This window comes from Pontibacillus sp. ALD_SL1, from assembly GCF_017355605.1.
In genome coordinates this window covers 500,026-608,341 of sequence record NZ_CP062975.1, presented here as the reverse complement: position 1 = coordinate 608,341, position 108,316 = coordinate 500,026, and the positions used below count along the sequence as shown (strand labels likewise).

The 108,316-nt window shown below is 41.6% G+C and carries 139 protein-coding genes (1 of these 139 cut by a window edge); 58 read left to right on the top strand and 81 right to left on the bottom strand.

Features of this window, described 5'->3' with window-relative positions; all coding sequences use genetic code 11:
* Positions 1–46: 46 nt before the first annotated feature.
* The gene (locus IMZ31_RS22390) at positions 47–424 is read right to left on the bottom strand and encodes a hypothetical protein (RefSeq protein WP_207530664.1); all 378 of its coding nucleotides are present in this window, start codon (positions 422–424) and stop codon (positions 47–49) included.
* Between the two features lie 111 nt (positions 425–535).
* Positions 536–2,428, bottom strand: a complete 1,893-nt coding sequence (locus IMZ31_RS22385; protein WP_207530663.1) for an HNH endonuclease — start codon at positions 2,426–2,428, stop codon at positions 536–538.
* A 438-nt stretch (positions 2,429–2,866) separates the two neighbouring features.
* Here IMZ31_RS22385 and IMZ31_RS22380 point away from each other — a divergent pair, with 438 nt between their 5' ends.
* The gene (locus IMZ31_RS22380; RefSeq protein ID WP_207530662.1) at positions 2,867–3,250 is read left to right on the top strand and encodes a hypothetical protein; all 384 of its coding nucleotides are present in this window, start codon (positions 2,867–2,869) and stop codon (positions 3,248–3,250) included.
* A gap of 66 nt (positions 3,251–3,316) precedes the next feature.
* Here the strand turns inward: IMZ31_RS22380 and IMZ31_RS22375 are convergent, their stop codons facing one another.
* Entirely contained in the window at positions 3,317–3,709 is a 393-nt protein-coding gene (locus IMZ31_RS22375) for a hypothetical protein (protein WP_207530661.1), read from the bottom strand.
* 305 nt (positions 3,710–4,014) lie between these two features.
* Between IMZ31_RS22375 and IMZ31_RS22370 the strand changes: the two genes are divergently transcribed.
* The 4 genes from IMZ31_RS22370 (at position 4,015) to IMZ31_RS22355 (ending at position 5,496) form a co-directional block, all read left to right on the top strand.
* On the top strand, positions 4,015–4,470 hold the full coding sequence (locus tag IMZ31_RS22370; protein WP_207530660.1) for a hypothetical protein: 456 nt from the start codon (positions 4,015–4,017) through the stop codon (positions 4,468–4,470).
* Positions 4,471–4,595: 125 nt separating this feature from the next.
* Complete coding sequence (locus IMZ31_RS22365) at positions 4,596–4,892, top strand: hypothetical protein (RefSeq protein ID WP_207530659.1); 297 nt, start codon at positions 4,596–4,598, stop codon at positions 4,890–4,892.
* A gap of 92 nt (positions 4,893–4,984) precedes the next feature.
* Positions 4,985–5,290: a hypothetical protein gene (locus IMZ31_RS22360; RefSeq protein ID WP_207530658.1), complete on the top strand. Its 306-nt coding sequence runs from the start codon at positions 4,985–4,987 to the stop codon at positions 5,288–5,290.
* A gap of 11 nt (positions 5,291–5,301) precedes the next feature.
* Positions 5,302–5,496 (top strand): hypothetical protein, encoded by a 195-nt coding sequence (locus tag IMZ31_RS22355; protein ID WP_207530657.1) that lies wholly within the window; start codon positions 5,302–5,304, stop codon positions 5,494–5,496.
* A gap of 113 nt (positions 5,497–5,609) precedes the next feature.
* On the opposite strand, the gene IMZ31_RS22350 is transcribed toward IMZ31_RS22355, so the two are convergent.
* Entirely contained in the window at positions 5,610–5,780 is a 171-nt protein-coding gene (locus tag IMZ31_RS22350; protein ID WP_207530656.1) for a hypothetical protein, read from the bottom strand.
* A 225-nt stretch (positions 5,781–6,005) separates the two neighbouring features.
* Between IMZ31_RS22350 and IMZ31_RS24805 the strand changes: the two genes are divergently transcribed.
* Both IMZ31_RS24805 and IMZ31_RS22340 read left to right on the top strand, forming a co-directional pair.
* Entirely contained in the window at positions 6,006–6,188 is a 183-nt protein-coding gene (locus IMZ31_RS24805) for a nucleotidyltransferase domain-containing protein (protein ID WP_371825512.1), read from the top strand.
* A 92-nt stretch (positions 6,189–6,280) separates the two neighbouring features.
* On the top strand, positions 6,281–6,556 hold the full coding sequence (locus IMZ31_RS22340; RefSeq protein WP_207530654.1) for a hypothetical protein: 276 nt from the start codon (positions 6,281–6,283) through the stop codon (positions 6,554–6,556).
* Positions 6,557–7,108: 552 nt separating this feature from the next.
* Here IMZ31_RS22340 and IMZ31_RS22335 read toward each other — a convergent pair.
* Both IMZ31_RS22335 and IMZ31_RS22330 read right to left on the bottom strand, forming a co-directional pair.
* Complete coding sequence (locus IMZ31_RS22335; protein WP_207530653.1) at positions 7,109–7,294, bottom strand: hypothetical protein; 186 nt, start codon at positions 7,292–7,294, stop codon at positions 7,109–7,111.
* A gap of 5 nt (positions 7,295–7,299) precedes the next feature.
* Complete coding sequence (locus IMZ31_RS22330) at positions 7,300–7,566, bottom strand: hypothetical protein (RefSeq protein ID WP_207530652.1); 267 nt, start codon at positions 7,564–7,566, stop codon at positions 7,300–7,302.
* A gap of 185 nt (positions 7,567–7,751) precedes the next feature.
* Here IMZ31_RS22330 and IMZ31_RS22325 point away from each other — a divergent pair, with 185 nt between their 5' ends.
* On the top strand, positions 7,752–8,315 hold the full coding sequence (locus IMZ31_RS22325) for a hypothetical protein (protein ID WP_207530651.1): 564 nt from the start codon (positions 7,752–7,754) through the stop codon (positions 8,313–8,315).
* 227 nt (positions 8,316–8,542) lie between these two features.
* On the opposite strand, the gene IMZ31_RS22320 is transcribed toward IMZ31_RS22325, so the two are convergent.
* A complete protein-coding gene (locus IMZ31_RS22320; RefSeq protein WP_207530650.1) occupies positions 8,543–8,776 on the bottom strand; it encodes a hypothetical protein in 234 nt (77 codons plus the stop codon).
* The gene (locus tag IMZ31_RS22315) at positions 8,773–9,189 is read right to left on the bottom strand and encodes a hypothetical protein (protein ID WP_207530649.1); all 417 of its coding nucleotides are present in this window, start codon (positions 9,187–9,189) and stop codon (positions 8,773–8,775) included. Before IMZ31_RS22315 ends, IMZ31_RS22320 begins: the two co-directional genes overlap by 4 nt.
* Before the next feature lie 328 nt (positions 9,190–9,517).
* On the opposite strand from IMZ31_RS22315, the gene IMZ31_RS22310 reads away from it, so the two are divergent.
* Both IMZ31_RS22310 and IMZ31_RS22305 read left to right on the top strand, forming a co-directional pair.
* Positions 9,518–9,721: a helix-turn-helix domain-containing protein gene (locus tag IMZ31_RS22310; RefSeq protein ID WP_207530648.1), complete on the top strand. Its 204-nt coding sequence runs from the start codon at positions 9,518–9,520 to the stop codon at positions 9,719–9,721.
* A 137-nt stretch (positions 9,722–9,858) separates the two neighbouring features.
* Positions 9,859–10,155 carry a hypothetical protein gene (locus IMZ31_RS22305; protein WP_207530647.1) on the top strand — a complete coding sequence of 99 codons (297 nt, stop codon included), beginning with the start codon at positions 9,859–9,861 and terminating at the stop codon, positions 10,153–10,155.
* A 52-nt stretch (positions 10,156–10,207) separates the two neighbouring features.
* On the opposite strand, the gene IMZ31_RS22300 is transcribed toward IMZ31_RS22305, so the two are convergent.
* Positions 10,208–10,468: a DUF5983 family protein gene (locus IMZ31_RS22300; protein ID WP_207530646.1), complete on the bottom strand. Its 261-nt coding sequence runs from the start codon at positions 10,466–10,468 to the stop codon at positions 10,208–10,210.
* A gap of 193 nt (positions 10,469–10,661) precedes the next feature.
* Here IMZ31_RS22300 and IMZ31_RS22295 point away from each other — a divergent pair, with 193 nt between their 5' ends.
* Entirely contained in the window at positions 10,662–11,261 is a 600-nt protein-coding gene (locus IMZ31_RS22295) for a hypothetical protein (RefSeq protein WP_207530645.1), read from the top strand.
* 44 nt (positions 11,262–11,305) lie between these two features.
* Here IMZ31_RS22295 and IMZ31_RS22290 read toward each other — a convergent pair whose 3' ends face one another.
* Positions 11,306–11,773 (bottom strand): CYTH domain-containing protein, encoded by a 468-nt coding sequence (locus tag IMZ31_RS22290; protein ID WP_207530644.1) that lies wholly within the window; start codon positions 11,771–11,773, stop codon positions 11,306–11,308.
* Between the two features lie 169 nt (positions 11,774–11,942).
* Between IMZ31_RS22290 and IMZ31_RS22285 the strand changes: the two genes are divergently transcribed.
* The 4 genes from IMZ31_RS22285 (at position 11,943) to IMZ31_RS22270 (ending at position 13,917) form a co-directional block, all read left to right on the top strand.
* Positions 11,943–12,338, top strand: coding sequence for a hypothetical protein (locus IMZ31_RS22285; RefSeq protein WP_207530643.1), 396 nt, complete (start codon positions 11,943–11,945; stop codon positions 12,336–12,338).
* Between the two features lie 118 nt (positions 12,339–12,456).
* Positions 12,457–12,945: a hypothetical protein gene (locus tag IMZ31_RS22280; RefSeq protein ID WP_207530642.1), complete on the top strand. Its 489-nt coding sequence runs from the start codon at positions 12,457–12,459 to the stop codon at positions 12,943–12,945.
* Between the two features lie 66 nt (positions 12,946–13,011).
* A complete protein-coding gene (locus IMZ31_RS22275; protein WP_207530641.1) occupies positions 13,012–13,590 on the top strand; it encodes a hypothetical protein in 579 nt (192 codons plus the stop codon).
* 48 nt (positions 13,591–13,638) lie between these two features.
* A complete protein-coding gene (locus IMZ31_RS22270; protein WP_207530640.1) occupies positions 13,639–13,917 on the top strand; it encodes a hypothetical protein in 279 nt (92 codons plus the stop codon).
* A 170-nt stretch (positions 13,918–14,087) separates the two neighbouring features.
* Here IMZ31_RS22270 and IMZ31_RS22265 read toward each other — a convergent pair whose 3' ends face one another.
* Entirely contained in the window at positions 14,088–14,771 is a 684-nt protein-coding gene (locus tag IMZ31_RS22265; RefSeq protein WP_207530639.1) for a hypothetical protein, read from the bottom strand.
* 361 nt (positions 14,772–15,132) lie between these two features.
* Between IMZ31_RS22265 and IMZ31_RS22260 the strand changes: the two genes are divergently transcribed.
* Positions 15,133–15,921 (top strand): DUF1097 domain-containing protein, encoded by a 789-nt coding sequence (locus IMZ31_RS22260; RefSeq protein WP_207530638.1) that lies wholly within the window; start codon positions 15,133–15,135, stop codon positions 15,919–15,921.
* A gap of 376 nt (positions 15,922–16,297) precedes the next feature.
* Positions 16,298–16,582, top strand: a complete 285-nt coding sequence (locus IMZ31_RS22255; RefSeq protein WP_207530637.1) for a hypothetical protein — start codon at positions 16,298–16,300, stop codon at positions 16,580–16,582.
* A gap of 212 nt (positions 16,583–16,794) precedes the next feature.
* Here IMZ31_RS22255 and IMZ31_RS22250 read toward each other — a convergent pair whose 3' ends face one another.
* Positions 16,795–17,073, bottom strand: a complete 279-nt coding sequence (locus tag IMZ31_RS22250; RefSeq protein ID WP_207530636.1) for a hypothetical protein — start codon at positions 17,071–17,073, stop codon at positions 16,795–16,797.
* Positions 17,074–17,525: 452 nt separating this feature from the next.
* On the opposite strand from IMZ31_RS22250, the gene IMZ31_RS22245 reads away from it, so the two are divergent.
* Entirely contained in the window at positions 17,526–18,110 is a 585-nt protein-coding gene (locus tag IMZ31_RS22245; RefSeq protein ID WP_207530635.1) for a hypothetical protein, read from the top strand.
* A 101-nt stretch (positions 18,111–18,211) separates the two neighbouring features.
* Here the strand turns inward: IMZ31_RS22245 and IMZ31_RS24695 are convergent, their stop codons facing one another.
* Positions 18,212–18,337, bottom strand: a complete 126-nt coding sequence (locus IMZ31_RS24695) for a hypothetical protein (RefSeq protein ID WP_256438038.1) — start codon at positions 18,335–18,337, stop codon at positions 18,212–18,214.
* Positions 18,338–18,399: 62 nt separating this feature from the next.
* Complete coding sequence (locus IMZ31_RS22240; RefSeq protein ID WP_207530634.1) at positions 18,400–19,032, bottom strand: hypothetical protein; 633 nt, start codon at positions 19,030–19,032, stop codon at positions 18,400–18,402.
* Between the two features lie 239 nt (positions 19,033–19,271).
* On the opposite strand from IMZ31_RS22240, the gene IMZ31_RS22235 reads away from it, so the two are divergent.
* Complete coding sequence (locus IMZ31_RS22235; protein ID WP_207530633.1) at positions 19,272–19,706, top strand: hypothetical protein; 435 nt, start codon at positions 19,272–19,274, stop codon at positions 19,704–19,706.
* Positions 19,707–19,745: 39 nt separating this feature from the next.
* Here the strand turns inward: IMZ31_RS22235 and IMZ31_RS22230 are convergent, their stop codons facing one another.
* The 10 genes from IMZ31_RS22230 to IMZ31_RS22185 all read right to left on the bottom strand — a co-directional run bounded on the left by IMZ31_RS22230 (position 19,746) and on the right by IMZ31_RS22185 (position 26,841).
* Positions 19,746–20,156, bottom strand: a complete 411-nt coding sequence (locus IMZ31_RS22230) for a hypothetical protein (RefSeq protein ID WP_207530632.1) — start codon at positions 20,154–20,156, stop codon at positions 19,746–19,748.
* A gap of 294 nt (positions 20,157–20,450) precedes the next feature.
* Positions 20,451–21,410, bottom strand: coding sequence for a hypothetical protein (locus IMZ31_RS22225; RefSeq protein WP_207530631.1), 960 nt, complete (start codon positions 21,408–21,410; stop codon positions 20,451–20,453).
* Positions 21,411–21,775: 365 nt separating this feature from the next.
* Positions 21,776–21,913, bottom strand: a complete 138-nt coding sequence (locus IMZ31_RS22220) for a hypothetical protein (RefSeq protein ID WP_207530630.1) — start codon at positions 21,911–21,913, stop codon at positions 21,776–21,778.
* A gap of 53 nt (positions 21,914–21,966) precedes the next feature.
* Positions 21,967–22,317 carry a hypothetical protein gene (locus IMZ31_RS22215; protein ID WP_207530629.1) on the bottom strand — a complete coding sequence of 117 codons (351 nt, stop codon included), beginning with the start codon at positions 22,315–22,317 and terminating at the stop codon, positions 21,967–21,969.
* An 827-nt stretch (positions 22,318–23,144) separates the two neighbouring features.
* Positions 23,145–23,549, bottom strand: coding sequence for a hypothetical protein (locus IMZ31_RS22210; protein WP_207530628.1), 405 nt, complete (start codon positions 23,547–23,549; stop codon positions 23,145–23,147).
* A 236-nt stretch (positions 23,550–23,785) separates the two neighbouring features.
* Positions 23,786–24,121: a hypothetical protein gene (locus IMZ31_RS22205; protein WP_207530627.1), complete on the bottom strand. Its 336-nt coding sequence runs from the start codon at positions 24,119–24,121 to the stop codon at positions 23,786–23,788.
* Between the two features lie 129 nt (positions 24,122–24,250).
* Positions 24,251–24,424, bottom strand: coding sequence for a hypothetical protein (locus IMZ31_RS22200; protein WP_207530626.1), 174 nt, complete (start codon positions 24,422–24,424; stop codon positions 24,251–24,253).
* 21 nt (positions 24,425–24,445) lie between these two features.
* Positions 24,446–24,634: a hypothetical protein gene (locus IMZ31_RS22195; protein WP_207530625.1), complete on the bottom strand. Its 189-nt coding sequence runs from the start codon at positions 24,632–24,634 to the stop codon at positions 24,446–24,448.
* Positions 24,635–25,098: 464 nt separating this feature from the next.
* Positions 25,099–25,938 carry a TIGR03943 family putative permease subunit gene (locus IMZ31_RS22190; protein WP_207530624.1) on the bottom strand — a complete coding sequence of 280 codons (840 nt, stop codon included), beginning with the start codon at positions 25,936–25,938 and terminating at the stop codon, positions 25,099–25,101.
* A gap of 12 nt (positions 25,939–25,950) precedes the next feature.
* Positions 25,951–26,841: a permease gene (locus tag IMZ31_RS22185; RefSeq protein ID WP_207530623.1), complete on the bottom strand. Its 891-nt coding sequence runs from the start codon at positions 26,839–26,841 to the stop codon at positions 25,951–25,953.
* A 931-nt stretch (positions 26,842–27,772) separates the two neighbouring features.
* Here IMZ31_RS22185 and IMZ31_RS22180 point away from each other — a divergent pair.
* Complete coding sequence (locus tag IMZ31_RS22180; protein WP_207530622.1) at positions 27,773–27,979, top strand: hypothetical protein; 207 nt, start codon at positions 27,773–27,775, stop codon at positions 27,977–27,979.
* Positions 27,980–28,040: 61 nt separating this feature from the next.
* On the opposite strand, the gene IMZ31_RS22175 is transcribed toward IMZ31_RS22180, so the two are convergent.
* The 6 genes from IMZ31_RS22175 to IMZ31_RS22150 all read right to left on the bottom strand — a co-directional run bounded on the left by IMZ31_RS22175 (position 28,041) and on the right by IMZ31_RS22150 (position 30,867).
* Positions 28,041–28,469, bottom strand: coding sequence for a hypothetical protein (locus IMZ31_RS22175; RefSeq protein WP_207530621.1), 429 nt, complete (start codon positions 28,467–28,469; stop codon positions 28,041–28,043).
* A 2-nt stretch (positions 28,470–28,471) separates the two neighbouring features.
* Positions 28,472–28,759, bottom strand: a complete 288-nt coding sequence (locus IMZ31_RS22170) for a hypothetical protein (RefSeq protein ID WP_207530620.1) — start codon at positions 28,757–28,759, stop codon at positions 28,472–28,474.
* 657 nt (positions 28,760–29,416) lie between these two features.
* Positions 29,417–29,725, bottom strand: a complete 309-nt coding sequence (locus tag IMZ31_RS22165; protein ID WP_207530619.1) for a hypothetical protein — start codon at positions 29,723–29,725, stop codon at positions 29,417–29,419.
* 24 nt (positions 29,726–29,749) lie between these two features.
* Entirely contained in the window at positions 29,750–30,157 is a 408-nt protein-coding gene (locus IMZ31_RS22160) for a hypothetical protein (RefSeq protein WP_207530618.1), read from the bottom strand.
* Complete coding sequence (locus tag IMZ31_RS22155; RefSeq protein ID WP_207530617.1) at positions 30,154–30,480, bottom strand: hypothetical protein; 327 nt, start codon at positions 30,478–30,480, stop codon at positions 30,154–30,156. Before IMZ31_RS22155 ends, IMZ31_RS22160 begins: the two co-directional genes overlap by 4 nt.
* Before the next feature lie 186 nt (positions 30,481–30,666).
* Entirely contained in the window at positions 30,667–30,867 is a 201-nt protein-coding gene (locus IMZ31_RS22150; RefSeq protein ID WP_207530616.1) for a hypothetical protein, read from the bottom strand.
* Positions 30,868–31,006: 139 nt separating this feature from the next.
* On the opposite strand from IMZ31_RS22150, the gene IMZ31_RS22145 reads away from it, so the two are divergent.
* Positions 31,007–31,186 carry a hypothetical protein gene (locus tag IMZ31_RS22145; RefSeq protein ID WP_207530615.1) on the top strand — a complete coding sequence of 60 codons (180 nt, stop codon included), beginning with the start codon at positions 31,007–31,009 and terminating at the stop codon, positions 31,184–31,186.
* 79 nt (positions 31,187–31,265) lie between these two features.
* Here IMZ31_RS22145 and IMZ31_RS22140 read toward each other — a convergent pair whose 3' ends face one another.
* A complete protein-coding gene (locus tag IMZ31_RS22140) occupies positions 31,266–32,042 on the bottom strand; it encodes a hypothetical protein (RefSeq protein WP_207530614.1) in 777 nt (258 codons plus the stop codon).
* 93 nt (positions 32,043–32,135) lie between these two features.
* Entirely contained in the window at positions 32,136–32,666 is a 531-nt protein-coding gene (locus tag IMZ31_RS22135) for a nucleoside-triphosphatase (RefSeq protein WP_207530613.1), read from the bottom strand.
* 184 nt (positions 32,667–32,850) lie between these two features.
* Between IMZ31_RS22135 and IMZ31_RS22130 the strand changes: the two genes are divergently transcribed.
* Entirely contained in the window at positions 32,851–33,024 is a 174-nt protein-coding gene (locus IMZ31_RS22130; protein WP_207530612.1) for a hypothetical protein, read from the top strand.
* A gap of 83 nt (positions 33,025–33,107) precedes the next feature.
* Here the strand turns inward: IMZ31_RS22130 and IMZ31_RS22125 are convergent, their stop codons facing one another.
* Together IMZ31_RS22125 and IMZ31_RS22120 are read right to left on the bottom strand one after the other, a co-directional pair.
* The gene (locus IMZ31_RS22125) at positions 33,108–33,593 is read right to left on the bottom strand and encodes a helix-turn-helix domain-containing protein (RefSeq protein ID WP_207530611.1); all 486 of its coding nucleotides are present in this window, start codon (positions 33,591–33,593) and stop codon (positions 33,108–33,110) included.
* Between the two features lie 233 nt (positions 33,594–33,826).
* Positions 33,827–35,185, bottom strand: coding sequence for a PIN domain-containing protein (locus IMZ31_RS22120; protein WP_207530610.1), 1,359 nt, complete (start codon positions 35,183–35,185; stop codon positions 33,827–33,829).
* Between the two features lie 482 nt (positions 35,186–35,667).
* Between IMZ31_RS22120 and IMZ31_RS22115 the strand changes: the two genes are divergently transcribed.
* The gene (locus IMZ31_RS22115; RefSeq protein ID WP_207530609.1) at positions 35,668–36,069 is read left to right on the top strand and encodes a hypothetical protein; all 402 of its coding nucleotides are present in this window, start codon (positions 35,668–35,670) and stop codon (positions 36,067–36,069) included.
* A gap of 135 nt (positions 36,070–36,204) precedes the next feature.
* Positions 36,205–36,624, top strand: coding sequence for a hypothetical protein (locus IMZ31_RS22110; protein WP_207530608.1), 420 nt, complete (start codon positions 36,205–36,207; stop codon positions 36,622–36,624).
* A gap of 404 nt (positions 36,625–37,028) precedes the next feature.
* On the opposite strand, the gene IMZ31_RS22105 is transcribed toward IMZ31_RS22110, so the two are convergent.
* Both IMZ31_RS22105 and IMZ31_RS22100 read right to left on the bottom strand, forming a co-directional pair.
* Positions 37,029–37,253 (bottom strand): hypothetical protein, encoded by a 225-nt coding sequence (locus tag IMZ31_RS22105; protein ID WP_207530607.1) that lies wholly within the window; start codon positions 37,251–37,253, stop codon positions 37,029–37,031.
* 116 nt (positions 37,254–37,369) lie between these two features.
* Entirely contained in the window at positions 37,370–38,104 is a 735-nt protein-coding gene (locus IMZ31_RS22100; protein ID WP_207530606.1) for a hypothetical protein, read from the bottom strand.
* A 139-nt stretch (positions 38,105–38,243) separates the two neighbouring features.
* Between IMZ31_RS22100 and IMZ31_RS22095 the strand changes: the two genes are divergently transcribed.
* Positions 38,244–38,606, top strand: coding sequence for a YodL domain-containing protein (locus tag IMZ31_RS22095; RefSeq protein WP_207530605.1), 363 nt, complete (start codon positions 38,244–38,246; stop codon positions 38,604–38,606).
* A 46-nt stretch (positions 38,607–38,652) separates the two neighbouring features.
* On the opposite strand, the gene IMZ31_RS22090 is transcribed toward IMZ31_RS22095, so the two are convergent.
* From IMZ31_RS22090 to IMZ31_RS22080, 3 genes are all read right to left on the bottom strand, one after another.
* Positions 38,653–40,107 carry an aminotransferase class V-fold PLP-dependent enzyme gene (locus tag IMZ31_RS22090; RefSeq protein ID WP_207530604.1) on the bottom strand — a complete coding sequence of 485 codons (1,455 nt, stop codon included), beginning with the start codon at positions 40,105–40,107 and terminating at the stop codon, positions 38,653–38,655.
* A gap of 175 nt (positions 40,108–40,282) precedes the next feature.
* A complete protein-coding gene (locus tag IMZ31_RS22085; RefSeq protein ID WP_207530603.1) occupies positions 40,283–40,786 on the bottom strand; it encodes a hypothetical protein in 504 nt (167 codons plus the stop codon).
* A gap of 391 nt (positions 40,787–41,177) precedes the next feature.
* Positions 41,178–41,846: a class I SAM-dependent methyltransferase gene (locus IMZ31_RS22080; protein WP_207530602.1), complete on the bottom strand. Its 669-nt coding sequence runs from the start codon at positions 41,844–41,846 to the stop codon at positions 41,178–41,180.
* 349 nt (positions 41,847–42,195) lie between these two features.
* Here IMZ31_RS22080 and IMZ31_RS22075 point away from each other — a divergent pair, with 349 nt between their 5' ends.
* Complete coding sequence (locus IMZ31_RS22075; RefSeq protein WP_207530601.1) at positions 42,196–42,645, top strand: hypothetical protein; 450 nt, start codon at positions 42,196–42,198, stop codon at positions 42,643–42,645.
* A gap of 264 nt (positions 42,646–42,909) precedes the next feature.
* On the opposite strand, the gene IMZ31_RS22070 is transcribed toward IMZ31_RS22075, so the two are convergent.
* The 3 genes from IMZ31_RS22070 to IMZ31_RS22060 form a co-directional block, all read right to left on the bottom strand.
* The gene (locus IMZ31_RS22070) at positions 42,910–43,305 is read right to left on the bottom strand and encodes a hypothetical protein (protein WP_207530600.1); all 396 of its coding nucleotides are present in this window, start codon (positions 43,303–43,305) and stop codon (positions 42,910–42,912) included.
* A gap of 144 nt (positions 43,306–43,449) precedes the next feature.
* Positions 43,450–45,570, bottom strand: a complete 2,121-nt coding sequence (locus IMZ31_RS22065) for a Piwi domain-containing protein (protein ID WP_207530599.1) — start codon at positions 45,568–45,570, stop codon at positions 43,450–43,452.
* A 143-nt stretch (positions 45,571–45,713) separates the two neighbouring features.
* Positions 45,714–48,710 carry a LamG-like jellyroll fold domain-containing protein gene (locus IMZ31_RS22060; protein WP_207530598.1) on the bottom strand — a complete coding sequence of 999 codons (2,997 nt, stop codon included), beginning with the start codon at positions 48,708–48,710 and terminating at the stop codon, positions 45,714–45,716.
* A 285-nt stretch (positions 48,711–48,995) separates the two neighbouring features.
* On the opposite strand from IMZ31_RS22060, the gene IMZ31_RS22055 reads away from it, so the two are divergent.
* Both IMZ31_RS22055 and IMZ31_RS22050 read left to right on the top strand, forming a co-directional pair.
* Entirely contained in the window at positions 48,996–49,751 is a 756-nt protein-coding gene (locus IMZ31_RS22055; protein ID WP_207530597.1) for a hypothetical protein, read from the top strand.
* A 391-nt stretch (positions 49,752–50,142) separates the two neighbouring features.
* Positions 50,143–50,505, top strand: coding sequence for a hypothetical protein (locus IMZ31_RS22050; RefSeq protein WP_207530596.1), 363 nt, complete (start codon positions 50,143–50,145; stop codon positions 50,503–50,505).
* 13 nt (positions 50,506–50,518) lie between these two features.
* Here IMZ31_RS22050 and IMZ31_RS22045 read toward each other — a convergent pair whose 3' ends face one another.
* The 3 genes from IMZ31_RS22045 to IMZ31_RS22035 form a co-directional block, all read right to left on the bottom strand.
* Positions 50,519–50,728 carry a hypothetical protein gene (locus IMZ31_RS22045; protein WP_207530595.1) on the bottom strand — a complete coding sequence of 70 codons (210 nt, stop codon included), beginning with the start codon at positions 50,726–50,728 and terminating at the stop codon, positions 50,519–50,521.
* A gap of 74 nt (positions 50,729–50,802) precedes the next feature.
* Positions 50,803–50,997, bottom strand: coding sequence for a hypothetical protein (locus IMZ31_RS22040; RefSeq protein WP_207530594.1), 195 nt, complete (start codon positions 50,995–50,997; stop codon positions 50,803–50,805).
* 90 nt (positions 50,998–51,087) lie between these two features.
* Entirely contained in the window at positions 51,088–51,288 is a 201-nt protein-coding gene (locus IMZ31_RS22035) for a hypothetical protein (RefSeq protein WP_207530593.1), read from the bottom strand.
* 129 nt (positions 51,289–51,417) lie between these two features.
* On the opposite strand from IMZ31_RS22035, the gene IMZ31_RS22030 reads away from it, so the two are divergent.
* A complete protein-coding gene (locus tag IMZ31_RS22030) occupies positions 51,418–51,786 on the top strand; it encodes a GIY-YIG nuclease family protein (protein WP_207530592.1) in 369 nt (122 codons plus the stop codon).
* A 66-nt stretch (positions 51,787–51,852) separates the two neighbouring features.
* On the opposite strand, the gene IMZ31_RS22025 is transcribed toward IMZ31_RS22030, so the two are convergent.
* From IMZ31_RS22025 to IMZ31_RS22000, 6 genes are all read right to left on the bottom strand, one after another.
* Positions 51,853–53,088 carry a SpoVR family protein gene (locus tag IMZ31_RS22025; RefSeq protein ID WP_207530591.1) on the bottom strand — a complete coding sequence of 412 codons (1,236 nt, stop codon included), beginning with the start codon at positions 53,086–53,088 and terminating at the stop codon, positions 51,853–51,855.
* Positions 53,081–54,220 carry a DUF444 family protein gene (locus tag IMZ31_RS22020; protein WP_207530590.1) on the bottom strand — a complete coding sequence of 380 codons (1,140 nt, stop codon included), beginning with the start codon at positions 54,218–54,220 and terminating at the stop codon, positions 53,081–53,083. The genes IMZ31_RS22025 and IMZ31_RS22020 overlap by 8 nt, the downstream gene beginning before the upstream one ends.
* A gap of 13 nt (positions 54,221–54,233) precedes the next feature.
* Positions 54,234–56,033 (bottom strand): protein prkA, encoded by a 1,800-nt coding sequence (locus tag IMZ31_RS22015; protein WP_207530589.1) that lies wholly within the window; start codon positions 56,031–56,033, stop codon positions 54,234–54,236.
* Positions 56,034–56,133: 100 nt separating this feature from the next.
* Positions 56,134–56,502: a hypothetical protein gene (locus tag IMZ31_RS22010; protein WP_207530588.1), complete on the bottom strand. Its 369-nt coding sequence runs from the start codon at positions 56,500–56,502 to the stop codon at positions 56,134–56,136.
* A 678-nt stretch (positions 56,503–57,180) separates the two neighbouring features.
* Positions 57,181–57,561, bottom strand: coding sequence for a hypothetical protein (locus IMZ31_RS22005; RefSeq protein ID WP_207530587.1), 381 nt, complete (start codon positions 57,559–57,561; stop codon positions 57,181–57,183).
* Positions 57,562–57,787: 226 nt separating this feature from the next.
* Positions 57,788–58,072 (bottom strand): hypothetical protein, encoded by a 285-nt coding sequence (locus IMZ31_RS22000; protein WP_207530586.1) that lies wholly within the window; start codon positions 58,070–58,072, stop codon positions 57,788–57,790.
* A 97-nt stretch (positions 58,073–58,169) separates the two neighbouring features.
* On the opposite strand from IMZ31_RS22000, the gene IMZ31_RS21995 reads away from it, so the two are divergent.
* Positions 58,170–58,454 (top strand): hypothetical protein, encoded by a 285-nt coding sequence (locus IMZ31_RS21995; RefSeq protein ID WP_207530585.1) that lies wholly within the window; start codon positions 58,170–58,172, stop codon positions 58,452–58,454.
* Positions 58,455–58,459: 5 nt separating this feature from the next.
* On the opposite strand, the gene IMZ31_RS21990 is transcribed toward IMZ31_RS21995, so the two are convergent.
* Positions 58,460–60,562: a zinc-ribbon domain-containing protein gene (locus IMZ31_RS21990; RefSeq protein WP_207530584.1), complete on the bottom strand. Its 2,103-nt coding sequence runs from the start codon at positions 60,560–60,562 to the stop codon at positions 58,460–58,462.
* 529 nt (positions 60,563–61,091) lie between these two features.
* Here IMZ31_RS21990 and IMZ31_RS21985 point away from each other — a divergent pair.
* Complete coding sequence (locus IMZ31_RS21985; protein ID WP_207530583.1) at positions 61,092–61,250, top strand: hypothetical protein; 159 nt, start codon at positions 61,092–61,094, stop codon at positions 61,248–61,250.
* A gap of 153 nt (positions 61,251–61,403) precedes the next feature.
* Positions 61,404–62,621 carry an IS200/IS605 family element RNA-guided endonuclease TnpB gene (gene tnpB, locus IMZ31_RS21980; RefSeq protein WP_207530582.1) on the top strand — a complete coding sequence of 406 codons (1,218 nt, stop codon included), beginning with the start codon at positions 61,404–61,406 and terminating at the stop codon, positions 62,619–62,621.
* 42 nt (positions 62,622–62,663) lie between these two features.
* Here tnpB and IMZ31_RS21975 read toward each other — a convergent pair whose 3' ends face one another.
* Both IMZ31_RS21975 and IMZ31_RS21970 read right to left on the bottom strand, forming a co-directional pair.
* Positions 62,664–62,948: a hypothetical protein gene (locus tag IMZ31_RS21975; protein WP_207530581.1), complete on the bottom strand. Its 285-nt coding sequence runs from the start codon at positions 62,946–62,948 to the stop codon at positions 62,664–62,666.
* 193 nt (positions 62,949–63,141) lie between these two features.
* The gene (locus tag IMZ31_RS21970; RefSeq protein WP_207530580.1) at positions 63,142–63,414 is read right to left on the bottom strand and encodes a hypothetical protein; all 273 of its coding nucleotides are present in this window, start codon (positions 63,412–63,414) and stop codon (positions 63,142–63,144) included.
* A 496-nt stretch (positions 63,415–63,910) separates the two neighbouring features.
* Here IMZ31_RS21970 and IMZ31_RS21965 point away from each other — a divergent pair, with 496 nt between their 5' ends.
* Positions 63,911–64,504, top strand: a complete 594-nt coding sequence (locus tag IMZ31_RS21965) for a glycerol-3-phosphate acyltransferase (protein ID WP_207530579.1) — start codon at positions 63,911–63,913, stop codon at positions 64,502–64,504.
* 34 nt (positions 64,505–64,538) lie between these two features.
* Here IMZ31_RS21965 and IMZ31_RS21960 read toward each other — a convergent pair whose 3' ends face one another.
* Positions 64,539–64,814: a hypothetical protein gene (locus IMZ31_RS21960; RefSeq protein WP_207530578.1), complete on the bottom strand. Its 276-nt coding sequence runs from the start codon at positions 64,812–64,814 to the stop codon at positions 64,539–64,541.
* Between the two features lie 118 nt (positions 64,815–64,932).
* Here IMZ31_RS21960 and IMZ31_RS21955 point away from each other — a divergent pair, with 118 nt between their 5' ends.
* The 3 genes from IMZ31_RS21955 to IMZ31_RS21945 all read left to right on the top strand — a co-directional run bounded on the left by IMZ31_RS21955 (position 64,933) and on the right by IMZ31_RS21945 (position 66,239).
* Positions 64,933–65,127: a hypothetical protein gene (locus IMZ31_RS21955; RefSeq protein WP_207530577.1), complete on the top strand. Its 195-nt coding sequence runs from the start codon at positions 64,933–64,935 to the stop codon at positions 65,125–65,127.
* Positions 65,128–65,139: 12 nt separating this feature from the next.
* Complete coding sequence (locus IMZ31_RS21950) at positions 65,140–65,667, top strand: hypothetical protein (RefSeq protein WP_207530576.1); 528 nt, start codon at positions 65,140–65,142, stop codon at positions 65,665–65,667.
* A 137-nt stretch (positions 65,668–65,804) separates the two neighbouring features.
* Positions 65,805–66,239 carry a hypothetical protein gene (locus IMZ31_RS21945; protein WP_207530575.1) on the top strand — a complete coding sequence of 145 codons (435 nt, stop codon included), beginning with the start codon at positions 65,805–65,807 and terminating at the stop codon, positions 66,237–66,239.
* A 16-nt stretch (positions 66,240–66,255) separates the two neighbouring features.
* Here IMZ31_RS21945 and IMZ31_RS21940 read toward each other — a convergent pair whose 3' ends face one another.
* A complete protein-coding gene (locus IMZ31_RS21940; protein ID WP_207530574.1) occupies positions 66,256–66,651 on the bottom strand; it encodes a hypothetical protein in 396 nt (131 codons plus the stop codon).
* Between the two features lie 139 nt (positions 66,652–66,790).
* Here IMZ31_RS21940 and IMZ31_RS21935 point away from each other — a divergent pair, with 139 nt between their 5' ends.
* A complete protein-coding gene (locus IMZ31_RS21935) occupies positions 66,791–66,973 on the top strand; it encodes a hypothetical protein (RefSeq protein ID WP_207530573.1) in 183 nt (60 codons plus the stop codon).
* A gap of 26 nt (positions 66,974–66,999) precedes the next feature.
* Here the strand turns inward: IMZ31_RS21935 and IMZ31_RS21930 are convergent, their stop codons facing one another.
* The gene (locus IMZ31_RS21930; protein ID WP_207530572.1) at positions 67,000–67,230 is read right to left on the bottom strand and encodes a hypothetical protein; all 231 of its coding nucleotides are present in this window, start codon (positions 67,228–67,230) and stop codon (positions 67,000–67,002) included.
* 108 nt (positions 67,231–67,338) lie between these two features.
* On the opposite strand from IMZ31_RS21930, the gene IMZ31_RS21925 reads away from it, so the two are divergent.
* Positions 67,339–67,611 carry a hypothetical protein gene (locus IMZ31_RS21925; RefSeq protein ID WP_207530571.1) on the top strand — a complete coding sequence of 91 codons (273 nt, stop codon included), beginning with the start codon at positions 67,339–67,341 and terminating at the stop codon, positions 67,609–67,611.
* On the top strand, positions 67,611–67,967 hold the full coding sequence (locus IMZ31_RS21920) for a DUF488 family protein, N3 subclade (RefSeq protein WP_207530570.1): 357 nt from the start codon (positions 67,611–67,613) through the stop codon (positions 67,965–67,967). The genes IMZ31_RS21925 and IMZ31_RS21920 overlap by 1 nt, the downstream gene beginning before the upstream one ends.
* A 27-nt stretch (positions 67,968–67,994) precedes the next feature.
* On the opposite strand, the gene IMZ31_RS21915 is transcribed toward IMZ31_RS21920, so the two are convergent.
* Entirely contained in the window at positions 67,995–68,330 is a 336-nt protein-coding gene (locus IMZ31_RS21915) for a hypothetical protein (RefSeq protein ID WP_207530569.1), read from the bottom strand.
* 104 nt (positions 68,331–68,434) lie between these two features.
* Here IMZ31_RS21915 and IMZ31_RS24800 point away from each other — a divergent pair, with 104 nt between their 5' ends.
* Both IMZ31_RS24800 and IMZ31_RS21905 read left to right on the top strand, forming a co-directional pair.
* The gene (locus tag IMZ31_RS24800; protein WP_207530568.1) at positions 68,435–69,334 is read left to right on the top strand and encodes a C40 family peptidase; all 900 of its coding nucleotides are present in this window, start codon (positions 68,435–68,437) and stop codon (positions 69,332–69,334) included.
* A gap of 83 nt (positions 69,335–69,417) precedes the next feature.
* Positions 69,418–69,804, top strand: coding sequence for a hypothetical protein (locus IMZ31_RS21905; RefSeq protein WP_207530567.1), 387 nt, complete (start codon positions 69,418–69,420; stop codon positions 69,802–69,804).
* Positions 69,805–69,836: 32 nt separating this feature from the next.
* Here IMZ31_RS21905 and IMZ31_RS21900 read toward each other — a convergent pair whose 3' ends face one another.
* Together IMZ31_RS21900 and IMZ31_RS21895 are read right to left on the bottom strand one after the other, a co-directional pair.
* Positions 69,837–70,322 carry a hypothetical protein gene (locus tag IMZ31_RS21900; protein ID WP_207530566.1) on the bottom strand — a complete coding sequence of 162 codons (486 nt, stop codon included), beginning with the start codon at positions 70,320–70,322 and terminating at the stop codon, positions 69,837–69,839.
* Positions 70,323–70,526: 204 nt separating this feature from the next.
* Entirely contained in the window at positions 70,527–70,724 is a 198-nt protein-coding gene (locus IMZ31_RS21895; protein WP_207530565.1) for a hypothetical protein, read from the bottom strand.
* A 118-nt stretch (positions 70,725–70,842) separates the two neighbouring features.
* On the opposite strand from IMZ31_RS21895, the gene IMZ31_RS21890 reads away from it, so the two are divergent.
* On the top strand, positions 70,843–71,169 hold the full coding sequence (locus IMZ31_RS21890) for a hypothetical protein (RefSeq protein ID WP_207530564.1): 327 nt from the start codon (positions 70,843–70,845) through the stop codon (positions 71,167–71,169).
* Here the strand turns inward: IMZ31_RS21890 and IMZ31_RS21885 are convergent.
* The 6 genes from IMZ31_RS21885 to IMZ31_RS21860 all read right to left on the bottom strand — a co-directional run bounded on the left by IMZ31_RS21885 (position 71,156) and on the right by IMZ31_RS21860 (position 77,284).
* Positions 71,156–71,626, bottom strand: a complete 471-nt coding sequence (locus IMZ31_RS21885; protein WP_207530563.1) for a hypothetical protein — start codon at positions 71,624–71,626, stop codon at positions 71,156–71,158. The genes IMZ31_RS21890 and IMZ31_RS21885 overlap by 14 nt on opposite strands.
* A gap of 433 nt (positions 71,627–72,059) precedes the next feature.
* Positions 72,060–73,382 carry a F390 synthetase-related protein gene (locus tag IMZ31_RS21880; RefSeq protein WP_207530562.1) on the bottom strand — a complete coding sequence of 441 codons (1,323 nt, stop codon included), beginning with the start codon at positions 73,380–73,382 and terminating at the stop codon, positions 72,060–72,062.
* Positions 73,375–74,163 (bottom strand): MBL fold metallo-hydrolase, encoded by a 789-nt coding sequence (locus tag IMZ31_RS21875; RefSeq protein WP_256438046.1) that lies wholly within the window; start codon positions 74,161–74,163, stop codon positions 73,375–73,377. The genes IMZ31_RS21880 and IMZ31_RS21875 overlap by 8 nt, the downstream gene beginning before the upstream one ends.
* A 22-nt stretch (positions 74,164–74,185) precedes the next feature.
* Positions 74,186–75,178, bottom strand: a complete 993-nt coding sequence (locus IMZ31_RS21870) for an NAD-dependent epimerase/dehydratase family protein (protein WP_207530560.1) — start codon at positions 75,176–75,178, stop codon at positions 74,186–74,188.
* Positions 75,175–76,314: an ATP-grasp domain-containing protein gene (locus tag IMZ31_RS21865; RefSeq protein WP_207530559.1), complete on the bottom strand. Its 1,140-nt coding sequence runs from the start codon at positions 76,312–76,314 to the stop codon at positions 75,175–75,177. Before IMZ31_RS21865 ends, IMZ31_RS21870 begins: the two co-directional genes overlap by 4 nt.
* Complete coding sequence (locus IMZ31_RS21860) at positions 76,304–77,284, bottom strand: beta-ketoacyl-ACP synthase III (RefSeq protein ID WP_207530558.1); 981 nt, start codon at positions 77,282–77,284, stop codon at positions 76,304–76,306. Before IMZ31_RS21860 ends, IMZ31_RS21865 begins: the two co-directional genes overlap by 11 nt.
* A gap of 121 nt (positions 77,285–77,405) precedes the next feature.
* Between IMZ31_RS21860 and IMZ31_RS21855 the strand changes: the two genes are divergently transcribed.
* From IMZ31_RS21855 to IMZ31_RS21845, 3 genes are all read left to right on the top strand, one after another.
* Positions 77,406–77,681, top strand: coding sequence for a hypothetical protein (locus tag IMZ31_RS21855; protein WP_207530557.1), 276 nt, complete (start codon positions 77,406–77,408; stop codon positions 77,679–77,681).
* 112 nt (positions 77,682–77,793) lie between these two features.
* Positions 77,794–78,312, top strand: a complete 519-nt coding sequence (locus IMZ31_RS21850) for an RNA polymerase sigma factor (protein WP_207530556.1) — start codon at positions 77,794–77,796, stop codon at positions 78,310–78,312.
* A complete protein-coding gene (locus IMZ31_RS21845; RefSeq protein WP_207530555.1) occupies positions 78,305–79,003 on the top strand; it encodes a hypothetical protein in 699 nt (232 codons plus the stop codon). Before IMZ31_RS21850 ends, IMZ31_RS21845 begins: the two co-directional genes overlap by 8 nt.
* A 45-nt stretch (positions 79,004–79,048) precedes the next feature.
* Here IMZ31_RS21845 and IMZ31_RS21840 read toward each other — a convergent pair whose 3' ends face one another.
* The 3 genes from IMZ31_RS21840 to IMZ31_RS21830 are packed head-to-tail and all read right to left on the bottom strand — an operon-like array spanning position 79,049 to position 84,115.
* Positions 79,049–80,872, bottom strand: coding sequence for a hypothetical protein (locus IMZ31_RS21840; RefSeq protein ID WP_207530554.1), 1,824 nt, complete (start codon positions 80,870–80,872; stop codon positions 79,049–79,051).
* The gene (locus IMZ31_RS21835) at positions 80,856–82,874 is read right to left on the bottom strand and encodes an McrB family protein (RefSeq protein ID WP_207530553.1); all 2,019 of its coding nucleotides are present in this window, start codon (positions 82,872–82,874) and stop codon (positions 80,856–80,858) included. Before IMZ31_RS21835 ends, IMZ31_RS21840 begins: the two co-directional genes overlap by 17 nt.
* Positions 82,871–84,115 (bottom strand): hypothetical protein, encoded by a 1,245-nt coding sequence (locus IMZ31_RS21830; RefSeq protein WP_207530552.1) that lies wholly within the window; start codon positions 84,113–84,115, stop codon positions 82,871–82,873. Before IMZ31_RS21830 ends, IMZ31_RS21835 begins: the two co-directional genes overlap by 4 nt.
* A gap of 206 nt (positions 84,116–84,321) precedes the next feature.
* Here IMZ31_RS21830 and IMZ31_RS21825 point away from each other — a divergent pair, with 206 nt between their 5' ends.
* The 4 genes from IMZ31_RS21825 to IMZ31_RS21810 all read left to right on the top strand — a co-directional run bounded on the left by IMZ31_RS21825 (position 84,322) and on the right by IMZ31_RS21810 (position 88,147).
* Positions 84,322–84,609, top strand: coding sequence for a hypothetical protein (locus IMZ31_RS21825; protein ID WP_207530551.1), 288 nt, complete (start codon positions 84,322–84,324; stop codon positions 84,607–84,609).
* Positions 84,610–84,695: 86 nt separating this feature from the next.
* Entirely contained in the window at positions 84,696–85,322 is a 627-nt protein-coding gene (locus IMZ31_RS21820; RefSeq protein WP_207530550.1) for a helix-turn-helix domain-containing protein, read from the top strand.
* Between the two features lie 15 nt (positions 85,323–85,337).
* Entirely contained in the window at positions 85,338–86,585 is a 1,248-nt protein-coding gene (locus IMZ31_RS21815) for a sigma-70 region 4 domain-containing protein (RefSeq protein WP_207530549.1), read from the top strand.
* A 125-nt stretch (positions 86,586–86,710) separates the two neighbouring features.
* Positions 86,711–88,147: a methyl-accepting chemotaxis protein gene (locus IMZ31_RS21810; protein ID WP_207530548.1), complete on the top strand. Its 1,437-nt coding sequence runs from the start codon at positions 86,711–86,713 to the stop codon at positions 88,145–88,147.
* Positions 88,148–88,568: 421 nt separating this feature from the next.
* On the opposite strand, the gene IMZ31_RS21805 is transcribed toward IMZ31_RS21810, so the two are convergent.
* Together IMZ31_RS21805 and IMZ31_RS21800 are read right to left on the bottom strand one after the other, a co-directional pair.
* The gene (locus tag IMZ31_RS21805; RefSeq protein WP_207530547.1) at positions 88,569–90,710 is read right to left on the bottom strand and encodes a helicase-related protein; all 2,142 of its coding nucleotides are present in this window, start codon (positions 90,708–90,710) and stop codon (positions 88,569–88,571) included.
* Between the two features lie 134 nt (positions 90,711–90,844).
* Positions 90,845–91,210, bottom strand: coding sequence for a hypothetical protein (locus IMZ31_RS21800; RefSeq protein WP_207530546.1), 366 nt, complete (start codon positions 91,208–91,210; stop codon positions 90,845–90,847).
* 155 nt (positions 91,211–91,365) lie between these two features.
* Between IMZ31_RS21800 and IMZ31_RS21795 the strand changes: the two genes are divergently transcribed.
* Entirely contained in the window at positions 91,366–91,911 is a 546-nt protein-coding gene (locus tag IMZ31_RS21795; RefSeq protein ID WP_207530545.1) for a YecA family protein, read from the top strand.
* A gap of 29 nt (positions 91,912–91,940) precedes the next feature.
* Here the strand turns inward: IMZ31_RS21795 and IMZ31_RS24725 are convergent, their stop codons facing one another.
* Both IMZ31_RS24725 and IMZ31_RS21785 read right to left on the bottom strand, forming a co-directional pair.
* Positions 91,941–92,753 carry a C40 family peptidase gene (locus tag IMZ31_RS24725; protein ID WP_207530544.1) on the bottom strand — a complete coding sequence of 271 codons (813 nt, stop codon included), beginning with the start codon at positions 92,751–92,753 and terminating at the stop codon, positions 91,941–91,943.
* A gap of 199 nt (positions 92,754–92,952) precedes the next feature.
* Entirely contained in the window at positions 92,953–93,249 is a 297-nt protein-coding gene (locus tag IMZ31_RS21785) for a hypothetical protein (RefSeq protein WP_207530543.1), read from the bottom strand.
* A gap of 405 nt (positions 93,250–93,654) precedes the next feature.
* Between IMZ31_RS21785 and IMZ31_RS21780 the strand changes: the two genes are divergently transcribed.
* From IMZ31_RS21780 to IMZ31_RS21765, 4 genes are all read left to right on the top strand, one after another.
* Positions 93,655–93,993: a PilZ domain-containing protein gene (locus IMZ31_RS21780; RefSeq protein ID WP_207530542.1), complete on the top strand. Its 339-nt coding sequence runs from the start codon at positions 93,655–93,657 to the stop codon at positions 93,991–93,993.
* Positions 93,994–94,090: 97 nt separating this feature from the next.
* Entirely contained in the window at positions 94,091–94,954 is an 864-nt protein-coding gene (locus tag IMZ31_RS21775; protein WP_207530541.1) for an MYG1 family protein, read from the top strand.
* Between the two features lie 79 nt (positions 94,955–95,033).
* Positions 95,034–95,255 (top strand): hypothetical protein, encoded by a 222-nt coding sequence (locus IMZ31_RS21770; RefSeq protein WP_207530540.1) that lies wholly within the window; start codon positions 95,034–95,036, stop codon positions 95,253–95,255.
* A 596-nt stretch (positions 95,256–95,851) separates the two neighbouring features.
* On the top strand, positions 95,852–96,637 hold the full coding sequence (locus IMZ31_RS21765; RefSeq protein ID WP_207530539.1) for a hypothetical protein: 786 nt from the start codon (positions 95,852–95,854) through the stop codon (positions 96,635–96,637).
* Between the two features lie 46 nt (positions 96,638–96,683).
* Here IMZ31_RS21765 and IMZ31_RS21760 read toward each other — a convergent pair whose 3' ends face one another.
* Positions 96,684–98,096: a stalk domain-containing protein gene (locus IMZ31_RS21760; RefSeq protein ID WP_207530538.1), complete on the bottom strand. Its 1,413-nt coding sequence runs from the start codon at positions 98,094–98,096 to the stop codon at positions 96,684–96,686.
* Between the two features lie 128 nt (positions 98,097–98,224).
* On the opposite strand from IMZ31_RS21760, the gene IMZ31_RS21755 reads away from it, so the two are divergent.
* Positions 98,225–100,195, top strand: coding sequence for an ATP-dependent helicase (locus IMZ31_RS21755; RefSeq protein ID WP_207530537.1), 1,971 nt, complete (start codon positions 98,225–98,227; stop codon positions 100,193–100,195).
* A gap of 14 nt (positions 100,196–100,209) precedes the next feature.
* On the opposite strand, the gene IMZ31_RS21750 is transcribed toward IMZ31_RS21755, so the two are convergent.
* The 4 genes from IMZ31_RS21750 to IMZ31_RS21735 form a co-directional block, all read right to left on the bottom strand.
* Positions 100,210–100,548, bottom strand: coding sequence for an STAS-like domain-containing protein (locus IMZ31_RS21750; protein WP_207530536.1), 339 nt, complete (start codon positions 100,546–100,548; stop codon positions 100,210–100,212).
* A 28-nt stretch (positions 100,549–100,576) separates the two neighbouring features.
* Positions 100,577–100,996, bottom strand: coding sequence for a hypothetical protein (locus IMZ31_RS21745; RefSeq protein WP_207530535.1), 420 nt, complete (start codon positions 100,994–100,996; stop codon positions 100,577–100,579).
* Positions 100,997–101,175: 179 nt separating this feature from the next.
* Positions 101,176–101,517, bottom strand: a complete 342-nt coding sequence (locus tag IMZ31_RS21740) for a hypothetical protein (protein WP_207530534.1) — start codon at positions 101,515–101,517, stop codon at positions 101,176–101,178.
* A 24-nt stretch (positions 101,518–101,541) separates the two neighbouring features.
* Complete coding sequence (locus IMZ31_RS21735; protein ID WP_207530533.1) at positions 101,542–101,871, bottom strand: hypothetical protein; 330 nt, start codon at positions 101,869–101,871, stop codon at positions 101,542–101,544.
* Positions 101,872–102,022: 151 nt separating this feature from the next.
* On the opposite strand from IMZ31_RS21735, the gene IMZ31_RS21730 reads away from it, so the two are divergent.
* Positions 102,023–102,322, top strand: coding sequence for a hypothetical protein (locus tag IMZ31_RS21730; RefSeq protein ID WP_207530532.1), 300 nt, complete (start codon positions 102,023–102,025; stop codon positions 102,320–102,322).
* A 295-nt stretch (positions 102,323–102,617) separates the two neighbouring features.
* Here the strand turns inward: IMZ31_RS21730 and IMZ31_RS21725 are convergent, their stop codons facing one another.
* A complete protein-coding gene (locus IMZ31_RS21725) occupies positions 102,618–104,396 on the bottom strand; it encodes an AAA family ATPase (protein ID WP_207530531.1) in 1,779 nt (592 codons plus the stop codon).
* A gap of 163 nt (positions 104,397–104,559) precedes the next feature.
* Between IMZ31_RS21725 and IMZ31_RS21720 the strand changes: the two genes are divergently transcribed.
* The gene (locus IMZ31_RS21720) at positions 104,560–106,752 is read left to right on the top strand and encodes an ATP-dependent Clp protease ATP-binding subunit (RefSeq protein WP_207530530.1); all 2,193 of its coding nucleotides are present in this window, start codon (positions 104,560–104,562) and stop codon (positions 106,750–106,752) included.
* Between the two features lie 85 nt (positions 106,753–106,837).
* Positions 106,838–107,914, top strand: a complete 1,077-nt coding sequence (gene mltG, locus IMZ31_RS21715) for an endolytic transglycosylase MltG (protein WP_207530529.1) — start codon at positions 106,838–106,840, stop codon at positions 107,912–107,914.
* Between the two features lie 13 nt (positions 107,915–107,927).
* Here the strand turns inward: mltG and IMZ31_RS21710 are convergent, their stop codons facing one another.
* A complete protein-coding gene (locus IMZ31_RS21710) occupies positions 107,928–108,116 on the bottom strand; it encodes a hypothetical protein (protein ID WP_207530528.1) in 189 nt (62 codons plus the stop codon).
* A gap of 36 nt (positions 108,117–108,152) precedes the next feature.
* Positions 108,153–108,316, bottom strand: the 3' portion of a protein-coding gene (locus IMZ31_RS21705; RefSeq protein ID WP_371825519.1) for a YggT family protein. 73 nt of this gene lie beyond the right edge of the window; the window shows 164 of its 237 coding nt (coding positions 74–237); its start codon lies beyond the right edge, outside the window; its stop codon occupies positions 108,153–108,155.

The window sequence follows — 108,316 nt, the reverse complement described above, 5'->3', positions numbered from 1 at the left end:
ATAAAAAAGACGCATATGAGCGTCCTTTTTATCGTTGTACTGTCTTTTACTCTTGCTGCAAATCCATCAGACGTATAGCATTTTCCCCGAGTTCCATAAGGGTACTGTAATGATTGCGGCCTCCAGTATAATCCTTCTCATGCTCTGCTGTACGAACAAGGAGGTGCGTGGCCCACTGACTTCCTATACCTCTTACATCACCTGTTGAGAAATAAACAAAACCGCCTGATTCCTTATGCTTTAAAAACCCACTAACATAAAAGTGCCCTGCACTACATGAAACAACCTCAAAAGATTCACCCGCCTGCTCTTTCACAGCGCTTTTGAACGAACGGAAGAACGACTTGAATTGCTCGGTTTTCCCAGTCGAACTGACGAACTCAACACCATCCCATTTCTCCAAAACGTTTTGTGTTTTTGTCATCCATCATTCTCCTATCTTATGGTTTCTCATGCTGATTCTATTATAAACGGGATTTGTCCCTAGCGGAGGAAAAGGATGAACATTCTGTCAACTTGAGCCTTAAGGAGGGGGTCAGTTCTTTCTTTCGACAGTGTTCGCTTCCAAATGATAGTTGGTTCGGATGGGAACACGTTCTTCTGACCCATTCACGAAACAAAGTCCGCCGTCTTCTGTTTCCTCGATATCGGCGTATCCCCCTTTATGATAATGAAGCATGCGATGGTGATGGGCACAGACCACAATCACATTCTCATAACTATCAAGGCTTTTATAAGCATCATCCGCCACCTCGTCTTGCTCGGAAACAGGGATAATGTGATGCACTTCTGTATAATAGGTTCCGTCTCGTTTTTCGATTAACGGGATAAATCCATGCTCTCTATCGTAATCACACAGCTGGCACTTGTGACTGTACAGTTTTTTCATTTCTCTTGAGAGGCTCTGACTTCTCTCGATCTTTTGAACGGTTGTCTCTGAACGGTCTAAATCTCCCTGTATTTCTTTGATCTCAATCAATCTCTCATTCACACGAATCTTTTCATCATCGTTTTCAATAGCTTCCATGTTCCGCTCCCTGACGTCCGCTTCACCCCTCTCATACGTCCGCTCGAATCCCCATTCTTTTAGGAGTTCATTGAGTTTCATTCCTTTTTGAACAGCGAGAACGAAAAGGCGGTGGTACAATGTGCTTTGGGAATCAATATAAACAGCATTCCCCTCCACAACCATTGATGCTAAAATCTCGCGGAATTTCTCTTCATACGGAATCTCACTCTTTTCCAAGTCCCGTTGCCAATCGTACGGCTCATACCCTTTTGGAAGATCCTCTAAATAGATGCGAACAAACCCCCAGGACTCCAACAACTCCGTCACATTGGAAAGATCGCGATTACGAGCGTATCCCGAGAGATTTCTATATAAGGGGTCATAAGTACTTACGTACACCTTATCCCCCTCTACTCTGTAAAACGTACTCAACCTCTCAATAACATCTTCCATTCGATTATCTATCCGACGTCTCTCGTATTTAAAACCGTAATGTGCGTAAAAAGATTGAAAAGAACGAAACCCACGATTTTGCGCGAAATTCCTAAGACGGTGATACGCAGGGTCATGGGCAGGGATATGAACAACTCCGTCCTTATCCTGGAATCCCTTTAGCTCCTCTATAATCTCGGCATCTGGTATATAGTTGTACCTGTGATCAATTTCAAACCCTAACATATTCAAATATTGATGAAGCGTCTTTTCGTGATTCCTTGCAGCTGCCATCATTTTGTTATACAACGGGTTGGACTGAGTTGGCTGAATGAGAACTTCGCCATCCTCTCCTATTTTTGTCATATCTGACTCTGAAAGTTCTTGTTGTAACACCAAATCCCTTTCATCGTATAAAACGTATTTGTTTCTCTCCAAAAGTTCGAAAATATCTTTCGGTATGACAAATAAACACTTCGCCTTATCCCTTTTTTTATTATAAGAGTAAAGAGCAAATTGCCCTACTTTATCCACATGCCTGTAAAGGCGAATAACCCTCTCATCATCTGAGTAAGAATAGCTCCTGTTTTGAATCATACGGAGCACTCCATTTTTTTCAGCTTCCACTAATTCTTCCCCTTGCCACGGTTTCACCCCATTGTCCTGAGCTCTCGACTTTTTATGAATGGCTTGCCTCGAGATACCGAAATCATCCGCTAAATCAGATAGTTTACAAGAGTATTCTTCTCTTAATTTACGGAGAGCGTTAATGTCATAACGGGAGCTTTTCCGACTGGCCCCTCCTTTAAATTGAAACCCCAGATCCTTTATATAGGCTTTTGGTTTCTTACCGTGCCCCCTTGCGGCTTTCCCGATTTGAGCATAAAGAGATCGGTCAACCTCCTCAATTTTTCCTATCACGCCATCTGGAAAACTTTTTTTCAATTGATGAAAAATTCTTTTATCCATTCCCGTGATCTGTTCCACTCTATCCTCCCCTTTGCAAGATGTTCGCTTCTCTTTTCGTATTATAGGTTTATTTTACCATGCCAATGGGTTCATAGTTGAATGAACTGCATTGCTGGACTATGGAAACGAGCCTCCAACTCTAGATTATGTCATCCAAACGAACAAAAAAAATCCACACCAAAAGATTAGATGGAACCTCGATGACGTTCTGCGGCGAAGAGCTTGATGATCGTTAAAATAAAAGGGTTAGCGCAGGGATATCCATATTTGCATCAAGGTCATACGCTTTATTCCCTCCTTTATGCAAAACCGTTAACAGCAACCTTTCTTCAGTTCCCTTAGCATCCCCTTACTGGATACCGAAATTTCTACTATTATTGGCGAATTACAAAAAAGAGATGTTTTTTTAGGGGCATGTGCTACAATACGTAAAATCGAGAGAAGAGGTGGATCCTAATGTCGTTTTTACCAAACTACATTACCGTTAAAGATGAGAAGACTGTTTTACGAGACGAGGTTTCGTCTTTTTTAAAGAGGAATATGTCCTACGAAAGAATTGGAGCCACAAGCGCTAAAGCCACCATAGACAAAGAAACACTATTCTTACAGTTCGGCACATTAAAAGATTACGAATACGAAGTCTTCTTAGATTCCATGTTTTATGATCAACATGACTTTTTTGCCATCGAGCCAATGTATGATACATTTCGAGAAAACTTGCCTTCTATTGAAGAACAGAATGCCAATATCATGGAAGATATCGTAACCATTGAAGTGAACGATTTCCAACTTCAACTCACATTAAACACCCGTATGATCCGCGAAACCCAAAACGCGTAATCTTTTTTCACATAAAAACCCCTCTTCTCATTGGAGTGAAGAGGGGTTTTTCTACGGAACTTAAACTTACCACGTCATCCAGCCATATGTTTTGTATTCTCTGGTGGTTGGGACGTGATCCAATGTTTTCATTTTTCGGCGAAATCGTCTGTTCAAGTGTTTTCGAAGTTTTGTCTCTTCGTGTTGATGGTGGTACTGCCATCCTCTCCTTTTCCTTCTGTAATCCTTACGCTTTTCATCACGCGGATCTTTCAGGAGGCGCGGATTCGGATGAGACGTCCACAAGACACGGAGATCCCTTGAAATCGTCAAAATTTTCGTTTCCTGAGACTGGTATTTCGATTTGTATTGCTCCAGCACCTCTTGATAATGCTGTTCTTCTTCCCATGACCTCATCATCTCAAGACAATCAGGGCACTGAACAGGATCAAACAAAAACTTTCCATCTTCCCTATACATATGGCATCCCTGTACAAACGCTCATGATTTACCCATTGCGGGCAGAGCCGCTTGTACTTAGAACACCCCGTAAGACTTCATCATGAAAGTCCCCTCCATTTCGTTTTTTCGTATAAGACTAGTTTAGCATATTCTTATAAAACCCTTCTAATAATGGGTTCAACAAAAAACTGGCTCTGATCCATTCCCACCATTACCCGTTCTACTCCCCTCGTCTTCTCCATAATCTAGTAAAGAACAGAAGAAGAATGGCTTTTATAAGAAGCCTGGACCATCATAATAAACCGAAAAGAGGAACATAACACATGAAACAATTTAATGAAATTCACCAGGGAACGAGACAGGAAATAATCAGTCTAATAAACGAAAGAGCGCTAAACAGAAAGGATCTATTTTCTCTCGATCAATTACCGTCTATGGATAAAGAATTGCAGGGAAAAATGGACGCGGATACGTTTATGTCGCTCGGCATCAAGCTCGGTGAAATCGTTATAGAAATCTTCGGAAAAGGAAATTGGGTCTACCACAACGATGGTTTCCCGTACGTCTTTATTCCGATCGAAAGCGAAAACCACGGAGCTCACTTTTATGCGTATGATTATATTTCAACCCTCTCGGAGAACCCAGAAATCCCTCTGGAGGATACGATAAAACCGTTCCATCATCTCGTTTCCAACGCCGAAGTTTTGCCTTTCCTGCAAGAGAATACGGACTACGAAATCCCTGACTATAACGGAACCATTCGCAAAATTGATTTGTAATATCAACTTCCCCCCTCCCTTTCTAAGGTGAGGGGGTTTGTCATTATGAAATATATGCGCTTTTTTACTCCCTCTCTCCATATCGATTTATAATAAGAACACTAAACATTAAAGGAGAGATTTGGATGAACATAATCGCATGGGCTGCAATGACTGAGCTGGAAGACGGGATCACGAAAACCAAAATCAAAGAGTTGTTAAGTCATGTTCCGCCGAGAACAGAAATTATCCCGTTCAATCTTGATGAGTCTGGCCTGCTCCAGGCCAATACGCTGGCTCATGGATTCTGTCACAACGATCACTACGATGATTTCGGAATGATCGCGAAGAAAATGGCGGAAATATGCAACGATATGGAAAAGGAACGAGAAGACAATCTTTACCCGATTGACGAAGAAAACGGATTCCTATTGATCTATTAAAAGCGCCCTCCAGGGTGCTTTTTTCTTTTCTGGAATATAGGGATCACTGACATTCATAGGATGTAGAGAAGAAACGAGAAAGGATGATCATAATGAAGCTTTATAAAATCTCCAACTATTTACATGGCGTAAGTCCAGCTCCAATCGAATCGTTCCTCGCAGCACGTTCCCTTGAAGAGGCGTGGAGTCTCTATTCGGAAAGGGAACGAGAGGACATTGAATTTTACACTTTTGGCAACGCGAAACTCGAAGAAGTCCCGAAAATGCACGTGAAAGATTTCGATGAAACACTCGGCAAAGACATTCAGACGTTTGTTATTCGGAACAAGTTCGGGACTGTTCGAATTGAAGAGTTTGAACTGCCTGGTCACAAAATTTCGGTTGAACAAAGCGCGTAGAGGTGATTCCTATGAAAAAGATTCAGAAAACGTTCGAGGTTGGCGATCGGGTGGTTCACAAGAAAAAAGGATACGGAACCGTAACGAGAGCCACATATAACACGATTGATTTCACGACATGGACCTGCGTGAAGTATGATGACTATCTCGGGCAAACCTTCTCGCTATGCGGGGAAACAGAAGAGTTAACATTGGTGATGGATTAAAACTTACCCATCATGTAAAGTGATACTGGATCATGAAAGACTCCTTAAAGGGAGTCTTTTTCTCTACTTTATTCTCCTGTCCCTGATTGAGCTATCTTGCCCCTTGCCCTAACTCATTTCGTATCTTTCGTTATATAAAACGTATATCCCGTTTCTCCGCCGCAATACGGGCAATCTAAGGTGAATGTGTTTATATGGTCTTTCGAGTCATAACATGCATCTGGTGGTTCGACTGTAAACGTGGTTCCACAATCACAATCAAATTGTATTTTAGGTATATTCACTATTTAATCCACCCTTCTTCATTTTTATATTAGTCTATAAGAGAGAAACAAGGTCATCAACCCCAATTTCACTTTCGTATAGAGCACCCCTTTTTATCTCCTCTCTCACGAAATTCATATAAACTATTAAAAAGAGGAAAGGATGATCCCAATGAACAAAACTTCATCACTCGCCTGGGTACAAAATTTATAAAGAACAACCTGGTAAAACCGTTTCGAAAAAAGGTGGTCGATGCTTATATCATCGGCAGCGTGGCCAGAGGTACGGCTACTGACGCATCTGATCTTGATATCGCCATCATCATCGAACCCTTGAAAACAAAAATCTTCTCTGAAAATAACAGAAGACTATCACAGCGCATTCACGTCCGACACCTTAAAACCCCGTTGAGAGGATCGGATTGTTGATTTCCAATTCTATTACTCTGGAGACAAAGAATTAAACGGTTATGAGAAAATACAACTCCGTTAAGGATGGAAATTTGAAAGGAGATGACCTTATGACACATACGTTTGAGGATGTTCGAAAAGAAATTGAAAACACCGATAGTGACTGGATCGTCGTGTTTGTGGATGAATACGAAGGATCATACGAAGCGAAGGTCGATGTATACCTGAGGGGCACATTCAGTGCTACCACCTTCACCCTTTTTGTGGATTCCAGTCAGAAAACGGTGTATGAAGAAGCACGAGAAACCTTCGCCCTCTTAAAAACCTTTCACCCGAACGTTTCAACCTACAAGACCGCCCAGCAGTATGTCCAAGCTGTTTTATAACAAAAGAAGACCACCTCGGGAGGTGGTCTTTATCTTTCCTGCATTTTTCTTCTGAATAACGATGCTTTTCAGTAATAATGTCATCAAAAAACCACCCTTTTATAGGTGATTGTTATAGGAAAATTCTCTTCAGAACAGGCTTTTGAGTCGTAAGGGGTGTTTCTTTACTATGGGCGAGATAGGAGCTGACAAATCCATGCAAAAAACCTTGTCATCCCGAACCTCCTACCTCTTTATTATCTTATGAACAAATAAATAAGAATAGAACTTTTGAAAAAATCTGCTCCGAGAAAAAGAGACAATCAATCCGATTTGAACATTCTTTCTGATAAAGATATTACCATTCAAGCTATGGTGATAAATGTTGAAAGTGGCGTCTTTATTAATCCCAGATTTTATCCTTTTCAGGAATACTCCCCTCTAACGAGTATAGCAGACAATCCCTCTTGATCTTCGCCACCACCCTAAGCCTGAAGAAACCAAAAGATTTATAGCTGCACACGAAAAAACCTGGTCATATCATATGATCCAGGTTTTTGAAATGATTCTTAGCTAAGGCAGATCATGCCTGATTACGTCTTCGATTTCTTCTTCATCAAACCCGTACTGATCGGCTACATTGAGCACAATTTCTTCTCCGTTATTCTCAAGCAGACGAATCTCTTTTCGCAAGATTTTCAGATCCGTGATGCCCATAAACTCCATCAATGCCTTTGTGATTGCTTCTTTATTTTTCATCTTTTTCATTCCCCTCTCTTTTGTTCCGACGGTCCTTGAAGAGCTTTCAGGATCCGCGTGACTTCCTCATCGGTGTCATGCTTATTCGGCGCGTCTTTCAGGTTTTCCATCCACGTTTCATACGCCTCTTCTCCGTAATAAGCCAAGTAATACCCGACCACTTCTTCTGCTGTCATAGGATAGCTATACGGATCCTCCTCTCCTTCATGTTCCACCGCTTCCTTAAGATAGGCATTATGGATTTCCAGATACTCCTCAGGTGTTTTAACCATCCATCATCATCCTTTCTGTTTTCCTTCTTCTCCATAGTATAGATGATTTTCAGACGTTCCTGGATAAATAGCCAGGAATATTTTTCCTTACGTGCAAGAACAATCATTCTTTTCGGGCCGTTTTCAACATAAGTTAAAAGACAAGGTACAATAAGAATATAAAAACGAGAGAGGAAGATGATCACATGCTCGCACCCCACCATTTTTCAAAAGGCAAAAACAAAACGCAGGACTACTATGTTTTTCATAATGAAGCTACAAGAGAAAAAGTCCATATTATTCGGAACAACTGGGAGACCCATTGGTTTGGGATGTATGACAAGAAAGGAGATACATTCTTCGTCGTTCCCGTTTACACGGATCCTGACCATGATGTTATGCTAGAACGCGTTTGCGAATGGTACAACAACGGAAAAGGAAAGCCTGAGTATCCAGATCCTCCAGAAGCAAACCCAAAACATGTTTCCCCAAGCCTTTTGGAAATTGAAAATATGTTTGGTGAGTTCAACCCAAACAGCGCCAAACGTCTCCAGGCCTACCTTGACGATCCTTCTGTGGAGCGCTGGGACGATATCCATTCGATTCTCATCGACGGACGCAAAACGGTATGGAACGCCATGCTCGAGCTTGATTCCACGTTCCCGCGAACAGGAAGAGCGAGAGATATTACAGGCAGAATCGCCGAAGAGTGGGAAAGGATTCCAGAACCCCTGGAAGTCCTTCGCGCCATCAAAAGAATACGACCATAAGCCTATAAACCAGAGTCCTTTTGACTCTGGTTTTTTTAAGGAACAACCACTCACGCTCAATAGGTAAAAACAATTAGGATAACCTGCGCCTTTTGGACAAAAGGATTTTCGCTTGCCTTTCTACGATCGAAGATACTCGGTACGTCCCCCACCAGCAGTTCGTCTCATCAGCTAACCCAGCCACTTCAGCAATTTATGACAACTCCTCATCACTCATTTCCTTTAATCTAGAATAAAACATCTTCATCAATCTCTAGATTCATTTCAAACAATTCCGCTTCCTGCTTACTAATCATATAATCATACTGAATGTCCCCTGGTTCACTGTCAGATTGAATTCCTTTGTGACATTCCTGAATCACATGATACTGTTGAGCAATTAATTCTGTTCGATGCGGGTATTTCTTTTTCGTTTTCTCGTGAATCCATTCGATCTTCCGAACATCCGTAATCACCATCATACTCCTTCACCCTTCCCCTCATTTTCATTAACCTTTGCTTCGTTCCCAGCCCTTTGATGCATCCATTTCTCGCTGTACCATTTCGCACCAAAATAGCCGCTGATATAGGCTATAAGCAATGTGAATATCGCTTCAAAAGACAGCAGCGTATAGCCGTAATACAGACGATGGAGCAGAATGAAACTAAGAGATGCCCATCCTCCAATCTCGAATCCCTCATTTCGATAAAAGTGACGCGCGATCGCCCCACCGACAAAAGCGAGGAACAAATAGTTCCCGATCATCAGAAGCATGTTATCACCCCGATACGAGATCAAACGAACTTCCACATAAATGATCACTTCCATGATCACATACTGCAAAACGAGCGCGATTGCGAGCGTTGGGAGTGTATCAAATGCCTGTTTCTTCAAAATCGTCCATCTCCTTTCTACCTACCTTCATTATACACGCCTACCGAACCGCGTTTATAACATTCCCAGATCTTTATGCCTCCTATCGGACCACCTGACAATCCCTCCTGCACGATAAAAAAAGAGCCCACGTGGGTGTGTCCACGTGGTGCTCTTTTCGTTCATCCCTACCCTGCTTTCAATGGCGCAAGGAGATGATTGTTTCACTTACTCCTTTTATAATGCAAAAAATTCCCCCATTTGTAAAGGCATATTTCCCCTTAATTCCTGCGGATCCGCATCCCATGTCCCTATGATACAATTCTTGATAAGGAGGTGGCACGAAACCATGAATGGAAAACAACTAAAAGAGGTAAGAAGCTTAATCGGTTGGAATCAGGAGAGGTTGTCAGCCGAGCTTCCTTGCTCAAGAGAAAGCCTATCGAAATATGAAAACAACGTCCATCCCTTACCTCCTGAAATTAAAGAGATGATTCTAGACGTCCTGGATTACAAAGGAATCCCTTATAAAGAACAAGAGCCCACACCGTAAGGAGAGCGAAAGCGTCAAAAAGAGACACCCATACGTATACGGTGATGCCTCCTTTCTGGACGATGAAATAAGCGTAATAACAAAACCGTCATCACCTGCTTCTTCATGCTTTATAATGGAGAAAAAGGGGTGATGCGATGTCAGGGACATCGTTCAATAAAATCATACAAAACTCGGTCTTTTGTTACAGCAAAGAGGAAGGCCAGGGGTTTGTTCCAAAAGATTCTTGCCCGTGTTACAGGAGGGGGATCCAGGATTGCGAAGCGAAGAAGGATCAGGAGCGGTACCACGAACGCTTCAAAGAAGTCGCTTCCACTATCCCCGATCTATCTAACCCTCCTACACGACAGCAATGGAAGTGGATTGTGGATGAGCTTTCGCCTGAGTTCCAACACTCTGCCTGGTTTCAGAACAACGTCGGGGTGAACCGATAAGGGAGGCCTGTTACACAAAAATGCGTGCTTAACCTCTTAAGCACGCATTTTTTCAATCCCATTCAAAGGTTTTTAAGCTGTCCTCAACAGGCCAGTCTCTGTCCACACACAACCAATCACATCCAAGATCCTGTGCGGTTTTGATGAGATCACCCAATTCGTCGGGCAACACTCCTCTTTCTTTAGCCGAAAGATTTCCCGTATAAATAAACCATCCGTATTCCGCTTTCGGAAAGAGAACGATCTCTTCAGGTTCCCTGTTTAAATAAGCTGCTGTTGTTTCTCTGATATGTAACGTTGATACGGTCATCATTCTAGAAATCTCCACTTTACATCACCCCTTCCTTCAACCTCCCGTCTACTATATCGAACGGGTGATGAAAGGGTCAACGCATATCCCCTCCAATTGAATGTCAACCACGTATAATCGAACCCACCCTTCTGACTTTCGTCAGTATTAAGGATTCTTTCCTTTTTTCCTTAATGACCATCCTGAGGTGATGGTTTTGCATAAGAAAAGCAATTCGTCCAAAAGCAGAAGTGGAAACAGGTTAAATCAAATTGTAGAAGAGGCGCTTACTGGTTTAAAAGAAAAGGGGACGATCCAAGATTACATAAAAGAACCCCGTTATGCCCATAAGGGGTACAGCTACCCGCAATACCGACCCGACTTTGTAATCTTTAAGAAAGATGAAACGGTTTTTGTAGACAATACGACGACGATTCGAAGTGACCGAGTCAAACAAAAACAGTTTGATGCGTTCGGTGTTAAACACGCTTTGTCCCATAGCGGTAAAGCAATCACCTATTACATCGCCATTCCTGACCTCTGTCATTTGGGCACAGAGAAAACGAACGAGAAAGAAATCTCTCATTACGAGAGAGAAAAGAAGAAAATCAGCGAGAAACACATCTTTTCCTTTATCGATGACATCCTCCCGTTCTCTCAGCTGATCGAATCATTATCGAAAACATCCGTAGCTGAAGACGTGGAACAAAGTCTGTTTCTGAAAGAAACGTTAATTCAGGCGAAGAAAGAAATAAAGGAAGGGAAAGGATATACCTCAGACGAAATGAGGAAATTCATACAGAAGCGTGATAGTTGAAAAAAGAGCGTCCGCAACGGAGGCTCTTTATTTGTAATTTTCTCTTATTGGCACTCCCGCCATAAATTCTGGTTCTGAAAGCGCGGGTAACCCGTTATCTCATCCCCGATCCAATTCGGTTTCTTAAACGCATTAGCCGCTTCCTCATCAGGGAATTCGATCTCAACTGTCACAAAATCAAATTTTTGATACAAATCAATTTCAGCCGTGTACGAGTTCCCATTTGAATGGAAATTTAGTACCTTTCTCTTTTTGATAAGCGGAAAGGATGAAGAAGAAACGCGCAGCTGCTCATAGGTTTCGTTCGTGATTTTCGTTTCTAACTCCTCGCGCACGAGGCCAGCCCCTTTCTTAATGGTCAAGGTATGGGTCTCAGCTTCATCCGAAATCTTCTTACGTATCCGAATCTCTTCGTCCCCGATCGCGAGATACGTTTGATGAATGATGGTTTCTTTCATAACCCCGTTTGGAACGCGTTTCACCAGAAACTTTCGCTCAATTTCTTTGTTCATTAGAATCTTCCTTCCTGTTGCCAGTATTAATACTAGTATGACATGGAATTTCTAATATATGAGATACTATTACATATTTTTCCTTCTGTTTACGAGAAATCTAGCTTTCCTTTTCCCTGCTCTTCCATCTCCGAGGTATACTAGTAAAAACCTTAGGAGGTCTACCTTGATGAAAAAACTAGCCTGCACGATTCTTCTCCTTTCCCTTGTCACCCTTGCCGCTTGTTCGAATGCTGTGCTAGGAGGTCCAAGCGAGATAACCTTCTCAAACTCCTACGAGAACTTTGATCATCAAAACACAAAGAGGGTTTTTTCAACAAATGAGGACATCGCCATGAATATGGACTTCGGCGGGAAAGTCAACACCACCAGCGTAGGCATCCTTGTATTACAAGGTAAAGATGAGGAAATATACGACTCGTTCGACATGGATACCGACCCCTCGTGGCCAGCCATGATAGCCGAGCTGTACTGGAGTGGCGAACTTGACCCTGGTTTATATACGGTGAAAGCGATTCTCCATGATCAGGATATTGTGTCAGTAGGGAAATTCAAAGTGGAATAAACGACAACACAAACTTTAAGCAAGTGCCGATTGGCGCTTGTTTTTTTCACTTTTTTTCCACTAGTCCTCTCTAGGTCTCCTATAATAGAAAGGAAGAGTACCAGAAAGGAGCATGATGATGAAAGTTCAAATCATAAGCGAAGCTACCAACGCGAGAAAGAATTTGTTCCAAGCAGAAGTATTGGAAGGAGATCATAAGGGAAGCGAACTCCCTCTTTGGTTAGGAGCATCTAACGAGGAATGGGAAGGTGACATCCCGAAGGTCGGAACAATTCTTGAAGCATCCGTGGTGCTGAATGATGAAATCGGAGAACCCTACGCGCAGTACCATAGTGATGAAGGCATGATGTGGATCAGACGAGACAAGGATCTGTGGACCAAGAAGAACAAAGATTCTTACGATGGCATTTGGTTGCATGAAACACAACCTCAATTTAATAATGAAAAGAAAATGTACTGGCTGCAACATTTCAAAGGGTTACCAGCAGAAAACGTCGACGAAGCAGTAAGCATCATGATCGAAGAGGATGATCGCCTGATCCATGACTTTGAATCGATGCATGAACTGATCACCTTTTTGAAAAGCAAATTCGGACTCGTTTATTAGAAACGAAACGTTTATCAGATTTCTGCTCATAAATGAACAAGACCAAAATCAGAAAGGATGACATGTATGAACGAAGCAGCGCTTCTTTCTCTGATGCCAACAAGAACGATTGACGAGGAAAGGATCGAAAAGACTATCGAGGAACAGGAGTCCCTGATCCAACAAGGAAACAACTTCCTTGCCATGATGTCAATGAATCGCTACTTGCGTAAACAGTTAAACGTCTTCACGCTTAGCGAACGCCTAACTCTCTTCTCTCTCCTTCACGGGGAAGGGTTATCGTACGAGGCAAACCCTCTCGTTTTCACGGAATTGACCGTCGATGCCTTCACACCTCTTCTTGGTGACGTCTTCGGCCTGAAAAACATTTACGCACTCGACAATCTCTATATCGAAAACCTGCTGAAAGGCACTGACATCTTAAACACCGAAGTAGCCATCGATGACGATGAAGCTGTAACGCTCTCAGAATTGCTCCCCATGTTCGTCTTCCAGGGTGAGGGCATGAGTATGGGTGACGCCGCTCCTCTTCACCACATGTTTACCGTAAAGAAAGCGTTACTCGGTACACATCTCGCATCAGTAAATGTAGCATCTCTTGAAGAAGGGAAAACCGACATCTATGACATTTCAGTTCTTTTGTAAACAGACAGGATGCGAAAAATGGGATAAATGAATAATGGAGGTAGTGAAATGAAAATAAAAACTATTACCCATATAGAAGTTGTAGAGTTGCCTTATGGTATACGGAATTTCTATGCAGATGTAAAAACGGACGACGGGGTATACGGATTTGATACGAGGGTTTATGGCAGTGGTGAATTACAGTTAATAGGGTTGGATCATTTTAAGCAGAATGAAGCAGGAGTGTTTGAATCTTTCACGATACACGAAGATGACACCGAGGCTATTGAGAAGCAACTAGCAGCGTGTTTGGACCACGTAATAACGGACAGTCAAAAGAATTCATAAACCGCTCACCACAGCGGTTTTTTTATTCGCATTTCTTTAGCCAAATAATACGGCGTTATCTTGCACGGGCAAAACGCTGATAACGGTTAAAAATGCAAAAAAAGTTTATCGCAGGTGCAGATTAAGTTAAATAAGAAATATCAAGTCGATGAGAAGCGACTTGATATTTCTTATTTTCGCAATCCATGATATTTCTCGTATTCGCGAATCTGGCTGGAACTTAAACAAGGTTTGATCAATTTGAATTCGTATAGCTTCAATTCCATCATGAGTCCTTTAAGTGTTTTCCCCTTATTTTTTCCTTTTTTGATTTTCCTGTTTAAGTTAGCAGGATAAAAATATTTCATTTTATCTTCTAAACCTATTTTTTTTAGATTTCTAGCAATATTAACTAAGTGTTGAATCGAAAAACCTTTGTATTCTTCGAAATAACTTAGGTAGCGATAATACCACTCTACATCAAGCAACTTCTTGTCTTTAAGAACTTTTAAAGTTGCACTAATTTCAACTTTTTTCTTTTCGAGACCAGCTCGATTTTCTCGGTCTTGTATTAGGTCTTGGATATTTTTTATATCATTATCAGTAGTTTCTGCTAAAAAGTGTTCTATACAAGTAGAACCTACTTTTATGATGTTTTTATTATATTTATTTTCTATATGATGCTCGTATCTTATTCCGTTACCATTTTCGTTTTTACCATAACCACACAATCCACATATACCAGAAGCGCTAAATAAATCATCAACTACTTCAATATCCTTCCATTCTTTTAATAACTCATAAGTATTCTCACCTTTATAAAAAGAGTAAGGTTTAATATAAGGGTCAACCTTGTCGTAGAATTCATTTGTCATATACTTCCACTTCCAGCATACGTATTTTACCAAAAACCGTTTAAAAGTCATTTAAAAACGTATGAGACTTTTTAAAATAATCGCTTCAAGATCTTATTTGCATTAAGAAGAAGAGTGTGGCTCTTCTTCTTAATGCCTCACCTTCTTCCAAACGTATCGACAACGTTTTCATCATGTCACTCAGACTGATAGAAATTGGTTCTAACAATATCGCTTTATCCTCTTCGCCATCTCTTTTCCATTATTCAATTGGACTAAAGCGTAAACCCCACCTGTATATTTCCTAACTAACTATTAACCACCCCCTAAAACTTGTATAGATTCTCATATTTATATATAAATCATAAAAGGGGTGTTGCAATTGTATAAAGATGTTAAAAAATACACAAAAACAGCAAAAAAACTCGCTGTCATAGGATACGATGCTGTCTATATAAAAGAAGAATTAATAAATACTGGATGTGATGAATCCCTAGCAGAACAATTATCATCTTTTGCTGAAGACTCCAAACTACGCAAAAAAGAACAATCCAAATTTTCTCTAACCGCGGGTTTTATCCTTTTGCTTTTTTTTGGAGGATTCGCAACCTTTGCTGCACTTGAGGGCGGCGGAAGAATTCCAATATTGCTATTTGTAGCCATTGCATTAGGTATAGTCTTTTTGTATCACGGTTTGAGAATTCGTTATTCATCACAGGAATATGTATCAATATCGAAATGGCAAATTTTTTTAGTTACGATCATCGTTATTATAGGATTCCTATTGCTTTCTAATTTCCTTCACCATGAAAACAATAGTGATATCTCCACGTACAACAAAATCACAAAAAGCTTGTATTCAGAGGAAACAAACAACGCTTTTGACTCCATGGATCGATTTGACGAGACTCTCTGGCATGTAATCGAGAACCCAAACCCGAAATCCTTTGAAGAATTATTCATTATTAAAGACAATTATTTGGAGTTGTACAATCCCTCTATGGATAAAATAAATACCATCAAAAATGTAATGGATCCTACTTTTCATGATGAAACGTTTGGAAACCTAACCGATCAAGAGATCCAGATCGTTAAAAGCGTATTAAGGGAATTTAATTTGTCCATGTCAGCTCTAGACAAATTCCAAATTTCACAAAACGACGATGATTGAAATCGCTTCTTGTATTATTATGACAACTACATTGAATTAAGAGAGGAATTAGATAATCATAATTCAGTATTTTACTTATATTTGAAAGATAACAATATGCTTTAAATTTCGTTAAGTTGTTTAATAGTGTTAATACCAAAACAGTTGCGTCGAATTATGCATCCTATACTTGATTACGAGGAATAGGCCATACCTTATGATGAACATTACTTAACCGTAAATTAAACAACCCACTATTAAAAGCGGACGAAAACCGAAATGAGCGCAAGTAAACATAACTTGTAATGATTATTGTCCCCCTGGCTAACCCTCATACACTATCCACCTCAGGCATATCCTGATAACAACAAAAGAACTATGAGAAAGGGATGACATTATGATACGTTCACTAATCAAGAAAAACTCATGGCGCCTATTAAAACTCTTGCCTACCAACGCATTAGAAGAGGTTTGCGGCGAGAGCCAAAACGAGCTTATGTTCAGGGAATGGGATGAAATTGCCCGATCCCTTCAACCTCGAATTGCCGTCTTAGCCGACGCTAGAGGATTGAGTTTAACGGAAGAAGCGCAAACGGCAATAGCAAGAAACACGGCTATTGGTGGAGCTAATTTTGAATCCGACGACGAAGTACTTTTAAAGGAATTGGCAGAGATAAGTTAGAAGGCGAATAAAAAAAGAGTTTCATACAAAAAGTGCGGGATTCCGCTCTTTTTGTATTCCTTCATGTTCTCAAACGCATCAAAAACGTTCAGCCAGATAGTCATTGTAGCGATACTGACCCACTGTCTGACAACAGGAAACGTGCATGATTGAGAGCAATAATAAAACGCTTGGGCACGAAAGACCCGAGCGTTTTTTATGTTTCGCGTAGACTAATCCTGTCTTGCGTTTTGTTGTGCGGTTATTGGATGTGTTGAAGTTGTTGCAATCGGGAATGTGTAACGCTCCCATTCCATACCGATGTTATGCAAATACTCATCTACGGTGCGAGCGCGTTTAGCACAGATCACTTCTCCACCAAACAGGTTTGTTTGGAGCCCATACATCATGTCTGTCCCGTTCCATTCATCACGGTGAAGAAACACGCGGATCACCTTGTAAACAGTATTGCCTGATTTGATATGATCGTGCAATTTCATCCCTAATTCCATCTCCGTCATCCTCTCTGAATTGAATTCCTTCTTATACTAGCACGCGTTCCAAAAAAGGGAGCACTTTCTCCGTTTCTTTTCCGCTCCCCCTCAAGGCAATGCCGACATTTTCATCATTTAAATATTCTGTGGAGAGATTTCCAGGCATACCCTAATAACAACAACAAAAGTATGAGAAAGGGATGACAGAATGATGCGCTCACTCATTAATAAAAGTGTATGGAGCATAATAAGCCTTTTGCCCACCAATCTAGTAAAGTACCTATACTGGAAACTCAAAATTGAAGTCATGGCCAGAGAAGATCAGGAAGAATTCGTTAACGAAGCGCTTTCGAAACGTTAGGCAGAACTGTGTTAGACGACAGAATTAAACCATTGTTTTTTCATAAAAACTAATGGTTTTTCGTTTACACTAGAAGGAAGTACATCTAATGGAGAAAGGAAGATGAAAGATGACGATTGTATTATCATCATCATGGTGCATGGAAGGGTACGATAAAGCAGAGGATTGTTATGCTATCGGAGATTACACGTCTTTAAAAGAAGATCCAAACATTCAAACTGATTCCATTGAATGGTCACAGACAGGGTGGAATGACGAAAAGAATTATTTTGCTTCTTACCTCAACAACGAAATCGAACGCTATGAGAAACGATACCGCACAGAAGTCACCCATATCGCTTTAGCGGGTAGAGTTGGGGTTTGGAATGGACCCTTTTACGGCGGACGCATCATTGATGCGGAAACGAATCCGCTTGAATGCATGGGAGATGTAGACGACACCGAAGTAGATATCGATCCAGACTCAAAACTTGTGACGCTTCTTGGTCATCATCATGACGGGACGCATCGTATGAATCTTTACTTCCTCACTGAACATAAAGGCAAAAAGTACTTCAGTAACTTCGGAGAGGATCCAAAAGACGCCGCACCAGAAGAATTCGAACGACTCATCAAAGAAGCAAAACCTCTAAAACATTCAAAAGAAGGAGAAGGCTATTTCAATTCACAGCAAAAGCAAGCTGTCACTTCTTAAAACAAGACATTTACTCTATAAAGAGCCCACTACGCGGCTCTTTTTCTTTTTTCTATATACTAAAAAAAGGGCGGAATCATCCACCCTTTTTGAGTTGTACGTTAAACATTCTTAATCCTCAATTTTTCATCTTGAGCTTGTTGATTTAAGTCACGTAATTCTTTAGCTAACCGTTTCCAATTTTCCACTCTTTTTTGTTTGTTCTCACGGAATACAGCTTTAAGCATGCTGGGATTCCCCCTTTCCCCTATGACACTCATATATCGAGAATGTGGTGCCCTGAGTTTCTTTACGTTGCAGAATAAACCGCATGACGAACTGCCTCATCAAACGCAACCTCATTCATCTTGTTGTGGAGGGCATTTGTGCTCTCTTTTACAAACAAGTACGGCGCACCTTTTGAAAAGAATACAAAGTCACCGCCACGAACCTTCCGTATAACCGTACGTTTGATCCTTTCATCTTCATCATATCCATCAAAGGATTTATACACACCAGGAGCGATTTCGTTCAGTTCTTCCCCGTAATAATAAAGGGTTTCTGAATTCTCGAACGCATGAAGCTTCACCAACCCGCTCTCCTGAAAAGGAATCGCGCGAAGGCGGATATACCACCATCTCGGATCATGTCCATTCCGATAAAACGTCAACGATTGTGCATTGACAATAAGCGCGTCATCACCCATTCTCAATTCTAGCATCCCTTTTTCATGAGACCACGCTGCCCCCGTTATGTCCCTGTCTCCTCCAGATGGCAGATACAGGTTGTGCAAAGCTGCATGTTTTCCGATCACATCCAGCAATGAAATCATTTCATTCTTGTCCGTTATGGTGACAGAGCTTTCTGGAATACATCCAAAACATGCTTCGGTTAACATTTTCCATAGTTTCGCATTTAGTGATACAAACTCTTCACGAATCATACCCGTTCCATCCCCCATCCTTTTTGAGCTTTCAACGTAGTATAGTGGGATATGCTCGGAAATTCTACACTTTATTTTAAAATTTCTCCCGCTCATCCAGACTCTTAAAGGTTAAAACCAAGAACAGCTCTTATCGAAAAAGGGAATAGGAAAATATCGGTTAAAAAGATAATTAACGAGTCAAACCAACCTTCGATGTAAGGTACGAATGGGTTGATTTCATGCTGGAGGTGAAAAAGATGAAACAAATGTGGGCTGCAATCGGAATTGTACTATTCGTGATTGGAATAGGTTTCATCCTTTATTTTTCTACGCACGAAGATGAGAGCAATGGAGGATCGGATAAAATAGAAGTCTATAAGATGACGAATGGTGTTCTTGATGAAGAAATTCTAACAACCATTAGGGATCAAGAGGTCATACGTTCTTTCATAAGATCATTAAGAAGGGCTGAAAGAGCTTCTACAAGCGTAATGGATATGCTCGCGCCACAATACAAATTGATCATCTATCATAATGGAACGATAACTCCCTTTCATTACTCGGATCGCATACCCGACGACCATAAATCCAATGCCATCCTTTTGGATAGTCAAAAGGGCGATCACTTAAAACTACACCCTGAGAAGGGCGACTATTTTATGATAAATATGGAGTTACCCATAAAAGAGTAGAATCATGGATTCAGCAAAAGAGGAGCAGAGCTCTTTTTTTTACATTTTATATACAGTAAACGAACGCTTTTGACCACTTTCACATTTCTTTAAGGAGACAATATAACGATTGCTTTCCTCTTTAATACGGATCTTTTTACAAGAATCAACCTCATCAGGTGGTGGATCCATAGGGCCGAATCCGCCTGACGTAACAGAATAATGATACGTCTTTTCACCCTTTTGCCGTTCTACTTGATGGTAATCAGCGTCCATGGAATCGCTTGTCTTCAAGGAAAACGGATGATTGTGATAAGTAGCCCTTTCCATCTCTTCATAGGCATTTCTTATGGGCTGTTCACTGAAATCTATTTCAATAAACTCTTTCTTTTCGTCTGCATCTGAATCGGAACATGCGACTAAGGCCACCGATAACAGTAGCATTAACATGAATGAAATCCAACGTTTCACTGACCTCCCTCCTTTATATAACAACCTTTTACCTACCACTAGTTCACCCATGAGTCAAACACACGTTCGAATCAGCAAGAAAATAATAAAACAACCCCATACTACCGAAAATTGTTTAGATAATTGAAACGTTAAACCAATCAAAGAATAAATATATTGAAAATTAGCCTAACAGCAAATAAAGAAGTGTCTTAACACTTCTTTATTTGTAACCATTATTATAAGATATTACCAGAAATTAACTTGCTACATTTCAAGCATTCCAATCCTTTATTGTAATGTTGTATTAAAGAATCATTTTTCCGCCTGATCGATCGCAATTTTCATTTCTTCTTCATATCTTTTTGCCTCGGACAATATGTTATCCGTTTCGTTGTATTTCTCCAATAAAATACTCTCATATTTATGTATTGTTTTGTTACGATTTTCAATAGCATTCTCAACGGTGCTTCGTTTTATAAATACTTCTGCATCTAAATCTTTCGCTAATTTTAAATAAGCATTAAACGCTTTGTTCATGAGTGTTTCGTATTCCTTTGCATCCTCCAAGAAGTCCTCGATTATTTTTATCTCATCTTCCGCTAAAGTTTTTTTATAGCTGACATCTGACACTTCGTAATTCATATCCATATTTCCATAACCAAAACCGAACTCTTTATTCTTTACCATGTCCATATCTTTTTCATACGTATCTATTAATTGCTCTAACTCTTCTTGCTGTTCCTCGATCTTCTTATCCACTATTTTAACCTTAGATTCCATGGTTTCTTCAAATGGTCCGTTAGATTCAAAACCTGCATATAACAGATCAATATGGTCTTGCATTTTCTTTTCCTTAGCTTCTTTTTCCCTTGCCCTTTGTTCTTCAATTTCTCTTTTCTTAATTTCTTCATTCTTTTTTTCAATATCTTTATTTAACTCTTCCTTTTTCCTCTGATATTCTTCTTCACTAATAGAGTTAAAAATCATCTTTTCATTATCTTCAATTAATTCGCTATATAAAATTATATTACCATGCGTAAAATCACCAATAACATTCGATTTAAACATCCCGTCACCAAAAGTAAAGGACAAACTTTCCCCAGAAACCTTGCCTGTAAACGATGATAATTGTTCATTCATTTTATATTTATTATAATCTTTTTCAATTTCAATGATCTTAACCCTACCTACCAATTCACCATCATGACTATTCACTTGGATTAAAATCACATGATTCTTATCAGCGAAAACATAGCCGAAAGGATCATTCATTTGTTTCTCGATCGAACAAGCTACCAAAAATAAAATTATCACAGTCATTAACAAACTTAATTTAATTTTTATAACAATCCCCCCTTTATAAGTTTATTTTTTCTGTCACACTATCATATATTTCGTCACACATCGCGCACAACCTTAATTAAATACTTGATTATGATTCGATGCTAAAATCGATGCACAAAACACTTTTATAGTGAACATACGATCTGTCATGCAAGATAATACGACCTTATGTACATACAGTGTGATAGAGCAGAGAAAAATTTAGTGGCGAAAGTATATCGTCACTAAAAATATTTATAGAGGCGCTTTTAGTATTTGCTTTTATCTATTTCATCTGTGATCGCTGCATAAACTTATTGTTGTTTTTCTTTTTTCAACTTTGTTAAATCGACGTTATTTTGGTATTGTTTCTGTTGCAAGCTTGGTTTATTTCGCCAAAATTGTTGCAATGTCTTCATCCTGAGTTTTTGGATCATTTTTTTGGCATTCAAAACGGCAACCTCCTTTGTCTTAGTTGTATCTTACATGGGGAATATATCAAATATTACGATTTTGTCATCATATATTTTTCATAAAAGAACTCCGCGATATCTATAAATGTCGGAAACTGTTCGAACTCTTTCCCTTTAGGGATTTCGTGTAGGTCTATGACGGATAAGCAATCAAACTCCTTAACGAGCGCTCCGAAGAAACGACCAAATAGTTCCCTATCGTTGTTAAATAATTCGCTTGTGTTTTTTGATCCTTCAAAATAAGATGGATTGATGTTGGGGTTGAAGAAACACAAACAATCTAAACTCGTTTCGGCAATATACTGCTCTTCCTTGGTTAAACCTAATTTTCTAGCCATTTTATCGCTTTTCTTTTGATAATAATCACGAATATGGATATGCATCACCTCTATTTATTTATGATATTCATGCGCAAAGAGCAAAATGCATAACAAAATCTTCGTACAATACAATAATCATATCGAAATAAACCAGGGAGTTTATAACCATTGAAAAAAAACCACTATTAGAGGATATCTCCTCAATCATTGATCAAAAAACAGGCATAAAAAAATCCCCTTAGTCGGTTTGACCAAGGAGATTTTGAAGTGTCCGCAACTATGGCAGGACGATGTTGAACCGTTATGGTGCAACCATAACGTGAATTTGCCTGTGACGAGACAGGCGGATGTACGGAGCGCAATCTTTTCAGGGAGATCGTCGATCCGACGTTTCCAGTTCTATAAGGAATTTAAGACCGCAGTGGAATCAATCCAAAGGGCAGTATTCGTAAATGAATAAATCTATTTCAACATCCATCGTAAGTTGTGGCTGGTCTTATGCTTTCGCTGCCTTATCCACCCATTATTTAACATTAGGTTTTAACGTTGCTCGCCAACCCCTCTTTCTTATGGGAGGGTCTATCACAAGTTTTTCCGTTGCTTGCCAACCACTGGCGCACGAAGTCCAGTAAGAGTATCGAGTTTATTAGGAGGTGCCTATTCACCCTGGTTTCAACCTCACTCGTTTTCGGTTTGTTTTTTTGCCAGGGACAACCGCCAAGCCCTCAAACTACTGCTACTATACCCATATTTCATTTAATTTTCAAGCCACCCTTTACGAAAAGACAAATGAAAAAAATCTTTATGTGGTAGCGAACGCTTAATCGGCAAAACTTTGTAGATTCTCATACACAAAAGACCTTGAAATGGATACCCTGGCCCTTTCCTTATCACTCTTTAAATGCTTTTAATTCATTCCATTCCGTTTCTAGCAACAAGAGAAGAGACCATATGAATTCGACAATGGCTACTTCACCTTCAGCGGTTTCATCGTATTCATCGATGGAACCAAAAGTCGTGTGGATGGAGCTAAAACGTCCTTCTTTCATTTCGATGATGGATACTTCTTCACCATCAACATCGAATACCCATTCACGCCCTATGCTATCTTCGTCCATGCCAATCTTGTTTTTCTCCACCCAATTAAATTGACTCTGAGACATGAATTTTATAAACTTTCTTCCTTTTTCAGCATCTGAACTTTCATCTCGTAAACGTCTGGCAGGCAGCACAAAACAATCCGCAACCCGTCTCCAAATATGTTCCCGATCCATTACAACCTCTTTTGTGTTCATCGAATCCGCCTTTCTGTATTCATGCAAATACCTTGTTTAGTATAACAAAGCACCTCTTCGCAGTCATTAACAGAAAATACCGTGTACGGTGAACCTCTCGGCATTTGTAATACCGAGGATTCTCGCTCGTCTATCTAAAAGGAGACGTCACACAAAAAAACAAGCCGTGAGTCCCCTTACGAATCGTATATAAATCAAAAAGAACTCCTTAACGGAGTTCTTTTATGAAGACTTGGTTATTCATTGTCTTCAATATACTCAATCATCGATTCCATGCGTTCAATCGTCTCGTTTGAAAACACGTCGCCCTGTACAGAAGAATCATAATGTTCCGTGACGAAATACAAGGCGTTCTTCAAAGTAGCCATCCCTTCCCAATTAAGATCAAGAGGCTCGCTTTTAGATAACTCTCCTTGCAATTTCTCTAATGCATTCGTTTCCAGTTCTTCATCATGCCAATAATCATGCTCAATGTGATTCAAACCGAATTGAACGGCTTCTCCCAGAACCTTTCTATCTTCTCCCTCTACCATGACCACCATTTGATTGTTTGTGCTTGCTTGAAGTTCCATTCCTATCCTCTCCTTTATCGGTTATAAGATGAATATACCACGTGTTTTGCGTGTCGGCGTCAACTCTAGTTGACGAACTCATACCATTCGATTGAACGTCACATATATCATGTTATCCCTATCATTTCGCTACTGTTCTCCCCAAAAAACATCAGGGGATTCAAACACTTCTCCTGTCTTGACATCTTTTAATACATAATGACCCTCTCCATTGTAAAAGTCTTCTTTTAGCACTTCACATTTTCGATCTTTCAACGCCCCGAATATCTTTGCTTCTTTTCTGGCAACCACCGTTTTACCCATGAATATTCCTCCTAGACCCTTTTAGACATGATACACCACATATTTTTTGTCTTGAACCAACGAGTCCACATAATCCGATGCTTCTTTTGACGAAAAGAAGGTTCTTTCCAACTCTTCTGCATTTTCTTGCTCTTCCACGTCCCATACATGCACTTGGAATTCATGATCTTCCTGCGTTTCTTCTTCTACAATACTCACTTCGATAATCATAATAAGCCCACCCTCTCTTCTTTGATCCCTTCCATTATACGTCATGTTTCAGGGTTTGGATGAAAATTCCATAGTTCATAGAGGAACTTATTGGTTACGCTGAATTAAATGTGATACAGAGCTATTCTGTTGCATGCCATTATAAAAATGAATACACTCAAACAGAAAAACCTGTGATTGCTATTGGTGACGAAAATGGTCTCATCCTGAATAAGCAGATAAAGTTGATAGGTGAAAAATATATAAAAAAACTTCTACGCAACACCCCAATAGCTAAACCGATGTATCAGGATCTCTTGATTCCATTAGAAAAGCACCCCTATGAGGTGCTTTTTTTGCCGTTCTTTGGTCTTTCTATACCTGACCAAAATGCAAATTCACAGATAACTGAAGTGTGAATTGTAATAAGGACTCACTTTTTTTTGCCTTTTAAGACCCTTCAATAGGAGTTAGATGGGAAACGCTTACTCTTCAAAGGAATCTTCCGCATCCAGCATTTCGCTAAAATCTAAATATATATATGGTTCGTCAGGTGTTTCGATGGTTTCAACACGATCGATTAACACAATCGGATGATAAAACCCCTCGACTGGATTCTTCGCAAGCGTCCCCGTGACTCTCACCCATGTATCATCTGGGACCGATTTTATCAGTTCCCCTTTTGCGACAACACCTTCTGGATAGGCATCCGCCGCGCAGCATGTCATCGTATAGCGCACAACAAATTTTTCATCTTCATTAAAATAATCAGCATTATGGAAAACAAACCCTATTGTTTCTACTTTTCTGCCCACATGCTCATCGATATTCGTAATAAATTGATCCACCCAATACAGGAAGTTATCACTCGTGATCACGATAGGTTCCTCCGTCGTTATCCCATTCGCTTCATGTTCCTTTTCTGACTCTTGCTTAGCTGTCCCTGTATTCGTCTGATTCGTATTTTGGACAAGGCGTTTTTCAGCCAACGAGCTATCCAATGACTGATCAGACAGAGCAAATCCAAAAACCAATGGAACCACAAAAAAGAAATACGTCACGCTATTTTTCAGCCACCTTTTATGATTGTGATTATGATGTTCTCCCCCGCATCCGCAGCTTATTTCAGCTATATCCTTCGCTTTGAAAAATCGCAGCACTTCAGTCAGGGATAACAGAAACAGCATCCCTAAGAAAAAATACATAAACACGTTCATTTTAGGAGAAACGTAATACTTGAGATTCTCCGATGCGATTAATTTCAAAAGAAGGCCTGCGTACCCCAAAAAGATGACTGAAAACAGAATATGGTTGAATTTTCTCATTGCTACACCTCCCTACATCAAGAATCCTACGGACAAACACATGACATAAACCAATACACTGACAAGCACAAACATCGTTAAAACAAAACGAACTTTGAAGTACGAAAGCATAATAATCGTGTTTTTAAAATCAAAGACAGGACCATATGTTAAAAACGCCAACGAGGCAGACGTAGAGAAGATCCCTTTAAAAGAAGCTGCGATAAACGCATCCGAACTGGAACAAATCGATAATATGTACGCAAAAGTCATGGCAAACAGCGGAGCTGCTGCCTCACTTTGAGACAAAGAAGCAAACACATCACGACTCATATAGGTTTGTATGATCGCTGTTATAAACGCACCAAAAATAATATACTTTCCTGTGCTTATCGTTTCATCATTCACGTGATATAACACGTGTTTCACTTTCCTGAATGCACTTTCTTTCCCCTCGGACACTATGGTTTCGTTTGATTCTCCTTTTATATCACGCAACTGGTTCTTTTTGAACAACTTGCTCGAAATCAAACCGATCATGAGCGATAAAAGCACAATAATCCCAACTCGCAGAAGAACCATATATGGTTTATCCCCAAAGGCAAAATACGTTGATAATATAACAATCGGATTGATCACAGGAGCACTGATCATCATCACAATACCAAGATGAAGGGGAAGTCCCTTTTTTATCAATCCTCTGACGAGAGGGATGATGGCACACTCACAAACAGGCAAAAGAAACCCTAAGAATGTTGCAGGGATTAAAGCAACATACATGTTTTTCGGGAGCCATTTTTTGAATACATCATTTGGTACCAGAACCTGTACGATAGAGGAAATCACGATTCCCAACAGTATAAAAGGAAATGCTTCTAATATAATGCTTAAAAACACGGTTTTAATAATGGATAGTTCTTGCATCCTTTTCACCCCTTGCTTACAACTGATGTTCCTTTTATTGCTAAAAACGTTAAAACCTCCTATGTAGTGTTTCATTCGTTAACCAGGAGTATTTGAACACACAAAAAAAAGAGCCCTAACATTAGGACCCTTCTTTATGACCACAAAAGGTGGGGTGAAATTACTCATTTCGTATGGATATGTCCGCGAACAAGCGCGGAAGAATATGAACCGTCAGGAGAATCCCCTGGCGTGATTGTGCCTGCGACGGGGCAGGCGAATGTATAAGATAAGCAGAACCTTCATTTCATTGTCCACTATATGGCAGGACCTCTCCTCAATATCATAAACTAACAAGACAAAAGGGAGAGCTCACGCCATCCCTTTTGTCCTTACACATTGGAAGAGCTCTCACTTTTCCAAAACATTAAACCTCGCACTTTTGGTGGCGAAACACCAACTTTGTTAAAGCTCCCGATTCTGGCTGGGAAACGCCCGCTGTGATTCGAGTCGGCGCTGGGGCCTTTCTTCTAAATTACCGCAAACCACTATAAAGATCAAGAGTACGATAAAGACGAATTTATTCCGTTCGTTCCTGCGGTCATCACAATTTTTGGGTTCTCTTTTTTGGGAAGACCTTAGAAAATACATCGGAACATATCCTTCTTCTTCTCATCCCAATTGTTAATCACTTTCTCTTTTGTATTGAAAAGTAATAGACCGACATAAACGTTCTAATGATACATATATTCATCATAATGATACATATATTCCGTTGCGATCTCCCAAAAAAACCTTAAAATTAAACTAAGAGCCATCATATAAGAAAGGGTGATGAGATGAAAACATTGTTTCATGTTACGCCAATATCTAATCTGGAATCCATCCTGGAACACGGGCTAATTCCTACCTTGGGAGAACGTTCCTGTAAATTAGAAGGCGAAAAAAAGGGGTGTTCCTGTTTTCTGATTACAATTCTTGCGTGGACGCACTTGGGCAATGGCTGGGTGATGAATTCGAGGATTTGGAAGAAGAATTAATCACGTTGAAGGTTGAACTCCCTGATCACTTCCCGTTAGAGCAAGAAGTTGAATGGGAATGGATATCAAGAAACCGAATTCATGCGCCCTGCATCTCGTTCTACAAAAATGAAGGGTGATTCCTTCCCCGTTATTAGACACAAAAAAAGCCGACAGCCGAGAGCTGTTGGCTTTTTCATCTTAAATTTCCTGTGTTTCTGAATCATAGATCTGAAAAGCCATATCATGTTTCTCACAAAATGCATCCACCAGTTTATAAAATTCTTCATCAAGCTCTTCTTTCGTTTTATCCCCTTTATACTTCATATACATACTCATATGAACATTCAGTTCTTTTGTCGTATCCTTCTCGTTCACCTTTTTTATGAGGAGATTTTCAAACGCATCTCGTATTTTCTTATAATCTTTTTCTTCTGAACTTAATTCACCACCGTCTTCAATAACATAATACACACTGGCATCATCCACATCCATACGACCCACGAGCGAGCACTCGAATTCTTCGCTATGCATCAATGTGACCCACACGGAATCAAGTTGACTTAGTGTTGCCGTTTTAGGTTCGACACCCCAGCGTCTCTTCGCTTCATACTGTACAAAACGATTCATATTCAAACACACCCCTCACATCGGCAATATTGTTTGGCAATTTCGTCCAGTTCATCCGTAACCACAACCTTCGAGACATTATACTTGGAACCGTTACATTGGACGACTCTGTCATCCGTATCCCAGTATCCGAGCCTCTTCATTCCTCTGACTGAACCTGAGCGATCAATATTCGGATGAGCGGAGTGCTCATTTCCTGTGTTTCCGTTCTCCACCCAGGCAATCCCTGTACGGTTATCACGGAACAAAGTTACATAAGGCTTAATCTCTTTAATTTTCTTCTTTGCCATCCTTATCATGTCCCTTCCTTTGAATTACGAGTCTTTGTTCCTCTCTATTATAAAGTGCGTAATGAGCATAGCGTGAAAAAAACCAAGAAATTAAGGGGGAACCTGCATCGGTAAATAGTGTTGAACGCACACATAAACCAATGGATATTATTTAAAGCTGTTTTCATGTGCAACCAAAAAACTTAACAAATATCGGCATATACCCAATTATTGTTTTACACTAAGAAAAAACAGATAGGGTGATAGTTATGTTAAGAAAATTAATGAAATTCGAGTTCACGAGTCCGCGAGAAGAATTTGGCATGCCTGGCCCGCTTGATACGGAAGAAGTTTTTCTTCATATTCATCCTCAGGTACGCAAAACATCGAAACCTTTATCGAAGAATATCATAATGAAACAGAAGAATCTGACCAATCCCCCCAAGACTTTGCGGAATGGTTGAATAACAGAATGGGGTATTTAGTTGCTTTAGTGGAAACGTTCGAAGATGTAGAATTCGGCGGATCCTTAGGTCACATCTTAAGTTAAGACAAAAATATCTGCTATCAAACTCGTTAACAAAAAGATCTCAACATGTTGAGATCTTTTTGTTATTGTAGAAGCACTTTGTTTCAATGATAAAAAACCATAACGATGATCGTTATGGTTTATGCATGTTAAACTTCCTGTGTCTCTGAATCGTAAACCTGATACTCCATATCGTTCGCTTCACAAAACTGATCAACCAATTTAAGAAATGCATGATCTAGTTCTTCTTTCGTTTTGCCCCCTTTATACTTCATATACATACTCATGTGCACATTCAGTTCTTTTGTCGTATCCGCATATTCCTCGCACCATTTCACGAATTCTTCATGTTCTGTATCAGAACCGATTTCTTTCGTTTCAATGACTTGATCATCCCACTCTACCGTTACTTTCCCTTCATTAAGGCTGAAATGGTACCCTTTTTTTTGATAGTTCATGAACACTCACTCCCTATTGATCAATTAGGTTTGTTCGACTCCTGCTTTTTGGCGGAGACTCTTTCTGACATCATCCTTATGGTATTCATACTTTCCTCGGCCGTCAGGAAGGTATCCGTACTGCTTATATACATCTTTCTTCATTCCACAAACGATACTTGGAACCTCTTCCTCCATTTCTTCCTGGAATTGAGTTAAAGATGCATCGAGTACATACTCCTCACCCTCAATTACAATGATGTTCCAGGTGTGACCGTAATCCCGATCACGCTTTATAACATGACCCGCTTCTATATACCCTTCTAATCCCTCTTTCTTTCGAACTAAGTCCAGAAGGATTGAAGACCGTTTGCACTGACGCTCAAGATTCGGAGAATAAGGGAACTCTTCTAGCAATAGCTCCCTTACGCGCTCTGCTATTTCGATCATCATGGGATCAACACTTCATCATGATCGACAACCACAACCTCTTGCTTGCCAAACGAGATGGTACTGTTTTCATACACGAGTTCAATTCCGCATTGGGACCAGTGATCATAAGGAATTCGGTTTGCCACGTCACCCCAGTTGAAGTCATCCATTGATTCCTCAATCGCTTCTTTTCCTGCTTCTGTATTTAAAAAGTCCTCAATAACCCTGCGAAGAAACATTTCACTCGTCGAATGCTCTAATCTTTCTTCATCGATTAAAAGCAAGTCTACATGCTTTTCTTCTTCGCTTTCTATTTCTTTAATGAATACAAGGAGTCGTTTCATGTTCATCTTCCTCTCATTTGTTATTCTTTCCCATTATAGCTCATGAAGATCCTATTCGTTAAAATAACAAAAGGTGATTCAAACAACATAAAAAAGTTGCTCACAATGAACGTGTGAAACAACTTTTATTTGGTGCGTGCCATAAATCGAATTATTCAACAGTAGAAATATTAAGATATGCGCAACTTACTCTCCAATAGCAATTTTTATAAATTTACCATTTTTATCGAATAAATAATTTGACATAAAGTAATTATATCCATCAACTTTTTCTTGTCCTACGACTAACTCTATCAATGAGCCATTTTTGTCCTCGTTATTATCGTAACCAATCCCTAATTCATCAAACAACTCTCTTACTTTATCTAAGTCTGTTTTTAAACCCACATTTATCTCTCCTTATCAAACTCTGATTTCTGGATGTAATTTATAAAACCCTTTAAAGCTACAAACTATACGAAAACAGCCTAAAAATAAAACTCGAGTTCAACCATGGGTTATCTATTGCGACCATTGCAGAACAAAAATGATTATCGATAGCAAAGATACCTACTACGAAACAGAAAAAGAGTTTTATAGCCTGACTCAATCATTATTTATGATTCACAAGCACGGACTCCAAGGGGTATATACACAGTGGGAGCACCCGATCGACAAACAAGAGTTTGAAAAATGGTTCCAGCAGTTACCTGTAACAGAAAACTAACGCAAACGCGTCCGACCCCTTCTCCAATACAATAAGCCCGAATAGCTTTCGGGCTTATTTTCTGTTATAGGAGCGCACCTTATCGCATATCTGTTTTCGATGTTCCGTCATTTGCTACATACGTACTCGTATCTTTCACATGAAATTGGTACTGAAACACCCGATCTTCTTGGAATGTCACAGCCAACTGCATGATCATGTTGCCGTTTTGGAGACCCTGCTCATCCACTTCATCAGCAAACCCCTCAAACTCAAACCCCTCTTTTGTGAAGTGGTAATCCCATACAGGGAGATCATTCAGCATATTCGGGTATTCAGTATTAGGATCGCCAAATAGGGATCGAACCTCATCTTTTGGCATACCAATTTCTAAATGCTTCAGAACATAATCCGCATCGATTACATCCTCTTCCTTCTTCTCTGCTTCCTTTTGCCCTATGTATTGAAATGTGATATCCATCGTCTTGTATGGATCGCTGTCTTGTTCATAAATGGCATCGATTCGAAACACGTCTCCCCCGCTCCAACGTTCGGGGCTCGTGTTGCTCCCTAAGAGTTGTCCCAGGTTCACTAGATCCGCTTCAGACCCATTTTTAAATATGATTCGTTTTTCATTTACGACGATGGAGCTGTATTCCGTTGCAGCCTTCAAAAGTTCATCTTTCCCAGAAATTTCGGTTCCGATTTTATAGCCTCCATCACTGAGTGTTTCATTGTTGTTGAGGTATTTTGCTACCGTGACGATTTCGTTAGCCGCTTTTTTCGTAACCACCTCTCCTGCCGTAGCATCCTTACATCCCGTCAATCCTCCTGCCACCAGACTCATTGCCAACCCCATAACCCCTAGTTTTTTCATGTTCATCCTCTTTTCTCCATTTTCATAAGCGTATTATACCACATTGGGTTCTAAGAAACCCTTGCTAATTTCTCTATCAAAAAACCCCTTTAATCACGGGGTTTTATAGGTTTTTATTTTTTCTGCCAGTTCATCAGGAATCCTGTTTCGGTTCTCTTCCGTTACGTGAATCAACTCCACATTCGGATATTCCTTATAGACATCTACCTCTGGATGCTCATCGTAATAAATCGTTCCTATAATGGACTTTCCACTCGTTAAAACCTTATGCAATACCCTTTTGAACTGCTCTGAAAACAGCTCCATCGGGCCGATTCCGTCGATGATCAGGATACGGTCTGCTTCCAGGGATGATTCCAATATGGGAATCACAAGATGTTCGAACGCTTCCAATTCCACCCCGTACCGACTGACTCGGATCGGACTATCCGAATTCACGTCTGCCAGTGTTGCACGCTCACCCCTCAGGGAAACACATTGAAATCCCGTTCTCTCCCCGTCCGCTCTTACCTCTTCGGTGTAAAATCCGTCACAACGGCCACGCCCCAGTCTCTCAATTATTTTCTGAATGCACGTCGTTTTCCCTGTCCTTGGCTTCGCCGTAAGAAGCATAATCGAATTCATCCTCATCCCACCTTCTTTCCCCTTATTATAACGACTTTTTTATGATTTCGACCATATGGCCGTACCTTTTATATACGAGATGAACGGAACGAGACTTTTCCACTATATTATACTGATAACCTAGTTGACTTCGTATCTTTTATCGGTATAGTTCAAGAAACCAAGAAACTAGGGAGGAATATAAATGAAACCAAGAGGTGGAGAACAAATCCAGGATTACGTTAGAAGACTCATTATCGCGAAAGCAGAAGGTGAATTCAAACACAATGACTTTTCATTCACCCTAAAAGGCAACGAGACGGGCCAGGATTTTTATTTGTTAATGGCATCGTATTACTTAGAACTAGCAAGAAAATAAAAACTGGAGAGACCTTTTCAAAGGTCTTTTTTTCGTTCACATACCCTAAAAAGACTGCCCAAAAGCTGAGCAGTCTTTTTCTTTTACAATTCTTCAAACGGGATGCCTTCATCTTCGCATATCGACAACAGCTTGTATTTGGAGAAGAACCCGTCTTCTCCTGTTACAAGCCAAAAGGTTGCCCCGTCAAATTCTCCGTTTTCGTTTTCCTGATACACAACAAAATTATCTCCGTCCATATCAACGCGTATTTTATCCCTTTCCTGTTCGAGCGCCCATAACCTGAAGCCTTCTTCTGTTCGAATTGCCCTGAAATCGATTCCTATTTTCATTTCGTTCATCGCCATCGATGAAACCTCCTTTTGTTCTCCGTTTTGATTTTGGAACGAGTACACGAATTCTGTATCCATCGCTTTTAAGAGAAGCAGAAACATTTCAATCGTCAGAGGCCTTTTCTCATTCTCATACTGACTCAGCGTGTTTTGAGCGATGGGAATACGAGACGCCACCTCTTCTTGGGACAATCCTTTTTGTTTTCGGATCGCGATAACCTCATGGATCAAACTCATGATCATCATCCTCTCTTTTCTCGCTACACCTCTAGTATATGGGCGCTGAAGCAACAACACTAATCTCATGTGGAGATATCACAGCATTCATCATTTCTTTTATTTATGATACAAGTGTTCACAGCAAAGCGAACAAAGTTCAGAAGGATTTTCAAGAATGTATGATTTTGTTCAATGCGACCTTATTCGTATGATGATACATCTGCTCTTCTTATAATAAAAAAAGAATCTCGTTACGAGCTTCTTTTTCCTTCAAATGAAATCGTTTCTAACCCGTGCAGCCTTGATGTAATGCGGGCCCCGCGATCTTCGCTTAGGAATAACACTTTGTTCCCCTTTTCTTGTTCCTGCATATAGGACCCGATGATCAAATCATCATTCGAGTCTGGATTCAACTTCTTCTTTTTTGCATACCTTTTATCTTCAGGAGCTTCGCTAATACGCCCGCCCCTTTCCTGAACTTCCTCGATCGCTCTTAACGCATTCCTGACCTGGTGTCCGAGATCGTCTCTTGTTTTTTGTTTATCAAGCTCATCAAACACCGTTTTGCTGATGACGAACGGGAAGTCTTTGTACAGCGCTTTAATAAGAAACGGATATTTCAACATAACATTTGTGTCCACGCCAATGGAATATCCTTGTTGTTTTCGGAGGAATGCTTCCTTTAATACCGTTTCGACCTTAGCTGTAATAGCTGAACCATCCTCATCAAAATCAAACAGGTAGACGTATTTCACGAAGGGTTCCCCGTCACGCACTAGGTCTAGCTTATAAACATCCCCTATGTTTGGTTCCATATCGAAAAGATCTTCAACTGTATGTATAGGGGTGTCATTTACGCCTGTAATCAAGTCCCCGCTCCTTACCCCAATCGCATGGAGAGGTCTTACAGAAAAAGGAATCCCCACTTTCACCCCATCGTGCTCGTCCTTAAAAGAAGTAAAATGGCTTCCCAATACCCTGCACTCGTACATTTCATCCCGTTTGCGTTTTTTGGCATAGGACTTCTCGAATCGTCGGTACGTGTATTCCTGATCGTCTACGATTCGTCTTTTTTCTTTGATGGTATTCCTTGTTTCCTCTTTTTCGAACATCGACATGCCCTTATACGGATTTTCAGGCAACCGTTCTTTTATCCTTTCCAAAACGTCATGAACAGTCATGACATACGCAACAGGACCCGCAGTGAATACCGCTCCTAAATACCACAGAGGGGTCCACCAAACAGAGCCTTGAGTTTGGATCACATCTGCTCCAAAGACCGTATGCCTGAAGACCATTCCGAACAAATACACATTGAACAAAGGAGGGACAAAATGAAGCGCAAGGCTTTCGCTCTTTCTGAACAGAACAAGCGACGTGATATACATCAGGAATAAACATAAGGCATTACTAAAGATAACCCCCCATACCACCGTCGAAACTCCCGTTTCATTCCCCAACAATCCTGGCAACACGTTATATGGCGTGAAGAAGACCGAATACCATTCTCCACCCCCAGACCCCTCTAAAAACCAACTATGAATCTCTCTCGTCTTGAAACTTACTAAAATTACACCAAAGACCATTGCCATTCCCAAAACCGTTTGCATGTTTCTCCAACCCTCTCCGACTTTTATCCTATATACAATAACTATACAGCACCCCTGAAAATTTTTCCATGCAAATTACATTTCAATTAGTTGCCCTTGATTCAGAAAACACAAAAAGCACCAGCAAAAGCGCTTTTTTTGCCTTTTCATTTTGTGTTACCCGATTCCATCCTCCCCAATTTGCAACGAAAAAACCGCAACAGAAGTTAACGGGTTCGGTTTTGGAGTACAAAAAGCGAATTCGCAGTCGTTTTCACACCTAAAATAACAGGACAATCACAACCAAATTCACACCCGAAAACACACAGATATTTGATATCTGTGTGTTTTTATTTAGGGGTGCATTATCATGATTTCAATAGAGGGATATGGGATTTTATGTTAAAATGAATGTAGACTTTGTGAAGAAGTGTACTTAAACTAACGGGCAGAAGAGTTGAACAAGAAATGTAAAACATATCAATATAAATTTGGAGGAACAGATGAATTTTGAAATAAATCCATACGTTGGTGCAGGCAGGATTAAATTTGGAATGACAGGAAAACAAGTTCAAGAAATTCTACAAATAGAACCACAGAAGTTTAGTAAGACACCCTTGTGTGATGAGTTAACGGATGCTTACCCTTTTTGCCATGTTTTCTATAAAGGAAATGGTAATTGTGAAGCGATTGAGTTTTTTGGACCAGCAGGTGTTACAATCCAAGGGAATACATTAATTGGAAAACCTTATGAAAAAGTAAGTAGTTTATTTAAAGAGTTGGACCGTACATTAGAAGAAGATGAAGTAGGGTTCATCTCTTATAAGTATGGTATAAGTGTATATTCCTCTGATCTACAAAGGGTTGAAGGCGTACTTGCTTTTGAAGAAGGCTACTACGATTGAGTTATTGAATTAACGGGTGCTTTACTTCAACAAGAAGATTATCCCTTCCTCATTAAATCAAAGGGCGGGTTAAATGACCAATCCGCAAAATAATCAGGCTTTCATCTGATTATTATAGGAAGAGAGGAGATGTTTATGAGATATTTCAGTGCAATTATGATGCTTTCTTTACTTATTTTAAGTGCATGTGATTTCGAACAAAATAACGACCAATACATAGTCGATTATGAATACCTTTCCAAAGAAGATGAAATCCCAGATGACGTTACCCAATGGTTGATCAATATAGACTCTGAGGATAGAAGAATCCATAGTTTAACGTTAGAAGAGGGAACCACGTATGTTTACGCTAATCAGCATAAAAAAGCAAAGGTATCCTATATTGACGAAAATATAGAAGGTGAATCTAACCAGAGCATGAAAGTTACATTATTAAAAGGAAGCAATAAAGATACCGTCTTTATTAAAATTTCTTATGAGACAGATTTATGTTGTGATAGCGAAATATTAGATGCTACTGAAAATGAAAAAGAATTTTATGAAAAGCAAAAATAATAAACCTTATTAAGCTAACGGGTGCTTTAGTTTAATAAGAAAATACCTGAATCAAAAGAACCGATTAAGTAATCGGTTCTTTTTTTCGTTCTTGCTGCATATAGGTTTTGTCGCTCGTTGGATTTGGTTTTTAACGATATTGATCCGCTGACTAAGCCAAAATACGTTAACGGATTCGCATGCGTTTTAGCACACGAATTCGCAAGAGTCTGCCAGCCAACAGACTCTTGCGAATTGCATTGCGAAATAGTGTGTGAATTGGCATGTGAAAGTGGTAAAACCCCTTTAGTGCAGAGGAAAATAAGAGGTCCAATTCATATGCGAATTGGACCTCTATTTGGGGTGTTATTTTATTGTTTGTACTCCAAAACCGAACCCGTTAAACAGAAGTTGCGGGTTTTTCATTACGATACAAGTTGCTCATACGCCTTTTGCAACTTCTCGTATTTTTTCTGATAGACTTGCGAACGAAGAAGATCTTTCGGCAGCTTTTCTAACATGGTCTTGACATGCGAGAAATAGTGCGGAAGATTCTCCAGTTCTCTCCTCTTCAACCTTTGCTCCATCCTATACAAATCAACGGATACAGGTTGAAAACATTCGTACATTTGATCCTTATGATATTCCATTCTCCTACTCACCTCTTTTTTGTTATGTACTTTACTTTATGAACACCCCCGCCCTTTATGATCACTCCAGAAAAAAAGTTAATGAAAAAAAGAGCTCTGGTCAGAGCTCTTTTGACTTAAGATATTTGAATACAGTCTTTGTTCATCCTTCCATATATCCGCTCCCCTGTTATATCCATTTCCCTTTCGACCTCTATGATTTTTCTGGTATCCAGTTTCGTTTTGAAATCAAACTCTCCCTTTATAAACCGTTCCACTTCTTCATAACGATACGTGTCATAAGGATTTCCCTTATCCACATCCAATATGCGAACCTTTTTCTTAACCATCGGGGTATGGTCAAAAATGTATCCATACTCCTTTTGAACAGCCACAACCGCCTCGACAACATCTCCTTTTATATACGCTGGAACAAAATCTGGATCATAAAAGTCAGAAAGCCGATGATCGTAAAACGCATCAAGCCCTTCCACATCCTCATCTTCGTTATACAAGTCGCCCACGCACGTTTCCTCTTCCTCTGATAAAGATTCTATATACTCGACCATCTTAGAGAAAAGTTCCTTGCTTGTAATAAAACGAGCACTGTGGTCATCTCCTTCTCGTCCAGCATTCTGAACCACCATGACAGGCTGCTCATCAAACCAGACAGACGCCAATTTCCAGCTCCTTCTTCCATCGAAGCTATAATCCACATACACCTTGATCATGACTTTTTCATTCTTGTTTTCAAGACCAAATAAATGATCCTCTTCAATCTCTGGGAGGTGGTCATACCCGAACCCCTTTAAGGATCCGAGGCACGTTTCCGTTTTTTTAGGAGGCATGGTATACAAGTCATTTGGTTTCATGGTTACCCTCTCTTCTTGTTATTTATCGTATCGTAACACGAAAAAGGAACGAGAAAGAAAAAGAACCATTTGTGTTTTCACGAACGATGGAGCCATCCATGATACACTGGGGTCATAACAAAAGAAGAGGGGCGAATCCATGAGGTACACCATTTATCAAATAAAAGAAGAGCATACGAGGGATTATGGGTATATGGGTATTGATATGTTAAAACGCATGAGTGCAATATCAGGTGAGGATTCCATAATTAAAGAGGACGGGAACGGAACCGTCACCATTGATATGTTTCCGTATGAGAAAGTGTATGAAAACACGGAAGAACAGGTTGAATTAGAAGAATTGTATTCACGGTTTAATGCCCGTCATCCGAAGGATTATAGGGGCCGATCGTTGAGCGTAAGTGATATTGTATTCCTTGACTACACTCCCTATTACTGCGATAGCTTTGGGTTTACGAAGATCGCCGTTACGAACATCCCCGCCCCTGCAAGAAACCATTAAAAAGCCGCCTAACTGGACGGCTTTTTCTTTTCGCCTCCTCATAATTTCACAGTGTGAACCACTCATTCACAGCAATATCCTTTTCGTTTTCATGGAGGAACCCATTGGTGCGGGAATCATACCGATACAACTTCTCGTATTGGTTCGCGCGGCCAACGATATCCTCAATTCCATCTGAAATATAGTGAACATCTTCAAGACCCATTGTCGGATGAAGCGATACCCTTACCCAGCCAGGCTTAACGTAATGATTCTGCCGATCGATTTCGCTCGTGATTTTTCTCGACTGCTCCTGTCCGATATTTAGCATATAATGTCCATATGTTCCAGCGCATGAACATCCACCTCTGACCTGAATGCCATGCACATCATTCAGGAGCTTTACCAACAGATTGTGATGGACCGTCTCACTGTAAAACGAAACAATGGGGAGACGTTCCTTTTTTCGCTCCTCAAGAATTTTGATCCCCCCTATCCCTTGTAATCGTTGAAACAAACCATCCAACAGCCTTGTATCTTTCTCCTTTATAGCCGACACACCCATCTGTTCCTTAAGTCGGATCGCCAGTGCTGCACGAATAGCCTGCATAAAGCCAGGTGTGCCGCCGTCCTCTCGTTCTTCTGGATCCACGATAAACGACTTCTCTCCCCATGGATTGGTCCAATGAACGGTTCCCCCTCCTGCCCGTTCAGGGATCTCATTTTCATAAAGTTCCCGTTTAAATATCACAATACCTGACGAACCAGGTCCACCAAGGAACTTATGTGGGGAGAAGAAAATCGCATCGAGGTGAGCTCCCTTTTCTTCTGGATTCATATCGATCTCCACATAAGGAGCGGAAGCTGCAAAATCTACAAAACAATAGCCATCATAGGCATGCATCACTTTAGCGAGCTCCCGATAAGGAGTTTCGATCCCCGTTACATTTGAACAGGCTGTAAACGAACCAATTTTCAGTTTCCGATTCTGATATTCACGAAGAACCCTTTCCAGTTTTTCAGGACATACATCTCCCTGATCATTCACAGGTGCAATCACGACATCAGCAAGTGTTTCTTCCCACGTGGTTTGATTGGAATGATGCTCCATGTGGGTCACAAAAACAACAGGACGCTCACTTTCACTTAGAAGCACCCTCTCTTTGTACCGCTCGTGAACGGTTAATCCTAATAATCTTTGAAACTTACAAAGGGCTCCCGTCATTCCTGTGCCCTCAAATAACAAAACGTCTTCATCCTCTGCATTCACGTGTTTTTTGATGATGGTTTTCGCTTCCTCATAACTTTTCGTCATGCGCGTGCCTGTCACATTCGTTTCCGTGTGGGTATTGGCCACAAAAGGACCGAACTTATACGCCATCTTTTCTTCAATCGGCTGATACAACCTTCCGCTTGCTGTCCAGTCTGCATACAGCAACCGTTTTCGTCCAAAAGGTGTTTCAAAAACGGTGTCCTGTCCGATAATGCCTTCCCCAATAACCTCAAACGTTTTTCGCTCCATCTCATTCACCCTTTGCTTTTTTAATCCATTGCCAGTTCACCCGTGTTCATCCTTTATATCTTACCTGAAAAAACACTCACCTCGTTTTTTTCCATAAAAAAAGCCCTCGCAACGACTGCGAAGGCATAAAAATGAGCATCTTGTATTCAACTTGCATCGTCTTATGCTATTCGGGTTACATCCGCTCTCCCGCAACTCCTGGAAGCTCATAATCATCCCATAAAAAGTAAGCATCCCATGAACTGCTGTAAGAATGGAAATCATCCTGGAAAAAGGTCTCCCACTTCTTAACCATCCCATCCATGAGATCACGATAATCACTTTTTAACGAGGCTGCACATATCGACGAATGACTCCATTCCTTGTAATTCTCGAGGATCGCAAAACGATTGATTTTGTAACCGTAACCATTCACCTTCTGAAAACGAACGTTAACAGATATATTCATCGCATTCTTAGGCAGCCGTTTTAAAATACCCTTTTTCATATATTCCATCAGCAAAAGGTTATCCCTGGTATCAACCTCATCGATTTGCAACACATCGATCAAAACCGTTCCCACATCATTGATTCTTAACATACACTCTCCCTGTTGTGGTGATTCACTCTTCTCCCCAAGCCCTTTGTAATTATGTTCATCTTCTTTTTTCATTTTCTTGTCTGAATCTTGTTTCTTCACTTATCATCACCCAATCTTTCATGTATTGTCCTTTATCCTATGCGAGAAATACGTGGTTATGAACAGGTCTTCGCCTTTATAAACCGTGAACATTCATGTACAAAATAATGTTTACCAACCTTTTTCTGTTTTGCATTTAAAAACAGATCGGAAGAGCTTAGTCCTATTAAGAACTGGAACCCCCTCGATTTATCCATGAGGGAAGCATCAGCACAACAAAAATCCTCGTAGATCTCTTCCGAGTTTACAGGGAATGTCACAACTCCTACAAGGTCCCGCGCACCAAACTTTCCCAGACAGAACTTCGCGCAGCGGAGTCCATCCTGCTGAAACGCCTAAGGAAATAAAAAAGGCGCAACCCTCTCTGGGTGCGCCTTTTTGGTAAGGGTTCCTATTCCCTTGAGGGTTCATATTTCCCAAGATAAAGCGAGTCATGGATCCCCCACCACGATTGGTAGAGAGGAGCAATCTTTTCGTCGAACTCCTCGTCATCCACTTCCTGAAAATGATCGAAAAAATCATCATTTGCTGTACATCCACCAGGTGATTCCCCTATGTATAAAAGAAGTAAGTCAGGGTTCACATCCTGCATCGTTTTCAGGACCTGGTAAGCATCCTCGCTCATCGGAGGCCAACTCATAAGGACAATATCGACCTCGGCCCCGTATTTCTTCACCGCTTCTGTCGCTTCAAGTGGTTCTACCTCTGTCTTCACGTCGGAGCCACTAATCCATGAAAAGTTGTCAGTCGCCACCACATCGACACCCATCTCACGGAGTGCATAAGACAACCAACCTCTCCCTGCCATGACTTCTAAACACCGCTTCCCTTTCAGCCACTCTGATAAGGGTTTCACCCAACGCCAGGATACAAATCCATACATCCCGATTCCGACATACTTTTCACGAAGCATCGTGTCTTTTAGTATGTCTCCAGGTTCATAGGACGTAAACGGGTCATGAGATGTGTGTTTTGGCATGTCATCTGGAACTTTGTCCTCCAAAATGATGTCCTCTTCTAATAATTGAGATAGTTTGTTCTGCTCTTTATCATAATCCATGCGATCCCCTCCCTTAGGGCATTCCATTTTCCCTCATTGTATCATAGGCCCTGTTCTGTCATTTTTCATTTCAAACGCCAGTCATTCATCTCCCCTTAACTTTTACGCACTATGAAGATGGAGTCTGCTGGCCAAAAATGATATAAAAAACGAAAAGTCGTCGTTTTCAAGAGCTTGGTAATAGCGTTTGTCTTCGTTTGTAAATTTTGAAATCTTTTACGTATACAGACTCCAATCTTTCTTGGAGGGTAAACATGGGTAAACCTGTCATTCTTTTTTCACCCCCCATCGCTTTCCGACGTTATACTTAAGAAGGAAATCGTACAAATCATAACGAGAGAGGAAGATGATGATGCGTCACGTATACGAATTGAAAGAGAAGAACCAAACCCTTGCCTGGGGCATGGATCATACGGGTGGATTCTTCCTGCAACTGTTTGATGAAAGCGACGAAGAGAACGAAGTGTTGCTAGTCAATGCGGATCAGGGGATGAAATTATCGGGATTTTCCATTGCTGATGAGCACCTCACGCTCCGTCGGATGGAAGAAATTTTAAAAGAAACCCACCCTCCCGCTTATGAAGCATTCAGGAACTTTCTGAAAGAACCTCTGGAAGAAACGTATATTGGCTATGCGTTTAATCAACAGGGAATGTACCAGGAAAAACAGTTCTTAACAACCGTTAAGGACGTGTTCCTGTTTGCTGATTCCATCACCCACACCTATACACTAACGGACATCGGCGATTTGAGAGTCTCTTTCGGAGACGTTTATGGAACAGCTAAGAAAAGTGCGTAATCCAAAAAACCAAGGGTCTCCTTGGTTTTTTTCTACGTTTATATTTACTCATTTCCAATCAATTGGGAACTTCTGCCCTATTCATAAAAAAATCCCCCACACGTTACGTATGAGGGGATTTCCTCCTCGCACGTTACGTACGGGGAGCGTCAATCGATTCGTAGTGGGAACTACGGAACGGTTCTGGGCTCTGGTTAACCCAGTCGGCGCTATGGCCTACTCCCAGATTAGTAGATCATCCGCTCAAAATCAAGTATGATCAGGCTATTCAACGGTAAACGAGCCCTTTGACACAACGTCCCCTTCACCCAGAATCGCTTTGACCGTGTATGTACCCTGTTCCAAATCTCCTGCATTGTATAGCCCTGAAATCATCCCTGTCCAGGAAGGATCAATATCTGTATCATAGGATTCGTACATTTCCCCCTGCTCTCCTTGAAGCACCATAACTTTAACAGAGGTCGTGTTCACTTCTTCCCCTATATCAAATCCTAAGGCTATGTCATCACTTGTCGTAAACGTATTCTTCGTTTCCGCCTCAAAATTTTCATACGAAGAACTAAACCTCATCTCACTTGGCCCGCCTCCCGCTGAATTCACGCTGGAACAGCCCGAAGCAACGAACACTAATACCAATAACCCTGCTAATAGTTTTTTCATGTTTTCTCCCCCTCGCCATTATGAGTCTATCTTCTCACGACTTCTGCCTGAGAATCAACCAATTATTTCTTGTTACAACGGAAACGCGTCTTCATACGAGCAAACAAAAAGCACCCATATGGGTGCTCTTAGGATCATAATCTCTTATACGAAATGGAGTGACTTGCCCATCGGCGTATTTGGCAAATACCCCCTGTTGAAAAATGTGGAGGCTTTATCCGCATAGTTTACCGTTACAGGCAACCGCGCTTTTCGCAGCGAAGCAATATGCATGTACGATAAGTCATGGATATCTTGAAGTATATCCTGAAACGGAAGCGAAGCATGTTTTTGAGTTACTCTGATTGGTTTCGCCATCCCCACAACAGCAGTTGGATTGGTTAAACACATATAGGCGTGATCCTCTTTTGTATACACACGGCCTTGCTCTGTTTTCCATTGATTTCCCTCATAAACAGCCATTCGTCTTCTCGGATTTTTCACAACAGATACGTAATCAAATGCTATATCTAGGCCTTCTAGTTCTCCACTGATCGCTTCAATTTCTTCTTCAAAACCTCCCCCGTCTCGGTGGAACGTCATATGCTCCAGGGTTTCGTGAGGGAAATGGTTCTTAAATTGATGGACGGCTTCCGATACAATATCAACAAGCGTCTCTGACTTGATTTTTTCTCCCGCTTCAAACGAACTGACAGAATCTGCATAGAGTACCCTACCGTCTTTTCCGACGATCTGAACGATGCCTGCTGCGTGAACCCCGTCTTCATGACTTACGTCTAGCCCTATAAAGAGATCAGAGTGTAATTTCTGATTCAAAAGCCAGGACTGAACGCCGCTTTTGGCATAGATGCCAAGCAGAATGTTTTGAATGGAGTAATGGTTTCCCGTGGTGTCCATTTGAATCATCTGTGTCGGCAATCCCTTTCGTTTACCAAGCTCACGCTTAATCACTTCGTAACAGGTTTCGGCTCTCGAATCTTCTGTGATCACAATAACAGGTTCTGTAAACTTACCACCAATGGTTTTTAACGTATTCCGAAGCTCTGAAGGAGAATCAAAACAGACATTTTTATAATCGAGTCCGACGTTCTTAACGTCAATCCCGCGTCCCATGCGCCCTGCTTCTTCCTTTAATTTCTCGACGAAGAATGTGACCTGATTTTTGTCGTGCTCATTCGTCTGAAAACGAGTGAGTACGTTGTTGTCGAGCAAAATGTGAACAGGAAGAGGTTCCGCACCACTCTCATAAATCCCCGCTTTTTTTAATCCATAGTTAATGGATCTGTTGCTGTGCCCATTCCCAAAGGAAAAGGAGGGAGGATTCATCTGATACGTATCATACCCCTGGTTTTCTATAAGGACGTTTTTCTTTGACGTCTGAAACCTAGAACGATTGATCACGTCCATGCCAACATCAATCATCATTTGGAATTTACGCGTTGGATCCATCGTTAATTCCTTCTTAATCTTTTTGATAATCCGACTTCCGAAGCTATTCATGGTACAAATTTGCGAAAGAAGTTCAGGTGCATAAAAGATGGGCTTGCCCCCTTCTTCTTTCGCAACAGATACAACTGGAGAGTCGTCCTTCGCAATAGAAATTTCCTTTGCACGTCCGTTATTACTATAATAATCTTTTATACTTTGGCCGAGGACGGGGTGAACATCCCCTACCTTGACGTCACTCACTTTCTCTACAACGTACTTTTGCTTTCGTTTATCAGTCACTTCCATCCCTATAATGTCTTCATTCTTCTGAAGATTAGTGAGGAGGGATGGGACTCTGAAAAGCTGATGACTTAATTCAAGGCCGACAAAGATTTCCCCGTCTCGCTCAACGGTCGTATCCATTTTATATCGTTTATGTACGTGGACTTCATCTTCTATGTTTTTTGAATCATACGATACAATCTCACTGCCTCTGTAATAATAGGATTTAGCTTTTTTGGCGCCTTCTTTCACAACAGACGCCTGCACCAAACGCTCAAGAAGACGCACTTCACGAGGATTATGTAAATCGATGGTTCGCTGTTCTGACGAAACAGGAGCATGATCCTCCCATTCTTTCAGGGGTTCAAAACTTCCAATCATATTTTCATTAAACGCAACAAGATCGGTTTTGTTTTTCTTTTTAATGACCTGAGCCACATCAAATAACTCGCTGTGTCGTTCGTTCAAATTATTAATGGGTAATACGTAGATGTAAATCGGAACATCTTTTGCGGTTTGGATGAGCTTAAATTGTGATAGCGCGTGATAGGACAATGGTGATCTCCTTCCTGATAGTAAAATACACTTTCACAAAACGTACCACAAACAAAGATAGCGGGCAACTTCCTCCTTACCCGTTCACACATCCCAACTCGTGAGGCACTGCCTTCAAGAAAAAACCTTTCAGGCGAAAATCATCAAGGAGAAGCATTAATCGTCCAAACGATCTGTGCAGCATAAGGAGTGGGTGAAGAAGGGTAATTCACTTCGTCAACGAGTTCTCTTGATACATCAATGTCCAATTTCAATGCATTTGCCCCGAACCCTACGTCATAACTTCCCTCTCCCTCACCAGCATTAGCCACTAACATCGTAACGGAACTCCCGCCATCGATCGTCCATGGACTTCCATTCTGAACCCCAGGAGCTGGAGACGTGGTTCCATTCGTTGGATTAACAGAAGCGGGAGCCGAAAGGGTCAATGATCCTGTTGGAAATGTCAACCCTTTACCCCCAACCTCTGTAATGGCGGTTGCTGAGACGGTCACCGACCACCCCTGCCCTGTCCCTGTCGTGTCTGAAAGCTGAAGCGGAGAAGTAAAGGACGTTGACACCGTTTTACTGCCGTCAAGCGTAATCGTTCCAAAAGGCTGAACAGAAGGCGCTGCGATACTCAAACTTCCACCTGATTTCCATGTGGTGACGGAATCGGTACTCAACTGATCCTCACCATTCGCATTATAGGCTGCCACACCATAATTGTAAGTTGTTTCTGGAGTGAGTCCAGTATCCTGGTAAGTAAGAGAACCTCCGCTGAAGACAGGAAAACCTCCTCTCTCTAACCGATACCCTGTGGCAAGAGGATGGGGATTCCAACCGAAGTCAGCCGTTGTGTCCGTGACGTCTGTATGGGTCAAACTGTTAAAACTGCTGAAATTGACGCCAGTTAAAGGATGGTCGCCACCTGCTTTATCATAGACTTTCCCAACCGTCAGCCTGTCAAAGTCATAGATCGCCAGAAGACCAGGTTCTGCTCCAGTCAGACGGATATTCCGATTCGACGAGATCTCCGTTTGCGTTCTTGCTGTATTCCAAATCCTCATGTTGTGTAAACGACCATCAAGGTAATCATACGGGACTCCTAAATCATATTCCATGCCGACCTGAAATCCGTTCGCATCATAAAACCCGCGATCAGCCACCGACCCAGACCAAACCTGAATCCCATCCTCATACACATATCCAGTGGTACCGTCAACAACAAAAGCAACATGAACCCACTTTCCGTACGGAGCTTTCACGCCCGTTTCAATCCCTGTGTACCCAGCAGGCATATCGGACCCAGAGGATCCGTCAACAATGTGATACTCTCCATTCCGCACCGTGAAGATGAGATTATCGTATCCGTCTGCTCTGTTTTTCCCAAACAATACCTGGCTGGAGTGATTATTCAAAAAGACCCACGTTTCCATTGTAATGGAAGAACTGCCACTTCCCACATTTCCATATGTGGTATCGGATCGGAAGTAATTACTTTGCCCATCAAATTCAACATGAGGCCTGGTATTCAGCAAAACGTACTCAGGAACAGAAATTCCGTACCTGCTTTCAGCCTGTATGCTGTAAATGGTCTCATCTGTTGTTATATCCTTGCCGCTGCCAGTGTCAAGAGCTGTCGTTCCGCTCACATTATTATACGCTGTGGAAGTAAGGGTTTCCTTAATATTATAGGTTTCAGCCCCAGTTACAGGGTCCCACGACACCCGATTATCACTTCCTTCCCTTACCACAGAAGAATGAAGAGGAGGAGCCTTGAATCCCGTCCCGTATCCCGTATGACCATAAGAAGATAAATCTTTCAGAGACTGAGTGGTCACATCTTGTTCTGTTATGTAATACCCCCTCAAACCATTTTCGTTGCCGAACAACCGCTGGTTCATATAACGTCTGATTTGTTGCTGGGTTCTCGGGGTAGACCACATTCGGATGTGACTCATCTTTCCGTGGAAAAAGTCTCCATAGTAACGAGAGTCTTTCTCCATTCCCAAATACCACGGGTTTCCATCCCAGTTCCATCTTCTCGCCACATAACCTGACCAGACAAGGCTTCCGTCCTCATAAATATACCCTGACAAGCCGTCAACAACAAACGCGACATGCACCCATCTGTTAATCGGAGCATGCACCCCTGTATCCACACCCCCGCCACCTGGGTTAAAATGATATTCTCCGTAACGAAGGCCAAACAGAAAATGATTGGTACCGCTTGTGCTGTTTTTTGCCAGCATAAACTGATACGCGTCTGAATCAAAATAAACCCAAGCTTCAAACGTTATGTCCCCCGTCCAATAAGCATTTCCAACTCCGTTATCGAGTTCAAAAAACTGATCCCTTCCGTTAAAGGATAATGGATTTTGAAACGGCAAACCAAAATCTGTCCGAGCCTGTATGGTATCTGCCAAAGAACCATAACTGTTTTGCACTTCCAATTCATATGTATAAGTGGTGTCCGCAGTCAGTCCTGTATCCGTAAACGTGTAATCAGAAAACGCACCCGTATTTACATACGTATCGATGACCATTCCGTCACGCTTCAGAATGTACGTTTCTCCGTCTTTTACACTGTCATAGGACATTGTGCTGCTGGTCGTGGTGGAATCACTTTGCCCAAACGACAGGGGACCTCCAGGAGAAGCTGTTGTGGTCGCGACGGTGTATTGATATATTTCTGGCTGAGGTCGAGTTGTTAAAGAAGTTCTGACTTCAATATCATAAGTCGTTCCAGGAGTCAGGTTGTCGAACGCATACGTCCCTGCTGAACTTGAGGAAGACGATACCAAAGTCCCATCTAAATAATATTCATGCTGATCAAAATCCGCGCTCGTGCAGGTATAAGAAATGCGGACAGAACGATTGGAGACTTCTGCAACATCCACCGTTAAACATCCGCTTGTAAGAGAGATGGTTGTGCTGGAACTTTCGCCGTCACTGTTACGCGCTGACACGTCATAGGTATAACTTGTTTCTTTCGATAACCCTGTATCTTTGTAAAACGCATCCGTCCCCCTATACACTTCCGTCCCGTCTCGTTTTAAAATATATTCATCCGCACCTGCTGAAGCATCCCAGAATACCCTGATCTCTCTCCCGTTCCTGAAATCCTCCTGAATGCTTGACGGAGCAGACGGTGCCACCGCATATACTCTTTGCGCAGGGTAAAAAAACCACCCCCAAACCCACACCATAAAAATGATAATTCCCCATACTTTCTTCAAACGTTTAGAAATGTTAACGCACCTCCTGTTTTAGCACGATTTTCTGAATATATTTTCCTACACTATCCCAAAACCCTCTTTATTCTTTCGTTTTGATCCATTATTTACACCATCGAACGTGAAAAAATAGTTGAAATGGTTTTTAATGCAAAGTACTTTTCTCGTGATAGGATATGGTAACTACAATAAGAGAGGAAAGATACGATGGAGTTAAAAGAATTGAGAATTCAACGAAAACGGATCAGGATCGAGAACGCAAACAATCCAAAAAGACACGTATATGTATTTTTGCCTCTTCATCCGAAGGAGCTAGACGACATTATTGAATTCCTATCAGGGCATAACGAGTACGGAATGAATGAGGAAATGATTAAAAGCTTTTATAGCATGGGGAATGTGGAAGTTGATGTGAGAGAAGAAAACAAACATGTGGCAGGATTGGCACACAGACTTCCTTCTTACGCCTATGGAAAGAACCCCTCTGTCACAAAACAGAACGGGGAAATTTTTACAGGTCAAAACCGCAGAAGAGGAAAGTCGACGAAGCGCTTGTCAAAAAAACGGATCCGAGGATCCTTACAAACCTTTTTGACAAATAAGGAGGAACTATTGGATGCTTACACGAACTTGACACACCTATCCTGGGAGATCGCTTCTGAGAAAGAAATCACATTCCAATTCTCCCATGGATTAGCTCGTGAACTTTTTTTTCTCCCAACCCTGACGGAAGAAAAAGAGAGCGGCGTCCTGATCCGTGCTGAAGAACCCGACTTCTACCTCGAGAAAAAAGAAGAGGACCCAACGTATGAACCAATGATTGAAGTTTTATACGGGAACATGGACGACGGATACGACAAAAATCTAGACGAAGAATTGTATACCGCAGAAGAGTTTCTCAATCTTTTTAAAGAAGAACGCTTCCACGTCCCCTTATCCAAACGCCCAAAACGGACAATCTGATCAACCCCCCCTTTGCGTAAAAGGGGGTTTTTTACGTATGAACTCGGGTTACATCCGATGTTTGATGGCAGTTGAATTTCTTCATTTCGGTTACCGAGGGATGATATTTTCAGTACTTATTATTTTAATAAGGTTTTGGAGAGCATGAATCTCGCCCCAAAGAAGACATGTTTCCCACACTTGCTCCGCACGAAGAACATGAAAACATAAGAAAAAGAAAGACGGAGGAATGGGTCGCCTGCTGCCCGCCGACAGACCTTCATTGGAATGCAGAAGAAATATTGGAAGAGTTATCCCTGTATATGTGGAACAACCTGTACTTAGAGGTTTTTCTTTCTCCATTCCCATATTTTGTTACAATGGAAGAAACCAAGGAGAGGGAGAGAAGCCGATGCTGTATACACTGGAAGGAAAGCGCATACTGGATGTTCCGTACAAAAAAGACTATGACCAGTGGAGACCTCGTTTGAACGACAAGGATTACGATCAAATTGTAGAAGCTTTAAACGATCACATTGAGGGGGATGAGATCCATACGTCGAGTTTCATCCCTGGTCACGACTGGCGGGGAACCGTTTATGAACCAATTTGGCATGCGTGTAACCACAACGATACGAGAGCTGCTTTATTTTATGGGCTGATCCTTTATAAAGTCATGATTGAACACCCTGAATCCTGGATATGTGGAAAATTTGAAATGAACGGCAAAAAGCTAAAAGGAACAACGTATTTTAAAGCCAAAAACCTGCCTTAATAGGCAGGTTTTGTTATCGGAGCATTTCTTTTCTCAATTCATGTACCATCTTATATACAGCCGAACATTTTTCATAATCAGATATTGTGTAAAGCGGTTCCAGACTCTCTAGTTCCTCTTCCGTGAATAAGAACTCCATCACTCGTTCGACCGTATGACTATTTTGTTCCAAACTTCCCGATGAATGATTCCATCTTTCCATTATTTCATACACGTTTTCCATAAAGGACCCCTCCTGTTCTTATACTCTTATTATAAAACGGAGGAGAACCAATGTCTGCCCACTATGGTGTGAAATTACCGCCCCTGAAGCGGTTCAGATGAAGGTCCGATCTCTTTCAACCTCTCCATGATGTCTACGATTTCAAGAATATCCTGGGGCCTCCATCCATCGATATGCCATTTAAGGATTGCGCGAATCCATTCCTCGCTTGCCCCGTGTGCGCGAAGCCCCTTTTCAATACGGTATAATTCCTGTGATATGGTTTGCAAAACCGTCTTCCTCCCATCGTAAAACCTCGTTTTCCGTCTATTATAAAGCTCGTTTCCTATCACGAGCAAACAGGAGGTGGACAACGCCCCTTATAACGCGTAAAATAAAGACTGTTGACGTAAACAGTTGGGCGGTTTTCTTTCTGGCAGTACCATTCCCACCCCAATCCAAGTAAGGCAACCAATCAAGAAGAAAACCGTTCCGATTTCACCCGTCATACCAAAAGTTGGGACCGCTTCACAGAAATGTCCCATTACGATAGCGTTTCTTCTTTCAAGAAACGCATTCACTCCATCCTCTCGCAAGGAAGATGGAGATATGACAGTCTCTCTTTCCGTTATTAGAGAACTTCAGCCCGCCAGGTGGAACTGGTGGGCTTTATTTATTTCATCCCCCCGTTTCCGAAAGGAGCATTCCCTATGAGCTATGTTTACGTCTTCTTTACCAAAACAGCAGGAGAATTATTGGTGTATGGCAAAAAAGTACACATTCCGCAAACCAGCATCTACTATGTAGGGAAAGGATCAGGCAACAGAGCCTATACGAAAACATACAACGAAGACGTCGCTTTATTTGATCGGGTGTTCGGCCGTGACGTAGAAATCGTAGAAGACGGGCTCACAGAAGAAGAAGCAATAATTCTGGAAAGCAACATCATCGTTCAGCTAAAAGAAGAAGGAACGATTTTAACAAATCGACAGCTTTACCGAAATCTTCGTTCCATCGTAGGGGCAAGTTTCGTTAACGTTTATAAATACAATGTTCCAAAATTTCAAGAAATCGAATAAGCTCCCCTTTTTGTAACTGTAAACAAAAAACGAGGCATATTTGCCTCGTTTTTATCATTCTTCTGATCATGGTTTAAAAGAAGCTCGTGAATTTTTCCGTTCGTTGATCTCCATCACTCTCAGGATATTCTGGTTCATTCGCCCGCCTGACGGGAATTGGGGGTGAGGGTAACGTCTGACGACCGTCTCCCCCTCCACTACTGCGGTTAACTCAATCGGAATGTCCCACAGCCTTTTGAGCCCTCTTATAACACCCTCGGCCTGTTGCAAATCAAGGTTTGCTTCCCCTTCTCTTTGGTGTATCCTGATCACCCCTTCCTCTTCATCATGACGGATTGAAAAAGAAGGATTCCCCTCATTCACAAGCGATTCTAAGAGCGAGGATACAACCTTTTTATAGGACGTTTCCGTCACCTTCCCTTTTGCTCCCACCTGTTGGTAGAGATACAAATGACAGCGTTCGAACACGTCTTCTGTCAGATAGTTTCGTATAAAACTACTATCAGAATGGAGCTCTCTCACCTCGAACACTTTCTCAAGTCCGTATGTGCGCTCGATTCCTTTGAATACTTCATACCCGATATGATACGGATTGATCGATCCTTCCTGAGGAGCAATCACCGACGAATGGAGTTTCGAATAATCGATGATTTCCTCGGGGGACAAGGAGAGTTCTCGCATGATTTTCGCATGCCAGAACGTCGCCCACCCCTCATTGATGATTTTAGTCTTCACCTGAGGCAAAAAGTACGTGTACTGGTCCCTTATTACTTCCAGTAAGTGACGCTCAAACTCTTCTAAATGAGGACTGTTTTCAGCGTAAAAGGTTAAAATGTCAGGGTGTTCCTGTACGGACAAGGCCACCTCGATCACATCTTCTACCCGCTCTTTCCCGTATTGTTCCTCGTAATCAGAGAACAGTTCCGTCGCTTGCTTCAACTGTTGCAGCATCCTTTTGTCCGTCTTCTTAAAATGAACGTTGTGTTTAAAAAAATCACTATGGGCAAGGACATGAGCAACAATCAATTTATTTTCGATTTCTTTATTCTCCTCAAGCAGAAATACATATGAGGGATCCGTGTTGATGATCAGTTCATAAATTTTCATGAGCCCCTTATCATACTGGGTGCGCATCCTGTCATAACTTTTGCCAAACGTCCAATGAGAGAAACGGTTTGGCATCCCATCAGAAGCAAACGAAAGCATTACACTGGAAGGAATCCGCTCATAGACCATATCATAAGGTTCTAACCCAAACCCCTCTGCGATTTCTGTAATCGTTTCAATGTCCTTTCTAAGCATGGTCCCATTCCCTCCTGAACACTTGTTTCAGTGCTTTATAAATGTCTTTTCGACTTGAGATCATGACTCTTTTCATGTTGGTATGTCGGACAGTCGAGAGTGGTTTCATAAGAGTGGATTGCCTGTTGTATTGATTGACTTCCACGTAGTTGACCATGTGGCATTTTTGACACAACTCTTTCAGCAATTTCACGCAACGCTTATTATCACTTGTCAGATTATCACCGTCTGAGACATGAAACGCGAATAAATTGTAGTGTTGCGGCGGATAGGACTCCTCAATAAGCCCGAGGGCTTTTTTATAAGCCACAGAACAAAGCGTCCCTCCTGATTCCCCCTTATGGAAAAAGCTTTGCTCATCCACAATATGAGCTTCTGTATGATGGGCGATATAGATGATTTCAACAGAATCATACTTTCGTTCAAGAAACCGCTTCGTCCAGAAGAAAAACGTCCGTGACATATACTTTTCCCAAACGCCCATTGAACCACTTGTATCCATCATAGCGATGATGACCGCATTGGTATCAGGAGATTCCTCGTCCTCCCATTGCCTGTACCGAATATCCTCATCACGAATCCCGATTCCATCTCCGTTGCCGTTTAATGCCTGACGCTTAAACGTTTCTTTTAAGGTAGCACGTTTACTCACATTCGCAACAGACCCCTTATTCCGAATCGTTGTAAATTGAAGGTCTTCTGATTCCACGTTTCGTTCAAGTTTTCTCTCAAGAGGCGGCAGGGAAAGCTCCTGAAACAATGCTTCCTCGATTTCTTCTAAATCAACATCCGCTTCCACTATGTCTTTTCCCTTTTCTGTCCCCGCTCCATTTCCCACTCCGTAAATCGTGGCACCCACACCTTCTAGATCAAACTCATCCCCCACATCGCTTCCGCTGGCTCCAGAACCAAATCCACCCTGCTGTTCAAAACAAAAACGGTACTGAGGCATTACCTCAAGCGGAACCCGAACGGTCCCTCCCTGATGATAAACGAGACCCTCATCAGCCAATGTTTCAGACAGCGACGCTTTTATGGACGCCTGAAGCTTTTTGTCATGGTGCAGGGAATCATGTTGAGACTTTTTGTAGTGTTTCCACTCACCGTCTGCAATTCTGTATGAAGACTTCACGCTCCCCGCCCCCTTACGCTGTTTTATGGATTTCCTCTAAAACATCATTCACAACCGATTCTGCAACAGGAATACTGCACCCTTTTTCGTTCGCGTACGCCCTGACAACGTCTTCGATCTTTTCTTCATTTAAACGAAACGCCTCTTTCATATCACGAAGAGCACGCTTTCTGATCGCACGTTCTAAGTTCGGATGCGACGACAGGGTGAACGAATCCCCTTTTTCCCGATAAAGCGACTCGTGCATCACAATTTCTTCTCTGAACCCTTGTTTCGCACGTTCGCCCACCCCGATAAGCGTTTCCACTTCTCGCATCATATTTTCGTAATCCCGATCGATGGTTTGTTCCATATATGCTTTCGCATGTTCGACATAACGGGCGAAAAGACTCTCTGATCCCCCTTTATCCTGCTCTGTGAAAAATCGGGATACATCCTCTCTCACCGCATTTTGATACCGCCTCTTCGCTGTCTCGAGAAACGTGATATAGTCTTGTTTCAACCGATCCTCAATGGAAGGGTGCTCATGAAGCCCATCCCGAATCCCTTCTAACAAATCATAGGCTGTAACGATTCCACTATCCGCGTTCGCCAAAAGATGAGAGATCACATTAACAATAAACCTTGGGTCTATCCCGCTCATCCCCTCATTTTCGCTTCGCTTTTCTCCCTTTTGGTACGCATCGAGTTTCTCAGAAAGCTTCCCGTCGTCTTTTAAACGGGTTAAAATCGAGAATTCCGCTACTGCCTGAAGGGCAAACGGGGGCAAAAGAGACAAATTAACCTTATTTCCGATGATAGTCTTATACGTTTTCACTTCTTCTTCAACAGAAAGGTTATAAGGCGTATGCACGACAAGCATCCGCGACCGTAAGGCTTCATTTCGATTGTCTGCCACGAATTTTTTATATTCGGTTTCATTGGTATGCGCCAGGATCACCTCATCGGCTGAGATTAAAGCAAATCGACCCGCTTTAAAATTCCCCTCCTGGGTAAGAGATAACAGGTTCCAGAGAAACTTCTGATCGCACTTCAGGATCTCCTGAAACTCCACAACGCCGCGATTGGATATATTCAATTCCCCGTCAAACCGATACGCTCTTGGATCGGACTCGGACCCGTATTCCGAGATTTTCGAGAAATCAATGCTTCCAATTAACTCCGATACGTCCTGCGTCTTCGGATCAGACGGACTGAATGTGCCAATGCCCGTTCGCATTTGCTCTGAGAGCAGGAGCCGTTTCACAGGAAGTTTCATCACGTCTCCGTCCAGTTGTTCTAATAGCTCTTTTACATACAGTTTCGTGTAAGGGTTCAGTTCCCCCTCAATGGCGATGCCGAGTTCTTTCTCATACGTCTCCCTCAAGTGTTCTGGAACCAAAAGAAGCGGGTCCTGATTCATTGGACATCCCTTAATGGCATAAAGCGCTCCTTCATCGGTTTGGCTGTAAGCTTCCAGCCCTTTTTTAATAAGCGAGGCGATTGTACTTTTCCCGCTGCTGACAGGTCCCATCATGAGAAGCATTCGTTTTTTGGTATCAAGTCCGAGTGCCGCTGGTTTAAAGTAAGATTCCACAAGTTTTGTTGTGGTTTCTCCTATGCCATAAAGATCATCAAAAAAGTGGTATACCTTTCTCCCACTTTCATCAACGGAAACGCCTGCTTTCAGGATCATGTTATACACGCGCGAATGGGCATTCTGGGCAAGATTCGGGTGTTCTCTCACCATCTCCAGGTATTCCCCAAACGTCCCCTCCCACTCCAAATTCTCAGCCGACAGATAAGCGTTCTTCATTGCTTCTTGTACGTTCATCATCATCCATCCTCTCATCTTTTCAACTAGCGTTTCTCGTATTATAGGAGATATTTTCAAAAAGTGAGACGTTTTTTTCATCTCACAAAAAAACATCACGCTACTGCGTGACGTTTTTAGAGTCTGCACTTTCTTTTATTTCTTCATATAAAACAATCATCAACCTGGTCAGCAAGAAACACAGAAACGGTACATAAGCGGCCTGTTCGATTGAAAAGAAGGAAACAGAAACAGTCATAACTACCATGAGCCCCAATCCGAAACGACAGAATTGTTTGTAGTGCCCATCATCCCTCCATTCGCACAAAGACACGGTTATGATCGTCGCCAAAAGGTACATCAAGAACAAGTTGAGGACAAATGTTCCTACGTATGCCGATAAAATGGAAGCCATTACGACCCCTAACACAGCATCTGTGATATAACCTGCCAACCGTTTTGTTCCAATTTTTTCGTATAGTCTTGTCATGGTCATCTCTCCATTCAGTGGTTTCCCCCACTATACAAATAAAAAGAACCTTGTCCATAAAAAAGACTCCCTATTTACCAGTAACGGGTTCAGTTTCGGGAGGGAAAATAGCAAATAGCAATAGAAATAACATGATAATTAGCATACATTCCGAACTGTAATTAACAGTAAAAACAGCAAGTAAATACGCTCAGAATTTTCTGAGCGTATTTTATCATACTATTTACTTTCTTCTTAAATTAAAGCCACATTTATTTGAATACAATATTACTACGAATCCAATTAGATAAAGTCTCTTTATTTTTTCTTACTATTTTTTACTTCATTTTGCTTTTTCTTCTTTTGTCCAGCATAAGTTCCTCCAAATATCGCAATGAACATACTTGTAAATAACACAACCCAACCCCAAGTAGCCACATTTATACCTCCTAACTTTGAAATAGATTTAAACTAAACTGCTCCGTTAGTTGAACAAGCCTATCCTGTTCCTTTATTTATATTTTAACAAATAATCCCAGAAAACCTTTCTTAAAGGTGGAAATAGTCATAACTAACATCACAAATAGCAACGAAAATAACATAGCTTTTAACACACTATTTAGCACCTTAATTGTCAGCGGTACATAAATCTATGTACGGTTGTTAAAAAGGTTGGTATTTGTAATGTGAATTATGGTGTTAAAAGTTAATGAATGTTGTTATATCAATAAAAATAGGAGTACAAAACGCTGTGCGATTTGTACTCCTATTTGATGTGTTATTTATTGTTTTCTCTTCTAAAACTGAACCCGTTAATTTACCAGGAGGTTCTTCATCCATTTTATCCATTGTGTTTTTCAAATTTCTCGCGGTTGACACATACTGATCACCAAATACACGAACGATTCCAGCGATCCGCTTATTGTTTTCTGTATAAGGCATAACTCCCTCGTTCTTCACCTCAGAAACCACTTCTTCAACAAGCTGATGCGCGAGTGCTGCCTTTTGCTTTAGGGTGAGTTCCTTTATGTCGATCCGATCATGATTAATAGGATCCCTTCTTTCCGTTTTCACCATCATAGCATGCCCTAATCCTTCCTCCCCCAAATAACATTCCTATATTGGAAAAAAGTAGCACATGCGATATAATAAAAGGGACATCTCCTAAATGTCACGTGATGATCGTCTCTTACGCATCACGAAACTAAGGCATCTCTGAATGCAGGATCCTTTGCTTGTCAAGGCCGTGCAGAGGTTACTGGAAACCCCTTGCCTATAACACGTGAGCAAGGGGTTTTTACATATGTTATTTCCTTTGGAATTTCTTGTATGCCGAAAGATCAATTTTTCTTCCGATCATATCGATGATCTTTTGAGCGCGATCGACATTTCTCGGGGTTAAAAAAGAGACACCATCAGCACAGCGAACCACATCGTCCTCATCCACATAAAATCGTCCTGTTTCGGTGATGCAGTACGGTTCATCATTCTCAAGAATGGTAACCGCCCTCAATCCGTATTCATCAGCAGTGCCGATCTCGATCTCAATCGTTCCATCCACAGGCTTGTATACGTTATTCAAGTCTACCATCACATATCAACCTCCTGTCTCGCATTTCTTTTCATTATACACCTTTCCAGTCCCCCGTTTGAAATCTGGAACGACCATAAACAAAAGGAGATTTACCATGACACACACAAAAAAAGAATCGGTTCACGAATGGATTTCTGAAGCATCGGAATCCCTCCGCAAACAAATTTGGAAGGAAGATGCACTGCAAGGGTTATCCATCACGTCAGTCTTAGCTATTTATGCATTCAGCACGCGAATTTTTGGCCTCTCTTGGATCCTGCTCTTTTACTCCGTCCCTTTCGTTTTGTGTTACGTATCCCTCTGTCGGTATTCCATACACCGAAAAACGAAGACGTATATCCTGAAGGAGTACAGAAAGCTTCTTCAAGAATTTGAATAATGGGATCAGCACTCTGGGCAGCCTTCACCATGCTGTGTTCGTTCCAAAGGAGAAGCTTCCCACTCGTGACCCTGGTCGCAAACCCAAGAATACTCTCGGGTATCATAAGAAGAGGTTGTCGTAGCTTTCTTCTCATTCTTTTCCGCGTCCCATTCCTTTGCCAGAACGGGATAGTACGCAGCAAGACTGTTTTGTTTTCGGATTTTATCACTGCAATGGGGGCAGTTCGTTCCGTTCGTCCGCTTCCCTATACCAGCAATGTAGGGATGACCATTCGGACACAGCCACCAAACCTTCTGCCCCGATCCAAATGAATAATGAATCGGCTCGACGGTTCCATTTAACGTTGGATGCCATTCTTTTGCGATATCTGGCTTTGTAACCGCAAGGTTCTTCTCCACACCCTGCGTCCTTAATCGTTCCGCAACCTCAGAAACAACCGCATTCGCATGCGGCACCTTTTCACGATCCAGAGTAAGATTGTGCTCTTTTTCAATCCACTGCAACAACTCCTCCATTACGAGCTGAAAGGAAGCATCGGAGTAGCTATTTTCCCGAACAATATTGAAACACCCATATGTTTCCGATAATAACGCCGTCCCTTCTGCCCTTCGTTTTTCACGGATACGGATCAGCGGGACCCCTGCTTCATAAAGCGCTTTGTTCTTTTCGTCCTCTCGTTTTCTCAACGACTCCCCGTGATAAAACGCTCCGTCATATTCGATAGCAAGCGGCAGACTCGGAACATACACATCCACTTCTTCCCCATTCACTCGTTCCCGATTCGTCACGTCTTTAAAGAACGGTTTTAACATATGGAAAAGGAGCTGTTCTGGATAAGATGTGCTCATCCCTGATGAGCAATCAGGACATCGGTTTCCGTTCACCCGATTCCACACATTCGCTTCCCATTCATGACCGTACTGACACTTCCACCACACTTTTTCATGCGTCGCATATGATACGTTTTCAGGCGTCAGCTCTCCGTTATGAGTCGGATGCCATTCATGCACAAGGCGCGGAGCGATGGTTGCGAGCGCATTTTCTTCTGTTGTATAGAATCCGCGGCAATACGGGCATTTGTTTCCCGCATTCCGACTGTGAACCGTAGCTTCCCATTCGTGGTTTTTCTCGCACTTCCACCAGCGCTTATGACTTGAATTTGCAATCACATCGTCTGGCGTTAACTCTCCGTTATAAGTCGGATGCCACTCGGCAGCAAGGTTAGGATTCGCATAAGCGAGCGTATTCGTTCCACCTGCTATTTGATTTGTGCATACGAGACAACCTGCTCCCTTAGCTCTCGAAACAGGCGTTGTTTCCCATTCATGTCCATGTTCACATTTCCACCATACTTTTTTTGTGGAACGGCTGGTCACATCATTCGGCGTCAGTTCTCCGTTCAAATGGGGGTGCCACTCTTTTGCCTTATCGGGGTAATGATTCGCAAAACAGTTATCAGGGTGAACAAGGCGACCCGCGCAATAGGGACATCCCTTCCCTTTTGCCCGATTGGATATCGTCGTTTCCCAGGCATGTTCGGCTAACACGCCGTTCGGACAGAGCCACCAGGCCTTTTTACTCGATTTCGGCGTACGATCGGCTGGTGTGACGTCGCCATTGTACTCAGGATGCCACTCGCCAGCAAGCGCTGGATTTTGCTTCGCTAAGTTGTTCTCCCCGTTCACGCGTCTATTCCCGCAGTAGGGACAATTGTGATTATGATAGACGCGGTTACTTAGTTTCATATCGTATGTGTGCCCTTTTGGGCATAGCCACCATACCTTCTTTCCGTTATGGGCGGAAATATCATAGGGTGTCTGATCTCCATTCTTTATTGGATGCCATTCCTCAGCAAGTTTTGGATAGACGACTCCAAGACTTTTGGAACGAGGAGACCTCGTTCCTTTACAAAACGGGCAACCTGATTTTGTGGCGGTTCGGCTAACGACAGCTACTTCCCACTCGTGATCCTCCGCTTCAGGACACTTCCACCACACCCTTTCTTTAGAGCGATAATGGATCTCCTCAGCCGTATGCTCACCATTTTTTGTCGGATGCCATTCGGCCGCGATCTGAGGATATTTATTTGAAAGCGATTTTTCCACTACATTCACCTCTGTTTGTTATCATCCATGCAAAAAACCGCCCAAGAATCGGACGGTTTGAACAGATGTTTTATTCTAGTTGGGCTATAAGCAAAAAAGCACAGGCAGGGCGGCGTATCCTGCATCTCTGTTGACTAGACAATAGGTGAGGATTCGCACCTCACATGTTCGCAGCTTGTTTCAGGGCGCCGCTGCCGTTTGGGTCCTGCTGAGACATCTCTGTCGTACTCACTAGGACGAACTTCAAACCCACGTAAGCGTCTACCTATTCCGCCACTATCGATCTAGCGCGTGGGGAACCTTTCCCACCTCTGCGCTTTAAAAACATAAAAAAAGCCAGAAGCCCTTCAAGGGAGGTCTGTCTGACGCGAGTGCGAACACCCTCTGCCCTTTTCACTGGACTTATCTCTGGCTGTGTGTGAAATTACTTCTTCATTATAACGGATATCAAAAGAAGAATCAAAGCGTTTTTCCCCTCCCCCTCCCCTGTTGTGCTACGATAATGAAAACCTGCTTAGGAGGAAAGGTAATGGATGACCTGAAACAACTCAGAGAGGATGCTCTCCTCTTTGTTCAAAAACACAAATCAACCATTCTTTCTTACTATCATAAACAACCCCTTCCACAAAAAATAGTTATCAAAACAGCCCTCAAAAAATTAAAAATAGATATTAAAGAAATCAGTTAAAAACCCGATCTTATCGGGTTTTTCTTTTCTTTTTATCATTTCTGGCCAGAAGACTCCCTCTTCAAAATCCAGAGGATGTAAGGGGGAGATAAATGGCGGGGTCTGGTATATTTTGATGTTTTCTTACTATAATAAGAATAAGGAGGTCATGACATGAAACCATCGCTAAACCATAAAGCGTACAAATTCCGTCTATACCCAAATCAAGCCCAACAGACGTTGTTCCACAAAACGTTCGGTTGTGTTCGCTTTGTGTATAACCACGTGTTAGACCTCCAAATTGAGAACCGTAATACCACAGGGAAATTTCGATCGAAAACAGACACGATTAAAACCCTTCCCCTCTTAAAGAGACAGTATTCATGGCTTAAAGAGGTGGATTCGATCGCCCTTCAGGCGACACTTGAGGACCAATTCGAAGGGTTTAAACGCTTTAAGGATAGGAAGAAATCTGAAATGCGCAAATCTGCCCTTAGAAAGCAGCGCAAGTACGGCTACACGCCAGAAGAGAAAGACTTGAAAACGCATCCTGTTTTTAAATCAAAGAAAAATCCTGTGGCGAGCTACACCACCAAAATGGTCCACAACAACATCAAAATCGAACACAACCGTATTCATCTGCCGAAGGCAGGATGGATGCGTTTTTCAAAGTCCCGTGAGATCGAAGGGCGTATCTTAAACGCAACGGTCAGACGAAGTGCAACAGGAAAGTACTATGTGTCGATTTGCTGTGAACTAAATCAATCTCCTCTGACTCGCCCCGTTTCAAACGACATGATCGGATTAGATCTAGGGTTAAACCATTTTGCCATTCTGTCGAATGGAGAGAAAGTGGGGAATCCAAGGTTTTTACGCCAACATGAGAAGCGTTTGGCGTTTCTCCAGCGTGCCCTGGCACGGAAAGAAAAAGGAAGTAGGAACTATCTAAAAAACAAACGAGCCATCGCTCGTATCCATGAGAAAATAACGAACAGAAGACTCGATTTTGAAAACAAGCTAAGCACTCGGATGATCCTCGAAAACCAAGGGATTGCTGTTGAGAGCTTAAGAGTCCAGAATATGATTCAAAACAAGAAACTAGCCAAGAGCATTAGTGATGCAAGCTGGAGTTCATTCGTAGCTAAATTAAAATACAAAGCAGAGTGGCACGGACGTGCCTTTGTTCCAGTGCCAGCACATTTCCCGTCAAGCCAGCTCTGCTCTTCCTGTGGGCTCCAAAACCCTGAAATGAAAGAACTACACGTACGGGAGTGGACATGTAAGCATTGTGGTACGACCCATGATCGGGATATCAATGCCAGCAAGAACGTACAAAAAGAAGGCCTGCGCCTTCTAAAGGAATCAACCGTCGGGACGACGGGGGTAGCTTAGTAACTAAGCACCAGGGGTGCTTTTGCCTAAGAATCCCTCTCCTCAAAACGCGAAGCGTTTAGGTGGGGGTAGTTCAAACCGAAGAAATGAGATGGAAGCGTGCAGAGCAATAAAGAATGCCAGCCAGTTCAGGAAAATCCATAAGGGATATTCAACAGAAGCGTCACCTGCCCAAGCGATGTTACCAGCAAACAGAAGATACAGAGAAACATCCAACGCCAAGACGAGCAGGACCATGTATTTCAACCAACTTTCTTTCTGGTACCTATACCAAAATAATGGACCTATATGAATGAGTCCTCCAAGAAGGATAACAATGATGATCATCAACCCCCTCCTCAACATTCACACCCCTTATACCACGAATGAGAAGGAGTCTTAAGAAAATAAGCGCATCTTTCGAACGAATCATACACTGAACTCATCATTGAATCAATAACCGAAACAATGAAGGAGCCGTTATGGAATCATTGATTGTTTCCATAATTGAATCAAAAAAGAAGCGCGTCTGCGCTCCTCTTTAAAGCGGTTTGATATACGTATCCAATGCCTCAAAAGAAATGATGTCTAGCACCTCTTTTTCTTTTCCTTCGATTTTAGCGAATACATAGACCTCGTCTTTGTAATCTTTAATAACCTCGATAGCTTGAGTCATCGACCCGTATAGGCACGTCCCTTTTTGGACTCCGTTTGATTCGGAGAGGCGAAGGAGACTTGGCTCCTTTTTCACGAAATCATAGTCAGCTACAAACGCTTCAATCCGTTTTTGTTCTTCTTCGTTAAACAGACTCAACGATACCAGCCCCATTCATTTTTTCTTATCCTATCATGACTCAAAAAGATCTATGCAAAAAGGCTACTGAAATTCTCTCACCTGCACGCTTTTCCATCATCCCGCATGACATTTCCAACAATTAACTGTTATAATATGGAGTATAAACCACCTTTATACATCTCTTCATCAACTGAAGGAGTGCTATTTGTGAAAGCGTCGGACAGAGCGATTTTTAAGCGCCAAAAAGGAATTGGTATCGGTCACGAAAAAGGACGATGTGACCATTGCTACTTTCGAGATGCATCCTCTAAGATATGCCAGCGTCATGCTCTTAAAACAAGGGGTGACGAGGGTTGTTCGTTGTTCGTCAAACAAAAAGGGTACAGAACGTTCCGCGGGGGCTCTGTGAACCCCCGATAATGACCGTTCATTAGGAGACCGCATGCCTTCGTGATGGATGACAAAGGATTTTGAGATCATCATAAAAAGAAGAGGGAAAAAGGAGTTTTCCCCTTTGCTCCCTCTTTATCTTCTCCTGAGTTACCTTATTGGTTGCCTGAATGGAAGCCGTGTCGCAAGCTACTTCAAAAAAACCGATGTTGCATCACAAGGCGTGAAAAACCCTGGTGCTTCTAACACCACGATCGTTCTCGGCTGGAAATGGGGTGCTTTTGTTGCCCTTGTTGATATTGCAAAAGCGTTCATTCCTGTGTACCTCTTTTCTACCCTTTTTGATCCCCCTTCTCCCCTACCCCTTTACACCATTGGGGCTTTGGTTGTCCTTGGCCACAACTTCCCTGCTACCCACCGTTTCAAAGGAGGAAAAGGAACCGCCTCAGTCATAGGTATGATCATTGCAATTGAACCTCTAATGGGCCTTTTATCACTTGGACTTTTGATAGGCGTCACCCTTTTGAGCGATTACATCGTGATTGGTGTGCTGGCCATGTACGCCACCTTTGGTTCTATGACATTCCTGTTTATGGACGATGCTTCGGCCCTTCTCTTTTTCGCTCTGGCCCTTCTGAATCTATTACTTCACCGCGAAAATTTCAGGCGTATTCGAAACGGAACGGAAACGACCTTCTTCGGCGTTTGGAAAAAATAAATCAAAATAATCTAGAGGGCTATCCCTCTAGATTCTATGTATAAATCACTTTTAAAAAAGCGTCCAACGCTCGGTCCAGTTCTTCGCCAGAATCTTCTGTATAAAGATCAAGCCCTTCCCGCTTCGTTACAAAAGCAACGGATACCCCGTTCATCTGGAATCCGTAAGACTCCCCGATCTCCAGCCCCTTCCCAAGAACCGCCTTCCATCTTCCTCCCACTTTATCTTTCCGCAACCCGCCTCGCATGTAGAGAGGTTGTGGTTCTTTTTCTAATAACTGTTCCACATCGATTGAAGACAGTAGTTTCATATGTATGATACCTCCTATATTTCCTCATATCTCCATTATATACGAATTTTAGTCTTCTCTCATTCTCCTTTTCCTCAAGAATTCATTTATACTAGTAGAAAAAGCATGGAGGATGAATATGGGAACCCTACTATACCCGAGAGATTTGATACTGGATGCTGTTGAAATGGAGACGGATTACCATGGGCGCTTTTTAGAAACTCTTACAAATGAAGAGCTTTCCCGCATTTTTATAAATATGCTAATCGATTTGGTATTGGAGCAACACATTGGCTTACCCCGTATACAGCAGTATTACGGAATTTGTTTTTAAGGAGGAATACCATTGATTACGATACTTCCGATGCATATCGCATCCGTCTACACGCCGAAAACAGAAAACGCAGTCCTCATTCGTGTGCTAGATCCAGGCGAAAAGGGCGACGCAATAGAAAACCCAGATCAGTATAAAGCGATTCACAGGATCAGTGTTCACGACAACGCTGGGTTTATCGGACGTCCGCCAGGGTGGAAAAACGCTGTGCTATTTGATGAAGGGATGGCTTCCGATTTGGTTGACTTCGTAAACCAATACCCGAACACAGAAGAATGGGTGGTTCACTGTCATGCTGGGGTCAGCCGAAGTGCTGCCGTTGGGCTCTCGATAGCCTGGATAACGGAAGACAGGGAAGCGGAGAAAGCGATTCTGCAAAATACAACACTATTCCCAAATCCCCATATCCTGACGGTGATGGCCCATAAACTGAGCCTTCTCCCTATGAAACAGGAAACAATCAACATGTTTGTACTAGGCTCCGACGCCCCCATTATAGAAGGGCCCGTTTCACTCGGAGAATTGTTAAAAGAAGACTAGACGTATAAGTATTTGGCATAAGACCCAGTTTGGGTCTTCTTTTCTTTCAAAAAGGGCACTTATCCCCTCATAAGGAGAATAGTCGCATTATTAGAATACAAGGCTGCACGAACGCTATTTTTGTAAGGAGGATCTGTATGCATCAACGGGACTGGAACATTGTCCATCTGTTTTCGGCACTCTTATTAGCGGCTCCTGTCAGTTATGCGAACTACGAAGGTTACATCAAAGGCGGCGAACCCTCCCTTACAGGGATGATCTGTTCGTTTCTGTTTGTGGGATGCTGGTTTTTCTACGGATTTCTAATCGGAAAGAACACCAAAAGCTCCCTCTTCTTTTTTTCCTCATTTTATTGGGGATGCGGGTTGGTTTTATTCCTGCTCGGCTCAACGGGAGAAGCGTTCTTCATATCCATATTCTCCACCCTGTTATACACAGGCCCCTTGTATGGATTGATGCACGGAACGAATGTGCCTCCGACGATGACAGGAGCACTGAGTATCATCCTGATGTATGCCATCAGTATAGGGAGTTTTCTCGTCGGAAGAAGAAAACAAAAAACACTTCTCTAGAGAAGTGTTCATTTTTTTATGCTCGGAGGAGTGATCCGATTGTTCCGATCTTTTTGCCTTCATACAGAGTTCCGAGAAAGTGGTTCTCAACAACGAAAGGAATCGAACGATCCACGCCTGCTTTTTGAAACAACGAAGCCACCTCTTTCACTTGTCTTTTTCCGATCCCAAACGGATCAAGTGCTGGATCACCTAACAGAGAAATTTCATCACGATCGCTGTTGCGGTGCTGGATGGAGTAAAAGATGAACCGAAGCGTTGAATCCATGTCGTAATAGGCATGCCCTTTCTCCGATAAAGCAAAGGTGTGATGGAAATCAACGCGCTTCGCGTGCTCATAATCATACCACTCCACGTAGCCATTTCTCGCCACAATGCCGAGAAAAGGAATACTCCCATCCTCCCTTTTCATATCCCTGTCTCCTTTTTTCTTTATCCTACCACGGTTCTCGCGTGAGTTGAGATTTTGTTTCCCGTCCTTTTTTCTTTTTTGGTTGACGTTTATGGGAGACGTGTTATCATCCCTGAAACACCAAGAAAGGACTGATAGGATGGATTTTCTTACATTGGGCATGGAATACGTAGCGGAATATTCGAAGAATGGGTTTTCTGTTTTTCACGATGGAGGACTGTACATTGTCTTCGAACAGATGAAAAATGGATTCCTTCGATTTGTCGAAACGGTTCCAGCCATTGAGGAAGTGAAAACCATTATTCGTATTGGTTCGAAATAAAATCAGCCCGTAGGGGCTGATTTTATTCATTCCCAAAACGGTTTGAATACAACATCCCGTCTACCTTCCATTTGTTTGTAATGTGTAACCGTATATCCGATTCCGATGTATTTTTTTGTACCCCCGTCCTTATAAAGGGCTGTTTGCACGACGAAAACGGGTGCTTTATCGTTTCGGGCACGTTCCATGTCAATCCAAAACATAGAAGGAATCATCAACAATAGAACGAACAGCCCACCGAAAATCATCTTTTTCATACCCTCACCTCATTTACTCGTTCCCCATTCTTTCTCCCTGTTCTTCTTTTTTTGCTACAATAAGAGAAATAAGCAAGTGATGATCACAATAAGGAAGGACGTGTTACCGTGAGTGATGTGTACTACAAAATTCAATTAAGCAAAGAAAATCAATATAGGGTTGTTTGTCTTCAGGATTTTGATGAAACCGATTATCATAGCGATGATTACCTGAAAGATCAGGACGGCAATCCTTATGTATTTTGGGAAACGGAAGACGGGGAGCGAAAGGCTCGATCATTCCTAAATAAAGTCATTAAACCAGAGTTTATACACCCAGATGATTTGATCGCCAATAATGAGCACATGTACAAAATCCCTATGGAAGATTGGGAAGCCTGATGGTTAAAGTCTACACGAGCCAGTTCAGTTATCGAGGCCCTAATCGTCTTGACACGACGGTAAAATCAGGTGATAAAACCTTTGCCCCTTCCTGGGAAATGGTGATGGGCATCAAAAATGGAACGCTTTCTGAAGAGGGATATACGGACCAATACGTGGAACGGATGAGAAACTCCTACCGTCAAAACAAAAGCCGCTGGGAAGAAGTATTGAACATGGGAGAAGTGGTGCTTGTCTGTTATTGCAACAAAGATAAATTCTGCCACCGTAAGCTCCTCGCCCGCTTACTCGCTAAAGGATTTGACGAAGCGGAATATGTCGGGGAAGTAGACCGCGACGGGCAGCTTATTCATTAAGTGGAACGCACAAAAACCCATTCTTTATCACGAATGGGTTTTTTCGTACGCTTCTAAATCAGCCCCCTGCCACCCATCTTTATGAAACGGGTTGAAGGGATCTTCTTTCATGCTTTCGGGATCATCCCCGTAGAGGTGAAGCCACGATTCTGCTACATGGAACAATTTCTCGATTTTTTTTGGGTCACCATCTGCCTGTATACGGGTTTCAAGCGAGCAAAATCCTGTCGTTCCTCTTAGATACGCTTGTGCCTTCCATCGCCCGAATAGCTCTGGCGTAACATATACATATATTTCGTTGTTCACCTTCTGATAATGATGATACGTCTCACTGAAGAAAAAACCTTCTGGTACTCGAACCATGCCTCATCCTCCTTTTATTACAGTTAGATTACAAATAATGTTCCGTTAAGGGTTCTGTTCACTTTCCTTGTATCTACTAGCAGAAACCATCAAGGAGTGAACATATGAAAAAAATATCAAAACTTTTTACTGTTGTTGGATTATCTGTTTCCGTTTTAACGAGTCAGGCTTTTGCTTCATCTCAGATTGGTACTTTAGAAGTCGAAGTGGACCGTTTATACCTACGTTCTGGAAGCACCCTGCAATCAGAGCCCATTCGCTTCTTATATACAGGAGAACGATATAAAGTTTATGAGATTAAAAACAATATGTACAACCTCGGGGGCAACCAGTGGGTGACGACACGGGACGATTACGTAGAATTTCATCCTCTTGAAGGCACAAAACCTGTTGTCGATAGCAAAGAGGTTAAAATCACAGCTTACTACCTGAACATCCGCCAACATGCTTCCTTCTCCTCCAAGGTTGTGGGGGTTACGAAGCGAAACAAAGTCTTCACCGTTCTTGAAGAAAAAAACGGGCTTTACCGCATCGGAGCCAATCAATGGATATCAGCGAACCAGAAATATGTACAACCCGTAAGCGGTTCATCCTTTGATTCTTCTCCCCCGAAAACCATCGTTCCAAAAACACAGGTACCGACGTCTTCGGCCGTGACCACATTCGCCAAAAAATTTCTAGGAATGCCTTATGTATGGGGATCATCGAATCCTTCCTATGGAGGCTTTGATTGTTCTGGATTCATATACTATGTTTACAAACAAAAAGGATATACCATTTCACGAACCAATGTTGCAGGGTATTGGAAAACGGTGAACAAAACGTCTTCACCACAAATAGGCGAACTCGTCTTTTTCCAAAACACCTACAAAGCTGGCCCATCTCATGTTGGCATTTATTTAGGAAACGGTCAGTTTATCAACGCGAACAGCGACGGGGTAGCAATCGACAGCCTCTCCAACTCTTACTGGAAATCTCGTATTCTTGGGTACGGATCATTTTAAAGACAGGGACACCCTGTCTTTTTTCATACCTCAAGCCTTCCTATCTTATAATAAGAGTAAGACGTATAAGAAAGGAAGATCCTATGAGTAATCCTTATGAAGAACCTATTGAATTCTGTCCGTACTGCGATTCAGAATGCATGGCCGACTGGGCTGATGTCGGAGTCGGCATTGTCCAATGTGGCCCTTACCATTGCACGAATTGCGGTGCGAGCGAAATTGGACCTGAACTCTCTGATTGGCTGGTTCGTGATGAACATGGAAATGCGGAAATATTTCTTAACGAAAACGAACAACTCGCTCATGTTTTCAGAGAAGGACACCCCTTCTCCGAAGAAGAACGTGAAACAGGCTGGTACAAGGGCGGAAGAACCTCTCCTTATGCCAACACAGTGAACGGTAAAATCGTGGATCACAAAACGGCTAAATCATTGTATGACATCGGCTTGTTAGACGAAAAAACGATATAGGTTTACCTTAACTCCCTTGACGAGGGAGTTATTTATTTCGGTCGATACATCCGATACTGATACCCTCTCGGTGATGCTTTCCACGCATCTCCTGCGTCCATGCTCAATCTCCCGTGAACGAGATCCTGAGTCATGCAGTACATCGCCCAAAGGGTATCAGATCGATCGTGGTTCAAAAATTTATGCACACGAATCAATGGTTTAAGTTGATACAACTGCCCCTCCGTTTCTACGGCTAGCGTTGTCTCAAAAATATCCTCTCTATCTTCCTCCCAACACACACTTGCCTTTTTCACGTTCCGTTTTATAACTTCTCCAAGATACGCGCCTAACATGATAGCTACCTGAGGGGCTACCTGACGACCTTTCGGAAAATGCTCTTCCAGTTTTTCCTCTATTAATTTGACGGATTGAGGATTATAGTTCATTTTAACCCCCAGCATACCTTCAAGCGTCCCTTTATGTTCGTCCAAGATGTTTACCACATCACGTATGGTCGTTGTCGTTCGTTCACTCATAAAATCCCTCCCAATTTTTTCTCCATTTTATCACAACGTTCCTCTGTTCCTCGACCCTTCCGTTTTCATCCCCAGTATCTGCACACCAAAAAAAGCACGGTGAACTAAACACCATGCCCTCAAACCACTCTTATTTACCCGTTTGCAATCCGTTCTGGTACATCACACTTTTATATCCGTTACGTCTAGATGTTCATTCATTCCTTATTTCCAGAGACCCCATTTTTCTAACAAATCATATAAGGTTTGGTTAAATTTCAGGATAACCGCCGCACTTAATCCCATAATCACAAACGTTTCAGCGCGATCGGCTGGGACCATCACGGGCATTTTGTAAAATGCATAAGGCACATAGACAAGAAAACTAGAAAGGTGCAATAAATCAATATAAACGCGCCACATCATGACCCTCCTTTCGTTCTATTGTATCATACCCCTTTTACCAATTCCGTACTCCGAGATACTTTTCGTGCGGAGGATCGCATATAATAAGGGCAACTCAACTTGAAAGGAAGATCATATGCACGAATTCCAAGAAAAACACGGAAGCCTTTTTCTCATGATCGATGGGAATCCCAAATATGAAATTGCGGTGCCATCCGTCCTTTTTGATCGGGACACCTTTACCGTTTTAAAAATCGGCAACCGCAGCATGGTGCAAGACTACTACGAGGAATCCATACGAAAATGCCAGCAAAACGGATCCGATCTGTTTGAATCCTGGTACCTCATGGACCTCCCTAAAGATGCCCATGTATTAAACCGTATTTTCCATCACACAGGATACCTGGAACGAATGCTTGAAGGCGTCGATTTGGGAGCACTAAAAAACCTCAATCCTGATTGAGGTTTTTTTTCGTTAATACGTGAAGTTCTACGCGATCGAGCAAGTAATAAAGGGCTTCTCGTCCTTTCCCAGGAGGAAAAACACGTTCCTCTAAAATCTCAGCCGACAACGGTCCTGTATGATCATAAACTAATTCCATTTTAAGAAATCGGAGCTCCAATTTCTCCCCTCTGCCTGACACCCGAACCGAATACTGATACGTTCCATCATCGTAGGATGCGAGTATTTCTTCAAGAGACCCTTTTTTAACATGTTTATAATGATCGATATAAGACGCTCTGTCGTCAAGAATCGGACCCGTCTGTTCTGAAATTTGCTCAAATGATCCAATTCGCTCAGGCAATCCCATTGTGAATCCCCCTTTTTCGAACACATTCTTCTGTTTTTCTATATAATAGCGAAAAACAAAAGAAAGGAGAATGGATATGCGTCCACTTGTTTTTATATTATTTGGCATGATCTTTGTACTTTCTGAGAACAAAAGTCGATAAGCACACTCAACCTTTCCTTCTCCAATTATTCAAAAAAACGTGCCCGCCTGCGGACACGTTTTTCACTGCAAACACGATTGAATGCATTAATCGAATGAAAGTTCCTTAAATATTCCACGAATCACAGGGTCGCTCCCTACGTCCTCTCCCTTTTCATAACGCTGATCGACAGCCTTCATACACCTCTCCGAGCACAGGTATACTTCCAAAATTCGACACGCCCAACCCGTTTCCCTTCCACACTGGAAACACGCCCCTTTTCTATTGAGCGGAAGGCAGGTTTCCAACCCAAAAGCACGGGCACCCGTCACAAACTTCTCTCGTTCCTCAACTGTAAGATCTGTGGGTTTCACCCCTTTTTCCTTTGCGAGAGCTAATAACCCCTGTATGTTATACGTATTACGGTCGAACCTTCGCCTGGTCACTGTCATTTCCCCCTAGTCGAACGACTCGTTTCAATTTTTCTCCTTTTCGCGGTTCCCTGTATTTCCTGAAGCGGACGATCACAGGTTCAAGGCCTCTTTCCTCAAGGTACTGCTTCACTTCTTTTTTTAACAATCCTTCGACGTCAGCGCGTTCTTCCCCGTTCATCAGGAGTTGAAATTCCACACTGCCATCTTCATTCTGCAATACTCGGTAGGCGTTTACCCCGTCTCTTTTCAGCACCCATTGCCTCACCTGATCAGGGTACACACGGTGGCTTCCCCCTTCCGTTCCCTTGAAAACAAATACATCATCACTCCGCCCCTCGACTGCTTCAAGCGCAAGAAACGGAGAACCACACGAACAACCACACTCCTTTTCCACCAGTATATCATTTAACCGATACCGTATGATTGGTTGAGACGTTCTTGAAAAATCGGTGATAATGGGATGAAACCGCTTCTTTTCCTCATCGATATAGTCTTTCTCTATAAATAGGATGTCCTCGTTCAAATGCAAGACCCCCTCCTCACATGTTGCAGCCAGAAATCCTTCTGTACACTGATAGACCTGATGGATTGTCCTATGAAAGCATTTCTTAATCACGTCTCGATCGACTTGTTCAAGAACTTCCGCTATGGTGATGATTTTTTTCGGTCTTATCCCTATTCTCTGTTCAGCCAACCAACGCATCATGGAAGGAGGAGCGATCAGAATGGTGGGCTGGAAGTCTTCTAACCGCTTCACATGAAGATCCTCATCCTCCAATAAATCATAGAATTGAAATTGGAGCTTTTTTGTTCCCACCGTTTCATATAGATTGCTGTTTGCCCTCATGAAAAATGCAATGCGTTCCTTAGTGAAAATCGTTCCTGGCAATGCTTTGGCTAACATGACACCAGCCCATCTCAAACGTTCTGATTTACTCACAAGAAAAACGCCGCGGTGACCTGATGTGCCAGAAGACAATCCCACTGTAACCCCATTTATCGTAGGAGAGAAGTCCCGATTCTCCTCAGCTTGAAGTGCCACAGAAAAGGCCTCATCCTTCGGTATCCCTTTTGTATTCAGTTTGTCAAAATGCTTCATCATCGCTTCTTTATCCATGATCGGCCATTCTTGCAATGACGGAACCTTTCCTTGGAATCGTTCACGGAAATAAGGTGAATACTCAGCGACGAATCCCAGGTGCTTCCGAATCTGTTTTTGCTGCCATTTCCTGAGACGTTTCTTGGATGACGATATCTTGAACGAATGTTTATTCCTCCAATAGTGATACAAAACCTTCAGTTTATCCATGGGGTTCCCCTCCTTCCGTGACCTCGTGAAGAGCTATGATGCGCACATGCGGAAAACGCTTATGAAACGCACGCAGTTTTCTCACCTGTTTATGATACAGGGGAGCATCATCCATGATGATATGGCTCAGTCGGCTTGGTTTCCTCCCATCCGTAATTTCTAACGAGTCCCAAACCGCATCTCCGACAACCCATACATCCCTCTCTTCCCCTTTTATATAAACTCCTATCTGGCCCTCTGCATGTCCTGAGAGATCCATAGCAAGAAAGGACCCGTCCCCCAACACGTCATACAAAGGGGTCATGGACCCAATCCAAACTAATTCCTTTTCGTCGGAAGTCGGGGAATAGATCTGGCAGTCCTCCATAAACGTCACCCGTTTCTCGAAATCGTTCGGTACCAGAGAAGGGAGAAAGGCTTTTCTGACAGCTCTCAATCCTTTTAGTGATTTCACAGAATCGTACGCCTTCTTGGAACATATAAAAGCAGCTTCAGGGAAATCGCGCAACCCCGCAATGTGATCTCCGTGAAAATGGGTGATCACAATCGTTTGTACCCGTGCAGGGTCCACTTGATCAGAAGCTTCCTCCCCACCTGCTAAAGAAACGGGCGTCAGCTCCCTGTACAACCGATAAGGGAAGTCTTTCGTTGCGTCAAAAAAATGAGAGCTATACCCCGTATCAATTAACACATCTCCGTCTCCCTCCCTTTTAATATGAACAAAAAGGGCAGGATAAAGAAGGGGGCGGAAGGGGCGTTTTGTATCAGAAAAATACCCCATTTGCTTACACGAACCCGCCCTTTTAATATGGAGATCCCTGTTCTTTTTCTTTCCACCACTCCACAAAACGATCCACTCCTTCCCTTACGGATACCCGTGGCTCGTATCCTAATTCTCGCTTAGCTTTTTCAATGGATAACGTTTGAGTATTCCCGAGAACACTGACGGTATATCGGGTGAGAGGAGGCTCCTTTTTCGTATAACCTTTTTCGCACATCCATCCTGCAAGGTACAAAAATTGATAGGGAACGTTTTTCTTACGGAACGGTGTTCCGAGTTTCAGAAACAATTCTTGAAGCACCTCTTTCAATACGACCCGCTCTCCATTCGTAATGTGATACACATTTCCGCACAGGGATTCATCGGCGTTCATACATAAAATCAAAGCATCAACCACATTATCGATATAGGTAAGATCTAGCTCAGCTCTTCCCTTTCGCACGAGAGGAATGAAGCGGCTTTCATTTAAGCGGATTAACCGAGGAAGAATGGTCGTGTCTCCTGGGCCAAATATAGCCCGCGGCCTGATTGTGATAACGGGTAAACCGTTTCTGTATGCCTCCTCTATTTTTGACTCGGCAATGGCTTTTGTTTCCGCATAGTCATTCGCCTTTTTGAGGGGCAATCGGTCTTCTTCCCTTACATGTTTTCTCTCGTCGTAACGAAAACAAATGCTCGGAGAAGACACATGAACCAGTCGTTTCACCCCGTGCTCCCTGCACCCTTCTATTACGTGTTCCGTCCCTTTTACGTTCGCTTTGTAAAAGGATTCATAGGACCCCCAGGGAGACGATTTGGCCCCGCAGTGAAAAACCACATCCTGCCCCTTGCAGCATTTCCTGACATACGCCCTGTCTTCGAGATTCCCTTCAAGGAAAAAGACTCCCCGATCTGATATGTATTTCCCAAGCTTTTTATTACGCCCCATCGACGTAACTTCATGCCCGAGCTCTAATAACCTTTTCGTTAACGCCCAGCCCAAAAAACCCGTCCCTCCTGTTACTAACACCTTCATTGACCTTCACCATCCCATTGAATATCATACGTAGAGGCTTCCGTGATGGAGACCCCGAGTCGCTTAGCCTCCCTCCTCCATCCATACAAACTGATCCCCTGATACAAGAAAGGCCCAGGGTCTTCCTGATCAAAGAAAATGTCTTTATACCCTTTCGGATATGGGGGCATCTTCTGATTTAGGGTGAGGATGCGCTTTCCCTCATTCCATAAACAAAGAGCCGAAATCATGAATCCCTCCTTGCAAGGAAAAACTCTTTCCTTTTCTTGTGAAAACAGGCCAGGAAGAAAACACCCTCTAAATAAATGAATCCCGCTTGTTACACGAGGATTGCATTCAATCGGAAGCCATCCCCCTTCCTCTGTAAGAATAAAATCAAAAGCAATGCTTCCTGTGAAACGCATTTTCCTGACAAATGACCTCACCCAACGCTCGAGTTCACGTCTTTCCTCGTGTTTAAACGCAACAGAAGCACCACCTTTTCCTCTATGAAGGGCTTCATACTGCGTATGCGCCAACAGTTCCCCATCCACAGAAATGCTATACGTGCAATACTGCTTCCCTTTTACGAGCGCTTGGATCACATAGGGAACCCCTCTCTTTAGCCTCTCCACGGCTTCAGGGAAATCAGCCGAGAAACACGTGCCATTTGAAAACCTGGAATAAACGGGTTTAGCCACCCATTCCTCCTTCTTTCTCTTTTGGAAAAAGGACTCCCATCCCCTTACGTCCGAAACGGAATGGGTTTCAGGCGCAGCATATCCCAATTGTTTAACCAGCTGTATGAAACGATCCTTTCGATGAAGTGTTTCAAGGACCTCGATCTCTTCTGTGAAAACGACACACGAAGAAGGGAATACATCCTTATGTTTCGCGATATAAAAAATCTCCTCACACGTTGGCACGAGGAGGGAGATCCCGTTTTCGTCTATAATGTTGTTTAAATCCTCTATATATTGACTCTCATCCTGGCGCGGACTCCGAATCTCGTGGAACGTAACATACTTGCTGTATCGGGAGATGCTGTAAGAGAAACTATCCGCTACATGCACCTCATGCCCTTGTTTCCCAAACATCCTCGCTAACTCAAGTGTTGCTGGAGCCCTCCCACCTGTTAACAGTACGTTAGTACACAAGCAAAACCCCTCCCACACTCAATCCAGCAGACGTTCCAAGCAACAATACGGCATCCCCTCTTTGAATCCTTTCTTCCTCGATTGCATCATGAAGAGCTAACGGGATAGATGCTGCAATCATATTTCCGTATTTCTCTATGACGTTCATAAATTGCTCTTCTTTGACCCCTAGCTTCTTTCTCATAATCCGCATAGCCATACCGCTTGCCTGATGCGGAACAACAAGTGTAAGCTCCTCCATCCTCAGGGAGGCCTTTTCCAAAAGCTCTGAAACGAACCCATCAATCACTTTTGAACTCAAACGAAACACTTCTTTCCCTCTCATATCAAAAAGGAAATCCTCTTCCTTTTTATGAACATTCGGATGAAGGCGCGTTCCTCCGCCCCGTATTTCCGTATAGCGCGCCCCCTCGCTGTATGTTTCCATGTGCGATGCCACAACCCCTTGATCGGATTCGTTCGCCAGGGAGAGAATGCAAGCAACAGCCCCATCACCAAATAATGGATAACTCTCCTTTTGCTTAGGATTGATGCCAACAGATGCGATTTCACTTGATACCAGCAACACGTTCCGATATGCCCCATTGTGAATAAGATGAGACACAACGTCCATACCCGTGACAAAACTGAGACACGTTGCATTAAGATCAAAAGCTGGTATGGGACGCCTTGGTTTTAATTGCTCATGAATCAGAGCCGCGTTACACGGTATGGCCTGCTCCATCGTCCCGCTGACAGAAACAATCGCACCCACTTCATCAAGTGCCAGAGATGCCTTTTCAAGCGCATTAAAGATCGCTTTCGCCGCCATCTCGGAAGCTGTTTCTCCCCTTGCGAAATAACGGGTTTGAACGCCTGATTTTTTTCTGGACCACCCTTTTGAAACCCCTAACACCGCATCCGTTTCTTCAGCCGTAACGATGGTTGGCGGCAAGTATTTCCCCATTCCTAAGATTTGAACCTTTCTCATTCCATCACCTCTTCAGACTTCATTTGCAATCTTTTTTCTTTTTTCCTCTCTCAAAGATCTTGTTGACTTCGTTCATTTTCCTTATATAGTGAGTGAAATGAAGAAAGAGGAGAGATGTGACATGTTGGAATTAAAAAAATTTGTGAAAGAAATCAATAAAGAGATATCAGAACACGACATGCGCGCCGTTGTTGAAGGCATCACCCATTCTGAAAGAGGTTACTTAGTTCAACTTTCGGTATCAACGTTTAATCGGATGACCGTAACTCATTTATTTGCAACCTATGACATTCATGAAAAATCCTGGACCGTTAAATCTCCTGTTGGAGAATTGATCGAACCCACTCCGTTTCACATCATGCGTTTCCTTTATCACAATCTGCCTCATACAGCCTAACCCCCCTTTCGATGTAGAGGGGGTTTCTTTTTTATTAGAAATAATGACCTAAAACATTTTTAAACTTTTATCGAATTCAAGAGGTAGTACAAAGTGAAAAGGGGGAGATCACATGAATCCAAAAATCATTCGTAAAATCCAAAAAGGGAACGTATCAGCGTTTCAGGACCTTTATGACGATTACGCAGACCAAGCGTTTAGAATTGCTCTGTCTATCGTCCGAGATCGTGAAACAGCTAAAGACGTCACACAAGAAACGTTTATAAGGGTCTGTCGGTCCATAGACTCATTCGACCCGACAAAACCTTTTGACCCTTGGTTTTTCCGCATTCTGAAAAACGAAAGCTTGAGATCTTTAAAGCAGAAAGAACCCACCTCCTTAACAGATTCCTTTAAAGATCAAAAGGGGGAAATGGATGAGGAAAACCTGATGTTTGATCTGGTTCACAGCACCCTGGATGAACCCTATCTCACCACCTTCCTGCTTAAATACGTCGAAGGGTTCTCCGAAAAAGAAGTCGCCTCCATTACGGAGGAAAACGTAAGCACCGTCAAAAATCGTCTTTTGAAAGGCAGAGAGCTACTGCGAAACGCTTATAAGCGTTTAAAAGGGAGGGAATTTCATGCGTAACCTTAAAAATTGGTTTCATTCAAAAGCAACATTAACGGAGCGGGAGAAAAAAGAAATGTGGGGTACGATTAAAAGGAAGACTCAACCGAATAAACGAAATCACAAGTTTGCCGTATTCTCATCCGTGGCAGCAGCTACTGTTTTAGGCGTCAGTTTGTTCACAAACCCTGGCCAGGCTTTAGTTGCTGAGCTAAAGGAATGGTTCGAGCCCGAGAAAACCATTTCACAAAGTTTGGAAGGCCAAAGCGAAACAATTCATTATACGCTGGAAGAGCAAAAAGACGCCCGTTATGTCATATATGTCGACGAGAACACGTACTCTTATACAAGAGATGGCGAAGTCGATGTCTTTAAACCTCATCATTCCATCGACTCTCTTCCTGAGATTTCAATGACCATCGCACACCGAACAGGCACACCAGAAGAAATCGCACTTCATGAAACCAACGCTTTATCCCTTTCCTATGAATGGGTCACCGAACCTGTTGCCGTGACAAATCCGTTAAAATCTACTCTCATCAGGGGTGTGAAAGAACGTGGAGACGGTCTGAGCCCTAGTACTAAAATTTATATCACAGAAGACGGTCGGGGAGGTTCCTATGTGATCACTCAAAACCTATTCGTGGAAGCTGAGGAGGGGCACGGGGCCCGCATGGATCAGATGCTGAAAGAATTTACCCTCCTCCCCTAGTCCCCATAAAAATAACCAAGCCGTTTTGGCTTGGTTATTTTTGCCTTAGATTTCAAGCAGTGAATTTCGGAGCTCGTCTTCCCCTTTTACCGCCTCGTGGTCTCCTTGAGTAGGAGTGAGCTGAATAAAAGTAATCGGGCTATAAGGATCAGGTTTTTTCCTCCTGCTTCCCGCATACAAACAAATGACATTATCCACGCACGCCCCTCGATTATCTGTATTCTCACCAGCATAAAAGAAAACGTGGTATCCCATAAGCTGTTCTGTCGTTTTATTCATATACTCATGATTATAAATATCATCTAGTTTTCTGAACTTCGCATCCAAAACGGTAGATCCTATAAACCACAGACCCTGGTCGGTTTTATCAAAACGGTCAATTTTGATGTCTGGTTTTTTATTGGAATTATAAGTATAGAACCACTCCCCTCTTTCAAACGCTTCTTGAGGTTGATGAGAGTGGTAATGATCATACCAAACATGGATAACACGATCATCATTTTCTAAGACAAACTTCTCCCCTTCTTTTATCCGATCCTGGAAATAAAGATTCACGATATCCGAATCCATTCCTTCTGTAATGGTGTAACCTTCTTGCGTAAATATTTCTAACACTTTAAACAAACAAAAGTATTCATAAATCTGCCAAGTTGGCTTTAAGATAGAATGAACTTGATCGTCCTCGCCTGTGTCTTTCATATACTTCTTTAATTCACGATACGTTTTATCTAGCTGATAATAGTGCGTATTTTTTAAAGGAGGCTTTTTGATTCCACGTTTCACCGAGGAGAAGAAAGTATTATTTAAAAAATACACCAGCTTATTTTCCGCTAAACGTAGTTTTTCGCTCATTCTTTCTATAAGGGCAGATTGACGTCTGATTTCATTCAAATCATCTTCCGTCATCTCTAACTCGCTTATAATATTGTGCTTGGCTTTTTCGCTTATATCTTTTTTGAAGTACTGTTCATGTTTCTTTTTTTTATATCTCTCGTATTGTTCGCTTTTTTCAGCCTCGATCAATCGTAATTTTCTTTGATCACCTTCAATATAATGCCGCACTCGGATAATATCTTTTTTCCAAAAAAGGAAAATATTTTTCATCCATTGATTGGCTGCCGTATCATAATGGGTTCGTTTCACCTTGTTCAGGACGGTTTGATTTTTACTATAATTCACCAAGGACCAACGAGCACTTTTAGAGTCCGTTTTCTTCTGAATGGAACCTTCTTCATAATCGGAAGTAATGTGATACCTCGGTGTTTTAACAAGAGAAAACAGATGGTGAATGACACCGTTATATACCTTTTCCATTTTTGTCGCGTAATCATAGTACCAGTGATGGGGAACCCACTTTTCATTCATTTCTGATGGAGAGTTTTGATTGTACACAAAATCGTAGATGATCCCCTCCACCTTTTTATCCAGATATTCGTGTATCTTTATAACTTGTTCTTCTTTCATATGGAGGGGCAACACGTTTATACCGCCTATATAACGCTCGCCCTTGTACACAACCTGTAAAAGGTATATACCCATTCTCCATGGATATTCCAGTTTCCCCTTTTCACCTTCGTATATCCACTCTACATCAGACTTTCCAATAGTCATACCCTGGACATGGAACTCTTGCTTATTCTGACTATCGTATCGACTGGTTTGAATAACGACTTTTGCATCCTTATCATAGTCATCATGTCTATCAGTATGAAACTGAAGACGGACCCTGGCATTCTCCATGAGTTTTGTAAATTTATAAATGGGCTTTTCGCCTTTTTTCCACAGGTGTTCTACTGGATATGATTCTCCGTTGTAATCCTGAAAATAAAGTGAAAAAGGAAGCGGTTCCCCTTTATAATGTGTAGCCATTACGCATCAACTCTTTTGCTTTTTGCTCAAGATACTCGAGCGATTTTGGATAAACTCCTTCTTCGTTTCCGTTCAAAATTTCAGCCAGTTGACCACTATGGTCATCCGCGCCATACTCTCCGACCAGTTCACCTATTTGCTCTTCATGCCCTCGGATCTTCGGAAGAATCCGCTGCTTGATCTGATAGTCAAAAGCCACATTTCTTTCCATAACAGGCACGCCCTCTTGAGTGGGGATATTCTCAAGATATTGCCCTATCTGTTTAGCGATACGATAGGAAACACCCGTTTGACTGTCGAAGCTGCTAATGGCTTTATGAATTTCATCAAGAACCACAAGCTCATGGTGTTCAAGGGACGCCAAGCGCCTTTCTCCTTTCACCCAGCTGTTATAAAGCTTCGAAGGAATAGGCGCCTCTTTCACCTGAACTCCCTTGTTTTTCCCATCTTGATCCTTGTTTTCATTTTGAACCTCATAATCTTTGGCCGTCACAAAACTTTCTTTCTCGAGCATAATGACATTACTTCGGTCAAGCATTCGATTAGAAAAGTCCCTCGTCGTTTCATCAAAATTGGCCGTTCCTACAAACAAAACATTATTTAAAACAGGAATACCGTTTTTCAAGTGAGCCTGTACACAATGGGAACCTTTCCCGATTAACTGTAATCTTCGTTGATCCCCGTTCAATTCTAATAGAGAAATAAAGTCACTAAAATAATGTTCCACTTGGCCTAAATTCATCTCATCAAATACAACCATATGCATCTTGTTCGGGAATTTACTTGCCTCATCTAAAAAGGATACCAGCCCAATTTCACTCTCTGTATACACACCTGTTTGAGGGTTCAAAAACCCTAATAAATCACCTGGCTCTGTAAATGAAGGTTTAACGGGTATGAATAAAAGGCTCTCGCCATCCACCAAACCTAACGCCTCCGCGTAAAGCATGGCTAGTTCGGTTTTCCCCGTACCGCTCATTCCTCCTAAAATACTAAAATTTGATGTTTTTAATGAAATATGGAAATTCTCAAGATCCTCTTTCTTATAGCGTAATTGTTTATTCCTCGCTAATTGATGAAGTTCATTTAAAAAATCCACCTCGGACTCCCCATCCTCTTTAACTGATTGGGGTCCCTCCGTTTCTGGTCCTTTCGATTCTTGATATTGTGATGAATTCTCCTCTTCATTTGGTTGGAGTTTTGTAATAGGGATACCATTCGTATTAAATTCATCCCGAAGTTCAAAACGCATTTCAGAGGTAATAAATCTGATATCGTTATGATGTATGACCAGTTGATCTTCTAAGTGTGCAGGAGTTCCTATCCGCTTAATCTCCTCAGGATCGTCACAAATATATGAAACAGAACTCGTTTCATATTTCCTCAACGCTTGATCCTTTTGAATTTGGTAAATATGTTTGCCACACATGATAAATTCTGGAATTTCGTGAGCATGATTATAAGACTTAAGATCGATGGGGCGTTTATTCAGAAGCTTCGATTGAAACTCTTCTGAAGACACCGCGTTCGTAAGAATAGGAAGAGGCGTAAATTTTGTGTTCCTTTCTCTTTCATCTTCCATGTCTTCAACTAATTGGATAATGAAGTTGTAATGATACATGTCTTTTCTGGATTCATATCGAATGGCAGGTTTAAACAAAATCCGCTTGTTCTTTAGAAATTCTCTAAGGAAACCTACCTTATCTACTTGTTTGTAGTACCCGATCCGCTCTAAAAAATACTGGTTTTTATCATCAAAGGATACGTAGACTTCTCTTGGACTTTTCCCTAGGGCCGTCTCCATTAATTCGGGTTCTTCTGATAGGGCTTCTAAATAAAACACCACAGCGTCTGATCCTTCTGATTTCGCCACGGAAACAGCTTTGCCAAAATCTTCTCCTAAACGCAACTGATCACTGTCCTCCGCTAATTTCCCTAGTATCAAACAATTTTCGATCTTCTGTTTATCTTCATATGATAATTTTGTACTCGTTGCATTCATTGTGCTATTGCAACTCCTTTCCTGTGTAACCATGTGACCATTTGCTCCAGGCAATTAACAGCGTCATACCCAGACAGTTCAAAGTACTCGATCCCATTTCGTTCAAAAAATCTTTTGTCTTGCAGCCACTCGCGGCTATTCATATATGAAACGCGCGTCACAAAAACTAAAGCGTTTTCATACCGTTTTGTGTAATTCTTTTTGCGATCTTCTTTCAGCACTTGCAACTGAACCGAAACACCTTTTAATAGGCTCTCTCTAAAAGAGGGTTCATCCGTAACTAATAAAATAGAGTGTGCATCCAAAAGACGGTTTCCAAAATCCTCAAATAAGGAGGCATCGCGCAATCGCTTTTCTCTCTCCTCTTTTTGTTCTTTAACCAGTTTCAACGCTTCAACTTCATCTCGTAACTTTTCTTTTTCATCATTCAACTTCTCGTAATCTACTTGAAGGTCCATCTTTCCTTTCCGTTCAGTTTCTAGTGCTTCATTTAGTTGAGCATTCTCATTTGATCGCACTTTCTTTTCATCCTTTAAATCTTTCAGCAGTTCCTGTTCACGTATCTTAGAAAAATAGTCATTCGAATAAATGACAAATGGAGTATAATAGTCCTTTTTATACAAATCTTTTTCAAATAAAAAAGCTGCTACCTCATACGCATACCATGGGCCTTTTTTCATAATCACATGCTGAATAAAATCTTCTTCATCCGAGGCTCTGTATACGTCTTCCCTTTTTACATACCGATCGTAATACAACTCAAATTGCTCATACAAAAACCCCTCTTGATGGGGAGCGGGTGCATATTCTTTTATAATCTCTTCGGTTGGCTTCCGCTCTATAATCCCCTCTAACACAAAACGTCCTTCTTCGACGTTTTTTTCAATGACATCTATTTTATTAATAAAAACTTCATAAAAGTATTCACGCAACAAAGCCAAAAGCGTACCTTCTCTTCCTGACAGCTCCGTATCTGAAAGCATAGACAAGGCCTCTAAACTATCAGGCTTTCTGTCACCGATAAGGCAGCGGATAATTCTTTGGAGGTCTACATGCGTTTTCCCTTTCCCCTTTTTCACAGCACTCTGTGCGAGTTTTTTCTTTAATTCATTTTTAAGCACATGGGAATAAGCCCCTTTAAAACTTCTTTGAAATCCATTGATCTTTAACCCTACACATTTACACACATCAGCTAATTCATCTTTAGACATAACATCTAAAAACAGCTTTTCATCATTCATTTTCTCCCCTCAACCTTCATAAATTTTTCTGCACCTTTCTCCATCGCTCACCACATACAATTCCATCACCTTCCACCTATTCTATATTATTACTATTCTATCATGACAATGTTCCTTATTAAATGCCAAACTTCCCGAAAATAAGATTGTTTTCCCCGCAAACGACACTTTGTGAGTATAATTTGACCTACTAAAGGAGGGATCTTATGGAAAACATTAAAACCCTTATCCGATCTTTATCCCAAAAGAAAAACATCTCTATTTCTTCTTCCTCTCTTCATGAAACATCAGAGCTTATCGAAAATATTATGACTACATTAGGGTATCGTTACATCGTTCAACGTGGTGCCAACACTTCTTTCACCCAGCATAAAGAATTTGATTATATTATATACATCAGCAATTCTACTCACATACCCCAAGGTCTTGAAAGTAAGATCGTCCACATCAATTCTTCGCCATTACAAATTCATGAAGTGAAAATTTTAAGTTAACGTCTCATTTATGTGAAATTTTCAATTGAATAAAAATTTCCAAAATGATAGAATCGTAGTAGAAATTGTAGAAACGAGGGGAAATAATGAAAAAATTAGGAGAGCTCATCCGAGAAAAACGCAAAGAAAATGGGTGGACAATGGCACATTTAAGCAAAAAAATTAATACATCCCAAGCCACCATCTCTCAAATTGAAAATCATGTGCGCGCCCCTAAAGATGAACATATGACTGAACTCGCGCAGCTTTTTGAATTAGGTGAAGAGGAACATAATGAATGGATCACACTTCAACAAAATTTTGTAAAACCTGATCCAGTCAAACCGAAGACTACATCTAAAAATAAGAATGCGCCTGTTGCTATTCAAGAAGAAAAATCGAAAGATGAGAAAAAAGAAATTCCATCCAATGAATTTCACATCTCACTTGAATTATATCCAGGATACACAACAAACCTTTCGGTGACCACGGTACCTCTTTCGGAGGAAATTACGGAACAATCTCCTATGATGAAAGATTTAATACAACAATCCATCCTGGAGTTCATTAATGAACAATTGGAAGGCAATCAAATCGAAATGATTAATTATGTGAAAGAAAAATTATTAGAACAGGTCCTTGAATTAGAAAATTTCGCAGAAACCATTGAGAAAAAAACCGAGCACGAAAATCAAAATACGGATCAGAATAAGGACTTAGTTCACTCCACGTAAATGAGGTGACGGTGTATGGGGAATCACAATGAGATTACACGCGATTATTACAACGATATTCGCGACAAAAAGAGAACGGGAGCCAACATACACAATCGTAAAGCGACCCGAAAAGGGGCAAGGTGGGCTGCGTTACGCACTCCCTATTACTACATGAACACGAATGATCGAAAAACCTTAAATGGGAAATTGAACGTTTTTAATATGTATGATGACATCATTGATATGGATGAACTTCTTTCCCAGTATAGCCCCGATTCTCAAAAAAGAATCATTCAAAAATGGCGAACCGTACACTCTGAAGAGGACATCATTGCTGGCTTGAACACAGATCCACAAAACTATTATGACTTATTGGAGGAGTTTAAAATGAGCGTTGAAACGAATTCCCAAAGTTTAGAAGAAATGAAAAGCTCCCTTATCCCACTGGAAACATTCAACAAACTTTCAGACGAGGAGAAGGCTGAGCTGATTTTTCATTACGGCTCCCATTACTCTTCTAAGGAAATTATTGAGAAAATGGGCTTCCCGAATAAACAAGCTTATTACAATACGCGTTATAGACTTCGCAAATTGAACACATCAGAAGATACCTCAACAAAGAAACCAAAAAAGCCTGCCGAAAACGAGGATACTCTGACTTCTCAAGCCTTAGATTACTACAAGCGAAACATAGCTCCGCGAGGTATATTCAAAGACCTTTCTAAAAAAGAACGAGCTATTTTGCTTTTTACTTACTTACACAACTATAAAACAAGTACCATCGCTGAAGAAATGGGCGTAAAAAAATCAACGCTTTATAATTACACTGGGAAATTAAAAGAATTTTTACCAAAAGATTTTGAACCTGAAACCTTATCTGAGATACCTTCTGAAAATGTTGTGGTACCCACTCCTATTGAAGAACAAGAAACTGAATCAACAACGGCGGAAGCACAACCCGTAAACCAAAAAGAAGAGGAACGAACGGAAGAGCAAAAAACAGAGCCAGTTCCTCAAGAACAACCGAAAGAGGTTGTTGCCACTCAACAAGAGATGTTTCAGGAAGATGAGGTGCCTCATGAACAAAAAGAATCAAGTCCCGTTGTTCAAGACGCCGTTCAGCAAGCATCATCGGAAAATCAAGAAACCCCTCCTTCCTTTTTCTTTACGATTAACCAAAAAGGGGATGCTTCTTCTATTGAGAAAAAAATCGGAATGCTCATTGCCTGCATGGATGAAAATGACGAGTACGAAGTATCCATTACGATCAAACAATCATAATTTTTAGCCAAAGGATTTTTACCCTTTGGCTTTTTTGTTTTCCCTCGAATAAATGAGAGCGAAATGTTGTCTCTATTTCCTTTTTTCTTTAATATCGAACAGAATGAAAAGGAAGGAGGTATCTTATGAAAATCAACTATATTTATGTTCGTTTAATCTGGACCTTTGCTTTACTGGCCACTCTTCTGCACCTGGTCATCGAACCCCTTCGACACACACTCCCTTTTATGATCATAAGCGGATTCGGCACGGCTCTTGTTGTCACTCTTTGTCGCCATTACATCTCCTATTTGCCTTACATCATCCTATCTGGGATAAACATTATTGTTTTTGGGTTAAATTGGCTTGACCCTAACGCGGCATATCTAACCCTTTTCTTTCTCCTTGTCATCACTCTTACCTTTTTTACAGATTACAAAGCGGTTGCTTTAGCTTCTTTAACGGGACTGCTGCAAATTTTATTGTTTCACTACGTCATGAAATCCTATCCCGAATTATCTCCTTATATCATCCCATTCATATTTATTTATGTAGCTTGTTGCGGAATGCTCGTTACTCAAGCCTACTTGTGGTCCCATAAACAACGAAGTTTAGAAGCACAAAATCTTACCATTGAGAGTTCTAACAGCCATTTTCTATCGGTAATCAAAGACGCCAAAGAATCTGTTCTGGCTCTTGAAACCTTTAATGTCGAATTGAATCAGTCCATGGAAGCTTTACGATCAGGATCACATGAAACACTATCCACCTTTGAACAGATCTCAAAGGGAGTAGACGAACAGTCGCAGCAAACGAACATGGTTCATGAGCATATCCAAAATGTAACGGGCGACATTCATCAAGCATCAGAACTGTCTCTTGATATGAACAAAATGGCAAGCAATACAAGAGGGGTTACCCATGATGGACAAAAAGAAATAGCTGCTCTGTTTTCTCATCTTCAGGAAGTCAAACAGACCATCCAGCAAACTGATGTGATGATGCTTGAAGTTCATGATAAAACAGAACACATTTCTTCTGTTTTAGAAGCCATTGATAAGGTTTCCGAGCAGACTAATTTACTCGCACTAAACGCTTCCATCGAAGCAGCTCGGGCAGGCCAACATGGAAAAGGTTTTAGTGTTGTGGCCAACGAAATAAAAAAACTTTCCGTTGAGACAAAAGAAATGACCCAAAGAATTTATCAATCCATCGGACAACTAAAAGACAAAACATCTCAAACAGCCTCTTCTATTCACACAACTGATAACAAAATGAAAGAAAGTGAAAAATCCATGTCTACGGTTCAAGACATCTTCACATCCATCCACCAGAATGCCTCAAACGTTCAGGCAAAATCTAAAGAAGTTGTAGATCACATGAACTCCATTATGAAACAAGCACAAGAAGCAAGCCAGAACACAAGTGAAATATCAGCCATATCTCAACAAACAGCCTCTGGTGTAGAAGAGGTAGTGTCGTCCGTGGAAGAGCAAACACGATATATTGATTCCATTGTTGAACATTTTAATGAACTGAAACAAAAAACAGAAGGGCTTCACTCCATTATTAAAGAAAAATAAAAAAAAGATAGCCAGACATGGCTATCTTTTTAAATAAAGTCTTTCCACTTTAACCCATTTCTTTTCATCTCTTTTTCTAAATTGGAACTTGATGGTTTGACTCGTACTCTAGGAATTAAAGGTTTCAATACTGGCTTCTCATCCTTTTTCATATTCTTCCCTATCCCCTTTCTTTTCACACCTTATCATACACGCGATCTCGATGAATACCACATGGTCAACAACTCTTTATACTTCTACCTTATGCCTGCGGTTGGGGATTTTAGAACAGTGTTTCTCTCTCTACTCCCTCATTTGAACCTATTATTTACGCAATAAATGAGTCTCTACTGTTTCAATAAGGATTCTATTATTGATGCAGTATACGCGGGAATAAAAATATTTATCCTCCTATCCCAGGAATACCGAAGAGAAAGACCCTTTAAGCGTATTTTCTTTTGTGTTGCAACAGACCATTTATACCAAAGGATGTTCTTTTACGTTGATCGTGAACCCATTCTTTGTTGATATCCATCTTAAATTTCTTGCTGAATGAGTAATACAGATTCAATTTCCCATAATACGTTTCCATATTTGAAAGAGAACGCTTTTCAATTGCTGGTCTGGTTAACCCTTTTTTCCCCTTCACCAGTTCATCGATATAAATGTCCCACTGCTTTACATAATCGTAATTGTCACTTTCAAATGGCAAACTTAATAACTTGTAAATATCCTCGTTCTCCAGTTTCTTTTCAACCGCTTCCAATCTTTCCAACATACATAACTGGTTTTGCATTTGGGATTTCACTAAATAGGAACATCCTGTTGGTACTTGAACCCAGGCGTATAACCGTTGTCGCATTGTACCAAGGGTTTGGTCGCTGATTTCGTGACCAGGGTGTACTACTGCTTCGGTAATCGGATCTTCTATCTTGTGGAGCATCTCTTCGATATATCTTTTTTCTTCCACCGTGTTGATGAAGCCCTTGTTGTATCTTCCTTTTCTTCCAGCTCTGCCTCCGATTTGTTTCACTTCCTGAGAAGTGAGGGGGCGTTTTTGGAATCCATCAAATTTTGTTGTTTCCATAAACACGACGCGACGAATCGGGAGATTCAACCCTATGCCTATGGCATCAGTGGCTATGATCATGTCCGTTTGACCTTCGCTGAACATCCTCACCTGTTTTTTTCTTGTTTCTGCTGGAAGCTTTCCATACAAAACGCTAACCTTGTATCCACGCTTCTTTAAATCATCTGCAATTTCCATCACCTTCGAACGAGAGAAAGCGATGAGTGCATCCCCTTTCCGAATTGAATACGGGTATGAGAACGTTTCCTCCTCTACACTGAGCGGCGTACTACGCTCATACATATTCACTTCATACGTGTCCCCACATTCTTCAATCAATCGTTTGTAAAAGTCGACCGCATGAACCGAACCGCACAAATGAATTTCCTTTGCTCGTAATCCAAAAACCGCTTTTACCCATGCATAACCTCTTTCGGGGTCTTCGATCATTTGCATCTCATCAATAACAGCCACTTCCAAATCTTCTTGAAAAGGCGCCACTTCAATAGTAGAAGAACGATGGTTCGCACCTTTTTCTATTTCAATGGTTTCTCCTGTTATCAGGTCACACGGTATACCGTTACTATCCAATTTCTCCTTAATTTCATGAGCTAAAAGCCGAATAGGCGCTAGATAAACACCTGAGGAAGCCCCTTTAAGCCTTTCGACTGCGTGATAGGTCTTCCCTGAATTTGTTCCACCGACATGAAATATAAAATGCCGTTTCTTCTCACGAACAGAAGGAAACTCCTCTTTTGGGTGACGAAAAGACATTTTTTCCTGAATTTCATCCACTAACGGAGTGGAACCGTGAACGGATTCAAGATGCCGTAATGCTTTTATTAACCCATTCTTTCGGTAATATTTTCTCGTATTCTTCGAAAATAAATGGTGTAAAGGCGTGTTATACCCCCACTCTTTCAATACATAAGAACCGATCTCATCCATTTTAGCCAAAGCCTCTTGATACAAATTGCTCAAATGCTCTTTTTTCCCATTCTTAGCATACCAGTTCACCATATCCAGTAACTGTGATTCCAACTGGAACGCTTCTTGTATAGAATGAACCTTTTTCTGTACCACTTCCCCAACACTCTCCAACCATTCTGACTCACCTATTGAAGAAAGTTGCTCTTCTTTCTTTAACTCATCAAATCGTTTTTGGCCATTACCATTCAGTCCTTTTTGTCGACAATAGTGATCCATTACGTTTTCTAAACCAAATTTTTCGTATAGCTTCCCGTTCTCATTTATAAATCCCCTGGCGGTTTTGCTTTTTATGTCCAGCACCATAACCATGCTTTCGACGGCAGCCTTTTTCGCATTTTCCAAACTCTTTCGAACAAAAGGGTCAATAGATTTAGATTCTCGTTTTCCAGCCTTCTTTTGACACCTCTTTATATTTTTATAAAGACACATCCATTCCTTTTCATGCTGCATTTTTTGTTGAAGGTCTTGGGGCTTTTCGTGAAGTAGTCTTTCGTATTCTCTGATATACTCCTTAGCGCTTTTCATTATAATCCTCCCAGCTTTTTGTTTAATTGTATTGGATTATAACAAATATTTTGAAAGTTCATGAAAAAACCTATCGACAGAATGCGGGCACCAAAAAAGCCCCTGAAGGGGGCTCCTTATAAAATGTCTTATCTTCACCCTTGTTCATACCTCATCTCTATGCATTCACCTTTTTTGGTTCTGCATATAAATGTCCCTACGCGATCTGTGAAACCAATTCTGGCATCTCCCGTCAAACCAATCCCATCCTGCCAATGTGTTTTACCGTATAAAAGATCTTTCCCATCAATTTCATAAAAATATAAGGATCGATTTTGTTGCTCGCCGTATAAAACCAACACATTATCAATCCATTTCATATACGCATTGATGAGAACAATCGTGGTACCTGCCCCCTTAAACACAACCTCGGTTTTGTTTTCACCTCTTTGAAACAGGGGCAAATTGCTCCAGCGTTTTTTCAAATAAAATCTATACCTGACACGCAATTTCTCAAGCATACGTTCCCCTCTCTTCGTTTTCACTTATTATAATCATTATTATTGGAATGAGTGAAAGAGAAAGAACCGTTTTTTTTGTAAAAAATTCGTCCATGAAATTCCTTCTGGTGAAGCGTATGCTATACTATGCAAAACGTTCAGAAAGGGAGTTTGTTATGGATTCGTGGCATATCTATATCCGATCACTAAAAAATTATGATAGGTTCGTTCAGCCTTACATTCATGGATCAAGCGTTGCAAAACAAAAATTTATGTACTTTCTAAATAATTTGAAGGTTCAACACGTCGATTTCATTCCTGAAGACTGGGGGAATTATCACGTTCACTTTTTCTTGCACAAAACTGAATTCCTGTTAACCAACGCAAAAGGAACGGCCTTCGGTCCTGAAGTATTCGACCTCGAAGAGTCAGTCGTTTATAAGGTGGATGAAGGCGGGGGGAAGGAGATTTTCGACCCTCTACAAGACCCTAAATATAAAACGTGGCTCTGGAATGGCGTAATGAATTCCGCATCTTTTAAGAGCTGCATAAATCAATTTGCCACACCTTTTTTTGAAAACCTGTCCCCTGCCATGGAAGACGAAATGGAACACAATCTTTTAAAGATGTATACGTTCACAAAAAAACTTCCGTCTATTAAACGGAATGATCCCTGCCCATGCGGAAGTTCCGCAAAATACAAAAAATGTTGTGCTGTTTAAAAAACATAAAAGCAGCCGATTGGCTGCTTTTATTTTACGCGTTTTGTCCCTAAGTAACGCGCACTCCAATAAGAATTGCTCATACTGCTCACTTCTACGCCGTCGCTTCCGCTATGAATGAACGTACCGTTCCCTAAGTATATACCCGCATGAGATGCACCTTTTTTATAGGTTTCAAAAAAGACCAAATCACCCGTTTTTCGTTTGGAACTTTTTACAAATGACGTATTCCCGCTCGACCAGAGACCTGCAACTGTTCTAGGAAGAGCCTGTCCGTTCTGTTTAAACACATAATTGATGAATCCGCTGCAATCAAAACCGCCAGGAGCGCTTCCTCCCCATTTATAAGGGGTGCCGATGTACTTCATGGCTTCCTGGACAACCGATACATCCGTACTTGATACGGGATCTTCTGAGCGAACCACGCCTTGCTTAACTTCTCCTGCGAGTTTCAATGTTTGACCAATATAGATCAAATCAGAGGACAAACCGTTAAGTTGTTTTAACTGGTTAACCGTCATCCCATTCGAACGACTGATTCCCCATAACGTATCCCCTTTTTGAACCTTATAGGAGCCTTTAAGAGTAGGCGTGCTCTTACTTTGTTGAACTGGTGCTGGCGGAACACTCAGAACTAGCGTTTGGCCCACATAAATGATATCGGACGAGAGCCCGTTCATCTGCTTCAAATGGCTCACTGTCATCCCATTCGAACGACTGATTCCCCACAACGTATCCCCTTTATCCACTCTGTGTTGCGTTGCTGCCTCAGCGGTTTCTGCAAACACCATAATCCCCATTGTTGCTACCCCTGTGATGATCAACCGTTTTACATTCTTCATAACATTCTCCTCGTGTTTTTTCTTTTATTAAACACGATTACGAGATAGTGGTCTACCATTTTTTGTTCGCAATCTATTAAAATCATTTATTAACATTCCCAAAACCCTCGCTAATAAAGGTTTTTATATAAATATTACATTTATGTTTCAATAGAATAAAACAAAAAAAGAGGTTCTAAGAACCCCTCCTTTTGACGCATCACTTTTTATAAAATTCGATTCGTGCCACTCCATCGTTTAGAACATTCCCCCCATCGAAAAAGACGCTGAGATCACCAAACCCTTCTTCTTTTAAAGCATCATATATATCTTTGGTATACAGGGGATCATGGAGCTTTTCCTCTCCTCGCCCATAAAGAGCAAACTCCAAATGCTTGATCTCAGGATAATCCCTGATCATGTATGCCTTTTTAGGGATGGCTTCTTTTTCTCCCTGATGAAGGACGAAACCCTTCTCCTTTAACACAGAAAGAACTTTCCGTTTAAGGTGTTCCACTCTTTATCACCCCTTTAATGGTTTCAATAGACTTTTGTTATTAGGATCTATTTTTACTATATGAACAAGATGTATACTTATGAAAACTTGTTTTTCCATAATCTGATCCTCTTGGAGCTGTTTCTGGCAAGGTTGAACAAGAGGCAAAAAGAAAAGACCCGTTCGGAGGTGTTGACAGCACGCTCTGAAGGGGGTTATTTGATGTTTTGGTTAGGACAATTAATCCCTATCGGACGATCTCACGGATTCCCGCTTGTCTACCTAAATCTCACCTCATGTTTCAACAAATGAAAGGTGGTCATTACTATGGTTTTTAGCATCCACCTCATGATCTTTTTAAACATTTTTTATTCCACTCGCTCCCCCGAATGCTACAATGATCGTAACAGAGAGGAGGGATGACCTATGAAAGAAAAAAGAGCGCATTTTAGAATCCCCTTAAAACACAAGCACGTCCCCATTACCACCTACACAGAGAAAGGCTTATATTCTGGTCTATTGCAAGATTTAAGTAAAGGTGGCGTGGGATTTGTATCACGCGAACCGATTGAAGGGACAACCATAACCGTCTATTACACCTATCAAAATCAATTTTATCGCGAACTGGTGGAAGTGAAATCTATTATTAAAATAAAGGACGGATACCGCATTGGATGTGCTTTTACGGGCATCCCTTCCGTCTTAAAGAATCAATCTCTCGACTGGACCCCGCATCCGTCTGCGATGAGCGCATTTGCCATGTAAACAGATCAAAAATTTGATCTGTTTTTTCTATTTTATCTATTCATCGTCATAAGACTCTTTGCTACAATACGCAAAACATTAGTTAGGAGCAACTCTTATGAGGCTAATCACCCATGATGGAACATTTCATGCAGACGAAGTTTTTGCGTATGTGTTTTTAAAAGAATTATTCCCACACGCCCCTCTTATTCGGACGAGAAACCTATCCCTCATTCAGGAAGATGACATTGTTTTCGATGTAGGGGGAGGCTTGTATGACCACCATTCCATCCAAAAAACGTATCGGAATGGGATCCCTTATGCTTCTTCAGGCTTGGTTTGGAAAGATTATGGCAGGCGCATTATTCAGAAGCATGGCGTTAAACGCCCCGTTGCCTTGGATAAAATACACCAACTAGTTGACGAACGGCTCATTCAGGCTTTGGACGCCCATGACAACGGATACGATATCTCCGCTAGTATGCCTCTGTTAAGCACTTCAGACATTATCATGCTTTACAACCAGGACAAAGATCATGGTTTTGAAGAAGCCGTCCGATTCGCTACGCAATTGTTTCGAAACCTGTTACGCAAGCTTAAAGCTTCAACAGACGCTTATGGAATTATAAAAAAAGCGTTACGAAACAGAAAAGATCGCGAGATCCTCCTGCTTCCTTGCTCATGCCCATGGGTCGGTCCCTTGCTTGACCTCGATAAAAAAGAAGATATACAGTTCGTGATTTATCCTGATGATACAGAAGGCTATCGACTCCAGGTTGTGCCCAAACGGGTAGGCACTTTTGACCCGAGAAAAACCCTTCCGCCTGCATGGGCTGGCAAAAATGGAACAGAATTAAACGCGTTAACAGGTATACAAGATGGGATTTTTTGTCATGCAGGCCTTTTTATTGCAGGCGCTTTAAGCATTGAATCTACATATCATTTGGGTCAGATTGCGGTAAGGGAAGGGATCGAATCCTGATCCGCAAAGAATTGAACTTTTTTGATCCGCCTCTCTGTTTTGCAATTATGATGGGTGATATAAGGAGGGAGGATTAAAAATGAAACATTTTTTTGCTCACTTACCTAATGGGGACATTGTCCGAAAAACACAGGTGCATGATGCGCTGTATTCGATTATTTTAGCTTTGAAAAAAGGCAAAATTCCTGATATTGAGATCGATATTATCACAAAAACCCTTTCTAAAACCATTCTTCTTCACGACTGGGAAGACGGTTTTTATCCGATATTTGATTGCGGAATCGAGATCCGTTCTGTTTAGCTTGCATTTTCCAAAGAGGGGGATCCCCTCTTTTTTTATTTTTCCTCTACCAGAAGACATATCAAACCAAGCATGCTCATAGGGTAGGCCAAGGAGGTCTATTCTGTGGCGCATATCGTTACCATCAACCATTTAACAACGGAAATCCAGCAGCAATTACACCTGCTGTCCTCGAAAACGAGAAACCAGCACTTCATAACCTTATCCGACGAGGGATGTATTGTATTAAATGTTTTTTTTCCACTTCACCCCGTTATGAGAGCACTAACAAAAGAAAACATTCCCTTCCAATACACCAATACACACCTTTAATTGGGCGCAACTCCTCTTCCGCCTTGGCATACCATGGTAAAGAGGAGAGAGAACATGTTCACGTTACACGCATTCAATCTAAGGATGGGCTTGCAGCGGATAACCGACAACGTTCCGCTGATTCAATGCCTTTTATTGCTGAATAGCGGCGGGTAACCGCACAGCTCATTGACCTTCCAATGAAGGTCAATTTTAATTTGGAAAAAAGAGAGCGGAACGCTCTGAAGATAAAAGGGATATTATCCTTTTTATGGAATGGATATGCAAAGAGGTGGAAAGCGAATATGAGGAAACGTATGTTCAAGAAAATAACTGCCATTGGTTTTATTTTTACCTTATTCTTATTGGTTGGATGCGAGAAAGAAAACCCTCAGAATCGAATCCCAATTAACCCTAATACCGTTATACACGAAGGAGAAGGGACGTTTTTAGGCTTTTTCGGAAACGATAAGATGGATGTTTTGTACAACGAGAAAAAACGAATGTTTACGATTACGAAAGATGTGAAAGAGTTGTCCAATAGTTTAAAATCTGGAGACGAACTCTCTTTCACCTACACCCGTAATGAGTACGGGGACATGTTTTTGAAAACTCTTGTTATAACAGCCGCTGTTTCAAATCAGAGTCCTCCACCAGAAAAAAAATCAGAAAAAGATGAAAATGAATCCATCACGACTTCAACATTCATGTCCGCATCCCTGGAACCAGAACTTTCCTTAACAAACAACAAAATCGTCTATACTTCAAATGAGAGCAACTACGTTCTGGTAGAACCTTTGCCTGCTGATACCGAGATCAAACCAGAAAGATGGCATGCGGCGGGTATTTTAAAAGAGATCGGGGATTTAAAAGAACTCAAAGGAGATAAGATGCCCGATTCTTATTTTAAAACCGCTTCATTCTTGTTTACAGCTTCTAATGACTCCCTCAAACAATACATTGCTGTAAAAGAAATTGATCACAAGCTGTACAGATTCACCATCAACTTCACAAACGGAAGCACAGGCGAAGACGCCGAATCATTATTATGGAAAGCTCTTCATACCATCGAAATTAAAAACCCGTCATGACATCATGAACGGGTTTTTAATATTTTTGGGTATGCACCATTTCTACTCATCTCTCAAGATAAGGCATAGGATCAACAACATTGGATTTTTCATAGTTCCATAAACCATCTTTATGAATTTCAAAATGCAAGTGCTGACCTGTCGAATGCCCTGTATTTCCCATATAACCGAGCAACTGACCTCTCGCGACGATTTCCCCTACACTCACTTCCCGATTTCTCATATGGGCATAGAGTGTTTCGTATGTCTTTCCATCAAAATCGTGTTGTACGAATACAACATTTCCGTAGGAACTTGATTCATAAGACCTCCGCACCACACCGTCCGCGCTTGCAACAATAGGAACAGTACCGCTTTTAGCTATATCAATACCATTATGATTTACACCCCACCTTGGTCCGAAAGACGATGTGTAACTCCCTTGAGCTGGGTGCATGAATTGACTTACGCTTACAGCGATTTCATCACCAATTTGAATAACATCCGTTAACCCAGGATTCCACTCTTTCAATTTATCTACGCTCACCTGGTACAGCCCACTTATGGCATACAACGTATCACCACTTTTCACAGTATGATAGATCGGGTGCATAACCGCATCATCCACAACAGGAGGGGTCTCCACGACAGGCTCTTCCGTTTCGGTTGGTTGAGATGTTTTCAGCATCTGGTCGGTTTTAAGTTCATTCGTATGTAAATTGTTCCAATCTATTAATTTCTGGTAATCGATGTTTATTTTTTCACCAATCAGATACAAGTAGTCCCCTTTTTGAACGTAATAAACCGTTTCTCCATCATAAGTTGGCTGAAGATAATCACCGTGCACATACCCCACAACGGAACCACTTCTTATCTTCCTCCATTCTCCTTCCTCTTGAAGAACATCCACCCATCTTCCCGTTTCTAACTTAGAAAGAATCGGAGCATTGATCGAGGCACTTTCTCTTACATTCAAGTGCTCATCCCCTGTATGTACAAGACGCATATAGAGCACTTCTTCTTTTTCTGTTTGAACGACTTCCTGTTCTTTTATCACTGGTTTTTGAATCGATATCTCCTTGGTTTTTGCATCATAGGATACCTTTGACTGGAATCCTTCACTGACAAACCGAATCGGAACGAAGGTTCTTCCTCCTACCAGGGTTGGCTTCGTATCCATCTCTGACACCTTATTATTAATCGTATACTGTTTATTATTAATGGTAAGCTTCATAACCCTTTCTTTGTTCGTTACCGTCACAACTTTAGCTTTGCTGTCCCATTTCACATCATACCCCAGCCCCTCGCTAATGAAGCGAACAGGAACCATTGTTCGATTATCTGCATTAACATAAGGTTTTTGATCTGGAAATTCAACGGACTTGTTATCCACTTTCACAAGTATAGCAGATGCACTCTCCATCAATAAGCAAACCGTCAATGCGCTCGTGACGACGACCTTCCTCCATTCTTTTCCCATAATCTCCCTCCTTTAAAAACGCTCCTTTTATGCAGGCAGCGTTAACCCTTCACATATTTAAATACAAGGGACTGCCTTATTTTCTTTTAAATTGTGTTAAAATGTTTCCGTACAAAGGAGGAGATAAAATGAGCTTAAACCCTCAACAACAACGTGCAGTAAAGCATCGTGACGGTCCCCTGCTTCTATTAGCTGGCGCTGGAAGCGGCAAAACAACCGTTCTTATGCATCGCATCGCTTCCATGATTCAGTCTGGCATTCATCCCTGGCATATTCTCGCCGTTACCTTTACGAATAAAGCAGCAAAAGAAATGAAAGAACGGATAACCAAACATGTACAGAGGGATTTGGTTAAGGATGTTCACCTGAGCACTTTTCATTCGTTCTGCCTTGAAGTACTCAAACAAGAATCCTCTTTTTCATTCGAGGTAACAACACCTCAGCACGCAAAAACGGATATGAGACAACTCTTGAAAGGAAGAACAAGAATAAAAGAAAACACCGTACTCGGGTACATATCGCTATTAAAAAATGAAATGATCGACAGCCGCACCTACCTAAGCTATCGTTCCAGGAACCCCTATATCGAATGGGCCAACGTAAAAAAGATCCTCACTAACATGGATCCCTCTCACAAAGAAGTATTAGATTGGGCCTATGAGGCGTATGAAGAGGTAAAAAAAGAAAAAAGTCTTTATGATTTTGATGACCTTATCCTTGAAACCATTCACTTATTTTTGCATCACCCACATATTCTCAAACGATACCAAAAACGTTTCCAATATATTATGGTGGATGAATATCAGGATACAAACCGCTCCCAGTATGCTTTGATGCACCTTCTTGCTTCTTCCCACCGCAATATAGCCGTAGTAGGAGATGACGCTCAATCGATTTATGCCTTTAGAGGCAGCGACATCCGAAACATCCTCCAATTTGAGCAAGACTATCCCGAGGCTGTCACGATTAAGCTGGAAGAAAATTATCGTTCCACAAAAGCCATCCTAAATGCTTCTAATGAGCTGATCTCTCATAACACAAAACAACATCCTAAACACCTTTTCACATCCCATCAAACAGGGGACCCCGTATCCATTTACAGAGCGGACGATCCTCAAAATGAAGCCGATTACATCGCTGAAACCATCTTATCCCTAACTAAAAATAAAACCTATTCATACAACGACTTTACCGTTCTGTTTCGTTCCAACTCGCAAAGCGCTCCTTTAGAGAACGCATTCCGAGATTGTAACATTCCTTACGTTCTTTTATCTGGGCAGGGCTTTTTTGAACGAGAAGAAATTCAAGACATCCTTCACTACTTATACTTCATTCACTCTCCTTTCTATACCGCCTCCTTTGATCGGATTATCCGAAAACCCAAACGGCGAATAGCGGAAGCCACCATAAAAAAGATCGTAGAGAGAGCCTACGATCAAGATCTTTTGCAGGTCCTGCAAAATCCAGAAGGAATCGTTCGGATGCAGAAAATTGCAAAAAATGAAGCTATTCAATTCGTTTCCATGATTACGTATTTACAGGAAATCGCGCAATCCAATAGCGTATCCAGAGTAATAACTGAATTGCTCCGTTTAACAGATTATGAGAATAAAGTTCTTTCAAATTATAGCGAACATATAAAAAATGAAAAAAAGTCCAATATCAGCCATCTGCTTGAATCTATTTTCACGAGGGAAAAGAAAGAACAACGCACCATCAATCTGAAAAACTTTTTAGAAGAAATCACTCTCTATAATGAAAAAACAGCGGACAAGAAAGAAAGCACATCCGTTCAACTTATGACGATCCATGCATCCAAAGGACTTGAATTCCCTTATGTGTTTGTTTACGGTATGAATGAGAATCTTTTTCCTGCTTATTACGCTATTAAACCAGGCGATCCTTTCGCTACCTATGAAAACCAAGAAGGCGTTGAGGAAGAACGCAGGATGTGCTATGTCGCTTTTACAAGAGCACAAAAACACCTAAGCTTAACGTTTTCCCGTCAGCGATATAAAAAAAACGGCGAAGCCATGGCTCTGCTCCCGTCCCGTTTCTTACATGAATTTCGTACCGATCACAAACGACTTACCCAATAAGCCTCTCTTAGGGCTTATTTTTTTCTTGAAATCAGTTCATCAACATGATGGCGAAATTCTTCATCCTTCGTGTACTCCCGAACCAGCCATAAAACATTAAAAATAAGCATTCGTTGAGTATATGTGGCATTTTTAATTTCTACTTTTTCTCCCAAACCGTTAATCAAATATCGTTCCATCAATGGAACCAAGGCCTTAGAGACAAATGAAGGTGTTACCTCTTTGATATCCTTAAAGTCCAGCGAAATCCGCTTCCCCTTTTTTAACTCTTTTTGAACCAAATCCACTAAGATGGCCCCGTGAAACTTTGTGAGCCGATCTGTTTTAAACCAATCAAGTAACACATATTCCATTGACCTCTCCCCCTTGCCTTATCTATTGTTACACCTTTCCTGGTTTTCCTAGTTTTAATTGCGGATAGGTCATATAGAAATGTTGTTTCGTTTGTTTTACGCTCACCACATAGACATCAACCTTTTTGGTTTTATCGCTTGTTTTAAACCCGATTCCTCCACCTTTCCACTGGTCATTCAGTTTTAACGGATCGGTTGTCCTGATCCGAACCGTCTCCCCCGCTCCGTTTCTTTCTATGACCTCCAATTGCACAACCCCTTTCCCTTTCACCTCGACTTCAATTGTATAGGTCTCCTCCCCTTTGATATCCTCCAGTTGAACATAAGCACCTTCGCCTCTACCCGCTGTTTCGACATAAACATAGTCTGACAATGGTTGAACAACCCCTCCATGAGGGATCCATGTATTTGCTATTCCGATCATTGAAAGCAGTATAAACATCTTCATTCTATTCACTCCTTTTTTCTTATCGTTCTCTTGTTTCAATCCTTTCATTCCTCCCCTGATTGACAAGGAATATTGCCCCTTATTACGAGAGAACGATAAGCGAACAGAACAAATATTTATAATAAAAAAACTCCGAAACCCCGAAGTTTTTTCTTGAGTCCATCCATAAACAACAAGCACTACTCTTCAATCGGTTCCAGATAATATAAATGCAAGGCTTCAGGTTTAAGCAAAGTGATTGTTCGCTTCGTCTTGTATCCTTCCGCTTTTATGGTGACCAGAGCAGGAACAAAGTTGCTGTTTGCATAAATAAATCGCCCTTTTCCCGACAAATCAGACGTGAACTTAAGAGGCAGCTTCGGGAACACATTCACTTTCGCATCACGGACAAACTCATCTTTCACAAGCGGGTCTGTTTTTACCTCTATAATCGTCTGATACACATGATCATTTTGATAATAATGAAGACCTCCACCTACAATCAGACCAGCTAAAACAGCAATCAAAAACCCCCTAATCATAAATCCCCCTCCTTTTTTAACGTCTTACCACCATTCCAAAAGGCGTTTCTTCAGATGGTTATATGGATCAGGAGCGTAGAGGCTGTTAAAAAATAAGCGATCATAGAGATCCTGCAACAATCCAACATCAACCAACCCCACTTTCTCCACTTTTTCAACTGCCGCTTCTATACACTTATCCCGTTCCCCGAATTGTTTGATCCATTTCCAACGCATTTCATAATCTGCTCCTGTTAGCTGTCCTAAGATGCGAAACACAATTGCGTTATCAGGGCTCCCTAACGTTTTTCCTTCAAGCAGATTAACCACCCATATATCATACAAAAGACCAATTTTTTCAAACCTATTGTTCATTCCCGAGCCCCCCTTTATAGCAAAATAGCAAGCATGTTCGTTTCAATCTAGTTTTTACCATCATTTCTTGCGAAACATTTTCCCTTGTCTCGTTTTTCTGTGGTATAAGGTTTAGAAGAACATAGGTATAACACTAAGGAGGAAATACGTGATGAAAACCAATATAAGCTCGTATACAAATAAAGAACAGGTCGAAAAGGATTTAAAAAGAATGGGGTATGGCATTCATATTGACCTTTGTAAAGTGATGACGGAATTTAACCTTTTAACTATTGAAGAAAGACGATCAATCTTAACCGATCACCTTAGATTTCAACCTTCGTTTGTTAAGGACGTGTTTTACGCATATGGGAATCGCCCAAACGAATTGAACCAACTTCTTGAGTCCAAACCTCTAAGAATTGAATACGACCGTTTATATCTAAACCGAGACACATCCGTATCCGTATAAAGCGAGTTTTCTCGCTTTTTTTATTGACTTTTACCTTGTTTACTCTATATTTAAATGACCTAAGAGGTGCACCCTTTTAAATTCGCTGACTTCTCACTGCACCTCTTAAATGACCCCAGATAATACAATGATAAAAACTCATATCAAAGATATGAGTTTTTTGTTGACATCACCCAATTACCGAATATAGTGATGAGGAGAAGTTAGCACACTGAAGTTGACGGACTTGATCAATCAGTTAATTTCACAGAAAGCCACCTTAGGCTGATCACCTGAGGTGGCTTTTCTGTTTCTCTCACTTGTTCCTTGCCTTTTCTAGCAAACCTGGCAATTCATGCTGTTCAATAGACGTGTGCAAGAGTAAATGTTCAGCTATTGTTTCCACTACTGAAAAATGAGTTTCCATCAGCATTTTTGTTTCTTGATAAAACTGGTCCCTTAAATGTTTTAACAAATTTTGTAACCACTCCGCATTTTCATCCAACTTTTCAACATAGAGATTCTCTGCCCCCTCGCTCATCCCATATCTGGCAACATAAGCGAGAAGCTGTTGATTTGCTTGCTGGAGATCACTCATAGCTCCCGTTGTATAGTTGCCGCCCCCCATAAGATCCTCCACGGCTCTCCCTGCTAACATCATCATGATGTCATGCTTGATATCTGTTTTTGTCAGCATAGCCTTTTCTTCGCCAGACGGGGACACGTGCCCTAATGACTCACCGTGAGGAGTGATTGTGATATACGCGACCCCTTTATACCCTTCTTTATGGAGCAATATCCTAGCAGCCGCATGACCTGCCTCGTGGTAAGCCACAAGCCTCTTTTCCTCCTCTGAGATCCTCCGATTGGTTTTAACGCCTGCCACGATTTCAGAAAAAGCTTCTCGTAACGTTATGATGGTAATGGTTTTCTCTTGCTTCCTCTTAGCAATCAATGAAGCTTCATTCACTAATTTATCTAAGTCAGCATTTGAGAACCCTTGTGTCTGCTGTGCCAGGACGCGCGCATAATTGGTTTTCAAAACCTCTTCGCTTACAACCTTTTTCTTTTTGTTCAAGTACAACGAGATGATCGCTTCTCTCTCTTGTAAATTTGGTCTGTTAATATGAATGATGCGATCAAATCGACCCGATCTTGTTAACGCCTGATCCAGGACGCTTGATAAATTCGTGGCTGCAATAACAATGATACGCGACTCTTTTTTAAATCCATCCATTTCTGTTAACAATTTATTGATGGTCTGATTTGTTTCCTGAACCGTACGATTTTCCCGTTTCATCCCCACTGCATCAATCTCATCTATGAATAAAATAGCTTTCCCCTGTTCTTCTGCCTTTTTGCGAACCGTCTTAAATATCTTCTCAACTCGACGCGCTCCACTTCCTACGTATCGATCTTCTATATCCGACCCAGAAAGTTGAAACATAGGCGTATCGGTTTCTCCAGCCAATGCCTTCACAAACAAGGTTTTCCCCATACCAGGCGGCCCTTCCAATAAAATCCCCTTTGGAAGCCTGCTCTCATAGTGTTTGTAATCATCTGGATTGCTCAAAAAATCAACCAGCTCTTTAAACATATCCTTCACATAATCATAACCTGCTATATCCCGAAATGTTGTTCCCTCTTTTTGAACCTCTTCTACTTTAAAACCGCCAAATCCATCCGAAAACATACGGATAAAAAACAAGAGTAAAAGCAAAAAAATTCCGAGGCGAAATAGCTCAACAATCTGAGTCGACTTGGATGTATCACTTGATTTAAGCGTTACGTCTACTCCAGATTCTGATAGCCGTTGCACAAATTCTACATTTTCACTAATAAACAATTTAGGCAATTCTACAATGTAGGTTACCTCGTCCAGCTCATACGTCAATTGATTGGTCTTTTCAGAAACAAAAACTTCATTAACGCCGCCAAACTCTTTATGTTCAACTTTCTCCATAAATACCGAGAACGGCTCTTCCTCTTCCTTTTTTTCCTTCTGGTGGTAGACCATCAACAGAGCAATTCCCACTAAAACAAACACCCCCACCCAAAACCCTTTCTTCTTGAGTGCCTTTTTTAGTTCATTCATAGACCCACCCCTTTCCCACGTACTACTGTATTTTCATACAGATAGCAACCTTTCCCATAAATTGTTTGACGTAAATATGTTTTTTTATTTTCTATACACAAATAAATGCAAAATACGCTAATATATAGATGTTCAACTATTTGTAAAAAGAGAGGGAGATCATATGAATGCAGTATGTAAACATTGCGGAGGAGCACCTGTCCAAGCCATTCTAGAAATTCGGGTAAACAACTCCAAACAACCACTGCCCTTATGCGCATCCTGTTTTAAAAAAATCAACAAGAGCATTCCCCCAAAACCTATCGGTACCATGGAAGAGCTGATGGATTTTTTATTTAGAAGTGCAAAAGATGAAGGTTTCCCGTCATATGACGAACATTCGACCCCTCGTTCAGAAAAAGGAGACAAAAGCACGAAAGTACGTGAAAAGAAGCAGGTCCAGGAAGGAATTTTAGAACAAGAGGGGCGCAATGTGACAAGCGATGCAGCGGAGGGCAGGATCGATCCTGTCATCGGCCGTTCAAAAGAAATTGACCAGGCGCTTGAGGTTTTAAATCGTCGAAACAAAAACAACCCCTTATTTGTAGGGGAAGCAGGTGTTGGAAAGACAGCCATTGCAGAAGGCATTGCCCAGCGCATTGCTGAAGGCAATGTTCCTGAAAAATTACTCAATAAAGAAATCATTTCCCTGTCTATCAGCAACCTCGTAGCGGGAACCTCTTTCAGAGGACAATTCGAACAAAAACTCAAACAACTCGTTGCTGAATTAAAAGAACGCGACAACGTGATTTTATTCCTAGACGAAATCCATCAAATTGTCGGAGCTGGATCGTCTGAAGGGGCAACAGACGCAGCAAACATCCTGAAGCCTGAACTAGCTCGAGGGGATATTAAAATTATGGGCGCAACAACAATAGCCGAATATCGAAAATATATCGAAAAAGATGAAGCGTTACAGCGTCGCTTTCTCCCTATAATGGTTGAGGAACCTTCTGCGGAAGACACGATTGAAATGATCAAAGGAGTCAAAGACCGTTACGAAAACTACCACAACATTATCTTGTCTGATGAGGTTATCGAAGAATGCGTACATCTTTCAAAACAATACATACATGATCGGCACCTTCCTGATAAAGCTTTTGATTTAATTGATATGGCAGGGGCAAAACTCAACCTTCAAATGAGCGAAGACCCTCAGAAAGAAAAAAAAGAGGCACTAGCTCAACTTGTTGCCCGTAAAGAGGAATGCATTCAACAACAAAAATTCGAAAGAGCGGCAGACTACCGAGATCAGGAACTAAAACTTCGGAAAACGATTGAAATGGCCGAATCCTCAGGAGAGTACCAGGAGGCCAAGCGGGTTACAAAAGAAGAGATTCAAAAACTAGTTGAACGACAAACGGGCATCCCTGTTCGAAAACTTCAAGAACAGGGCAAAGAACGAAACATCCTTCAAAATCTGCACCAGAGCTTATCATCGGAAATTATCGGTCAGGACCACGCGGTTAAAAGCGTATCAAACGCAATCAGAAGAAGCCGAGCAGGCCTCAGAAAGAACAAACAGCCCATCGCATCCTTCTTATTTATAGGTCCGACAGGAGTAGGGAAAACCGAACTGTCAAAAGCCCTTGCGAAACATCTTTTCGGCAGCGAAGAAGCATTGATCCGTATCGATATGAGCGAATACATGGAACCTCACAGTGTATCCAAACTTATAGGATCTCCTCCAGGTTACGTGGGATACACCGAACAAGGACAGCTGACAGAGAAAATCAGAAGATCGCCTTATTGCATTATCCTTTTAGATGAGTTCGAAAAAGCTCATCCAGATGTTCGTAATATTTGGTTGCAGGTGCTGGCGGACGGCCAGTTAACGGACTCCCACGGTCGTAAGGTTTCCTTTGACAATACGGTTATTATCGCAACAAGTAATGCAGGAGAGGACGCTCGGCACAAACACACCTTGGGCTTTGACTCAGGTGATGCAACGCAGCAATTAACGGCCATCGAAACACTCAAAGATTCTTTTCCTCCTGAACTCCTGAATCGCTGGAGCAGTATCATTCAATTTAATCGACTAACGATTGAAGATGTAAAGACTATCGCGGGTCTCCTTATGGACGAACTCCAGGAAACATTAGCGGGTCAATCCATTACCATCAAAGTGACTGATCATGCCAAAGAACGGTTGGCGGAGATGGGGTACAGCCCTGAGTTTGGAGTAAGACCTTTGCGTCGAGTCATAGAAGAATACGTGGAAACAGGCATTTCTGACATCCTGATCGACGATCCTGAAACATCTCATCTTCTTGTAGAAACTAATCAACAAAACGAGATCGTCGTCTCGAAACGATAAGAACCGCTTACAAGCGGTTCTTTTTTAAGGATTTTTCTTAAACTCGGCTAATACATGTATAAAACGGTTACATAGAGGTGTTTGCATGAAGAAACTTTATTTTTTTGTATCTTTTTTGATCATCCTCGCAACAAGTGTTTTTCTCTTTCTTCCGCCCTATTTCGAAGTTGACGAAGGAGACGTAGATATTTATCACGGAGCATCAGTCAAACAAATCGCTTCTCTCCTGGAAGAATTCGACATCATTAAAAACAAAGACATTTTCTACTACTACATCCGCTTCAGGCAGCTGTACGAAGAAAAAACGAAGGAATCCGCATTCCCCGTTGATTTCAAAGAAGGCTCCTACACCATTCAATCAGGTGACTTCCATTCTCTCATCGATCAATTAAACGAGGGCTCCGCTGATACGGCTCCTTCTTTCGTCGTTACCATTCCTGAAGGATCAACCATAACAAAAATAGCGAAAATTATTAGCGAATCAGGATATGTTACGGAACAAGAATTTCTTGACTATGTGAACCATCCTGACACGTACCATACTCTTAGAGACACCTACACCTGGCTCCCCCCTTTGCGGGAAGAGGTCATTCTTTATCCGTTAGAAGGATACCTTCAAGCTAATACGTATTACTTCCCGCAAACTCCATCTGTTGAGAAAATCGTGAGAATGATGCTCGAGGAAACGGATGGCTGGTTGGAACGAAATGCATCGCTAATTAATAAGACAGGCTTTTCGTTTGTCGAGGTCCTTACCCTCGCTTCTGTTGTTGAAGCAGAATCAAAGTTTACAAGAGACCGCCCAAAAGTCGCCCAGGTTTTCCTGAACCGATTAAAACAGGGGATGAAATTAGAAAGCGATATGACCGCCGCCTACGCCAACGGTGAACACAAAGTCTTTATGTACAACAAAGACATTAAAACAAACTCCCCCTATAATACGTACCACACAAGCGGACTTCCCGCTGGTCCAATCAACAGCCCTAGTTCAGAAAGTTTTGTGAGTATCCTTAAACCAGAAGGTGAAGGTTTTAAGGCTCTTTACTTTTACGCCAAACCAAACGGAGAAACCTTTTATGCGGATACTTTTAATCAACATGAACAAAACCGAAAAAAATACGAGCACCTTTGGAAAGAATTAGAGAAAGCTGCGGCCCCGTAAGCCACAGCTTTCTCTAATTCATTTTATCTTCGATACGGGCTATAAACCCCCTCTCCCCACCTGGATTGCCATCTATATATCGCTTTACGTTTTCTCTGATATAATTAAGGTCGCTGGTCTTTTTCTCATAGGTATGGAGAGCTCGAAGAAGTTCTTCTTCTTGATTTTTTGAACCCAACAAATCCACAACCGTTTTTTTCACCTTTTCACTCCTCTATGGAACAGCATAAAACACCTTTTATGAAATCCACCCTAAGACGGTTTCGAGCCCCTTCAAAAATGCACTTTCGACGTAACGCAATAAAAACAAAGCAAGAATAGGCGAAAGATCAATTCCTCCTATCGGTGGAATCACCTTTCTGAAAATCCCCAGATAAGGTTCTACAAATCGTTCTAGCCATC

Coding starts and splice junctions, on each gene's coding strand:
- IMZ31_RS22320 (WP_207530650.1), bottom strand. CDS start 8,776: ATGATGGTGATTACGGATGTTCGGAAGATCGAATGGATTCACGAGAAA.
- tnpB (WP_207530582.1), top strand. CDS start 61,404: ATGAAACCATCGCTAAACCATAAAGCGTACAAATTCCGTCTATACCCA.
- IMZ31_RS22135 (WP_207530613.1), bottom strand. CDS start 32,666: ATGAATTCGATTATGCTTCTTACGGCGAAGCCAAGGACAGGGAAAACG.
- IMZ31_RS22200 (WP_207530626.1), bottom strand. CDS start 24,424: ATGGGTAAAACGGTGGTTGCCAGAAAAGAAGCAAAGATATTCGGGGCG.
- IMZ31_RS21820 (WP_207530550.1), top strand. CDS start 84,696: ATGAAAAAATTAGGAGAGCTCATCCGAGAAAAACGCAAAGAAAATGGG.
- IMZ31_RS21830 (WP_207530552.1), bottom strand. CDS start 84,115: ATGAATGATGAAAAGCTGTTTTTAGATGTTATGTCTAAAGATGAATTA.
- IMZ31_RS22240 (WP_207530634.1), bottom strand. CDS start 19,032: ATGATTCGTGAAGAGTTTGTATCACTAAATGCGAAACTATGGAAAATG.
- IMZ31_RS21995 (WP_207530585.1), top strand. CDS start 58,170: ATGACACACACAAAAAAAGAATCGGTTCACGAATGGATTTCTGAAGCA.
- IMZ31_RS21815 (WP_207530549.1), top strand. CDS start 85,338: ATGGGGAATCACAATGAGATTACACGCGATTATTACAACGATATTCGC.
- IMZ31_RS22285 (WP_207530643.1), top strand. CDS start 11,943: ATGAAAAAACTAGCCTGCACGATTCTTCTCCTTTCCCTTGTCACCCTT.
- IMZ31_RS22100 (WP_207530606.1), bottom strand. CDS start 38,104: ATGAAACCAAATGACTTGTATACCATGCCTCCTAAAAAAACGGAAACG.
- IMZ31_RS24725 (WP_207530544.1), bottom strand. CDS start 92,753: ATGAAGAATGTAAAACGGTTGATCATCACAGGGGTAGCAACAATGGGG.
- IMZ31_RS22025 (WP_207530591.1), bottom strand. CDS start 53,088: ATGCTTAGAAAGGACATTGAAACGATTACAGAAATCGCAGAGGGGTTT.
- IMZ31_RS22075 (WP_207530601.1), top strand. CDS start 42,196: ATGATGCGTCACGTATACGAATTGAAAGAGAAGAACCAAACCCTTGCC.
- IMZ31_RS21900 (WP_207530566.1), bottom strand. CDS start 70,322: ATGAGTGAACGAACGACAACGACCATACGTGATGTGGTAAACATCTTG.
- IMZ31_RS22090 (WP_207530604.1), bottom strand. CDS start 40,107: ATGGAGCGAAAAACGTTTGAGGTTATTGGGGAAGGCATTATCGGACAG.
- IMZ31_RS21765 (WP_207530539.1), top strand. CDS start 95,852: ATGAGGAAACGTATGTTCAAGAAAATAACTGCCATTGGTTTTATTTTT.
- IMZ31_RS21735 (WP_207530533.1), bottom strand. CDS start 101,871: ATGAACAATAGGTTTGAAAAAATTGGTCTTTTGTATGATATATGGGTG.
- IMZ31_RS21960 (WP_207530578.1), bottom strand. CDS start 64,814: ATGAAACTACTGTCTTCAATCGATGTGGAACAGTTATTAGAAAAAGAA.
- IMZ31_RS22015 (WP_207530589.1), bottom strand. CDS start 56,033: ATGAACGTACAAGAAGCAATGAAGAACGCTTATCTGTCGGCTGAGAAT.
- IMZ31_RS21730 (WP_207530532.1), top strand. CDS start 102,023: ATGAAAACCAATATAAGCTCGTATACAAATAAAGAACAGGTCGAAAAG.
- IMZ31_RS22080 (WP_207530602.1), bottom strand. CDS start 41,846: ATGGATTATGATAAAGAGCAGAACAAACTATCTCAATTATTAGAAGAG.
- IMZ31_RS21755 (WP_207530537.1), top strand. CDS start 98,225: ATGAGCTTAAACCCTCAACAACAACGTGCAGTAAAGCATCGTGACGGT.
- IMZ31_RS21795 (WP_207530545.1), top strand. CDS start 91,366: ATGGATTCGTGGCATATCTATATCCGATCACTAAAAAATTATGATAGG.
- IMZ31_RS21940 (WP_207530574.1), bottom strand. CDS start 66,651: ATGAAAAGGGAGGATGGGAGTATTCCTTTTCTCGGCATTGTGGCGAGA.
- IMZ31_RS22365 (WP_207530659.1), top strand. CDS start 4,596: ATGAACATAATCGCATGGGCTGCAATGACTGAGCTGGAAGACGGGATC.
- IMZ31_RS21825 (WP_207530551.1), top strand. CDS start 84,322: ATGGAAAACATTAAAACCCTTATCCGATCTTTATCCCAAAAGAAAAAC.
- IMZ31_RS21810 (WP_207530548.1), top strand. CDS start 86,711: ATGAAAATCAACTATATTTATGTTCGTTTAATCTGGACCTTTGCTTTA.
- IMZ31_RS21805 (WP_207530547.1), bottom strand. CDS start 90,710: ATGAAAAGCGCTAAGGAGTATATCAGAGAATACGAAAGACTACTTCAC.
- IMZ31_RS22105 (WP_207530607.1), bottom strand. CDS start 37,253: ATGGAATATCATAAGGATCAAATGTACGAATGTTTTCAACCTGTATCC.
- IMZ31_RS22275 (WP_207530641.1), top strand. CDS start 13,012: ATGAACGAAGCAGCGCTTCTTTCTCTGATGCCAACAAGAACGATTGAC.
- IMZ31_RS21775 (WP_207530541.1), top strand. CDS start 94,091: ATGAGGCTAATCACCCATGATGGAACATTTCATGCAGACGAAGTTTTT.
- IMZ31_RS22360 (WP_207530658.1), top strand. CDS start 4,985: ATGAAGCTTTATAAAATCTCCAACTATTTACATGGCGTAAGTCCAGCT.
- IMZ31_RS21985 (WP_207530583.1), top strand. CDS start 61,092: ATGGATGACCTGAAACAACTCAGAGAGGATGCTCTCCTCTTTGTTCAA.
- IMZ31_RS22055 (WP_207530597.1), top strand. CDS start 48,996: ATGGAGTTAAAAGAATTGAGAATTCAACGAAAACGGATCAGGATCGAG.
- IMZ31_RS22070 (WP_207530600.1), bottom strand. CDS start 43,305: ATGAAAAAACTATTAGCAGGGTTATTGGTATTAGTGTTCGTTGCTTCG.
- IMZ31_RS22380 (WP_207530662.1), top strand. CDS start 2,867: ATGTCGTTTTTACCAAACTACATTACCGTTAAAGATGAGAAGACTGTT.
- IMZ31_RS22255 (WP_207530637.1), top strand. CDS start 16,298: ATGATACGTTCACTAATCAAGAAAAACTCATGGCGCCTATTAAAACTC.
- IMZ31_RS21975 (WP_207530581.1), bottom strand. CDS start 62,948: ATGATCATCATTGTTATCCTTCTTGGAGGACTCATTCATATAGGTCCA.
- IMZ31_RS21770 (WP_207530540.1), top strand. CDS start 95,034: ATGAAACATTTTTTTGCTCACTTACCTAATGGGGACATTGTCCGAAAA.
- IMZ31_RS21760 (WP_207530538.1), bottom strand. CDS start 98,096: ATGGGAAAAGAATGGAGGAAGGTCGTCGTCACGAGCGCATTGACGGTT.
- IMZ31_RS22205 (WP_207530627.1), bottom strand. CDS start 24,121: ATGGAACTTCAAGCAAGCACAAACAATCAAATGGTGGTCATGGTAGAG.
- IMZ31_RS24800 (WP_207530568.1), top strand. CDS start 68,435: ATGAAAAAAATATCAAAACTTTTTACTGTTGTTGGATTATCTGTTTCC.
- IMZ31_RS22165 (WP_207530619.1), bottom strand. CDS start 29,725: ATGAACTATCAAAAAAAAGGGTACCATTTCAGCCTTAATGAAGGGAAA.
- IMZ31_RS22250 (WP_207530636.1), bottom strand. CDS start 17,073: ATGGAATTAGGGATGAAATTGCACGATCATATCAAATCAGGCAATACT.
- IMZ31_RS22010 (WP_207530588.1), bottom strand. CDS start 56,502: ATGACAAGACTATACGAAAAAATTGGAACAAAACGGTTGGCAGGTTAT.
- IMZ31_RS22305 (WP_207530647.1), top strand. CDS start 9,859: ATGTCAGGGACATCGTTCAATAAAATCATACAAAACTCGGTCTTTTGT.
- IMZ31_RS22265 (WP_207530639.1), bottom strand. CDS start 14,771: ATGACAAATGAATTCTACGACAAGGTTGACCCTTATATTAAACCTTAC.
- IMZ31_RS21780 (WP_207530542.1), top strand. CDS start 93,655: ATGAAAGAAAAAAGAGCGCATTTTAGAATCCCCTTAAAACACAAGCAC.
- IMZ31_RS22175 (WP_207530621.1), bottom strand. CDS start 28,469: ATGAATCGTTTTGTACAGTATGAAGCGAAGAGACGCTGGGGTGTCGAA.
- IMZ31_RS21745 (WP_207530535.1), bottom strand. CDS start 100,996: ATGAAGATGTTTATACTGCTTTCAATGATCGGAATAGCAAATACATGG.
- IMZ31_RS21890 (WP_207530564.1), top strand. CDS start 70,843: ATGCACGAATTCCAAGAAAAACACGGAAGCCTTTTTCTCATGATCGAT.
- IMZ31_RS21930 (WP_207530572.1), bottom strand. CDS start 67,230: ATGAAAAAGATGATTTTCGGTGGGCTGTTCGTTCTATTGTTGATGATT.
- IMZ31_RS22300 (WP_207530646.1), bottom strand. CDS start 10,468: ATGATGACCGTATCAACGTTACATATCAGAGAAACAACAGCAGCTTAT.
- IMZ31_RS22210 (WP_207530628.1), bottom strand. CDS start 23,549: ATGAACACAAAAGAGGTTGTAATGGATCGGGAACATATTTGGAGACGG.
- IMZ31_RS21750 (WP_207530536.1), bottom strand. CDS start 100,548: ATGGAATATGTGTTACTTGATTGGTTTAAAACAGATCGGCTCACAAAG.
- IMZ31_RS22370 (WP_207530660.1), top strand. CDS start 4,015: ATGAAACAATTTAATGAAATTCACCAGGGAACGAGACAGGAAATAATC.
- IMZ31_RS21720 (WP_207530530.1), top strand. CDS start 104,560: ATGAATGCAGTATGTAAACATTGCGGAGGAGCACCTGTCCAAGCCATT.
- IMZ31_RS21845 (WP_207530555.1), top strand. CDS start 78,305: ATGCGTAACCTTAAAAATTGGTTTCATTCAAAAGCAACATTAACGGAG.
- IMZ31_RS22225 (WP_207530631.1), bottom strand. CDS start 21,410: ATGAATGATCCTTTCGGCTATGTTTTCGCTGATAAGAATCATGTGATT.
- IMZ31_RS22340 (WP_207530654.1), top strand. CDS start 6,281: ATGACACATACGTTTGAGGATGTTCGAAAAGAAATTGAAAACACCGAT.
- IMZ31_RS24695 (WP_256438038.1), bottom strand. CDS start 18,337: ATGCTTAAAGCTGTATTCCGTGAGAACAAACAAAAAAGAGTGGAAAAT.
- IMZ31_RS21920 (WP_207530570.1), top strand. CDS start 67,611: ATGGTTAAAGTCTACACGAGCCAGTTCAGTTATCGAGGCCCTAATCGT.
- IMZ31_RS22115 (WP_207530609.1), top strand. CDS start 35,668: ATGAATTTTGAAATAAATCCATACGTTGGTGCAGGCAGGATTAAATTT.
- IMZ31_RS22125 (WP_207530611.1), bottom strand. CDS start 33,593: ATGAGTTTGATCCATGAGGTTATCGCGATCCGAAAACAAAAAGGATTG.
- IMZ31_RS22390 (WP_207530664.1), bottom strand. CDS start 424: ATGACAAAAACACAAAACGTTTTGGAGAAATGGGATGGTGTTGAGTTC.
- IMZ31_RS22190 (WP_207530624.1), bottom strand. CDS start 25,938: ATGAGAAAATTCAACCATATTCTGTTTTCAGTCATCTTTTTGGGGTAC.
- IMZ31_RS21850 (WP_207530556.1), top strand. CDS start 77,794: ATGAATCCAAAAATCATTCGTAAAATCCAAAAAGGGAACGTATCAGCG.
- IMZ31_RS22280 (WP_207530642.1), top strand. CDS start 12,457: ATGAAAGTTCAAATCATAAGCGAAGCTACCAACGCGAGAAAGAATTTG.
- IMZ31_RS21915 (WP_207530569.1), bottom strand. CDS start 68,330: ATGGTTCGAGTACCAGAAGGTTTTTTCTTCAGTGAGACGTATCATCAT.
- IMZ31_RS21870 (WP_207530560.1), bottom strand. CDS start 75,178: ATGAAGGTGTTAGTAACAGGAGGGACGGGTTTTTTGGGCTGGGCGTTA.
- IMZ31_RS21835 (WP_207530553.1), bottom strand. CDS start 82,874: ATGAATGCAACGAGTACAAAATTATCATATGAAGATAAACAGAAGATC.
- IMZ31_RS22145 (WP_207530615.1), top strand. CDS start 31,007: ATGATTATCGATAGCAAAGATACCTACTACGAAACAGAAAAAGAGTTT.
- IMZ31_RS21855 (WP_207530557.1), top strand. CDS start 77,406: ATGTTGGAATTAAAAAAATTTGTGAAAGAAATCAATAAAGAGATATCA.
- IMZ31_RS22030 (WP_207530592.1), top strand. CDS start 51,418: ATGAGCTATGTTTACGTCTTCTTTACCAAAACAGCAGGAGAATTATTG.
- IMZ31_RS22120 (WP_207530610.1), bottom strand. CDS start 35,185: ATGCAAACGGTTTTGGGAATGGCAATGGTCTTTGGTGTAATTTTAGTA.
- IMZ31_RS22270 (WP_207530640.1), top strand. CDS start 13,639: ATGAAAATAAAAACTATTACCCATATAGAAGTTGTAGAGTTGCCTTAT.
- IMZ31_RS22050 (WP_207530596.1), top strand. CDS start 50,143: ATGCTGTATACACTGGAAGGAAAGCGCATACTGGATGTTCCGTACAAA.
- IMZ31_RS22310 (WP_207530648.1), top strand. CDS start 9,518: ATGAATGGAAAACAACTAAAAGAGGTAAGAAGCTTAATCGGTTGGAAT.
- IMZ31_RS22375 (WP_207530661.1), bottom strand. CDS start 3,709: ATGTATAGGGAAGATGGAAAGTTTTTGTTTGATCCTGTTCAGTGCCCT.
- IMZ31_RS22355 (WP_207530657.1), top strand. CDS start 5,302: ATGAAAAAGATTCAGAAAACGTTCGAGGTTGGCGATCGGGTGGTTCAC.
- IMZ31_RS22325 (WP_207530651.1), top strand. CDS start 7,752: ATGCTCGCACCCCACCATTTTTCAAAAGGCAAAAACAAAACGCAGGAC.
- IMZ31_RS22185 (WP_207530623.1), bottom strand. CDS start 26,841: ATGCAAGAACTATCCATTATTAAAACCGTGTTTTTAAGCATTATATTA.
- IMZ31_RS22195 (WP_207530625.1), bottom strand. CDS start 24,634: ATGATTATCGAAGTGAGTATTGTAGAAGAAGAAACGCAGGAAGATCAT.
- IMZ31_RS22160 (WP_207530618.1), bottom strand. CDS start 30,157: ATGATGATCGAAATAGCAGAGCGCGTAAGGGAGCTATTGCTAGAAGAG.
- IMZ31_RS21895 (WP_207530565.1), bottom strand. CDS start 70,724: ATGTGGCGCGTTTATATTGATTTATTGCACCTTTCTAGTTTTCTTGTC.
- IMZ31_RS22155 (WP_207530617.1), bottom strand. CDS start 30,480: ATGAAACGACTCCTTGTATTCATTAAAGAAATAGAAAGCGAAGAAGAA.
- IMZ31_RS21880 (WP_207530562.1), bottom strand. CDS start 73,382: ATGGATAAACTGAAGGTTTTGTATCACTATTGGAGGAATAAACATTCG.
- IMZ31_RS21860 (WP_207530558.1), bottom strand. CDS start 77,284: ATGAGAAAGGTTCAAATCTTAGGAATGGGGAAATACTTGCCGCCAACC.
- IMZ31_RS21800 (WP_207530546.1), bottom strand. CDS start 91,210: ATGCTTGAGAAATTGCGTGTCAGGTATAGATTTTATTTGAAAAAACGC.
- IMZ31_RS21740 (WP_207530534.1), bottom strand. CDS start 101,517: ATGATTAGGGGGTTTTTGATTGCTGTTTTAGCTGGTCTGATTGTAGGT.
- IMZ31_RS21885 (WP_207530563.1), bottom strand. CDS start 71,626: ATGCCAAATAATATAAAAACAAGTGGACGCATATCCATTCTCCTTTCT.
- IMZ31_RS21725 (WP_207530531.1), bottom strand. CDS start 104,396: ATGAATGAACTAAAAAAGGCACTCAAGAAGAAAGGGTTTTGGGTGGGG.
- IMZ31_RS21875 (WP_256438046.1), bottom strand. CDS start 74,163: ATGGGGTATTTTTCTGATACAAAACGCCCCTTCCGCCCCCTTCTTTAT.
- IMZ31_RS22045 (WP_207530595.1), bottom strand. CDS start 50,728: ATGGAAAACGTGTATGAAATAATGGAAAGATGGAATCATTCATCGGGA.
- mltG (WP_207530529.1), top strand. CDS start 106,838: ATGAAGAAACTTTATTTTTTTGTATCTTTTTTGATCATCCTCGCAACA.
- IMZ31_RS22005 (WP_207530587.1), bottom strand. CDS start 57,561: ATGATGGTGAAAACGGAAAGAAGGGATCCTATTAATCATGATCGGATC.
- IMZ31_RS22330 (WP_207530652.1), bottom strand. CDS start 7,566: ATGGTTAAAACACCTGAGGAGTATCTGGAAATCCATAATGCCTATCTT.
- IMZ31_RS22290 (WP_207530644.1), bottom strand. CDS start 11,773: ATGAACAAAGAAATTGAGCGAAAGTTTCTGGTGAAACGCGTTCCAAAC.
- IMZ31_RS22215 (WP_207530629.1), bottom strand. CDS start 22,317: ATGCATATCCATATTCGTGATTATTATCAAAAGAAAAGCGATAAAATG.
- IMZ31_RS22245 (WP_207530635.1), top strand. CDS start 17,526: ATGACGATTGTATTATCATCATCATGGTGCATGGAAGGGTACGATAAA.
- IMZ31_RS21955 (WP_207530577.1), top strand. CDS start 64,933: ATGGGAACCCTACTATACCCGAGAGATTTGATACTGGATGCTGTTGAA.
- IMZ31_RS21905 (WP_207530567.1), top strand. CDS start 69,418: ATGAGTAATCCTTATGAAGAACCTATTGAATTCTGTCCGTACTGCGAT.
- IMZ31_RS21945 (WP_207530575.1), top strand. CDS start 65,805: ATGCATCAACGGGACTGGAACATTGTCCATCTGTTTTCGGCACTCTTA.
- IMZ31_RS21840 (WP_207530554.1), bottom strand. CDS start 80,872: ATGGCTACACATTATAAAGGGGAACCGCTTCCTTTTTCACTTTATTTT.
- IMZ31_RS22000 (WP_207530586.1), bottom strand. CDS start 58,072: ATGGTAGACTTGAATAACGTATACAAGCCTGTGGATGGAACGATTGAG.
- IMZ31_RS22335 (WP_207530653.1), bottom strand. CDS start 7,294: ATGAAAAATAAAGAAGCAATCACAAAGGCATTGATGGAGTTTATGGGC.
- IMZ31_RS22140 (WP_207530614.1), bottom strand. CDS start 32,042: ATGAAAAAACTAGGGGTTATGGGGTTGGCAATGAGTCTGGTGGCAGGA.
- IMZ31_RS22095 (WP_207530605.1), top strand. CDS start 38,244: ATGAGGTACACCATTTATCAAATAAAAGAAGAGCATACGAGGGATTAT.
- IMZ31_RS21935 (WP_207530573.1), top strand. CDS start 66,791: ATGGATTTTCTTACATTGGGCATGGAATACGTAGCGGAATATTCGAAG.
- IMZ31_RS22170 (WP_207530620.1), bottom strand. CDS start 28,759: ATGGCAAAGAAGAAAATTAAAGAGATTAAGCCTTATGTAACTTTGTTC.
- IMZ31_RS22130 (WP_207530612.1), top strand. CDS start 32,851: ATGAAACCAAGAGGTGGAGAACAAATCCAGGATTACGTTAGAAGACTC.
- IMZ31_RS22110 (WP_207530608.1), top strand. CDS start 36,205: ATGAGATATTTCAGTGCAATTATGATGCTTTCTTTACTTATTTTAAGT.
- IMZ31_RS22235 (WP_207530633.1), top strand. CDS start 19,272: ATGAAACAAATGTGGGCTGCAATCGGAATTGTACTATTCGTGATTGGA.